We start from the raw sequence: 115,343 nt of genomic DNA, 5'->3' as shown, positions 1-115,343 counted from the left end.
GATAGTGCCAGTACCGGTACTCCCACCAAGAGCACCAAATGGTATGATGAAGCGTATTTCAAAAAGCCGGCATCCATTACGGATATTAAAGAAAAATTTGATGTGGATGTAGTGGTTGTCGGTGCAGGGAACGGCGGTTGCATCGCCGCCGTCAGTGCCGCTGATCTGGGCGCTAAGGTCGCTTGGGTCGAGCAAAATGCAGGACCTATTATGTGGGCCGGTGAAATTCATGCCCTGAACTCCAAAGTCGGTAAGGAAAAATACGGCATAACCTTTACTGAAGCAGAAAAGAATGAGATTGTCAACGATATTTGCCGTTATGCAAGTTATGAAGTGGATCAACGTTTAATTAAGTTATGGGCAGACAACTCAGGGAGGACCATGGACTGGTTTTCGAAAAAGATGGCTGCCAAGGGTGTGAGCATGCACGTTGAGACCGATATGTACAAAAGCGATATGTACAGGACAAATAACCGCGGCGAGCATTGTGCTTACAAAGGCGAGTGGGTGGAAATGGGGCCTAAAAAGATGGGGTCCGAAGTTGCCAATCCCATCTGGGTGGAAATCGCCACAGAAATGGGCGTTCAGAAATTTTTCGAGCATACCGCCCTGCAACTGCTTCAGGACAGCAGCGGAAAGGTAAATGGTATTATTGTTCAGCGTAAAAAGGATAACGCCTATATCCAGATCAATGCGGCTAAAGGAGTGATTATCTCCACAGGCGGATACTCTGGGAATACGGAGATGATGGATGCCCTTCGCTATCGCTGCAAAGATAACGTTGTCAATAATCTGGGCGGTGCCGGACATAACGGCGATGGCATTAAGATGGCTATGTGGGCCGGAGCTGCCATTGATCGCAATCATGGCGGCGGAGTTGCCTTTGACCGAGCCGCTGTGGATTTGGACCATCATACTGGGGAACCTTATACTTCCGGTCTGGATGATATGTGGTGGCCGGGAAGCCAGCCCTGGCTGGCGGTCAATACCCACGGCGAGCGCTTTATGAATGAAAAGGCACCGTATGATTCTAAAATCCATGGCGCCAGCAAACAACCCAAGCAAATCTGGTTCCAGATCTTCGACAGCAATTATTGGGAAGACGTCAATGCCTTCCATACGACCATTTGTTCACGGGTAGTCGCCGCTCCGGGTGCCCGTAATTCCGAGGTACTGCCGGGTGTCTTCCCATGCCAGACAAAAGAAGAATTTGATAAGGCTTACATGGAACCGGCTCTCAAAAGCGGTAAGCTGAAAAAGGCCGATACCCTGGAAGACCTGGCTAAGCAATTGGGCCTTCCGGCCGACGCTTTGGCCGCTACCGTGAAACGCTATAATGAGAATGCGGCGAAGGGCTTTGATGCTGACTTCGGCAAAGATCCGGGAAGTCTACGTCCTGTCGCCCAAGGTCCCTTTTATGGTATTGCTCTGGGGAACTGGTTATTGTGCACCTTTAATGGCGTTAGAATTAATACCAATATCCAAGCCATCAATGAAAACGGTGATCCCATCCAGGGTTTGTATGTAACCGGGAACGACAGTGGCGGCTTCTTTGCGAATACCTATCCTCAATACTATGGTGGACTAGCTCATGGAAGAACCACCTGCTTTGCCCGCTTGGCGGCTTTACATGCCATAACCGGGTCCATTTACGAAAGTTAATCCGATAATCAGAAACTATAAAATTAAAGGAGGTAAAATCAGAAAATGAAAAAAATAGCCATAAATAAAATTGTCGCAATGATTTTGAGCGTTGCTTGTCTGATATCCGTAGTCGGGTGCAGTGCAGAGAGTGGTGCTGATAGCAGTAAAAAAAGCGGCTATCAAGATGGTACCTATGAGGGGATCAGTCCAAATGGAATCGGTGGGGAGATTGCCGTTGCCGTGGAAATAGCCGGCGGCAAGATCGCCAATGTCAAAGTTACTTCCCATGGTGAAACGGAGGGTATTGGGACACTGGCCGTGGACCAACTCCCCGGAAAAATTGTCGAAGCCCAGTCCACAGAAGTTGATGGGATTTCCGGAGCATCGGTTTCCTCTGCTGCCATCAAGGAAGCTGTAAATGATGCTTTGATTAAAGCAAAATAAGTCACCCTAGTCCTTTAAAAAGAAGTGGTCATGCCGTGCCCGATCAAAGCAACATGGCCACTTCTTAACATATTGCGTGCCATCGATTACACAACCAAGTACCCAAGATCGTCTGAGTAATGTCTTGTCAGTATATCTTAAACAACACTTAAACTCTTTTTCGTAGCAAATAAATAATTTCTGTAAAAAGGGAGTGATTTTTTGAATACACTAAAGACCAATGCTATGGAGATCTTTAAGCAAGCTGTAAGTACCTTGAACAATCCGGAAGTCCAAGGGTGGAAGCAACAAGGTGGTAAAGTGGTAGGCTATTTTTATTCTTATATTCCGGAAGAGCTGATCACTGCCGCAGGTTTGTTACCCTACAAGATCCGAGGAATTGGCAGCCCTGGAGCTGCCATGGCGGACAAATATTTCACCCATAACGTTTGTTCCCTGGTCCGTGACACCTTTGAACTCGTATTAAAAGGTGAATGTGATTTCCTCGATGGAGTCATCAACTTCAACGGTTGTGATCATATCCGACGGATTTCTGATAATTGGCAGTCTCTCGAAAACAATCCTTGCTTCCATTTTCTTGTTCTTCCCAAAAAAGTAGGAAAAGAACAAACAGAACGGTATCGTGAAGAGCTCGTGTCTTTAAAAGCAAGCATCGAAAAGCGGTTTAATCTTGTCATCAGCGAGGACAAGCTGAAAGAGGCTATTAGGCTGCACAATAAAAAACGGCAGCTCCAGCGTCGGCTCTACGAGTTAAAGAAAAGAGAAAATCCTCCCCTAAGCGGTGCAGAGACCCTGACCGTTATGATCGCTGGAACCGTCATGCCGGTGGCCCGCTACAACCGGTTGCTGGCAGAGTTGATCGATGAACTAAGCATAAGTGAGGGCAAGAAGCCCAATGCCCGCTTAATGCTGATTGGTGGAGAACTGGATAATCCCGAGCTGCTGAAAATTCTGGAAAGCCAAGGCGGAATGGTGGTGAGTGATACGATGGCTTTGGGTGCCAGGGAAATCGCTTGCGATGTCTCCGAAACGGAAGATGGATTGACCGCCCTTGCCCGGTATCACATGGAGGATAAACCGCCCTGTCCCCGTCTGTACGGAACATTCCAGGAGCGGTTTGACTTCATCAGGAAGACTGCCAGGGAGTATCAGGTGGACGGAGTCATCTCCCTGCGCTTTCTCCTCTGCGATATATGGGGCTTTGAACAAAATGATATCGCCGAGATTTTAAGAACCGAAAAATTACCTTATCTCAAGTTAGAAACAGAATATGCCCTAACCAATGCCGGACAACTTAAAACAAGAGTTCAAGCCTTTGTTGAGACACTGGGGGAGGTATGAGCATGACGAACGCAGCGAAAACAGGTGTGGAGCGTACCTATGAATACAAGGAGCGCATAAACGGGATTTTAGGCATGATGGAACAGGCTCCGGCGGAACAACGGAATCCTGTCCTGGAAGGCCTTTTACGCTTGATTATGGAAACCAATGAACGAACCATTGATTGTGCTGAAAACGGCAAACCTTTTGTATCCACTTGGTACGGGAACGCTCCAGAAATCCTCACAGCTATGGACATCCACTTCATCGTTCCGGTATTTGATATCTTATTGCACGAATATTTTACCGACTTGTACGATGTTAAAGAAGCAGACAAAATTTCTCTGCCTGATGACATCTGCTCCCTGATCCGTTTTGGAGCTTATGCTATAGAAAACAAACTCCTTCCCAGGCCTACAGCCATCATTTCCATGCTGGAACCTTGTGATGCGGAATTGATGCTGCATCAGTACTACCAAAGCAGCGAGCATTGGGGTGGTGTACCAACATTTGGTTTAGATCCGGCTTATGGGTCAACAGACGAAGATTTTATGTATTTTGCCGGCGAGCTAAAGCGCTTGATTCATTTCTTGGTAGAGATTACCGGGCAAAAGTATGACGTGGATAAGCTTAGGAAAGTCGTGGCAGAGACCAACACTCAATATGAACTATGGGCGGAGTATAACGAACTGAGACGAGTGACTCCTTGTCCCCACGGTTCTTTCCAAGGTTCCGTTCCGCTCTGGACTCTAACACAATTCATTTCCAGCGGAGATCCCCGAGCCACGGAATTAATTCGGATGATGATTATGGATGCGGAAGCGAAAGTTAAAGCTGGTATAGGAGCCGTTCCTAACGAACAAATCCGCATTCTCTGGGCGGACTTGGCACCTCAGTGGGGTGATCTGCTTGCGCCATGGCTGGCCGAAGAATGGGGAGCCAATGTGGTGATGGACTATCAGGGCTATTCCCCGTATACCCATATTGATACCACCTCGGAAGATACCATGTTGTACGGACTTGCCCGGAGGGCCTTGCACGAAGTACCCATGATCAGGCAAGGACGTGGTACCGTTGAGGTTATGATCGAAGATATGACAAGGATTATTAAAGATTACACTATCAATTGCGTCTTTTGGCCGGGACACATGGGACACAAGGATGTATCCGGAAGTGTTCACTTTATGCAGGAACTCTGCCGTAGCCTCAACGTTCCCCTCCTCTGTCTTACCACCAGCCTTTTTGATGAGCGGTATACACCCTTGGATAAAGTAAAGCAGCAGATGTCCGAGTTCTTTGAAGCAACGGGCTGGAGCAAGAATAGCAGTACATAAACTCTTATATAGAAAGATCATGTCATCATAATAATTTCTATTGAGGAACAAAGACGATGAGCGGCAAACTGAGCCCAAAGGATTCAATCTGCCGCTCATTAAATTGTATTAGGGAGTATTAAATTATGATTGTATGTGGATGTGATTTAGGCTCAGCGACCGGTAAAGCTGTCCTATTAAAAGGGGATAAGATTTTATCCTGGGCTGTTGTTAAATCGGCCAGAAATCCGGAAATAACGGCTCAGCAGGTACTGGAGGAAGCTCTGGACAAAGCAGGCCTGGTAAAGTCGGAGATCCACTATGTGGTGGGAACCGGATATGGAAGGACAGGAGTCTCCTTCATTCAGGATAATATGTCGGAGATCACCTGCCACGCCCGCGGAGCCCATTGGATGCATCCAAACGTAAGGACGGTTGTAGACATCGGTGGTCAGGACTGTAAAGTCATTGCCTTAGATGAGGCAGGAAAGGTACTTGAGTTCGGAATGAACGATAAATGTGCTGCCGGAACCGGGAGATTCTTTGAGGCGATGGCCAGAGTTCTGGATTGCACCATGAGCGAACTGTCAACCCTCGCTTTAAATTCAGCTAACCCAGCTAATATTACGAAGCAATGCAGCGTATTTGCCGAATCAGAAGTGGTCACCATGATCAATAATGGGGTCAAGGCAGAAGATATCGCCGCCGGAATTCATGACTCCATTGCCCGCAGAATTCATGCCATGACCTACAAAATTGGGATTAAAACGGATGTAGTCATCACAGGTGGCTGCGCCCGGAATGAAGCGTTGACAAAAAGTCTGGAGAAGCAGCTGGGGGTAAGTATTCATCAGCTGACCTTTAATCCTCAAATCGCCGGCGCCTTAGGGGCTGCTCTCCTGGCAAGAGACAGAGCAGAGAAAAGGCTAATCAAACCATAGGAGTTCCATGGCTCTAAGAAGCGAAGGAGGAGGGGACGAGCATGGCCGTTTTCAGTCAATATTTCGGCAAGTTAAATCAATATAAGAATGCTTTAACCCAAAAAGTTGATAATTATTGGACCCTATCCTGTTTTCAGGACGTCGCTGCAATAAACCCATGGCTAGTTCCCGGGCAAGGACGTAAAACCGGCTCAAGTATCGTTTTAAAAAACGATGTGCTTGTAGAGCTGGGCAGCCCGGAGGCAGGCTCATGCTCGATGACTCTCTATACGAATAGCCCCCATCAAATCACGGACGGGTGGATCACCTTAATGGGTTCGGATATTACTGAATATACTCCTAAAAAGCTTCCTTTCGGTCAAGTCATTATGGTCGGTGGTGAACACCTGACCGAAGAAGACTATTATTACCTGCTGCAGAACCTCAACGTCTCCGAGATGATCGAAGGGTATATGATCCGAAGCACAGCCGAAAGTATATGGTGCAGAATCAGCAAAGATGCGGCAAAGAACGGCTTTAATTTCCATGTGTTGGGTTCAGTGCTTAATTGGCATATTAAGCAGATCTTACCCAAGGTTAAAGCCGTAGAGATCGTATTCGTGACCACAACCAAAGAAGATATCGAGGAATTGAATCAGATCAGTAAAGAAGTGGGAGAAATAGGCCGCCGGATTAAGGAAAGAATCTGGCGGGAAAAGGGCGTGGATATCTACAAATGTGTACCCGGTGGACACTGCGGTGCCTGTGAAGACAAAACGGTATGCGATACTATCCGGAAAATCGGTGCCGGTCGATAAGGAAACCATGAATTGAGCAGCATTAAGCGAACTGCAATTATCCGGCGGCCTGCTGCTCATAGCTTCCTGAACCTTACCGTTAGCACTTAGCGGAGGATGGAGATTTAACATGTCAATAATTACTTCTCTTATGGAGGTACTTCCTTTAACCAGACACATTATCCATGAAGATATTGCCTTGGCCATTACGGACAGGACGAAGTTTATTGCGTATTATCCGGCAGAGACCTTTGCTATGAATATCAAGGTGGGAGATGAGATACAACCAGGTGATCCTGTATTGGAAGTGATTAATTCCGGAAAAGAGTTTTACTCGATTGTCCCCAAAGAGTTTTTTGGAATTACGATCAAAGGTGGGGGCTTCCCGATCCGCGATGAAATGGGGCAAATTATCGGCGCAGTGACGGTGGCAAGAAATTTTGAGCATCAGGCTCAAATCGATGAAGTAGCGCAGAACATTTTCGCTTCTTTGCAGCAGACAAGTGCAAGCGTTGAGGAAATTGCCGTTGGCTCACAAAAATTGGCACATTTAATTGAGAACGTTACAAAACTTAGTGAAGAGAATTATCATAAAATTAAAGAGACCGATATAATTGTTACCTCAATCAAAAATATTTCCAGTCAATCCAATTTGCTTGCCTTAAATGCAGCAATTGAGGCAGCAAGGGCTGGAGGATCAGGCAGGGGTTTTTCCGTTGTTGCTGACGAAATGAGAAAGCTGGCTCAGAATAGCGGTGAAGCTTCGCAAAAAGTATCCAATACCTTATCGAAGATAAAAACTGCCGAAGATGAAATAGCAAAGCAAATCAATGAGATAAGTATGTCAGGGCAAAATCAGGCGGCAGCAACACAAGAAATTACCTCTTCTCTACAGGAGATCGTGTCTTCATCCGAACTGCTGGTTCATCTGGCAAAGGTGGAATAAAACAGATAAAGAAGTTGACCGTTTCTCGGTTGACACGAGTGTTAGAGTTAATGAAATGAGGGAAAACAAATGATCAGAGCCAATAGGCATAAAAGAGTGATCGCCGTATGCGGTAAGGGCGGCGTGGGTAAAACGGCTTTTACAGCAATGTTAACGCGAAGTCTTCTGGAGAGTCAAAAGGCTGGGGATTTGCTTGTCATTGACGCGGATCCGGCGATGGGCTTGCCCAATACGCTGGGAATCCAAGTTGAAAAAACAATCGGTCATGTCCGTGACTTGATCATTAACACCGCTCGTGCCGGGATCGGGGAGGATCGGGTGGATCTCTCCAGCAGACTGGATTATCTGGTGCTGGAAACCCTATATGAATCCGACGACTATGCATTTTTGGCTATGGGCAGAACGGATAGCCAAGGGTGTTTTTGTTCCGTGAATGATCTTTTGAAAAAATCCATCCGTATCCTCTCCGAAAGATTTGACACGATTGTTATAGATGGAGAAGCAGGACTGGAGCAAATGAACCGTCAAGTCATGAATATGGTCGATCTATTGATTATTCTTAGCGATACCTCAACGCGAGGATTACAAACCGTTGAACACATTACAAAGATGGTGACCGAAGACCATGTTATAGACTGCACCCAGCTGGGTGTGGTGTTTAACAGAGTCATTAATAATGAACTATTATTGACCCAGGCGGCTGAGCGAATCGGCATAGAAGTATTTGGCATGGTTCCCCAAGATCAGTCCATTGTTCACTACGATTTAATCGGTCAGCCATTGACTGAACTTCCCGCAGATTCTTTAGCGTTAAGCGCGATTCGTGATTTTGTTGCAAACCATATAGTACAGCTAGACTGCCGATGAGCATTCTACTCCATATAATTGGCATCAAACCTCAGATAGGCGGCAGCTAAAAAGAAAACATCATAGAGGAACAGAAAAAGGACTTGCCGCCACACCTCGGGCAGGCTCATTCCCTTGGCTATATCCACCGTCATGCTGAGACCTATGAACAGGGCCGGCAGGAATAAGGGGAGTGAGACAACATTGGCCAATAACTCCCGCCCCTGACTTTTAAGAGAAAATAAAGAGACCAATAAACCAATGGCCACAAAACCTACCGAGGCCAACAGTGCTGGCACTAAGATCTGGATCATGGCCATGGGGAAGTTAAAAAACAATAAGATGAAAGGAAAGGTGAGCGATCAGGCAGGAGAGTATTTTAGAAAAGTGGTCTTCCCTGCTCCGTTAGGGCCGGAAACAAGAATCTTTTCGCCGCGATTAACCTTAAGGGTTATATTCTGCAATGAGAACTCTGTATCAAATTCCTTACCTACATTCTCCAGAACGATCATAACAGCCCTCCACCTTGTAGTCCTTAAACAATACAAGCCCCGTGCGTATTTTTTTATCATACTACTATAAATCACTCCACCTATACAGAAAGAGAAACTCAGCCAAACTTTATTGGCCGGGTTTCTCTTTACCTTTAACTATTCACCTGATTATTCATCATTCTAACAGAAGCTTGAGTTATCCTGGTTAGGGTCTAACATATTCATCACTGACCAGCCGATCAGCTATGACCTCGGTGGGGATGACGAACTCCTGCATTCCCATAACTCCAGGGCCTACTTCATACTTATCGAAAGAAATCACCAGTTTGTAATCGGAGTTGATATAGAAGCTTTGCTCCGGCTTAATCTGGGTGAAGGGCTCAAAATAGTTTACCTCGTCCTTATTCTCATCCGTAACAACCCAATATATTAAGTTGGAGTCGGCTTTCATCTTCGCCTTCATCTCATTCACGATATAATCACTGATCACTTGAACATAGCTGTCATCTTTAAATAAGCTGGGCAGGGTAATCAGGACCTGATCCACCTTGTCAATGGTGTCATACTTAAATACAGTAGAGGAGGATCCTACAGTGTTAACCACATAACGCCCAATGGCTAATAACCGCTCATTATCTGTCTTGATTTCATAGCCGCTGTCAACTCCCATGTGTCCATCGCCCAGAGCTTTCATTTCTTCCACATCAGCCATAAAGTCTTCATAGAGTTTTTTGTTTTCCTCTAAATACTTCTGGTTTAAAGCCTGGCCCAGTCCGCTTTCCTCCAACCCGCTGATGGCGGGGACTTCGATATTGGCTTGGTGCCATCCATCATCATACTGATAATCCCGAAAAGTAAGCACCTGAACTATAGTTTTCATTCCCGGTACATCGGCTATAACACTGGCCATGGTGGGACTTACGTTAATTCCTCCTATTAAAAGCACGACCGCGGCGGCGGCTGTTGCGACAATCTTGCGACCCATCATCAATCGACTCCTTTGCTGCTTTTTCTTACCATCCTCAATAGCTTTTTGAACAACCTGTTCCAGCTCCTTGGGGATTGATGTATTATGATACTCATCTTTTAGTTGAGAAAGCTGTTTATCCATGTTTGATCTCCTCCATAGGTTCTTCCATTTGCACGCGAAGTTTTTTGAGGGTAGCATAGAGACGGGACTTTGTGGTGTTCACATTTTCCTTTAAAACCAAAGCTACTTCCTCAATTTTGAGATCCTCATAATACCGAAGAATGATGCGGCCGCGCTCAGCAGGAGATAATTGCTCCAGAGCGGAAGCCAAATCCAGATCGGAGCCTTCCTCATAGCCGGCAGCCGGTTCATCGATATATGTACTGATTGTTTCAGAATCCACTACAACCAAGCGTTTTTGCTTACGCAGGAAATCGAGAGCTGTATTGACGACAATGCGATACACCCAGGACTTCATGCCTTGAGAGTCCCTTAAGGTGCTCACTGAGGAAATAGCTTTTATGATCGACTCCTGAACTACATCCAGAGCGTCCTCCGGATGTTTAACATAACTGTAGGCAAGCCTATAAATAGATTCTTGATTCGCGATGAGATAGCTCTCAATCTCCCTTGTTAGCTTTTTCTGATCAAACATACCTGACTCCTTTTGAAGTGCACTTCATCTGAGAAGGTTTTTTCTCTCTCTACTATACAGACGTCGGGAAAACAAAAAAAGTTTTAACCAAACGTGACCTTTTCCTTTCCCGTCTCGTTTAAGTTATTGAGGAGGTGAACATGTGGAATCCAAAATTGGCCCCCCGGCCTCCACTATGGAGACCTGGTATCAAGAAACCGTAACCAAGCTGTATCGCTTTATTTACTCCCAACTACAAAATAAAGAAGAAACAGAAGACATTACTCAGGAAACCTACTTACGCTGTCTTAAGCAAGCTCCGGACGCTCTCCCGCCTTATCCCTATCTCAAGCAGATTGCCCGCAATCTGATGACCGATCGCTACCGCCACAAATTAGTAGCCCAAAGCCATCTTGAACATCTCCCGGAGCCTGAGCATCCTTCCCCTGAAGAAGAGTGGCTGACCCGAGCCACCCTTCAGGAACTGATGAATCAGCTTCCCTCAGATTATCGTCAGATTTTGGAGTACCGCATTATTCAGGGCTATTCCCGCAAGGAAACCGCCACCCTGATGGGACGCAGTGAAAGCTCCATTCGCGGGCTGCAGTATAGAGCTTTACAGACCCTACGCTCCTACATCCACCTTTATCAACAGAAAGGAGGGGACTTGTGATGAATACCGATCATCCTAAAGGCCATCCCACACCCGAAGAGCTTCTCGACCATTATATCGATATTTTAAATGAAAACGGTTTTCCTGAGGACTATGATACCACAGAAGATGAACAGGGGCTCTACTCACTCGCCAAAAAGGTTAAAACTCTTGCTTCCGAACCCAGCCAGGAATTCATGGCAAGCCTCTGGCAAAAAATTGAACCCATGGCAGCAACGCCCTCTACTATCAATGCACCCGCCACCGCCAATATACCCGCCGCCACCAAAGACACTTTAAGAAAGGAAGGGAATTCTCTCAAAATGCCAAAAAAATTCTTCCCCTGGGCAGGCTTTGCCGCCAGCATCCTTGTCTTCCTGCTCCTCTTCTCTCCCTGGTCCGGCTCCAAGCAAACTATCGTCATGGCCATGGAGGAGTCCGTGAAGCAGCTGCAAAACTATCATGGCGTCCTGGAAAAGGTCAGCACCAATGAAGCCGGTGAGCGTCAAGTTCTGATCCGCACAGAAATCTGGTCTGACGGTGAAAACTATGCTACAAAAACACAAGATGGACTCCTTACCGTGAACAACGGGGAAACCCGTTGGAGCACAAACCCCGCTGCCAAAGAAATCACCCTCCTCCCCGTTTACCTGGATCCCCACGATTTTGATCTTCAAAAAGAAGCCGCTAAGGCTTTACGTTATCCCCACCAAATCATTGGCGACGACACTATCGCCGGACGGGCTGCCACCCGTATTGAAATCCAACCTCCCGGCGGTCTCCCTTATTCGTTATGGATTGACCAAAACACCCATCTCCCCATACAGCTGCAAACCGCCATGCAAAAATCTCTGCAAACCACCTACACCTATGTCAGTCTCGAAACCAACACCTTCCTGGCCACTGACATCTTTGCTTATCATCCCCCCCAAGATTATAAGGTGATCGACAATAACCCGGATAAAGTCATGGCATCTTTGGCAGAAGCCCTCACTGCCAGCGGCATCACTCCTGTCCAGCTTGCTGAAACTCCCCAGCGGATGTTTGCTTCAGCAAATCGTCTGGTTTTTGACTTTGGCGATACCATCGTCATGCAAACAAAAGCCACGACACCCTTCGTCCCCGATCTCCTCGCCACCCTGGGCAAAGCCGGAGATGGCCCTCTCGAAATCTTACCCAAGAGCTTGCGCTGGCAGCAAGCTGATCTGGAAATCCTTGTTCAAGGAGAACGTGCGGAAGAATTGGCAAAGCAGCTCTCCACAAATCTTGACTTTACACCGCAAGTGGGCCCCCTTCCCCAAGAGGGTGTGATTCCTGTGGAAATTGACAGGGAAGTGGTAAAAAACAGCCAACAGCAAGTAGATGCCGGAAGCAGTCCCTGGCAGCTTGATCCCAGCCAAGTGGCCTTTACCTTCGTCGCCCTGAAGATCTCCCCGGAAGGAATCACCGGCGAACCCCCTCTGGACTACAATGCCCTCCAGCTGACTGATAATGATGGCCAAAAAGCCGTCATTCAGGTATCCGAAGGTCCGGTAAAAACCGTCTATCTGGAGCGCTTAATCCGTCAGGATGAGACAGGTATTTGGACCGTCACAGGCTATGTCCCCCGCTGATTCAGCGCTGAAGCCGCAGCCTGCAAAAACACGCAAAGGGAGCAAGCACTTGCACATAGGCAAGGCTTGCTCCCTTTATAACTGTTATGACCTGTATGCTTATACTTATCGCTTTAGACACTACCCTTTTAAAGCCGGGTAATCCTTATAAAACTGCTCGATTTCGGCATTGATACCTTGTACATCCACCGATTCTTTCTGCCGGTCGGCCAGAGCATACTTCTCTTTCAGCTTTAAGACACGATAAACACTTTCATCGATCCGGTCCACGGGAATTTTCCCTGTCTCTGCAGCATGAAGGATCTCCTTGAGAACAGCCTCTTCTTTCGCGAAATCATGGCAGACCAGGACAATATCGCTGCCGGCCAGGATGGATTTCACCGCGGCCTCACCGATATTATAATTCTCCACAATAGCCCCCATAGTCATATCATCCGTAATCACGACCCCGTTATAGTCCATCTCTTTGCGCAGGATATCGCGGATAAGAACTTCTGAAAAGGATGCCGGATAATCCGGGTCAAGCTTCGGCAGCAGGATGTGGGCCAGCATAATGGCATCCACATCATTGGCAATGGCTTCTGCAAATGGCCTCAGCTCAAAATTCCTTAATCGTTCCAGATCATAATCAACGCGGGGCAATCCCACATGGGAATCCACCGAAGTATCCCCATGACCGGGAAAATGTTTAACCACAGAGATAATGCCCTGCTCCTGGATTCCCCTCATAGTCTGAATTCCCACTTTGCTGACAAGCTCGGGGTTGCTGCCGAAAGCACGATCACCGATCACTTTATTCTTGGGGTTGCTGAAAATATCGAGAACCGGAGCGAAATTCACATTCATCCCAAATCCCTTGACTTCCCGGCCCAGGATTTCTCCCATCTTCTTCCCTAAAGCACCACTATTCTGGGCTCCGACCTGCTGACTGGAAGGCATCTTCTTGAATTCAGCAGGCATCCTGGATATCCTGCCCCCCTCTTCATCAAGGGCCAGGAATAAGGGAATTCTATTGACTCCATTGGTCTCTTTCAAGGTGTTGATCAGGTTTAACATCTGCCCGCTATCCCTGACATTTTTCTTTAAGAGAACAAAGCCGCCCACATGATAATTTTCAATCAACTGCTGAGCATTAGCGTTTATTTCATACCCGTCCACTCCCACCATCACCAGCTGCCCGACCTTCTCTTCCAAGGTCATAGCTTGGATCCGTTCCTGCAGGGGGTCAATCTCGGGGGGCTTTTCTGAGGGTTCAGCCGGATTATTGTTCCCCTGCTGATCGTGTTGACCTGGTATGGAAAGGTTACCCTCCTGGGGATTCAACCTTTGGGATAAAAAGAGAAATCCTAAAACCAAAGCGGCAATAATGATTACGAATATTGCTATCGTTCTTTTGCCCATGTTACCTCTTACCTTTTCACACTATTTTGAAAAGCCTGGCCTTTAGCGCGATGCTGCCTGATATAGCCAAGCTATTCTTAATCTTATTGTAAACCTATTTTCCTTATTCATGTATAGTTTACCGTTTGGCTACCGTGAACCCTTGGTCCAATAATTTTTCTTCCCACTCCATTAATAAGAGGACAAGATCATCGGTGTAATCGGTCTTGGTCTCATCCTTATCATATTCAAGCTGTTCAAGAACTTCAAAGGTAAAATTTTCTCCCCCTTGCTCCTGCCATTTCTTCATCAGCTCCCGACAAGGAAAGAACCCTGCCTCCAGCTTAAACCGTATCCCATTAAGGGCCGCCCGCAGATTTTGACTTCCCTCGATATAACACCAGGCCTCTTTTCCAGACCGAACCCCTACGATTCCCATATCAGGTCTCATCTGCTTATATTGCTCTTTGAGTTCCTTTTTTCTATCCATGACTTAATACCCCATCTCCTTAAGAATTGCTGAAAGAGTCCGCAAACGCTCCCCTAAGAGCTCATCATCATTACAGAGCGCTTGATTAAACAACTTGATATCTTCATTAATTTTCTCATTATCAGTGCAGACAGCCACCGTCATGGCATCACCTTGCAGACCAATTCTGTCAATAACCGGTTTTTCCGGGTCATAGAAATTATCATAACGATAAGCTTCTCTGAAATGAAGCTTAGTCCGGCAAACCAGAATCGCTAAATCAAGAACCCGATGAAGGGGCAGTTCTTCCGATTGTCTGGACCACTTTTCTCCGGTATATCTCCATACTTTAGCGGAAATATCTACTTTACCCCGATCATTCCACTGAGCTAATCCTAAAGAAAGGCCTTTGGCATCAGACTGATAGGCATACCGGCCATCCACGTTTTCATAGTTTTCAGATACGATCACCGGTTTATGCTTTAAACTCGTTGGTATGTTCATGATTAAAACCTCCATCACCAAAATAATATTTGACCATCTATATCAGGCTATACTTATCTAGTAATTTACTAAATTACTAGATAAGTATAGCCACCACATTACCTTTTGTCAACAAACCCCTTTCCACCATATCGGCGTAAAGGCAGAAACTACTCGACAGTTTGGCCACTCAAAAATAAACAGACCCCGATAACTCAGGGTCTGCTAACCGATGGGCTGAAGACTGGCCGTGCTCACTCTTTCCTCTCATTGCTCAGGGACTGTATTACGCTGTCGAGACGGCTTCGTACAGTCGGGTATGAGATTCCCAATTCCTTTTCAACTTCTTTTATATTTCCCCGGCATTTAAGAAAAGTTTCCACAAAGAGAAGCTGATCATCAGGTAACTTGCAAAATTTACAGGTGTGAAATTCTCCTTCGAGGGTAGTAGAACAATGGGTACAGAACAATTTGGTCACGTGCATCTCATGCTTACAGATCGGACATTGATGAGGAACCTTATAATCCATCTTTGTCACCTCAATTTTTCATCACGGCTGCCATATGCTGGATTCCGAACCTCCTCTCTCCATGACTACCTACTCACATTTTAAATAATTTTATTAAAATTGTTAAGAAAAATAATTAAGAAATTTAGAAAAGTTAGGGCAAGACCGGCCCTTGCCCTAACTTAAATAACTTCTATAGCTCCAACATCCCTTTGAGTCGCTTTACTTCAGTTAAAATAGCATAATATTCTTTATCAAGTTCTTCAACATTATCTTTTTTAGCAGGCATGGAAATTCTGCCAATCACTTCCGACAGACGATTCTGCAAGATAAAGATTTCCTTTTCAATTTCTTCCTTTGCCTTGCCACCCTCTTTGTTTTGCTGCGCCCAATAATCTTCATAGCCTCCCTTGAACATCTTGATCCTATGATTCTCAATAGTCATGATCTGATTGGCCACTGAGCTAATGAAGCGGCGATCATGGGAAACAAACAGCAGGGAACGTTCATAGTTTTGCAGGGCATCCTCGATAACCTCCAGGGAATTAATATCAAGATAATTGGTCGGTTCATCAAGGATTAACAGGTTAAAGTCCTGACAGAGAATCTTGGCAAAAGAGGCTTTGACCCGCTCACCCCCGCTCAGTACGTTCACTTTCTTATAGACTGCATCCCCTTTAAAAAGCAGCCGGGCCAGCAATTGTCTTACAAAGCTCTCCTCATGGATGCTTTCTTCCATTACATTGGCTAAGATACTGGTCTCTTCGTCAAGTATACTTAAATCCTGACTAAAGTAGCCGATTCTGGCACTGGGAGCAACCCTTATGGAATCTTCCCGGTTGATGATCATTTTAAGCAGGGTACTCTTTCCGCAGCCATTAGGCCCCATCAAAGCCACCTTGGCCTCATTCTCAATACGAAACTCCGCATTCTGGAAGATGACTTTACCGGCAAAGGCTTTGTTGAGCCCCTTCCCCTCGATAATAACCTTACTATGCAGCTTCTGGGCATCAGCGATATCCAGCTTGATCTTCGCGGTTTGCTGAGGTTTTTCCTTAACTTCCAGCTGCTCAATTCTCGTTTCCACACTTTTTTTGGCCCGGTCAAGATTAGCCTTGGCTTTTTGATTTCCCATCTTATGGAGCCTGGCCTCGGAATTTCCCATTCGCCGGGGAGTCTTACGGACCGATTTGGATTTTTCGCCGGTCTCGATCACGACTCTCTCCAGCCGCTTTTTTTCGGAAACGTAGTGCTCATATTCAGACTGGGCTCTTTCTCTTTCCCTGACCTTTTGCTCACTATAGCTGCTGTAATTGCCCGGGTAAATCTTAAGCCGGCCATCTTCCAGTTCCAGAATCTTAGTGCATAAACTGTCAAGGAGAGTACGGTCATGAGAAATGAGGAATAATCCGCCAGAATACTTCGCAAAATAGTGCTCGATCAGTTCGATTCCCTCCAGATCCATATTGCTGGTGGGTTCATCGGCAAAGATCATGGTGCTGTTTTGGCTCAGGCAAGCGGCCAGCTTAAAGCGGGTCTTTTCCCCACCGCTCATACTCTCGCTATAGGTCATGGGGATGTTGAATTTCGATGCCATTTCCTGACTGATCAGGTCATGCTCAGGCGGCTCCAGCTGGGAAATCGTTGAGGACTGGCCATAGGCTTTCACCCATCCTTCATCAGGTGCAAGCTTCTGGCTGAGAAGGTTGAGCAAGGTGGTTTTACCCACTCCATTAATGCCCACGATGCCGATTCTATCTTCGGAATAAAGGCTTAATTTTTTGATATCAAGGATCAAACGATTTCCAAAGTATTTTTTTACATTGCTGCATTCTACTAATAAAATAAAAAACCCCTCCTAGTGTTACCGGAGAGGATAGTGTCATTTCAGATTACAACGCAATAAACCATACTTCTACCTATGTCTCAAAACCGTTTTCGGTCATAAGGCATTTTAGAATATATAGTAAGATCCCGTTATATGAAAAGCTATCCACAGAGAATAATCACTATCCACTCACAGTTAAAAATGCATAGGTCGCAAAGCCGTTGCCACGACTTTTCTCAAAGCATATTTTCCTTGTTAAGTGAATTATTTGCGCATTTTCTGCAGATACCTTACCTTTCATTGGCATGAGTCTGTTGCCGACTTCCTTTTATATTATAAAGTCGCTCCACCCCGATGTCAATCCAGTGTATTTCCGGAGGTGTATTTTTGTCTACTTTTGTGACATTTTTCTATTGAATATCATCCATAATATGTTATATTATTGGTAAGGTGGTGATCGAGTGGATCAGGAGATGCGCGAAATCCTTAATAAGATACTTCATGGCCAGACAGCAATGAGTGAAAATATTGGTTTACTGCAAAAGGATGTCAGCTCCATGAAGAGCGACATCTCAATTCTGCAAAAAGACGTCGGCTCCCTGCAACAAGATGTCGGCTCTATGAAAGGTGATATCTCGGCCCTGCAACAAGATGTCGGCTCCATGAAAGGTGATATTTCGGTCCTGCAACAAGATGTCAGCTCTATGAAAGGCGATATCTCAGCCCTGCAACAAGATGTCGGCTCCATGAAAGGCGATATCTCAGCCCTGCAGACTCAGGTGGCTAAAAATACGCTCTTATTGGAAAGCGCCCGGAAAGATATCCAAATCATCGCTGAAGTTCAACAAAGCCATTATGAGCAAAACCAACGGGCACATCAGGAAATACTCACTGTTATAGATACCCGATCAAGCACCATCGAATCAGCGGTTAAATCTATATCCTCTACCCTAGGTGAAATTCAGGAAGATAATCAATCCTTTGACACAATAATCGGGCGGCATGCCCGCTCTATAGAAACCATACAAAGAAAACTAGCAAAGGCACTCTAAACGAGTGCCTTTAGCATTTTTTAATAGTGTATTCCTCTCTTTTACTTCTTCATCCCAGTATAGATGAAGACTGCATCCCTAAGGAATTCCGCGGCTCCCGGCTGCTTTTCATCATAATAGGCCGTAAATCTCGGATCATCCACATACATCTGAGCCAGTCCGGCATGAGCCTCCTTAGAGTAGCTGGGCCAGGAGTAGGTGAGCCATTGGCGATGGAGATCGGCCGTTTTTTGAGCCAGCTCCCCGGCAGGATCTCCGGTTTTGAAGGCCTCACAAAGGGTGACCAACACCTCTTCTCCAAGCTTAGTGAACTCAGCGTACTGTTCCTGGGTCATGTTCATAAGCTTCCGGTTGGATTCCTCTACAGTCTCTTCACCATACTTTTCCCGGATTTCCTCACCGTATTTGGCTTCATTCTCCTCAATCATCTTACGTTTAAATCCTTCAAACTTTTCTTTGTCGGACATAGTGATTCTCCCTTCTTTTTGAGCAATGGTTTTTTCAACATTGGCAATGAGCTGCTCCAATTGCTCTCTTTTTTCCAGAAGCTTCTCACGATGTTCCCGCAGTGCCTTTGCTCCATCAAAATCAGGAGAGGTTACCATATCTTTAATACCCTCCAAGCTCATCCCCAACTCCCTATAGAATAATATTTGCTGCAAGCGGTCAACTTCTTGTTGTCCATAGATCCGATACCCTGAAGAAGAGATTCTGGCCGGCTTAAGAATCCCGATCTCATCATAGTATCTGAGGGTTCGTGAGCTGACTCCTGCTAAATGAGCCAATTTCTGCACTGTGTATTCCATGTGATCACCTCCTGACGAAATTAAGAATACACCTTAACGCAACGTCAATGTAAAGAGGGAAAATGAAAAAATTTATTAAAAATTATTGATAATAATCAACTTAAAATTCCCAGCAATTGTTCAAAGCTATCCATGGCTTCAGTATAATTTTCCACACGGCCAAAGCCATAGCTTGCATAGATAAAAGGAATCCCAGCCACTTGAGCCGCCTTGGCATCTCCCAGGGTATCCCCTACGTAAACCGGATTCTTCAGCTTATTGCGCCTCATGATCAGCTGAATGTTTTCACCCTTGGTCAGACCCGTTCGGCCCGGATGTTCATAATCCACAAAGTACTTTTCCAGTTGATGAGCAAAGAAGAAGGTCTCAATATAACCCACCTGGCAATTGCTGACGATAAAAAGCTTATATCTTTGGGCAAGAGTCGCCAACGTCTTCTCCACATGAGGATACAAAATCCCCCCATGTTTCTTCAAGTACTCGCATTCGATCTCACCGCCCCGCTCCATGATTTTACTCCGAGCCTCTTCTGAAAAAGAAGGGAAGAGCTTCCTCCCGATCTCGGGAATCTGAAGCCCCATCACTCCTTTGATTTGGTCGATGGACAGTTCATCGGTGGGCAGCCCCTGCTCACGGCCATATTCCTTTAAGGCCTTATTCCAGGACACCCGCACCGGCTCAGTGGCATCCCATAACGTTCCGTCCAAATCAAAAATAATACCATCACTATCCTGCAGTTTTTCCATATCGCACTCACTTTCCTGCCAAGTCATTGGGGTTGAAGAATCCGACGGATATCCTTGACAAAGGCAGTCACCGCTTCCTCCTTTGTCGCCCAGGATGTCACCAAACGAATAGCAGTGTGCCTCTCATCTACTTTGCCCCAAATTTCAAAATGATAACTCTCTTTCAACTCTTGTACTACTTCGTTGGCGAAAATGGGGAAAATCTGATTGGAGGGGGATTCCGAAAGAAAGCTGACCCCCGCTTCTTTTAAACCATCCCGCAGCTTATACGCCATACTATTGGCGTGGGTCGCCAAGTCAAAATACAGATTATCGCGGAACAGCTCCAGGAATTGAATCCCCAGGACCCTTCCTTTGGCTAAAAGGGCACCCTTTTGCTTCATATGATAGCGAAAATCCTGTTTTAATTCCTCATTGCACAGCACCAAGGCTTCCCCCAGCAGTGCCCCGTTTTTTGTCCCGCCGATATAAAAGGCATCTACCAAGTCGGGCAATTCGGATAACGTCAAATCATTTCCGGCAGAGCACAAAGCTGAACCGAGTCTTGCTCCATCCATAAAGAGGTAGAGCTTCTTCTCCCGGCAAAATTCACTGAGAAGCCTAAGCTCCTTTTTAGTGTAAATCGTTCCTACTTCCGTGGCGTTGGAGATATAGACCAGCTTAGGCTTCACCATATGTTCATCGGTATGAGCATTGAGGATTTCTTCCACGTGAGCAGGGGTTAACTTGCCATCCTTCACCTCGGCTGTCAGAACCTTATGACCGGTGGCCTCGATGGCTCCCGTCTCATGGACAAAAATATGGCCGGTATGAGCCGCGATAGCAGCCTCATGAGGTCTCAAAAAAGCGGCAATCGCGATCAGATTGGTTTGCGTGCCTCCAGCCAGAAAGTGAATATCTACTGCATTGTTCCCCAGTTTTTTACGGAGAATCTCTGCGGCCGCTTGGCAATAGCTGTCTTCACCATATCCACTCTCCTGGACATAATTCGATGTCAGCAAAGCCTCCAGAATTTGCGGATGAGCACCTTCGCTATAGTCGTTTTTAAAACTGATCATGACTTCTCCTCCATTGCTTTCCTAAATAATTGCGCTTCTTAAAATATTAGCCCTGCTATTTATTACCTAGAACAATCTAGGCAGAGCTGCAACCAAACACTCCGGATCATCGAATTTCGGGGAGTTGACCCGGCTTGTCACCTCATAAAGAGACATCTGGTCAGCCGGATAAGGAGTAAGAAGACTTTTTAAGAGCCGGCTGTCCGTCACATGTGGATCTAACCAGATAGATTCAGCTTCTCTGGACAGAATCACAGGCATCCGATCATGCAAAGGCTGGATCAGCTCATTGGCTGTGGTAGTAATGATCGTGCAGGAATGGATCATTTCCCCGTCCGGGGATTTCCATGTATCCCATAGACCGGCTAAGCCAAAGAGCTCATTGTTTTTCAAGGTAATCCGGTAAGGGTACTTGCGGCATCCCTCTCTCCTCCACTCATAAAAACCATCCGCCACAACCAGACAACGCCTCCGCGGCAAACTGTATTTAAAGCTTGGCTTCTCATCCACAGTTTCCCCTCGGGCGTTGATCAATGTATTGCCTATGCTTATATCTTCAGCCCAGTAGGGTATAAGGCCCCATCTGTACATCACCAAATGATTCCTGCCATCGTTAATGATGACGGGAATATCCTGTGAAGGCGCCATATTATAGCGTGGTACCAGGTTGTCTGCAGAGACTTGGAAACGCGCCAGAATTTCCATAGGATTAAAAAGAATCAAACGTCCGCACATCGTTCCGGTACTCCTTTAATTAAGTCCTATCGCTATTCTACCGGATCATCCCTGATCAGTGAAAGCATCAATTTGCTGTCAGTTAACGGTCAGGGGATATCCGGCACCTTCTAAACGCTGAATAATGCGCTTTTGATGTTCAAAACTTTGGGTTTCCAGCAGCATATGAACACGGGCTGAACGCAGAGGAACGGCTAAATCATAGCGGGAGTGTTCGACGTTGATGATATTGGCCCGTTCCTGGGCTATAAGCTCGATCACCTTTTCTAAGTTGCCGGGTTGATCCGGCAAAAGAAGCTGGCAGGCCATGGTACGCCCGGAACGCCTCAGTCCCCGTTCGATAATCTGGGCCAGGAAATTCACGTCAATATTTCCCCCGCTCAGGATGAGAACCGTTTTCTGCTCCTTAAGATCCAGCTTACCCTGAAGCGCCGCCGCTACGGCAACCGCCCCGGCTCCTTCAGCAAGGGTTTTGGTGCGCTCCATCAACAGGAGAATAGCTTGACTAATCTCTTCTTCTTCAACCGTCACCATCTCATCCACATAATGGCGGACTGCTGCGAAGGTTAGATCACCTGCCCTTTTCACCGCAATGCCATCTGCCAAAGTACTGGCCTGCCCTAATGGCTCGGGCCTGCCTATGCTCAGCGCGTGAGCCATGCTTGCCGCTCCGGCCGCTTGGACACCGATCACGCGCACGGAAGGCTTCAGGGATTTCAAAGCCACAGCAATCCCTGCGATCAGCCCTCCTCCCCCGATAGGGACAAGAACCGTATCCACTTCAGGCAGCTCCTCAAAAACTTCCAAGCCGATGGTTCCCTGCCCGGCCATAACTTCCAGATCATCAAAAGCATGGATAAACGTGGCTCCTGTTTCCTTTTGGATCTCTACTGCCTTCTGATAAGCATCATCAAAAACCGCTCCGGACAGAATGACCTGGGCTCCGTACCCTTCCGTAGCGGACACTTTGGCTAGGGGGGCATTTTCCGGCATGACAATCGTGGCGGGAATACCGATACGGGCAGCCGCCATGGCTACCCCTTGGGCATGATTGCCGGCGGAAGCGGCCAGGATTCCTTTTTTCTTCTCCTCTTCAGAAAGCTTCAAGGCTTTATTCATAGCCCCCCGAACTTTAAAGGAACCGGTCTTCTGCAGATTTTCCAGCTTGAGGTAGATCTCCGTCCCAGCCAGGGCGCTCAAATTGCTTGAATGATCCAGAAGTGTCCGGTGAATATAGGGCTGAATAGCTTGTTGTGCTTCTTGGATCTGTTCTAAAGTCAGTAGTGTAGGCATGATCAACGCTCCTTGATGTTCACAGTATGTAAAAACTTTCTATCATTTAGTTATTATGGCACAAAAAGCAGGGCTGATAAAGCTCTCCCAACAAGTCTTCATTGCCCCCTCCATAAACTTAGTATGTGCAGAAAAAGTCTGCCCCACCCATTATCGTTCTAAATCGTTGCGTCTTCTAAAATAAAAACGACACTCCCGCAAAGGAGTGCCAAATCGTCTGGAGATATTAAGAAAACCTTTAAACAGCTTTTTGCGTACAGGGAAAGCTTTTCCCACCGCTGATGCTGTCCAAAAACATTTGATGAATTCTTCTGTCCCCGTTCAATTCCGGATGAAAGGAAAGTCCGATTTGATTCTTGTAGCGGACGCCAACGATATCCCCGTTGACCTTAGCAAGAATCTCCACATCCTCTCCTACGGACTCAATATAGGGTGCTCGAATAAAGGTCATCGGCACCTTGCCTAAATCTCCGAACTGCTCCTCGGTGTAAAAGCTGCCCAATTGTCTGCCGTAGGCGTTGCGCTTGACCCTTACCGGTAAGGTGGCAAAGTAACGGGCCGAATCATTGGCAAGCTCCTCAGCAAGAAGAATCAGGCCGGCACAGGTAGCCAAAACGGGAAGACCAGCAACGATTTTTTCCCGCAGAGGTTCAAACATATCCAGCTCCCTGAGCAGCTTGCCCTGGGTCGTGCTTTCCCCGCCGGGGAGAATCAGCCCCTCAACATCCTGGCGGGCATCTTTGCCGTTGCGCAGCTCAAGGCACTCTACCCCCAGATTCTGCAGGATCTTCTCATGCTCGATAAAGGCTCCTTGCACAGCCAGTACGCCTACCCTCATCTTACTTGCCCCGCTCTGCCATCAGCAGCTCGATTTCCTGTTCGTTAATCCCTACCATGGCTTCACCCAGATCCTCGGAAAGCTCTGCCAACACCTTGGGATCCTGGTAATTGGTCACAGCTTTGACGATGGCTTGGGCTCTTTTTTCCGGATCTCCCGATTTAAAGATGCCGGAGCCCACAAATACTCCTTCAGCCCCCAGCTGCATCATCAGGGCCGCATCCCCGGGAGTTGCCACGCCACCGGCGGCGAAGTTGACCACCGGCAGGCGTTTGTGTTCATGAACATAAAGCACTAAATCATAGGGAACCTGCAGCTCTTTAGCCTCCTGGAACAGCTCGTCTTCCCGCATACCGGCAAGGCGGCTGATTTGACGATTGATCATGCGCATATGGCGCACTGCTTGAACAATATCCCCGGTACCCGGTTCCCCTTTAGTACGAATCATGGCAGCCCCTTCATTGATGCGGCGCAAAGCCTCCCCTAAATCCTTCGCTCCACAGACGAAAGGCACTTTGAATCTGGTCTTATCGATGTGATAGACATCATCAGCCGGGGAAAGCACTTCACTCTCATCGATATAATCGATTTCAACAGCCTCCAAAATTTGAGCCTCCACGAAATGACCAATGCGGCATTTCGCCATCACAGGAATGGAGACGGCTTCCATGATTCCTTTAATCATTTTCGGATCGCTCATGCGGGAAACTCCGCCGACCGCCCGGATATCCGCCGGAATCCTTTCCAGTGCCATCACCGCACAGGCGCCGGCCGCTTCCGCAATCTTGGCCTGCTCCGGAGTGGTCACATCCATAATTACGCCGCCCTTTAACATCTGAGCCAGCTCTTTGTTCAATTCATATCGTTTACGATCCATTGAAAACCCTCACTTTACAACTAAGATATCATTGAGTATACTCAAAACTGGATATATTAAAATGTTCAATTCAAAAATAAATCATATGACCAATTCCATAAGGAGGAGCCCACTATGCTCACTTATTCCTTTGAAACCATAGGGTCAGAAAGCATGTATGAATATCTCTATCACTGCATCAAAACCGATATTCTGCAAAAAAAGTTAAAGGCTGATGAAAAACTTCCCTCCAAACGGGTTTTTGCCAAGAATCTGGGGGTCAGCGTGATCACTGTGGAAAATGCCTACGCCCAGCTTGCTGCCGAGGGCTATATCTATACCCAGCCCAAACGGGGCTACTTCGTCGCCAACCTGGACAAACAAACCCTCCACCCCTCTCTGGAAACATCTCAGAATGGGCTCCAATCTAAAAAAGAGCCGGCCTATTATGCCGACTTCGTCAAAAATTCCGTAGCCCCGGATTCTTTTCCCTTTTCAGTCTGGGCGAAACTGCTGCGGGATGTGATGGATACGGAAAGCCAGGCTTCCCTGCTTTCCGACACGTCTGTGGGTGGAGTCATGAAGCTCCGACAAGCCATTGCCGAGCATCTTTATCAATTCCGGGGTCTGTCGGTAGAGCCGGAGCAAATTATCGTCGGTGCCGGAACCCAGTACCTTTACAGCGTTATTATTCAACTCCTGGGCAGAAAGCTCACCTACGCTGTAGAAGATCCCGGCTATACCCGGCTCTCCAAAATCTATGCAAGCAATGATGTCCAGTGCTGCCATATCCCTATGGATGACTGCGGGGTCATCCCGGAGTCCTTAAAAGAGTGTGGAGCCGATATTCTTCACATTACTCCCTCTCATCACTTCCCCACCGGAATCGTCATGCCGGTCAGCCGGCGCTATGAACTCTTAAGCTGGGCAGCTCAGGAGAACGAGCGCACTATCATTGAAGATGACTATGACTGTGAGTTTCGTCTCTTCGGCAAACCCATTCCTACTCTGCAGAGCATCGACGTTATGGAGAAAGTCATTTATATCAACACCTTCTCCAAGAGCCTTGCCCCCACCTTCCGGATTAGTTACATGGTCCTTCCCAAGCATCTGGTAAACCGTTTTTATAGCCAGTTAGGCTTTTACTCCTGTACTGTCTCCACCTTTGAACAGTTCACCCTGGCAAGGTTTATTTCCGAAGGGTATTTTGAAAAACATATTAACCGCATGCGAACCTATTACCGCAAGCAGCGGGATGCCATCCTGAAGGCCCTCCGTCAAAGTGAGTTAAACCCCTATATCACTATTCAGGAAGAGGACTCAGGGCTGCATTTTTTGATGGAAGTGGCCACGGATGTGGATGACGCTCAGTTGATCGATGCCGCCAAAAAGTCCGGAGTTCGTATTTCTTGCGTCTCTCAGTATTACCATGGCACACCCGATCATAAAACCCACAAGATCATCATCAATTACTCAGGTTTAGAATCCGCAAAAATTGAAAACGCTATCCAACGGCTAAGCCAAAGCCTTGTGGAAGGAGTTTTATCCCTCTGACAGCAAAACAGGGGGTGCTGATATTCCGAAACTATCAGCACCCCTTAAAATTTGCCTATTGTTATTTAACCTTTTTTCTCTTGCCAAACTCTCCAAAGTTCTATCTATACTTACTCAGCTGTTTATTCATAAACTCAGGAAGAGAAAAACAGCTGGCCATGATTTGCTCATTCACATACAGGGCGTCAAGCTCTTTCATGCGAGCTTCATTTGGTATAACATACCCCTTTGACCCTAAGGTAAAGCTCCACAATCCACCGGGATAGGTAGGCACCACAGCTGTAAACATCTTCGTCTTCGGAAAAATATCATGAACCCGTTCAAAAATCTGTTCCATAACTTCTCCATGAAAAATCGGGGACTGGCTTTGGCAAACCATCAGGCCATCCTCCTCCAGAGCATTGAATATACTCCGGTAAAAGCTCTTTTCAATCAAGACTTCCGCCGGCCCTATGGGATCCGAGGAATCCACAATGACAATATCGTACTTGGTCGGGGAGTTTTGGACATAGTTTACACCATCATCAAAAATGAAGTTCACCCGGGGATCAGCTAACCCTCCGGAGACCTCAGGCAGATGTTTCAGACAAACCTCCACCACCATGGGATCGATTTCCACTACATCAATCTGCTCAACACTGGAATATTTGCACACTTCTTTGGCAACGCCACAATCTCCGCCGCCAATAATCAATACCTTCTTCGGGTTGGGATGAATGCTTAAGGGTACATGGGAAATCGTTTCATTGTAGATATGACCATCCAGAGAAGTCGTTTGCACGGCCCCATCCAATACCAACATGCGCCCGAAGCTGTAGGAATCGAGAATCATCACATGCTGAAGGGTTGATTTGGCTTCAACTATGATCTCTTTAATCCGATAATCAATCTTCAGGTTTTCCCGTTCATCTTCCGTCATCCATAACCCATGCTCGTTTTCAGATAAAAAAGTCGGCAATTTCCTAGTCATTTTTTCCTCCATTCAAAAAAAATCTTATAACAGTCACCTGTTATTTCCTATTATACCATGAGACAAGGAAAAACTCGCCCCTTGACCACTTACGAGATAAGCTTTAAGCCGATAACCGAACCTAAAATCATGGTTATAAACACTACTCTTCGCCAATCCTTTGATTCATTATAACGAATCATGCCAATGAGGGTACCGCCTACCACACCGATACCGGTCCAAACAGCATACGCTGTCCCCATAGGCAGGAATCGCAGTGAATAGCCCAATAAAGCAAGACTCGCCCCAAATCCCATAATCAAGAGGCCCACGGTTTTCCAAGTGCGGCTTATCTGCAATTGATTGATCATAGCCACCCCAAATGCTTCAAGCAAACCTGCTAAACATAAAGTGAACCAAGCCATTACGCATCAACTCCTTCTTTGCTCCGCTCCCCTGTAACCGCTTTTAAACCAAATACCCCTGTTAACAGGATTAAAATCAGCAGGACTTTGGCCCATTGAAAGGGCTCTTCAAAAAAGAAAATTTCCGAAATGACCGTACCGGCTGTGCCCAATCCTACAAAAACAGCGTAGACCGTCCCGGCAGGGAGCACCTGTCCCGCCGTAATCATCAAATAATTGCTCACAATCAGGGCAATCACCGTACCGCTCCATGTCCACACATCATGGGAATGGGCTAAGCCAATCACCCAGAACACTTCCAGGAAAGCAGCAACAAAGACTTTATACCAATGTTTATTCATAGAACATTTCCCTCCACTTTAGGTTTTTTCCAAATTAAAAAGCCCAAGAGATACTGTTCATCAGTCTCTCCCAGGCTTTTATCCCTCCGTGACACAGCCAGGCTGTGAGTTTTCTCTCGGACCAGACCAACAAAGCGTGTTGCGGAACCCTAGAAAACATTTTTTTATAAAATTATGGTGCGCCACCACGGATTCGAACCGTGGACCTGCCGATTAAGAGTCGGATGCTCTACCAGCTGAGCTAGTGGCGCAAGCATTATTATAATATACCCATCGGGAAAGTTTTGCAACAAAAATTTCTACCTGTCACCTTTACTGCGATCTCGATATTCTATAATTAAAGCGGTAATAATACTAAAAAATGCGGCAGCAAAAAGAAATACAGCCAGTATAAAATTCCCCAAATCTTCAAACCCCTCGCCCGCCCGAACAAACCTTGCCAAGTAATAATAGTAAATGGATAAGCAAAGGCATAAAGCCCCTGGCAAATATTTCAGAGATTTAATTCTTGATGCCACTTTTCCCAGCAGAACAGTTATCCCAATTGAAACCAGACCAACAGCCAGTATCATGAGTATTAATCGATCCATAGCAAAACCCTCTCTTTCCTTATCCTTAGTTTATCCGCGCCGGTTTGAAATAATAAGCCATCTCATACTATCACGAATAGCTTAAAAAAACTGACCTCAGTCAAAAATTACAAAAAAATATTGGGTTATATTTTATTAATAAGGTACAATATTAAAGAGTAAACCTAATATGCATTAAAAGGAGAGAAAACTATGCTTACTGGTGCTGAAAAAATTACTGATGTTGTAGAGAAATACCCACAGTCGGTAGAAGTCTTCCAAAAATACGGCATGCATTGCTTTGGCTGCATGGCAGCCCGCTTTGAAAACGTTGAACAAGGCGCTATGGCCCATGGAATCGATGTCCCCAGCCTTATCAAGGATTTAAATAAGGCCATCGGAAATCAATCGTAATTTGAAATAAGTGGAGAACACAACGGCTGACACGGTTCATTGGAACGTGTTCAGCCGTTTTTACATTAATGGTTAACCTGTTATACTATTATTGGATTTTTTATGATAGCACTCTTTAGATAGCATGTTCATAAAATCATCATAAAATATTCAGCTTCTTTTCAGTTTCTGATCAGGTTTGACTCAGAGTAATGTCTTATACTTAGGTCATTAAGAGAAATCTTTGTTCAACGATTTTATACACAAGGGGGTTCAATCTATGAATGAGATGAATGAGAAAAAAAACCGGCTACTTCCTTTAGCAGCTTTATGTATTATCAGTGCTCTTCTCGGCGGAGTCTCATCTGTATCGCTTCTTCAATATGTCTATCCGGAGACTCTTAGCGCTATCGAGGCGCAAGCCACTCTAAATTCCCCGGGCACCGCCAGCCCCGTGACCCTTCTCGCCAATACCCAAACGGATGAATCCAATTCCCCTGTGGTTCAAGTGGCCAAAGACGTGGGCCCCGCAGTAGTGGGAGTCTCCAATTACCAAAATGTTTCCAATACCTATAGGTACGGATTCGGTTTAGGCTCCAGGAACAATACCCAGAGCTCCGAGTTAGTGGAAGCAGGAACCGGTTCCGGATTTATCATTGACGCTCAGAATGGTTATATCGTGACCAACTACCATGTTATTGAAAACGCCCAAAAAATCACAGTTAGTCTTAGTGATGGTCGCAACCTTGAGGCCAAGCTGATCGGCTCAGACTCCCGCACTGATTTAGCTGTCCTGCAGATCTCGGATACCAGTAATCTCACTGAAGTAAAACTGGGGGACTCTTCCAAAATTGAAGTCGGGGAATTTGTCGTCGCCATCGGGAATCCGGGAGGAAACAAGTTTGCCCGCTCTGTAACAGCAGGCGTTATTTCCGCCACCAATCGTACTCTCCAGATGTCCGGCGAGTCCACCCTTTATAATATGCTGCAAACAGATGCCGCTATCAATCCTGGCAACAGCGGCGGTCCCCTGGTCAATTACTCCGGGGAAATCATCGGCATTAACTCAGCCAAATATGCTGAAAGTGGATTTGAAGGTATGGGCTTTGCTATTCCCATCACTGAAGCCACTTCCATCATCACCCAACTTATTGAAAATGGCGCAGCAAAACATCCTGCTCTCTTAGTCTCGGTCAGCGATCAATACCTTCTTTATGCCAAAGAGCAAAATCTACCCCTGGGGGCCTATATCTATGAAGTCAATCCTGAAGGACCTGCCGGAAAAGCGGGAATTCAGGAAGGCGATGTGATTACTCATGTGAATGATGTCAAAGTGGAAAACTCCACTGAACTGATTGGAGAGATTTATAAGCACAATGTAGGGGATAAAGTGACCCTGACCTTTATTCGCGACGGACAGACAAAAGCGGTACAAGTCACCCTTGGGGAAATAACTACCTAATATAACCTAAACAATATGACCCGAAAAGAGCCCTCTTCAGGAAAAACCTGAAGAGGGCTTTATAAAAGGGTATTGAAGGCAGGTTATGGTTATTTCATGACAGCCGTTGGCAACATAAGTGAAAGCTCGGGGAATACCACGAGGACAATCAGCATCACAATCATCACTAAGATGAAGGGAAGAACCCCCATGACCACTTCCCCAAGTTTTTCTTTGGCCATAGAGCTCACCACAAAGAGATTGAGGCCGACCGGTGGCGTAATCATTGCCAACTCCATATTCACCGTCATAACAATAGCAAAGTGAATTGGATCGATGCCGATACTTCTCATAATCGGAAGCAAAATAGGCAGGGTGATCAAGATAATGGACACTGCCTCCAAGAAGGTTCCCATAACAAAGAACATTAACTGGGTAAGTAAGAAGAAGACGAAGATATTAACGCTGGATTCACCGATCCAAGCAGCCACCTTATTGGGTACCTGATTATTGGTGAGGAATAGAGCAAAGACCATGGCTGCCGCAATGATCAGGAAAATCATGGAGGTTGTATTGATGGTTTCCACCAAAACCTTGCGAAAATCTTGCGGACGCAATTCCTTATAGACAAAAAGAGAGATGATTAGAGTATAGAAAACTGCCACAACAGCTGCCTCTGTGGGTGTACAAATCCCCGCATAAATACTGCCGAGAATTAAAACAGGCAGAAAACTGGCAGGTATAGCCCTTATCGTGGATTTCCAGCGCTCGCTCCAAGTCGCTTTCTCTGTCTGTCCATAGCCGTGTATTTTGGCATAAACAATGGCTATAATCACCAGAGTAGAAGCGAGGATGAGACCCGGAATGATGCCGGCCATAAATAGCTTGCCGATGGAAGTATCAGAAGTCACCCCGTACACGATCAAAGGGATACTGGGAGGAATGAGGATACCTAAGGTTCCGGAGGCAGCAATCAAGCCCATTGTATAACGTTTAGGATAACCACCCTTCAACATAGCCGGCAGCATGATAGCTCCAATCGCCGCCGCTGTGGCTGGGCTGGAACCGGAAATCGCGGCGAAAAGGGTACAGGCAAGAATCGTGACCACGGAAAGTCCACCAGGCAAATGACCGATCCAAGCCTTTAAACATTCGATGAGATATTTGGATACCCCTCCCCGGGACATGAGTACTCCCGCCAGTACATATCCGGGTATCGCCATGAGCGGTGCTGTATTGATTCCGGCAAACATTCTTTGGGGTATCATCATGAGATTAAAGTCTGATGTAAGCGTGAAAATGAGAATAGTGGACATGGCCAAGCTAATTGCAATGGGGACATGCAGAAGGAAGAGAACAACGAAGATACTAAACAGTAAAGCTGTGGTCATCAGACTTCACGCTCCTTTCCTGCTCCGCCATCCAGTCCTTGCCGCCATTTTTCAACGTTTCATAAAGTTTAACCACAAAACGCATAGACAAAAGCGCTCCCATCAAAGGTAAGATAAAGTAAACAATATATAAAAATATTCCCGTATCCGTGGACTTCTGCCCTGTTTTGTGTACAAACGCTACCAGCTCAAAACCATAGCGAAGAACAAAGATACCAAAGAGAAGTCCTACCATATGGGCAAAAATAGTGACCATAAATCGGCCCCTTAAGGGTAGACGATCATAAAGCATTTCCACTGATATATGGTGGTTATTCCTTAAGGCCACACTGGCTCCAATCAAGGTCCCCCAAATAATTAACCACTGCGAGATTTCATCCACCCAAGGTTGAGGGTCATTAAAAAAATAACGCATGATTACTCCGTAAAAGATGACGGTTACTCCGATGAACAACAATCCACCAGCAAGGATGTCCTCTAAAAAATTAAACGCCCGCCAAAACCGCTTCATTAAAACACCTCTCTTCTCTCTTAATCCATGTCATTGCTTTATCTGTCATAATTTGCTTAAATTTATTTATTATTGTTTAAATTTGTCTATTAGCGCGATAAAAAAGGGACGGGGTAATCCCGCCCCAATTTTACCCTCTATGAATGCCTATCATTGATTGGCCGCACGGGCAGCGTCTATGATGTCTTTACCAATGACACTTTCAAACTCTGCAACCACAGGCTCCATAATTTTTACGAACTCTGCCCGTTGGGCTTCGTTAAGCTCTACAACCTCCATGCCGGCGTTTTTCAGATTCTCGAAACTCTTCTGATCTAAATCCTCGGCCAATTCAACGGCATAATCAGTAGCTTCAGCCATTGCTTTTTCCAGAGCTTCGCGAATATCGCCAGGCAGCCCATCCCAAAACTTAGTATTAACAATAATACAATAGTCAAGGCGCCCATGGTTAGACACTGTTAAATGCTTTTGGACTTCGGCGTATTTTTGAGTGTCAATATTGTTGAAGGTGTTTTCCGTCGCATCAACAGTACCTTGCTGTAAAGCGGTATAGGTTTCACCAAAGGGGATAGTAGCGGAGCCGGCACCGAGGGCCTTAAATTGAGCTTCCAGAACACTACCGGCTTGGACCCGGAATTTCAGGCCTTTGAAATCTGCCGGGGTCACCAAGGGATACTTTCCGTTGACAAATTGCTTAAAACCGTTAGGCCACATTGCCAACAACCGCACACCATAGTTATCCAAGCTGTTCATCAACTTCTTATTAGCATCACTTTCCCAAAACTTATACACAGCGTCATTATCTTTAAACAAGAAGGGTAAATCCACATATTGGAACTGGGGATTCATCCCTACCAATTTGGTAATAGAAGGAGCAATGATATGGACATTCCCTGCCTGTACTGCTTCTAGCTCTTCTTTGTCGCCATAAAGCTGGGAAGAAGGATAGACTTCCACTGTAACCCGCCCATCTGTGTACTTCTCTGCCAGCTCTTTAAACTTCTCTGATGCCAGCCCTTTGGGGGAATCAATAGTGGTAACATGGGAGAATTTAACGATGATAGGATCGGCTTTTTTCTCTCCGCCATCGACAGCAGTAGCAGCATTACCAGAGTTGCTGCTATTGGATGAAGATGAGCAGCCTGCCAAGGCTAACGCCATAATTAAAGTGATTACCATAAACAAGGTCAGGGATTTGTGATCTTTCTTGAAATAAAACATCATTCCGCCTCCTCAAAATTCTTTGGCCTATTTACTTAGGTTTTATCTCTATGTCTCCTCCTAAACTCTCTACCCCTTTGTAAACTAACCTCTTAGCCCCACCTCCTTTCAGGAATTACGCATTAGATCAACTAATTCAGTACCGATATCCTCAGCCAGCATTTCATAAACCGGTGCTAAGGCCTCTTCTAAAGCCTTCTGTTCCTCAGCATTTAAGTAGTGAATCTTAATCTCTCCCTCTCTTTCTAACGCCGCTAATTGTTGGGCATTGACCTCTGCAGCTTTTTCCCTTTCCCAAAGAGTCACTTCCGCCAAAGCCTCTTCTAAGATTTTGCGGATACCTTCAGGCAATCCTTCCCAAAACTCCTTGTTAACGATGACTATATAACCCAAATATCCGTGGTCACTAATTGTTAAGTATTTTTGGACTTGATCAAAACGCTGCGTGAAAATGTTGGATATGGTATTTTCTTCTCCATCTACTCCACCTGTCTCTAAGGCCGCATGAACATCACTGAAGGCGAGAGGATGAGCGACGGCGCCGAGAACTTCGAATTGGTACTTTAGGGTGTTTGAAAAAGGCATGATGCGAAATTCCAGTCCCCTGTAGTCCTCAGGTCGCTGCAAGGGATGTGAGCTATTGGTCATTTGCTTAAACCCATTATGCCAAACGGCCAACCCCAGCATGCTATGTTCCTCCAGTCGAGCCAATAGCATTTGACCAACTGGACCATCTACGAAGTAAGGGATATTCTCTAAATTATTAAAAGCATACGGTAAGTCAAAAAGCTGCCACTCGGGGATCATTGCCGATAATTTGGAGGTTGCCGGAGCAATCATTTCTATTGCACCATTTTTTAAGGCATCAAATTCTTCCCCATCTTTATAGAGTTCAGAATTAGGATAGACTTGAACCTCCACGTATCCCCCGGTTCTTCTGCGCACCAGCGAGGCAAACCGCTCTGCCGCCAATCCTTTGGGAGAATTTTCAGCAACCACATGGGAAAACTTAATAACAATCCTTTCATCCTTAGTAACTTGTTGTTGATCAATCACATTTCTTTGGCAGCCAGTAATCCACAAGAGCAAACAACCCAGGATAATAGCATATATTTTTGTACTCATTGACCGCCCTCACCTTGTGATTATTGCAACTAATTATTTATATATTCTGAATATACTGACTTTTTAAGCTATTTTATGTTCTTCTTTACTAATCATCAATAATTTGACCATATTGGTAATAAAGTTCATTTTGGTCATAAACAATACCGTTTATTGACAGGTCGTCCTACCCTATACCTATTGACACTCTTAAAGTATTTGTCGTTCTTTTTCCAGCTATTGTTATTCAAATAATTTAGAAAATAAAAAAGGACCCTGAGTAAAACAATAAACTCAAGGGTCCTCTTTTTTGCTTACAGCACATCGTCGCCTTTCTCTCCTGTGCGGATCCGGATTGCTTCTTCCACTGGATAGACAAAAATTTTCCCATCTCCTACTTCGCCGGTACGGGCAGCTTGAGTTATGATGGAAATCACTTGGTCAACATCCTGATCTGTAACAACCACTTCGATCTTCACCTTGGGAAGCAGATATACCTTATACTCTACCCCTCGATAGACCTGAGTATGGCCCTTTTGGTTACCGCATCCCAAAACCTGAGTTACGGTCAATCCACTGACGCCAAAGTCATCCAATGCCGATTGAACATCATCAAGTTTACCTGGGCGAACTATTGCTTCAATTTTCTTCATTAGGATCCCCTCCTTTAGGAATAAGTATTCACTCTGTAACCGTTGAAATCCTTCATATTCAACTTCGTTGAACGAAAATTCCCACAATAGCTAATAATCCCTTCCATCTTATAAGTATAAACGCCCCTTCACAGTAGGTTTAGATCGTTTCACAGATTAGAGCTGACCAATTCTTCCCCTGATAAGCATTATAACCTCTGGTATGAGCATAACCATAAATTTTCGTGCTCTTTTGACCGTTATTCTCAAAGAGAAATCCATAGGTCTCTCCGTTAATGGCCCGCCTGGCAGCCTCTAAATGTTTAAGATTATCTTTAAGAACTCCTTTGCGATTACGGCTGGCTATCACATAGCCTTCTTTGTTTAGGACATAAACTTCTCCATTTTTCCCAATCCGGGCACTGTCGATGATATCATAGATAAAATCCCAATTAAAACGGGTGGAGAAATAACCTAAAACCTCTCCCTCGTCACTGACAATCGGGCATGTGTAGGCTACTGTATAGCGGTTTTCCAAAGGGGATAAATAGAGATCGCTTACAGAAATAGCATTGGCTGCCTTGGCTTCGATAAACCAAGGTTTATCGGCGAAATTCTTGCCGATGAGTTCTGTATGGACTCCTGCCGATACAATGGTTCCTTCCGGATCCAATACATAAAGATCTATGTAAACTTCATAAATCTCGACAAGGGATTTCAATAAAGTATTGCATGCGGCGATCCGCTGAGGATCGTCTGCGAGAAAACAATGCTTGACCTTATCAAATCTTGCCCAGGCTTGGGCATCACAATTCCGCTCGAATAGATTGCGATCGATTTTGTCTATGGTATCATAGGCCACATCGGCTGTCCGCACTGCCATAACTTCATTGGCCTTAATCTGGATATTCTCGACGATTTGAGTACTTTCCTTGGTTGAGGCCAAGCTCCGGGTAGCCAGCTTCTTAATCTCATCAGCCACCACACGGAATCCTCGCCCTGCTTCTCCCGCTCTGGCCGCTTCTATGGCAGAATTTAAAGACAGCAGGTTGGTATGCTTAGCAACCTCTTGGATGGATTCGATCACTTTCCCCATGTTTTGGTTTGCTTCTTTCAATTCGACCAACAGAATTGAGGCATCGATGCTTAATTCATTTACTTTCAAAAGATCGCCTCCTTTTGCATATTTTTCCATGCACAAAAGGCGCTTATAAAGATAAAGTCTTTATAAGCGCCTTTGCTTCCCTTATTTAAGTTTATGCATAGTTTTATTTTACACGGTATCGGTAAACTGACAATTGCTTTGTGAATAAAATATTGTATTCATTCTCGATTTTTCCATAGGCATCCCCAGGTACAATGACGGAAATCACCTGCGCGACAGCTTAAACTGAATCAACAAAAAAGAGGCCGGAGAGAACAATCCTCTTCCGGCCTCCGAGCGTTATACTTATAAAACAGTTTCTCCTATCTCACCGGTGCGGATACGGATAGCTCCTTCAACGGGGTAAATAAAGATTTTCCCATCTCCCACTTCGCCGCTGCGGGCCTCATCGGAAATGATTCTGACCACTTCATCCACCGCCTGATCGTTAACTACAACTTCAATCTTTACTTTGGGGAGAAGAAAAACTTTATACTCTACCCCTCTGTAAACCTGGGTATGGCCCTTTTGCTTACCGCAGCCAATGACATGAGTCACAGTCAGCCCGCTTACCCCAAAACGATCCAGAGCACTTTGTACTTCATCCAGTTTGCTCGGTCGGATAATCGCTTCAATCTTTTTCATTGAATTTCCTCCTCGTATAATTGATTTAGTTCCTGCCCCACGAGTCCCAAAAACTAATGGAACGTGGGGTATTTAAATGACCATAGAAAACTGGAAATTCAGTAGATATGGTCAACCGCAACAAGATGCACACAGGATAACGCATACCCCATGCAGCCGTCGTGCCTGTGGGCAGTGTGGACAAGTCAACCCCAAGGCATACTTCAAATTCGACTTGTCCAAAGCCTGTTGGGAAAGCTCTTTTAGGACAGACCCCAAAGGGCTTTTCCACAGGCTGGCACTGTCCACAGGCTCAGGATGAGGAATACCTGAGATTCCTCAGATCGTTCTTTGACAACAAAAAAGTATTTAAGTTTGTTGGGATTTCAAGCAAAATGGTACCGTGAGGTTCGTTCTGGCAAAGCCTTTTCCTCCTTGAGGCTCTGACCTCTTTTTAAGTCTGACTGCCAGCCCACAATTTGAACTTTTAACTCGAAGGTTGCACAGCTTAAAGGGAACTCCTCCGATAGTAGCAGATCGGTTGGATCCAAGGTCTTTTTAGGACAAGTGCTGATTCGGCGAGGTTGTTGACCTGTTGTGGTGCCTGGTCCCAACGTTAATCTTACAAATTGTTTGGCTCAGAAAGTGAGGTGATTTTAATTGAGTTTATTTGTCGGTATTGATGTGAGTTCCAGTGATTTTAAAGTGCGAATCTTAGATGAGCGTGGTAATGAACCGGTTAAAAGGCTACGGGCTTTGAATGATCAGCCTGGTTGTGAGCAAGTTGCCCGATATCTCTTTGACGCCTGTGCTCAAGTGAATGTGGACCGGCTGGTTATTGGTTTAGAGGCCACTTCCGTATACAGTTGGCCGTTACAAATGTTCTTAGCGGAAGACCATTCTTTAGCCCCTTTGCAGCCCCAAATTTATTCCTTTAACCCCAAGGTCGTTGCTAATTTCAAGAAGGCTTATGTGGACCTTCCGAAAAACGATTGGATTGATGCCTGGGTCATTGCCGAACGTCTACGCTTCGGTCGGCTCCCAGAGGGCTCTCAGGTCGATTTCCGCTACTTACCCTTACAGCGCCTCACTCGCTTTCGGTGTCATTTGATTGAGATGATTTCCAGAGAGAAGAATTATTTTCTCACGAACTTGTTCTTGAAGTTTAGCACGCTTGCCCAAGGTGCGGTTTTTAGTAACACTTTCGGCGCTACTTCTGAATCCTTGACACTTGAGTTTTTTTCTCCAGAAGAGGTTGCGGCTCGACCGCTTGATGAACTGATTGATTTCCTCATGGAGAAAGGAAAACGTCATTTCGAGGATCCGGAAACCAAAGCCAGAGAGTTGAAGGAAGCTGCCCGCAAGGCCCATCGACTGCGTGGAAGCCTATTGCAACCCATTAACCTTATCCTGGCCACGAGCATTGAAACCATCCACACCTTGGAGAAGCAGGTAAAGAAAATCGATAAGGCAATCGAAGCAGAAATCAGGCATTTCCCGAATACGCTCATTACCATTCCCGGTATTGGCCCTGTGCTTTCAGCTGGTATTATTGCTGAGATCGGAGACATCCGTCGTTTTCCGAATGAAGGAGCCTTAGCAAAGTTTATTGGGTTAACCTGGCGTACCCACCAGTCAGGTGATTTTACAGCCGATGACACACCCTTAACCCGAACTGGCAACACCTACTTGCGCAGTTATATCATCCAGGCTGCTAACTTAGTACGCCAAAAGGAACCAGAGTACAAGGTCTTCTACCAACGTAAATTTTCGGAAAGTAAGACTCATCATCATCGCCGTGCTCTCGTGCTTACTGCACGCAAACTCGTCCGTATGGTTGATGCTCTGCTACGCAGCAACCAAATCTATAGGCCACATGGCAATAGGGGGAATGCAAACCAAGCATGAATTGCGCTAACCGATACTCCATTTTTGTAACTTTTTCCCACGATAGTTTGGGAATGAGATGGTTTCTTGTTGCCTTTTTTGCCCACTGATTATTAGCTAACTGAAAATTTGACTCGCTTAGAGTCTTGACATATTACCGAAGGACTTTATAATCAGATGCAGCTCAATGCCTATTTTCCCGGCTGACCGCTGGGTGTGGAAACACTGACTGCTTTGGCAGCCGATACAATTGTGGGAAGATAACCACTGCCGATAAAGTCGGGGTAAGCCTCTTCGCCATGGAGGGAGATGTCCAGGCCCATCTCTTCTTCTTCAGCAGTAACCCGCAAGGGTGTGAATATACCGACCAGCTTCATAATTATAAATGTGGCAACGACTGCCAGAACAATAGTTACAGCAACACCGATGGCTTGAATCCCTACCTGAGCTGCATTTCCATACAACAATCCGTCAGTTCCCCCCACAGAAGCCGAAGCGAAGATACCCGTTGCCAGAGCTCCCCAGATTCCACCGATTCCATGACAACCGAAAGCATCCAAAGAATCATCATAGCCAAGTTTTGCCTTAAGAACACTGACTCCGAAGTAGCAAATGGCTCCACCGACGAGGCCAATCACCAGAGAGGACATGGGAGTGACGAAACCTGCTCCTGGGGTAATCGCTACAAGCCCTGCAATGGCACCACTGGCTGCGCCCAAAATGGTGGGCTTACCACGGTGCATCCATTCTGTGGCCATCCAGGCTAAAGCACCGGCGGCAGCTGAAGTATTGGTCGTGACCAGAGCCATGGCGGCTAATCCATTGGCGCCTAAGGCACTGCCGGCATTAAAGCCAAACCAGCCAAACCAGAGCAGACCTGCCCCTAAAACCGTCATAGGCAATTGATGAGGAGCCATAGGTTCTTTGCCATGCCCTTTGCGTTTGCCCAGGATTAAAGCAGCGACTAAACCGGTAACCCCTGAGCTGATATGCACAACAGTTCCGCCTGCAAAATCCAATGCTCCCATTTCACGCAGGAAACCACCCACACCCCATACCGAGTGAGCCAGGGGATAATAGACAACCAACAACCACAGAACCATAAATCCCAGAAAGGCCGGGAACCGCATGCGTTCAGCAACAGAACCCGAGATAATTGCCGGAGTAATGATGGTAAACATCATTTGGAAGGCCATGAATAAGAGGAAGGGGATGGTCGAGGAGTAATCTCCATTAGGTTCCATACCGACACCGCTGAGGCCAATCCACTCTAAACTTCCGATAATACCGGCATGGTCTGTACCAAAGGCCAAGCTAAAGCCGATCAACACCCAAAGTACGGAAGATACACCCATGAGAATAAAACTATGCATCACCGTACTCAGAACATTCTTTTTACGAACCATACCGCCATAGAATAACGCCAGGCCGGGGGTCATGAGAAAAACCAGGGCCGCTGATAAAATAATGAAGCTGGTGTCCCCTGTATCCACCACAGCACCATCTTCCGCCAAAACTGCAACAGGCAGAGCCAACATGCTTATAATCGCTAATAATAATACCCATACTCTTTTCATTTGATATTCCTCCTTGCTATTACTTAAATAATTTTCAAATACAGTGGACGTTCTTCTGGTCCACTCCCCCCTTTCCTTGAAATGATTTTTATTCAGGTAGTAATGATGAACACCGGTTGAAAAAAAGAAGAGAGATCCCCCGGATATACTCCAACCTGGGTTTTCTCTCTTACTCTTACACACTTACCAAGTCCTCGACCTGGCACCCGAAAGCTATGAAATTATAGATGCATATACCCTAAACCCACTCGGCAATGCTCTGACAGAGCATGTATGGATGAACGCCCAAATATGGCGATGGCGATCCAGTCCCGATCACAGGCAATCCCCACTTTCAGGGCATAGCTGGCATTGCTGTTGGTATGAACAAAGATCCCATTGCTTGCTTCTAAGGTCGCATGCACAACAGCGTGTATGGCCTTCGGCTCCTTTTGAATGGCACCTGTGTTGATTGCTGCCGAAATGACAGAGTGGGTTAGCTTCCCGGTGGGTTGTAACGCGGAATACGTTCCTCCTAATTCGGTTACTGCACAATAGACGTTTTGGGAAAGCATCAACTTTTTCAACTCATTCTCTTTTTCACGGGTTTCCGTTAATGCTAAGGCCAGTGCAGTTCGTTCAAGAGAAGGCTTTTCTTGTTTCTGGCTTCTTTCTGGCATCAATAGCCTCCCTCCTTACAAAAAACCTGGCTTCGCCGCAAAGGCACTCACATAGCTGAAACAAGAAAGCGCCGTTGCAAGTAATCTGTCTTAGATTCTTGTAACGGCGCCATTGCCTTATTGATTTGATGTTTATAATTTACAGGAATTCAATCAAAATAACAAGTGTTTTTTCCGAAGAACACTGTATACTTCTTGTTAATCAATCAGAAAAGTTCAGATGGTTCTTTCGTCCCGGCTGAACTTTTATTGCTTAACTAATAGTTCTATTGCAGTTATATCAAGGGTTTCCGACACTCTCTCCGCTCCTTTGCCGCAGTTTAACTTTATGGCTTATCATAACCCAAGCAATCTGATTGTTCGAATTTTGTCCTAAGCATTGCGCAGTTGATTGAGACTTCTCGCCAGACTTAAGACATCTTCAGCCTGCAAAGGAATCTTTTTTATGCTGCTGTGCAGTCTCACCCGGATCAAAAGCTCTGTCAGCTGCTCTTGTGTGTAAGGAACTCGTTCTTCTTCCAGCAGTCTCACGAGCTCCTTTATTCCTGAGTATTTGCCAAAAACCATGGAGTGCTTTCTGGAGATGCTTTCCGGCGGAAAAGGCTGATAATTTTCCACGTCCTTGCGAATTCCGTCCAAATGAACCGCCGAAGTATGAGTAAAGACATCGGACCCCACAACGGGCTTGGAACGGGGAACCTCCCGCTGGGTAATGTCACTGACCAAAAGGGAAATATCATTAACCTTCTGGATATCAAAGGCGGTGGGACGCTGCAAGATATGATGAATGGCCACCGAAATTTCTTCCAGAGGAGCATTGCCCGCTCTTTCCCCCAATCCCCCCACGGTGACACTGACAGCTTTGAAACCGATGCGTAGGGCTGTTAAGGCATTGGCCGTAGCCATTCCTAAATCATTGTGCGCATGAAACTCCAGAGGCAGCGCTGTTCTTTGCGGCAGAGGGGCAAAACGCCGCGCCAGCTCAAGGGGATCCAGGATACCCAGAGTATCGGCTAAACGTATCCGATCGGCCCTAAGCCCTTCCGCTACTTTAGCCATCTTAATCATGAAATCCACGTCGGCACGGCTGGCATCTTCAAAACCTACACAAACATATTTCCCTTCCTTTTTAGCCAGTTCAACGGCTTCTCCCATGCTGTCCATGGCCCAGGTCCGGCTTTTTCTGAGCTTGCGCTCTATATGTTGATCGGAAACCGGAATACAAATAGAAACCGCGCCGACACCGGTTCGGAAGCTGGCTTCCAGATCCTCCTTACTGGTGCGGTTCCAGGTGGCCAGACGCACCGGCAGCCTTAAATCCACCAAACCCTTGATGATTTCCATCTCATCGGCCCCCACACTGGGAACACCGACCTCAATCTCATCAATTCCTGCTTCAGCCAGGCAAGTAGCGATTCGCGCCTTCTCTTTGAAACGGAAAGCGATGCCCGGGGTTTGTTCCCCATCTCGCAGGGTCGTATCACAAAGCCATACGGAATCTTTCATGCTAGGCTCCTCCCCTCTGAAACTTATTCTCCAGCCAATGAGGCGGATTCTTATGGAACATCCGCTGCAGTCGGCAGGCCGCCTCCTCGATCAGTAGATTTTCCTTGGTCTGCATAGGGAAAATATTGTGGTTGATGAGCCTTGCCGCCGCTGGGCTCCCGATCTGGCTGCAATACAATATATCGCAATCCTGAATCGCTTCAATCCGTTCCGCAAGGCGTCTTTCATTGATCGTTTCGGTTTCTTGACCGGTTTGGGACTTAAAGCTTTTCGTTTTAACCCGATGAAATGAAGCAGGCAGGAATTCATAAATGACAATATTGGAACTAAGCGCAAAATGAGCATCGACATGCTGCATATCCTCACTGCAAAAAGCCACCTTAATCACCCTATCTCCCTCCCAACCATAATAATTCAGATTTAGACATAAGTCCTTAAACAGATCAGCTCCGTAAACTGCCAAGCCATCTTTCTATAGAATGCCAAGGCTCTTGTATTGCTGCGGTCCGCTAAAAGCTGCAGGCGCTTAACGCCTCGTGCCGCCGCCCAGGCCTGAAGGGATAACAGCAATGCCCTGCCTGTTCCCTGCCCCTGATAAGGCTCCTCAACGACGAGATCCTCGACCCAGGCGGATAGTCCCCCTTCTGCCGTGGATATCAGCAGCTGCGCTGTGACCATGCCGATCACCCGTCCGTTTTGCTCCGCCACCATCATGCACCGCCGGGCACCCTCTTCCAACATCAGCTCCAGACCCCGGCGCTGTTTTGTCTCATCATAGGAGAAATCCGCCTCCAGAGAAAATAAGGTTTTCAGCAGCTTAGCCATGTCGGTGATGTCTGCCGGCACTGCTTCTCTGATTACAGGTTTCATCAGAACACCCCGATGGCATCGGCGCGGCATTGCTGACAATGGGTCATCTGGGGCAGGAGGGAGCTTAAACTGCTGCGTCTAACGGCAAGCTGCTCCCGGGAGGGCGGTATGATATGAGCTAATTTCCCCTGGGGAATGACCGGCATAATATTATGAAGATGTGCTCCCCTTTTCTTGATTTCCACAGATAAGTCATTTAGGCCATGGTCATTGATGCCAGGCATCAGCACCGTATTTATTTTCACTGTCATCCCCGCCTTCGCGGCCATTTCCAGCCCGCTCAGCTGATTATGGAGCAGGGTTCTTGCCGCTTCAGCTCCGATCAAGGTTTGCCCCTTCCAGCGCACATAACTGTAGATTTGGGCACCAACCTGCTCCTCCAGGGTATTGATGGTAATAGTAATGTGAGATACTCCGATATCCGTCAATTCCTCCATCTTCTCCGGCAAGAGCAGGCCATTGCTGCTCAGGCACAGAATCATCTCCGGGAAATCCCGTTTTACCCCTCTCAGCGTTGTAAAGGTCCCCTCATTGGCTAAGGGCTCCCCGGGACCGGCAATGCCGACCACCACAAATTTATCTCCTTTACCGGAAGCTTTGACTTTCCGCACCGTTGCCAGTGCTTCTTCAGGGGTTTGCACCTTACTGGCTACACCTGGACGGGATTCATTGGCACAATCAAATTTGCGTACACAATAATTGCACGAGATATTGCAGCCGGGAGCTACGGCTAAATGGATGCGTCCCGTATTGCCATGTCCTTTGGTGGAAAAACAGGGATGTCCGAGATTCAGGCGGGGAGTATTCATATTTCCTTGTGTACATGTACATGCTTTATGCATATCAATCCCTCCAATCATTCTAATTTGAAAAAGGCTCTTTTTATGATTTGCTCTTAAAGGTGTAGCAGCGCCGCACACAGATGCTTCCACAGGATTGGCAGCCAATACAATGATCCTTATTGTCGATCTTGGCAATTTGGCGCTCAGTTCCTTCATCATCCTCATAGGTTTCCACGCCCAGAACTTTCTGCACACAGAGTTTAATACAGCGGCCACAACCAAGACATTTGTTCTTATCAAAGGTATCCACATACATGGGAGTCCAAGGGGAACCTCCAAAGGTTTCAAAAACTACGCTCATTTCCATCCTCCTTAATTCCCCTCTTGATTCAGCTTCTTTTTCAGCCAAGGCGGCAGCTTTTGAGAAGACAGCAGCTGATCCAAGCGTCTCACTTCATCGGCGATTGGGGTTCCTTCCGGTACTTTGATCGGGTGAATACCGCTCTGAACGAGGCGGGCTGCCGCCGGGCCGCCAATCTGAGTGCAATAGACAATAGCACACTCTTTGAGAATCTGAATCCGGGCATCCACCTTATCTTCGGATTCTGCCGGACCTTTGGCCCCCTGGGAATCCTGGTAAACTCCTTGGCTGTCCATGGTAAATACATACCTCTCGAAACCCGGGGCTGAGGCAAAATGGGAATCAATGGTCAATCCATCACTGCTGGCAAAGCCTACAAGCATGCTGTTCACTCCTAACTTACTGCATTTAACGTGGCAAAGAGGAAGCGCTGTGTCCCTTCATAGCCGATCCAACAGGTCTGGGGATAACCCGCCCGGTCAAAAACCGGCAGCCCTGCCCTCAGATGGGGCAGCTTAAGCTGTCCCGCCGCCTGACGGCCATTGGAGTTGGCAATGATGAGCTTGCTTTGGCCGGCCCGCTCCTCAAGGGTTTCCAAATCTCCTACCTCCATGGGGACAGGCAGGGACAAGCGGTCGGTACCTGCCTGGGATGCTGCCAAAGCCACCGTCAGCTCCGCTCCAACCTCCACCAGACTGGACCCTAAGCTATAGAGGAGATCCGTTTCCAAGGCGATGGCTACCCTAAGCTTACCCAGTTGATCATGATAATCGGCCAGGGTATCCAGCAAGCGGTTTCTTTGCCGGAGCTGCTTTTCCGGGATAGTCTTACCGGACAGCTTAGCCAAGGTCAATATCAAGCCATCGGTGGCCGTAAGTCCGCTTAAAGAAGGAAAATTATAGTGAGGAATATGATAGGCCTCCTTAAGGGTTTCCCCTGCTTTCTCCATGCTCAGGCCAAAGGATAAGCACGCCCTGGACCTGGGCAGAAGCTGAAAATCCTCCAACAAGGTGCCTCCCTGGACCACGGGGGCGGCCTCCAGCTCCGCATGACCGTCCAGAGAAACTGAGAGATCCGGCAGGGTAATGGGCCTGAAGCCGAAATCCCTGACAATCTCTTTCAGTTCATCCACATCAGCCGGAGTCAGATGACAGCCGGGCAATAAAGCGAGATAAGGAGCTTCCTGAATATCTGTCTTTAAAGCTGACGCTGGAGAATGATGATTTAAACCGACAAGGGCATCCACCAAGGCCTCGACAGTCCGTTGATACCCGTCCTGCATGGACCCTATATAGTCCGGGGTACTGGCCAATACCACAGGCAGATCCTCCAGGTCCGGTCTTTCCGAGTACAGGCTGGCTAAAGCGCTGGCCATATCATCCCCATAAGTTTCCGTGAGACCTGAGCTCATAACGCCGATGATTTGGGGCTTGTATTTATCCGCTGCCACGGCAATCCCTTTCTTCAAATGCTCCCATCCGCCGAAAATGACCGAGTCCTCCAGCAAAGCGGTGGAATTAAGAGGGATGGACTCTTTAAAATGCCGGTTCAGCTGCAGGCGGATAAAGGAGGAGCAGCCCTGGGAACCGTGCAGCAGGGCCAGCAGTCCGTTGATTCCCAGATAAGCCAGGGTGGCGCCCAGAGCCGGGCTGTTTTTTTGCGGATTTCCCTCATAATGCCGATATTTCATCATCTCATCCCTCCTCTCGCGGGGGAAATTCCTGTTTTAAAAGTTCCCAAACCGGACTGTTCACCGTCCGGGCCAGGCTCCCGGCAAAGGTGACCATCCCCTCGTAACCTGCATAAGGCAGTTTTCGGCCGTGATTAATATCTAAAAAAGGAGTTCTTGTTTTGTGGGCCAGGTACTTTGTCTTCCCCCCGGCGACGATAAGATCGGGCTTTTTCTCAGCAATAATTTTAAGGAATCCCGCCGGACTGGTATCCTCAATGATCTGAGCCGTAGGATCCATCAGTGCTTTCATCCGTTGAAAATCATCGGGAGTGGAGTTTTGCGTCCCTCCCGCCAGAATGTTGATCCCCAGTTCAGCCAGTGTGGAGACCATGGACCAGGTTTTTACTCCCCCTGTAAACAAGATGGCCTGTTTATGCTCCAGGCATTTTTTATAGCCGGCAATCATCTCCCGTGTTTCCTCTTCCTTCTTTTGCACATAGGTTTTTGTTCTCTTCAGTAAATCAAGGTCTCCCAAGGCTTTGGCAATATTGATTAAAGTCTCCGAGGTGTCGTGGATTCCATAAAAGGAGCCCTCCATAAAGGGGATGTCGTATTTTTCTTCCATCTTGCGGGCCAGATTGGTCAGGCTTTTGGAACAAATCAGCACATTGAGACAAGCCCGGTGAGCGGAAGCGATGTCCTCGAATTTGGCATCACCCGTAATTGTTGCCTGCACCGTGATTCCCAGGTTCTCAAAATCCGGCAGGATACCCCAGAGATCACCGGCAATGTTATACTCTCCGATCAGGTTTACGGAAAGGGGCACCTTTTCATCCGGTCCTTCCCCGGTGCCGATGACCCGGTCGAAGAGAACTTCCCCGGCAATCCGGTTGCCGATGTTTTTATCGCCCAAAAAACCCGGGCAATTGACGGCGATGACGGGAATGGTCAATTCCTGCTCCGCTTGTTCACAGATTGCGCTGACATCATCGCCGATCAGGGCGGATACACAGGTGGCATAGACAAAAATGGCTTGGGGGCGATGATGGGCGGCGATTTCCAGGATCGCCTCCTTGAGCTTCCGTTCACCGCCATAAACTACATCATTCTCCATCAGATCCGTGGTCAGCCCCCGGCGGAAAAGCTGGGAACCGGAGGAGCGGGCTCCCCGGTTATCCCAAGAGTTCCCTGCACAGGCAATCGGTCCGTGGACGAGGTGGGCCACATCGGTAATCGGCATCAGCACAACCCGCGCTCCGTCATAGGCGCAGCTGCGTTCTGCCCCTTCACCGGGCAGGGCCTTCATGCACAATTGGGGAGAACCTGCTCCCGCTGGACACCCTTGATCTTTAAGATCCAGTTTGGTGAGATTGGTAAACATGGAGTCCCCTCCCTTCTTTAGCGAAGTTATTAACGCAGCAATTCGAAATAGGCATCGGTGGAAGCCCTGTCTTTCTCCTCCAAAAAGGTATTGACGATCATGGTGATCAGGTTGATTACTCCTGAATAACCGACAATCGGATAACGGTGGAGATTCACACGATCATAAAAGGGGAACCCTACTCTGACCAGGGGAATACCGGCGTCACGAGCTGCCCACTTGCCATGGGAATCGCCAATGAGCATATCCACCGGTTCGGTGACTAAAAGTGACCGCAGATGCCAAAGGTCCTTGTTGGGGTATAGGGTGGCGCCCTGACCATAAGGGCTGGAGGCAAGGAGCCTTTCCATGTCCTTTTTGAACAAAGGGGTGGAATTGGAGCAGACAATATGCACGGGTTCCCCTCCCATTTCCAGCAGGAAGGAGACTAAGCCCAGCAGCAGATCCGGGTCACCGAAGAGGGCAAATTTCCGGCCATGCATATATTGATGGGCATCGGTCATGGCATCCACGGCCAGTCCCCGTTCATAGGTGATTTCTTCGGAGACCTCTTTCCCTGTTAATTTCGCCGCGGCTTCGATGAATCGGTCCGTGCCCGCCATGCCGATGGGCATAGGGATCGCTTCCACCGGAATCGATTCACCTGTCAAATACTTTTTGGTATTTGAAGTCGAATAGGTCTGACATAACAGATAGCCCAACCCATTTAAAGCTTCCTCCATTTCCACAAGAGGGGTCCCGCCGGGATATAATTCGTATTTACCCAAATTCGGAGTATCCACCACATTGCTGTAGTCCGGCAGAAGGGTATAAGGTACATTCATCATGTTCAGCAGCCGCTTATACTCGCGAAGATTGGCCGGGTAGGTATCAAAGCCTGGCACAACGTATAGCCGCTCATTGATTTGATCTTCCTGCCTCGGAGTTGCCAGGCACTCAATCAGTCCCTTGAGCATGATGTCATACCCGGCAATATGGGACATCTTGAAGCTGGGAGTATTGGCCAGGGCAACGGGAAAATCCATGGGGACCGCCCCCTGGTCCTTGGCATTGCCTAAAAAGGAGCTGATATCATCACCGATGACTTCCGCCATACAGCTGGTGTAAACGGCAATCACCTTAGGGTTATATACCGTATAGGCATTTTTCAGCCCTTCGATAAAATTTGCCTGACCGCCAAATACGGCCGAATCCTCGGTCATGGAATCGGAGACTGAGGCTACCGGCTCCCGGAAATGCCGGGATAAGGTGCTGCGGAAATAAGCGGTGCACCCCTGGGAACCATGGGTAAAGGGCAGACATCCTTCAATTCCTAAGGCACAAAGCAAGGCACCCAGAGGTTGGCAGGCTTTTGCGGGATTGATGACCAGCTTTTCACGGGCAAAATTCTTTTCACGGTATTCAACACTATTCAGCCATTCTTTGGTGGCTTTCGTACAACTCTCCATGTGCGTCATCCTTTCTGCCTGATTTTTATTTCATCCAAGGAGCTTTAATGGACTTCCAGGTGGGACTGTTCACCGCCATATCCATATCCCGGGCAAAAATGGGGAATCCATCATAACCGTGATAAGGTCCGGAGTAATCCCAGGAGTGCATCTGGCGGAAAGGCAGGCCCATTTTTTCAAAGACATACTTTTCCTTAATTCCCGAGCCCACCAGATCCGGCTTAAGATCCTTAACAAACTCTTCCAGTTCCAAAGCGGATACATCATCGTAAATAAGGGTTCCTTCCTTCAATTGGGGGTAAGTCCGTTCGTAATCCTCCTTATGGGCAAACTCATAGCCCGTACCGATAATCTCCATGCCCAAATCTTCATAAGCGCCCACCACATGCCGGGGGCGAAGGCCGCCTACATACAGCATGACCTTTTTGCCGGCCAAACGGGGCCGGTAGATATCGATTACTTTTTGCATCTGGGCTTCATATTTGGCAATGACTCTTTGGGTATTCTCCCTAATGGAGTCGTCAAAATGAGCTGCAATGTTAAGCAGGGATTCCTTAATCTTCGTGGGTCCGAAGAAATTGAATTCCAGCCAGGGGGTTCCGTAGGTTTCCTCCATATAGTTGGCCATATAGTTCATACTCCGGTAGCAATGGATTAAGTTCAGTTTGACCAGATGCCCGTTCTGAAGCATTTCCAGAGTAGAATCACCGGTCCAGATATTCACCACATTCAAGCCGATTTCTTCCAGGATTTTTTTGCTGGCCCAGGCATCACCACCGATATTGTAATCGCCGATAATCCCAATATCGTAGGGTCCGATTTCCCGCTCCGGCCCCTTGCCGATGATATGATCGCGAATTGCATCATTGGCAATATGGTGACCGAGGGACTGACTGATTCCCCTGAACCCTTCGCAGCGCACCGGCACCACAGGGCGCTGGGTTTTCTCCGTCATCCGGCGGGCGACACTTTCGATATCGTCTCCGATCAGCCCCACAGGGCATTCGGACAGTACGGAAACTCCTTTGGCATTGGGGAACAGTTCGACGACCTCTTCAATGATCTTCTCCAGTTTTTTGTCCCCGCCGTAGATGATATCGCTCTCCTGGAAGTCCGAGGTGAATTGGAAGGGTACGAAATTGTCTATGCCCACTTCACCTTCTGCCAGGTTCCGGCGGTTAGCCCAGGAATAAAACCCGCACCCCACCGGCCCGTGGGAAATATGCACGATATCCTTGACCGGCCCCCACACAACCCCTTTGGCTCCGGCGTAAGCGCAGCCCCGGGCGGTCATGATTCCCGGTACGGTTTTCCCATTGGACTTAACAGCGCAGCTTGAGCAATCACTTTCTTTGACAGAAAGATGCTGCCTGCGGTTTTTCTTAGCCTTTTCCGGATAGACTTCCAACACTTGATTGACCAGTTCTTTTCTGGCCTGGACCATTTCACTGATGCTCATAACGCTGTCCTCCTTCTTTCCTGCCTTAACTGAATTTGCTGAATTCACTGCATTTGCTGCATTGGCTACATCTCCATAATCCCATATTCCATCAGCAGTTCTTCCAGCTGCTCCATTTCCATCGGTGTGGGTATGGTCATCATAGTGTTGGCTTCAATCTTACGGGCCAGTGCTCTGTACTCATCCGCTTGAGAATGAGTGGGATTATACTGGATCACGGTTTGTTTGCGCAATTCCGCCCGCTGTACTTCATTATCCCGGGGCATGAAGTGAATCATTTGCGTATTGAGCGCTTTGGCCAGAGCCGAGATCAATTCGTATTCTTTATCCGTCTGCCGGCTGTTGCAGATGAGCCCGCCCAGACGGACCGTCCCCGTGTTGGCATACTTTAAGATCCCTTTGGAGATGTTGTTGGCCGCATACATGGCCATCATTTCACCGGAGGTGACGATATAGATTTCCTTGGCTTTGTTCTCACGGATCGGCATGGCAAATCCCCCGCAGACTACATCACCCAGAACATCATAGAAGACATAATCTGTATCCTCGGTGTAAGCACCGTTTTCCTCAAGAAAGTTAATGGCGGTGATCACACCCCGTCCGGCACAGCCCACACCCGGTTCCGGGCCGCCGGACTCCGCACAGCGCACCCCCAGATGACCTTCCACCAACACATCTTCCAGTTCCAGATCCTCCACCGTTCCCCGTTCACGAGCCAGGTCCATAACCGTGGTTTGAGCTTTGCTGTTCAGAATCAGGCGGGTGGAGTCTGCCTTGGGATCGCAGCCCACAATGGTCACTTTTCTTCCCATCTCCGCCAGGGCAACCACTGTATTCTGAGTTGTCGTGGATTTGCCGATTCCGCCTTTACCATATATCGCGATTTGTCTCATTTCTTACATCCCCCTATCTAGTCTCGATCTTTTCTGCCGTTATAGGACAGCTTCTTTACCCACTTCACCTGTCCTAACCCGGACCACTTCATGCAGGGGGCACACAAAGATTTTTCCATCTCCGCAATGTCCCGTTTTATTGATTGCCGTAATAGTCTTGACCGCTGCTTCCACCTCCTGGTCCTGCACGATTAAAGTCAGCATCCGTTTGGGAATCCAGTTGATCCGTGACTCTGTGACTTGCTGAGGTCTGAGGACCTTATTGAGTTCCGGGTCAACCTCTGCTTCCCACCCCCCAATGCCATATTGCTTTCCCCGTCCTTCGATGCTCTGAATCGTCAGGGCCGGGAAACCCGCTTCTTCAAGGGCTTTTTTGGTGGCGGGAACCTGGTGCCTGCGGATACAGGCGATAATTTCTTTCATGCCGACAACTCCTTTCTTATGAGCCTTTGTCAGGCCCGCTTATAAGCCTTTGGTTCCTGAGCTTATGGTATAAGCCTCTTCCACTTCGGTAATAAAGATTTTCCCATCCCCCATGGTCCCGGTCTTGGACTTTTCCAGGATGATCTGGATGGCTTTTTCTAAGTTCTCATTTGGCACAACCATCAGAAGCAAGGTTTTCGGGAATTCATCATAAACCACATCACCGATGCGGATGCCTTTGGTACGGCCCCGTCCAAAAACATGCATTTTGGTTAAAGATGTCAGGCCTGCGTCTGCCAAAGCTTCGGCGACAACTTCAGCCTTTTCCGGTCGGATAATCGAGCGTATCATTTTCATTTCACAATTCCTCCTTAAATTTTCTGAGAGTACTTTTCCTCACTGACCCATCCATGCCTAGCGAAAGACTTCGCATCACCACCCTTCCCAAAAGAATGTAAAATAAAAAGAGAACCCACAGCCTGATCGGTTATTCGATCAATGGGGGCTCTCTTATCCTCTTAAACACTCCAGATTGAAATCAACCCGGTGCCCATTTTTATTTAATTGGCGGATTATGATGGAATCTAATTTTAAAATAGCTTGCACACTAATTGCCATGAAAGATAGACTTAGATTCATTTTTAAAACATAGGTTAAATCTTAAAATAAAAGAGAGAGCTCTGTTTTTTCTTAGGCTCTCTCTATCACTTCACCGCTCAAGTCCTTTGGACCTGTGCCCTTATATGTCACGAAAATCGTGAGTTTGTCTAGAAATACTGTTTATATAGATTTACCCTCTGATCCACTACCACTAACTAAATCACTGCTGTTTCAATGAGCTTTACTTGTTTATATTATAGAGTACTTCGCTCCAAGCGTCCAGCGATTCAGGTCAAGAACACTGTATACATAGAAGCCTTGATTGACAAAGGAATGATTACCCTGGGATAGAGAGCCCGGTACGAATTTAATTCTCTTCTTTTTGCTGTATAATAGCACTATACAGCGATGGCTTGGAGGGAGAATAATGGAACAACCTCAAACAATCAGTACCGGCTTTCCTTCTTTAGATGACGTGATCCAGTTTCTGTGGATGGGCGATAACGTAGTTTTCCAAGTTAAAGATATTGAGGTCTATCAGCGTTTCGTCCAGGGGTTTATCCATAAAAATGCCGGACCCCACCGTAAAATGATTTATATTCGTTTTGCACAGCATCCTCCTCTAATCACCTGCCATGAGCATATAGAACTATTTCCGGTGAATGCCGAGAGGGGCTTTGAAGAATTCTGCACCCAGATTCATGAGAAGATCACTCTGGAGGGCCGGGATGTCTTCTATATCTTTGACTGCCTATCCGAGCTTTTGGACCGTTGGGCAACAGATACCATGATCGGCAATTTCTTCAAGGTGACCTGCCCTTATCTTTTCGAGTTGAACACCATCGCCTATTTCGCCACCTACAAAAACCGCAACTCCTTCCACACCACTGCCGTCATCCGGGATACGACTCAAGTTCTGATCGACATTTTTGAAGCAGAGGGCCAGACTTATATCCACCCTATAAAAATGTGGAAACGCTATACGCCCACCCTCTTCTTCCCCCATATCGAAGAGGGAGATGCGTTCCTCCCCGTCACCAGCAGCGCCGAAGTGGCTTTTCTCAATGCCCAATTGGGGGAATATGATGATAATCCGGAACGGGATTTGGATTATTGGGATCGCCTTTTTTTGAAAGCCGGGCAGCTCCTGGCCGCTAAGGCTTTAACTCATAGCGAAGAAAAGAACCATATCCGGCATTTGGCGCGGATTTTCTTAAGCCGGGATGAAGGGATCCTCCAGCTTATTGATGAACATTTTTCCCTGCAGGATATCCTCTCCATCAAATCCCGCTTAATCGGTTCCGGCTTTATCGGTGGGAAATCCGTGGGGATGCTGCTGGCGCGCAAAATTTTGGTTCAGGATTCTGATGACTGGCGCAAGATTCTTGAACCTCATGACTCTTTCTACATCGGTTCTGATGTCTTCTACTCCTACCTGATCGATAATAACCTTTGGCAACTGAAAATGGAGCAAAGGCGAGCTAAAGAGGATGCTTTGGCCAAAGCAGCTCAGTTGCAGGAAAAAATCCTCAAAGGGCAATTCAATGACTTCATCCGCAATAAATTTTTAAGAATGCTGGAATATTTCGGACAGTCCCCCATTATCGTCCGCTCCAGCAGCTTGCTTGAGGATGGCTTCGGCAATGCTTTCCCTGGAAAATATGAAAGCGTGTTCTGCATCAATCAGGGCACCCTGGAAGAGCGCTACCATATGTTTACTCAGGCCATTCGCGAAATCTATGCCAGCACCCTCAGTGAAGAAGCTCTTGCTTACCGGGAGAAACACAATCTCAGTGATACGGAGGAGCAGATGGCCCTCCTGGTTCAAAGAGTGTCCGGGTCCAATAAAGGGGAGTATTTTTTCCCGGATCTGGCCGGGGTAGGCTTCTCCTATAACACCTATGTCTGGGATAACCGGATCGACCCTCAGGCAGGGATGATCCGCCTGGTTCTGGGATTGGGAACCCGCGCCGTTGACCGGTTGGAAGGAGACTATGCCCGCATCGCTGCCCTGGACCGCCCCCTTTCGGTTCCCTATGACGGGTTGGAGAATTTTAAGGCCTTTACCCAATCCAAAATCGATGTGCTCAATATCCGGGCAAATAGTCAAGAGACGGTTTCTATTCAGGATTTGCTCCAAAAGTCCCTTGAGCTTTATCAGACGCAATTTGCAGAGCGGGATTGGGCAACAGAGCAAAGACTGCGGGACCTGGGCCGAGCTCCCCAGGAACTTTGGTTCTTTACCTTTAATCCCTTATTCGCCAATACCAACATCGCCCAGATTTTTTCCAAACTCATGAAAACCCTGGAGAACGCCTATCGTCATCCGGTGGATATCGAGTTTACCCTTAACCTGCGTCGCAATGGAGATTATTTCATCAACCTCCTTCAATGCCGGCCCCTGCAGATTCGAGGTTCAAAACATCAAGTCCATGTTCCTGAAGAGATCCCTCTGTCCCATACGATCTTCAAGGGGGTGGGAAATTTTATGGGAGGCAGCCTCTCCACCAGAGTTCATAAGATCATTTTCGTGGAGCCTTTAGCCTACAGTAATCTCACCCAAAGTCAAAAATATGAAGTCGCGCGAACTATCGGTAAGCTCAACCGGCAGATTGATAAGGAATCCACCACCACCCTTTTGTTAGGCCCGGGACGATGGGGATCCCGGCTGCCCGCCTTGGGAGTTCCCGTATCTTTTGCTGAGATTAACCGTATCTCGCTCCTCGGCGAGATCGGCTATCAACAAACAGGATTTCTTCCTGATGTTTCTTTTGGAACTCATTTCTTTCAAGACCTGGTCGAAAGCGGGATCTTCTACCTGGCCCTCTTCCCGGAAAAAAAAGAAACTGTTTACCAACTGGAATCTTTAGAAAACTATACGGAACCGCTGCCTGAAGAATGTTTTGATAAACCATATCTTCAAAAAACCCTTCAGGTCTATGACTTCCCGGCTGAGATCAATCTGCAGTTCGTTTCCGATGTAGCCAGTCAGAGGTTCCTCCTCTTTTTACCCATACAATAACCTTGCCTCTGCAGGAGGGCATACAATAAAAGGCTCCAGAAAAAGCGCTTTGCTTCTCTGGAGCCAACCATTTAATAGCTCTGCATTGCCGACCTGGCCTGCTGATTGCGGGCTATTACAGATAGTGCATAGTTCAGGACAAAATAGGTCAGGGCAATCATGCCGAAGAGGGTAAAGACTTGGGGCGTAGAGCCAAATTGACCCATGATGATCAAGCCCTTTCCGGTCAGTTCCTCAATTCCCACTGCCCAGACATAAGAGGTGTCTTTGACGACCGTTATGAACTGGGAAACCAGCGGCGGAATCATTTTCCGCAAAGCCTGGGGAAGGATAATATAGCGAAGAATCTGCACATAGGAAAGTCCCTGAGATTTTGCGGCCTCCCACTGACCTTTATCAATGGAGTTCAGACCGCCCCGCACCACCTCGGCAATAATCGCTGAAGTGAATACCGTCATCGCCAGAATACCCGCGTTGACAGGTTCCAACCTCGTCATAAACCGGAACATAAGAATAAACAGGAGCAAAGGAATATTACGGACAACTTCAATGTAGATTGCGGCTAAAGGTGCCAAGATAGGATTCTTCGAATAGCGGGCGATTCCCAGAATCGTTCCGACGACGAAGCTAAGCACAATCGTCATGCCTGCAATATACAGCGTTGTCATTAACCCCTCAGCCAGGAAACGAAAGACATAAGGTTGAAAAATTTCTGCCATTATGCCGACACCTCCATCTTACGCTCCAGGTACTGAGCCAGCTGGGCTAAGGGGAAGCACAACAGCAGGTAAAGCAATCCGGCGGTGACATAGGCGGGACCATAATAAATATTTCCTGCCGACCAGGAATCGGCACGATACATCAGATCACCACCGGCAATCATGGCCAATACGGAAGTGTTTTTGATTAGGCTCACCGCTTGATTGGTGAGAGGGGGCAATACGACCCGAGCGGCTTGGGGTAAAATGACATGCCGCATAGCGCCCCAATATGAGAACCCTTGGGATAGTGCAGCCTCCATCTGCCCTCGATGAATCGCCTGAATACCGGCCCGCACAACCTCAGCGATATAAGCACCATGGTATACCCCAACACCCAATACTCCCACACTAAAGACAGGGAGCATGAGCCCAATATGAGGTAGCCCATTATAGACAAAGAAGACCTGGATTACCAAAGGAGTATTTTGAATAAACTCAACGTATACACGATTTATGGCTCGAAAAAGCTTCAGATGGGTACTCCCCAGAACCCCAAAAACTACTCCCAGGGCTAAAGCCAGGCATAATCCCAGCACAGAAACCATGACTGTAGTCAGGAATCCCTCGGCAAATATTGTCCAGTCGCTGAATAGTGCTTGCCACTTAAACCAGGCAAATGGTCCCGTCACTGCTACAGACCCCACTTCTCAATTAATTTGTCAAGCTCTCCATTGCCTTTCATTTCGGCGATCTTATCATTAACCAGTTTGGCTAAGCCATCGTTTCCTAATTTGCTGGCCACGCCATACTCTTGAGGACTGAATTTATCATCCAGGAGCATCGTCGAGTCATCGATATAGCCTAAGAGAATAGAACGGTCAACGGAGAAGGCATCTACCCGGCCGGAATCAAGAGCTGCTTTAATTTCGGGATAGGTAGCGAACTCCTGGAACTTCACTTTGACACCCAGTTTGTCTGCTTCGGCTTGAACGGCTGTTTTGCTGGTCGCACTTTGAGCAACACCAATGTTTTTGCCGTCTAAGTCTTTTAAGCTCTTATACCCGGGAGCTTTCTTGACCAACAAACCAACACCGTCTATATAATAGGGGTCGGAGAAGTTATAGCTCTTTTTCCGGTCTTCTGTAATGGTAAAGGTCGCAACAACCATATCCACATCCCCGCTGTCCAAAAGAGGTCCACGGGTTTTAGCCGTCACGGCTTGCAGCTTGATTTTGCTGGGATCCCCAAAAATCTCTTCGGCCAAGGCCTTAACCAGATCAATTTCGAACCCGTCGATCACATTGGTCTTAGGGTCTTTGTACCCGAACCCAGGCACATCTACTTTAACTCCTACACTTAAGGCACCACGATCTTTAATGGCCTGAACATCTGCAGGCGCACCGGATTCACTTCCTCCGCCGGATTGGGCCGGAGGCTGGGCCGGTTGTTGTGCTGTGCTTGAACCACAGCCCGCGAGTAAGCTTCCGACAAGGAAAACGCTCGCTAAAAGAATACCTAATTTTTTCACAAAATTCCCTCCTACTTTTTTATATATTTTTGGGGAAAATTAACGCAGAATGCGGCTGAGGAAAAGTTTTGTCCTTTCGTGGGTAGGATTAGTAAAGAAATGTTCAGGAGTGCCTGTCTCAAGGACCTCCCCCTCATCCATAAACAAGACCCGATCCGCTACCTGACGGGCAAAGCCCATCTCGTGAGTAACAACAACCATGGTAATTCCTTCATGAGCTAGATCCACCATCACATCGAGAACCTCTTGGATCATTTCCGGATCCAAAGCTGATGTGGGTTCATCAAACAGCATGATCTTCGGTTTCATATTCAGGGCCCTGGCGATAGCGACCCGTTGTTGCTGCCCTCCTGACAATTGAGAGGGATAAGCGTTGGCCTTAACCTTTAAGCCTACACGCTCAAGAATGGCCATTCCCGACACTTCTGCCTCTTCTTTAGAGACTCCTTTAATCAAGGTTGGCGCAAGGGTTAAATTCTCCAGAACCGTCTTATGGGGATATAAATTAAACTGTTGGAAAACCATGGCCACAGATTGCCGAACCTTGGCGACAGGCGCTTTATGGGCGGTGATCTCAACCCCATCCACAACGACTTTACCGGAGGAAGGCTTCTCAAGAAGATTCATACAGCGAATCAAGGTACTCTTACCTGATCCGCTGGGACCAATAACAACCAGCTTCTCTCCGGTTTTAACCTGTAGATCAATCCCCTTTAGAACATGCAAATGTCCAAAGTGCTTATGTAGTCCTTCCAGTAGAATCACTTTATGTCCCCCTATAATTTTTAATGACCTCAAAAGAAGCAACGTTATTTTTCTTGAAGATGTCTATACTATTAGTTATAATATTTATAATATTATCATTCGGTTGAGAATAATGGCAATAGTCGGAATATAATGTATTCTGTATACATATACTTCGAAAAACGTACGAAGTCTCTTTTCAGCCACTATTTATTACTTAGATCTTAACTACCTGCTCATCCCCGCTCTCCCCCAATTGGCATTCTTCTATTTAAGAATAGGAAAAGAGGACCACAAGGAGCCTTTAGGCTGCTGTGGTCCTCTTATGTTACTCACTATCTTCAGCATATCTTTAAATATGATTAAGAGACTATTACAGAGCTTTTTTAACTACCGCGACAGCTAGGCTAACCAAGCTCTCCCGCGATTTCCTGGAGTCGGCAGAAACCATCCCTGCCACGAAGCTGATCAGTGTACATTGCCAAAGATTATCGGTTATGATCCGTTTAGGTTGAAACTTTGCCACGGACTGTTTAAATTGCTGCTTTGCTTCAGCAACAGTTAAGCCATTGTTTTCTTTGCGCAAAGAACCAACCCCCCTCCCAGGATAATCGCTACCAGGGCCACTGCAAATGCAGCAAGGTAAGACGGCATAAGCACACTTAAACCGAGGAAAACACCGTACACAAACATGATAAAAGCGGTGATCGCCAATACTAAAGCGACGACAATTAGCCCAACCGCAATCAGTATCTTAAACAATTTTCCCCGGAAATCTGCAAACTGTGCTTCAAGTAAGTCCAGGAATTTTACGACAATATCTGCTAGTGCTTCCATAGACTATTTCCTCTTCAGCAATTTTACGACGAGGAAACCCAATCCAAAGGCAATCAGAAGGGTTGCTAACGGATGTTCCTTTGCTGCTCCTACCCCTTTTTCGACAACTTTTTTCCCTTCTTCACAGGCCTTTTTAGCAACATCCTCACCGGTTTCGATGGGCTTTTGGGCGACTTCTTTAATGACTTCGTATCCGAGGTCAACCGCCATCAGAAGCGCTGCTTTAACATCGGATAAATCAATGGGGTTTGCTTGAGTAGTCGTCGTTTCATTGGATTGCATCTTTTTCTACCTCCTCTATTTTGCTTACCTGGGGCACCTTTTTGAGTCAATCAGGGTGGCTGTCCAAGCTTTGAGAAGGACTTAGCACCTCTCAAGCCAACTAACTGTCAGACCGCTTGTCCATCTGATTCATTCAAAAATTTTCCCCCTTAGCGAATTCGGATTTCAAAAATCTATTATCTTCCGCCTCTCCGATAGCTTCGCATGACATTATTTTAGCAAAAATTCATATTATTTTCTACACTATCTATAAATTCTATTTAGAATATATTGACAAAACTTTTATTTCTTGTTCGGGGAACTGAGTCCGGCAACCGCATCCAGACACTCCTCCACCTCTTGGCTGGTATTAAAGTACCCTAAGCTTAAACGAACTGTTCCTTGTTGGAAGGTACCAAGGGTTTTGTGGGCATCGGGGGCACAATGCAAGCCCGGTCTTGACGCGATTCCATAAAGCTTATCCAAGAGATAGGAAACTTCCGAAGGTTCCCTTCCCTCCAGGTTAATAGACACGACAGGCGCCCTTTCTACAGAAGGGTCAGGGCCATAAAGAATAACGCCGGGTATTGCGCTTAAGCCCAGCATCAACTGGCGGGTGAGGGTTCTTTCCTTTTCCCGTATCTTCTCTATTCCTTCCTGCTTGATGAATTCTATACCTGCTCCCAGACCTGCAATTCCCGGTGTATTGAGGGTTCCGCTCTCATAGCGCTCCGGGCTCTCTTCCGGCTGGAAGGGTTCCTCTGAATTCGCTCCGGTTCCTCCTTCCTTCAGGGTATCGAGACGCAAATCTTCACGAAGATACAAGCCGCCTGTCCCTTGAGGCCCCAATAACCCTTTATGCCCGGCAAATACCAAAAGGTCGATGCCCATAGCCTGAACATCGATGGGCATGGAACCTGCAGTCTGGGCAGAATCCACCATAAAAAGGACACCCTTTTCCCCGGCAATTCTGCCGATCTCACCAATAGGCTGAATTAACCCCATCACATTGGAAGCATGGCTGAGGACGATGAGCTTGGTATTGTTCTGAATAGCTGCTGCCACCTGCTCAGGATACAATCCCTCCTGCACAGATGTCGGCAGCTTGGTTACCTCTACACCCTGGCTGCGCAGCTTTTCCAGGGGGCGGGTTACAGCATTATGTTCAAGAGAGCTGGTAAGCACATGGTCTCCCGGTTTTAATAGCCCTTTCAGGCCTATATTAAGAGCTTCGGTGGCATTGGGAGTAAACACCACTTGCAAGGGGTCAGAGATATTAAAAAACTCGGCGATTTGCACTCGGGCATTGAGGACAATCTGCCCGGCAAGCAAGGCCATAAAATGACCGGAGCGGCTGGGATTCGCTCCTTTGTTGCGCAAGCATTGATCCACTGCCTCATAAACGCATTCCGGTTTGGGCCAAGTTGTTGCCGCATTATCAAAGTAAATCATACGCTCTTCTACCACCTTTTCGGGTTCATTGCTTAGTACTCTGTAACACCTAATTCTTCACATTTCCGGCGGTTAAATTTCCGTATGACTGCGTTGTCGTCAATCGCCATACGACCCGCCGGGCAATGCGAGTTTTAAGCGTTACAGAATACTAGCCTTTAAAAGTATAAACTTTATCTATATAATAATACTTTTTCTCTTAGAATAGCACTGTTGCTCTCTAAATAAAAAATATCAAGGGTGCTTGCCGCAGGAAAATTGTGTGGTATAGTAAGTCTTGGAGGTTGATACACAATGAATAATCGAATGATTCCTTTTTCACCACCTGATATAACCGACCTGGAAATCAACGCTGTCGTGGAGGTCCTCAAATCCGGCTGGATCACCAGCGGCCCGAAGGTTCATTTACTGGAAGAGAAGCTCCAGGAGTATTGCCAGGCAGATCATGCTGTTGCCCTTGCCAGCAATTCTCAGGGGCTGGATCTTATACTTAAAGTACTCAATATTTCGGGCGAGGCCGAAATTTTAACAACTCCCTATACTTATGTGGCTACGGCCAATGCCGCCCTCCATCGCGGCATTAAACCTACCTTTATCGATCTGAAAAAAGACAGCTTCTTTATGGATGAGGAAAAGCTATACGATGCCATCTCTGATAAGACCAAGGTCATCCTCACCGTGGATATCGGCGGTGTTCCCATGGATTATGACGTGGTCAGAAATATCCTAAGGGAAAAGAATCGGGAGGATATTCTGCTGATATCCGATTCCGCCCACTCCATTGGCGCTGCCTACAAGGGAGCTCCCGTAGGAACGCAATTTGATTTCCATGTCTTCTCCTTCCATGCTGTTAAGAACTTGACCACCGCCGAAGGGGGAGCCATTACCTTTAACGGTGATCGGGAAAACTTAGCCCAGGTCTTCAAGTACAGTTCCTTGAATGGACAAACCAAGGATGCCCTATCCAAGATGAAAGCGGGAGCATGGCGTTACGATATCTTAACTGACGGATTGAAGTGCAATATGACCGATATTGGGGCTGCCATTGGCCTGGTTCAACTGGATCGCTATGATAAAATTCTCGGCCAGCGAAAGAAGCTCTCCCACATCTATCATTCCATCCTCTCGGAAAAAGAGTGGGCACTCTTACCCTTATTGGAAAATGATATCATGGAAAGCTCCTATCATCTCTATCCTTTGCGAATCCAAGGGTTCACCGAGGAGCAACGGGATCGGGTGATTCAAGAGCTGGCCGAAATGGGCATAGCCACCAATGTTCACTATATTCCCATCCCCATGTTTACTTATTACAAAGAGTTGGGCTATGATATTCAGGATTACCCCAATACCTATGCCCAGTATGCCAATGAAATCACCCTACCCCTCTATTCCATCCTGACCTCCGCTGATTGTGAATACGTGGCGGAGAACGTGATTAAAGCTGTTGAAAAACATAGGAAATAAAATAGTACAGCCAGCAAATCTTTAATCGATCTGCTGGCTGTACTATTTTTGACTATCTATTAAGCTCCCGCATTTAGTATTGACTTTTCGCTTTAACCCTCAACTAATTTGACCGTCACAAAATCCCCAGCCTCTATAGAATCTTCCGTGACCTCGCAGTCCAGAGCGAGAATTTTTACTCCCTGCTTTTCAGCCTGAATCAATGAATCCCCAAAGGCTTGGTGGGTCTTGATGTTGGGGGTGAAATAGTGAATATCTTTCATTTGAATGATGAACACCACATAGGCTTCATACCCTGCAGCCACAGCCTGGCTCAACTCGCGCAGGTGCTTAACCCCCCGTTCTGTGGGGGCATCGGGAAAGAGCGCAACTCCCTCTTCCTCTAAGGTTACCCCTTTCACTTCAACAAAGATTTTTCTCTGTCCTGCCTCCAGATAAAAATCAAAGCGCGAATTTCGAAAGGTCTGCTCCTGCTTAATATGCTGAAGCTCCTGAAAATACCCTTTCTCCAACCATTCACGAAACACCTTGTTCGGCACCTGACTGTCCATGTTAATCAGCCTATTCCCTTTGCGAACTCCGATCAGGTCGTATTTTGTTTTCCGATGCTCAAAATCCGCTTCTTGAAGGAAAACCGTCACTCCCGGTATTAATAATTCCCTGCAGCGGCCTGTATTTTTAACATGACAGATTTCCTCTTTACCGTCGATTTCCACCTTAGCAATGAACCGATTGGGACGAGAAAGAAATTGTCCTTCTCTGATATTGGTGTACTTCATAATCCTCCTAATTGGATACCGTTGATATTTTTGAACTTTTTGTGAATATTCTTTATCTTTCTTCAATTCTACTACTTGTCTACTACAATAATTTCTCAAAATCAGTTATAATGTCCCTAACAAAATTATATGTTGGGGGAGGAATCTTTTTGGCTGATTTAGGTTCGGCAATCCGTTTTATGCGCAAAAACCAAAAACTAAGTCTAAAAGATGTTGCTGAGAAGACAGAACTAACGATAAGTCATTTAAGTCAAATTGAAAGGAACCTGGCTAGCCCCTCCCTGATCACCTTAGAAAAAATAGCCTCTGCTTTAGGATACCCCATCTCTTCCTTTTTCGTAAACCCCCAATTCACCTCAACTCATATTCCTGCGGAAGCTCAGAGAACCATTCAAATTAATCCAGGAATGACTCTTCGCTTTTTAATCAATAATGTCGGTCAAAGGAATCAGCTCGGTGCCTATATCGCTGAAGTTGCCGATCTCTCAGAAGAGATTATTATTCACCACGGAACTAAATTAATCTATGTCTTAGAAGGAGAAATGCACTTCAATGTAGCTCAAAAGGAATTTTACCTTACTGAAGGAGATTCCCTCTTCTTTAATGGCAATGTTCCTCACTGGATAAGCCGCAAATCCAAGTCAAAACTTAAACTTTTCGTGGCCACAACTCCACCTGAAATTTTCTAAGGGGGCGGTAATTCTTGATTGAGGTCGGTGAATTCATACGCGCCATACGAAAAAGGCGCAACCTTACAACCACCCAATTGGCGGATCAATTGGATTTGAGCAACGGCTATATCAGCTTGATTGAGAGGAACATCGTCAGCCCTTCCCTGGCCACTCTTAAAAGAATTGCCCAAGCGCTCAGTGTCCCTCTGGAGTCCTTCTTCTTGGATCCGGATACAGAAATTATTTATAGTTATCTTAAGAAAGATGAACAGCAGTACATTCCTGCTGAAGGCAGAAATTGGCGCTTACTGATTGATCATTCTAAAACCAATCTTATGGGTGCCTTTGTTGTGGACTCAACGGCTGTGGATAAAAACGTCTATTCCCACCAAGGTGTGGAATTAATCTATGTTCTGGAAGGCGAAACTTCGCTTAACATAAGTAAAGAGGACTATCAGCTAAAGGCTGGGGATTCTTTATATTTCGATGCCTCGATTATGCACTGGGATAATAAAAAACCCGATGTGCCACTGAAACTTATCGTAATAGCCACCCCGCCGGAAGGATTCCATTTTTAGTTCTCAGTATTTTATAGAAATATGAAGGCTCTAAAAGCATTACGAAGCTTTTAGAGCCTTCTAAACATGTGCCAAGGATTAACAGCCTTTAATCCGCTCAGAGTGAGTGTAGATATTCATGCGGTTTTCCCGGACAAATCCGAGCACAGTGACTCCCAGTTCCTCCGCAAGCTTAAGGGCCAGATCGGTAGGGGCTGATACCCCAATGAGGATAGGGCAGCCCATCTTGGCTGCCTTGATCAGGATCTCCGAAGAAATCCGGCCACTAAAGACAATTACTTTTTGGGAAATATCCGTTCCATTGAGAAAAGCATGTCCATACAATTTATCCAGGACATTGTGCCTGCCGATATCCACGGCACAATAATCCAAGGAACCTTGGGAAGCTAAAGCCCCCCCATGAACTCCTCCGGTAAGATGAAACAGTTCCGAATTGTCTTCCAACAAATTGATATAGTGGCTGACTTCCTGGGCGGTAATGGTGTGCCGGCTCTCTACTTTCTGAGCCAATCGGGCATCATTAGCAAAATAAAAAGCACTTTTCCCTTTGCCACAGCAAGAAGTGAGATAACGTTTCAGAAAAAGGTCTTCACTAAGGGTTTGTTCCACTGACGTTTCCACCCACACAAGTCCTTCCCTTTTATCCAAGGTAATCTTCTTTATCTGATCAGGATCTTCGATGATCCCTTCTGAACCGAGAAAGCCTATGACCAATTCCTTCTCTTGAGTGGGCGTACAAACCATGGTCGCAAATTCTTTACCATTAATAAAGACTGTGAGGGCCTTTTCGATGGCAACCAGTTCTTTGACCACTTCTTTATCGGTTCCTATAATTTTGATGACCTGAGTTTCTGTAGTGCTAGCTAAATGGCCGCTCATGTCATTCTCCCCCCTGCAAAAATCTTTCCACCCTTGCTTAGGTCATCTTCTATTCTATTATACGACCTAACGGACAACTTTACCTTTTTGCACTTTTATTCTTTTGCGGTAATCTTTCAACTTCTCTGAAAAATGAAGGAGAGTTATTTCCTTGTTTCCAAATCGCCTCATTTCTTCTTGTCAAAATCATGGTATACTAGTACTAAATTCAGACAAAATATGTTCCAAGGTAATCACAAGGGGGTATTGGCAATGAAGGTTCAGGATATTATGCAGACCAATGTTATTACAATTTCGCCGAATACGGAAATTAGGGAAATCGCTAAGCTGCTGTGTGACCATCATATTTCCGGAGTCCCGGTCATCGACCTTTTCGGCAATTTAATCGGTATTGTCAGCGAAGGGGATCTGCTGCATAAGGAGACTCATCCCCGGGTTCCTGAAGCGGTAGGATTCCTGGGTGCTCTGATCTATTACCGAGGTGTCAAACAATATGAATCTGATCTAAAGAAATTGGTTGCCCTCAAAGCCTCGGAAATAATGACTCATGAGGTTATAACTCTCGAAAAAGACGCTGCTATTGAGGAAGCTGCCTCTCTCATGATTAATCACAATGTGAAACGGTTACCCATCATGGAAAACGGCAAAATGGTCGGAATCATCACCAGAAAAGATGTCATTAAGGTTCTGATTGAAGAGTAGCCGTTCTTTGCCCAATTACATAGCCCAGGCACAACAAGCAGCCCGCCGCTTCCTTTTGGGGACCCGGCGGGCTGACTTTATCACTGAAAGAAGTCATGGATTAACCAATTCATAATAATGCTTCCCCTCGGAGTTCACCCGCTGAGCCTCCCCTTTGTACACCAGATGCTCCAGATGAGCCATAGCTTCACCTGAGGCAAACCACTTCTGGGTAAGGGGAAAATCATTCCAGCTCTTATAGCTCAAATCCCAATGCATTCTTGCCGCTGTCTCTATGACTGATTTTTGGCCATCACGCAGAATCCCGGTGATTTCCTCAAGTCGTTCCTGATGATGAATGATCAATTCATCAATCCGTTGCCGATGGTCTTGAATAAGACTGCGATGAGACGGAAACACCCAGTCAATGTCAAACCGGCGAATTTTGTTCAGGCTCTCCATGAAATTTCCCAGGCTATCGATTTTGTAATGCCAAAAAGTAATATTCGGGGTAATTTCATTCAGGACATGATCCCCGCCCAAAAACAGCTTATGCTTTCTTTCGTATAAACCGATATGTCCGGGGCTATGGCCTGGAATATCGATCACTTCGAACCGATAGGGACCCACTTCTAAGCAATCCCCTTCTTGCAATGGGGTGTATGCAAAGGGTTCCTTAGGGGCTATGTCGAAGGCCTCAATCTCTTTCATGCCGATTCCCTGGTTCAAATTAAGACCCTCACTCAAATGCCCCAGCACCTGTTCAGGAGAGGTTCTGAAATTATTGAGCAGAATACCGTCTTTCTTTCCGATATAGACCTTACACCCTTGTTTCCACAAATAGTCAGCCAGCCCGGAATGGTCCACATGCATATGGGTCAGCACCAAATCTGTCCGTTTCAGGTCGATGCCTGACGCTCTGATTCCTTCCATCAGAGCATTCCTACACTCTTCCCTATTAAACCCTGTATCCAAAATCAAGGAACGGCCTTGAGAGGGGATAATATAGCTATTTAATGCCTTCAGTGGATTTTTTGGCAAGGGTATTTCATTTAAGTAAATCTGGGGGTAGACTTCCCGAATCATTCTTTTCACCTCAATATTTAAAAAATTAACTATTCTGATTATTCTAACACAACTATCCTGTGATTCATAGACATACGCTCTACTCTACCCTCTTAAAAATTCTCCAACTGTTAGGGGAGAAGATGTTGTGAAGCTAAAACTTAGCCCTTATAATAGAATGGATGATAAAGCCTTAAATATTTCGATACTTAAAATAGCATAGCCTGTACTTTAGTGATTCGACAATAGCAAACCTGGCGAAAGCCAGGGACGCAAAGCTATGGGTCTTCCTGGATACACTCCTGATGATCGCCAAGCTACCGAAGCCTTAAGCTTTAAACACCTTTGTCGCCAGTTCACATGGCGACTTTAATTTTATACTGTTTTTATAATTTTTATTAAGATGATTTTGAAAGGAAGAACGTTCAATGCGTCAGTTAAGCATAAACAGGCTTAAGGAAGGGGATATTCTAGGGCGAACAATCTATGCCAATGATGGCCGTGTACTCCTGGGGAAAGGGATGGCTCTGACCAAGTCCTATATAGACCGTTTAAAAACCCTTGGCATCAACATTCTCTATATTGACGATGAGGTAAGCAAGGATATCATCGTAGAGGATATTATCTCTGAAGAGCACCGGCGGGAGGCCATGGCGTCCCTGGATAATGCTGTGCAGGCTGTGAAAGTGGGAAAAGACTTTGACGGTTTTAATGTCAAAAGGAACATTGACAATATTATTCAGGATATCCTTTTCCAAAAGGATATCTTCATCGGGTTAACAGATATGAGAACTTACGATAATCAGATTTTTGCCCATTCCGTCAATGTTTGCGTTCTTTCCATCGTACTGGGTAAGGCCCTGGGCCTGGATCGGGAAAATCTTGAAGGGCTGGCCATCGGTGCCTTGTTCCATGATATTGGCACTGTGAAATTGCCCAAGAAGCTCCTAAGCAAGCGAGAACCCTTTACTCCCAAGGAAGCGGCTCTTTACCAAACTCACACCAATCACGGTTTCGATATCCTCCGGACAAAACGGGAGCTGAATTTGTTGAGTGCCCATATTGCCTTCCAGCACCATGAGCGTCTCAATGGCAACGGCTATCCTCGTAAGCTCGAGGGAGATGCCATTCACCAGTGGGCTCAGATTGTCGGCATTGCTAATTTCTATGATAATTTAGTGAATGACGGTCCAGGACATACCCGCATTCCGCCTTATGAGGCCTGCGAAATTCTTATGGGCAGTGCTGAGAAGTTTTTCCCTAAGGATCTCGTGATTACTTTTCTTAAGCATATTGCCGCGTATCCCACAGGCTGTACCGTAAAACTGAGTACCGGAGAAACAGGTATTGTCGTCGAGCAAAATAAGAGCCTGCCTATGCGCCCCATCATCAGGGTTTTAGTAGCCGATCAAACCCTCTCCCGTGTCCAAGCGAAAGAATACAATCTCGTCGAGGAACGGACCCTTTTTATCGAATCCATTCTGGAGTAATACTCCTCCGGTGTTTTAGCGTTACCGTTATCACATTGCCATGTCCTCTATCAGCATCTGTCCGAAAGAAACGACCGTTCCCCGGTGGAATACCGGGAACGGTCTCATTTGCATTAAACCATAGCAGGATAAAGAAAACTCGGACGGTTCCAGAATCTCTGCTTGGCCATGGCCTTGATAAATCTGCCTGCAAAGTCCGGACCTGAATCCGTTACGATCCCCTCATCAGCCAATAAGCCCAGCGGTTCCAGTACAGCATCACCCTTTTGAATGATGCCGATCGGTTTGAAGTGATTGTAGATATCCGTTGTGAATTTCTGTGCTGTATACGTAAAATAGGGGGTGATATTGCCGCTTCCCACGATAAGTATCCCGTCATAGACAAGGGGGGAACCCGTTAAAAAGCTGTCATGGACTTCATAGGTTACTCCCTCGGTTCCACTGACCTTCCCCAAGGTATCGTGGACAATGACCACTCTTAATTTGGCCTCCGCCAAAGTTTCCAACACTTTGCTTACACCGGGGCCATCGAAGCCTTGAGCGAGGAACACCGCGACGCGCAAGGTATCCGGCACAAAAATCGTATTATGCAGGCTAAGCGCCGGAGAGGACTTTGTCACAGGAGATTCCTCGACATCCGCCGGCACAGTTGTGCCTAATTCCTTGGAAACACTCTTGGCCAGTTCCGTGCTGATATGAGCGAGCACATCAACCCATTCCTGCCGGACAAAGGGTCCGCATTTGCCAAGTTCAAAGCAGTAAGCGCCGATAATCTGACGCTTTTCAACCTCACTCATACTATTCCAGAACATTTTTGCCTGAGAGTAATGATCCTTAAAGGAAGGAGCTGTTGATCTTACCTTATGTCCTTCTACGGTGGATGGATACGTGACAAACCCGCCTTGGGTGCCTGGTACCGTATACGGGCTATTATTCGCAAGCCCATTGCGATGATAAGCAACTTTTCCGCGATCAATAACCAGCCTCGAAGCACCGTCACGCTGATTATTGGCAAATGGACAGACCGGACGATTGATCGGCAGTTGTTGATGATTGGGACCAAGCCGTGCCTGCTGGGCATCGGTATAGGAGAACAATCTCCCTTGCAGGAGCGGATCATTGGAAAAGTCAATCCCTCTCACAATATTCCCAGGGTGAAAGGCGCTTTGTTCGGTTTCAGCAAAAGCATTTTCCACATTGCGGTTAAGGATTATCTTGCCGATTCTGCGTAAAGGAATCTCTTCTTCCGGCCACAATTTCGTCGGATCTAACAGATCAAAATCATAGGCAAACTCATCTTCCTCTTTAATGACCTGAATAGCCATCTCATACTCCGGATAGTTGCCAATCTCTATATTTTCCCATAAGTCTCTGCGGTGAAAGTCAGCATCTGAACCAAGACGCTGGGCTTCATCCCAGATTAATGAATGGACGCCCAGCAAGGGCTTGATATGAAATTTAACAAAGTGGGATTTTCCATCCTTATTCACTAAACGGAAGGTATGTACCCCAAATCCCTCCATGGTTCTAAAGCTTTTGGGAAAGGCGCGATTCGAGGCAATCCATAAAGACATATGGGCAGTTTCTTTGTTGTTCGCCATAAAGTCCCAGAAGGTGTTGTGGTCTGTCTGACCTTGTGGATATTCATTGTCCGGCTCTGGTTTCACCGCATGGATTAAGTCAGGGAACTTAATCGCATCCTGAATAAAGAACACCGGCATGTTAATAGCAATCAAATCGAAATTGCCCTCATCGGTATAAAACTTAATGGAAAAACCCCGGACATCCCGGTTGGTCTCATTACAGCCTTTGGAGCCAACGACTTGTGAGAAGCGGACAAACAAGGGTGTTTTTTTATTGGGGTCCTGCAAAAAATCAGCCATCGTTAAATCTGCTAAGGATTCATAGGGCTGGAACTCTCCATGTGCCCCATATCCTCTGGCATGGACGACACGTTCAGGAATACGTTCACGATCAAAGTGGGCTAGTTTTTCCCGGGAAAGAAAATCTTCAATAAGTGTTGGCCCGCGCTCGCCGGCCGTCAATGTGTTTTCATCATCAGAAATCGTGATTCCTTCATTCGATGTCATTTTCTTTCCTTCTGATTCGTGAATAAACGGCTCTAATTGCTCACGCTTTTTATTGGGCTTGTTATCCTTCAATCTGACTCACCTCATTTTCATATATGTAGGTTCTCGGAATTAAAATTCCGGCTTTCCTCGGTCTACGCGATTCGAAAATCATTATGCCCGCCCAGACGAGCTTATATGCAAGAGCAAAGCAGATAGACACTGCCTACTACGCCAGCTTTCTACCGACGTGTTTAGAAGTAAGAAGCTGAAGCAAAAAGAGGCTTGAAACCCATTGTGCGGTTAAGCCTCTCTTTTATTGCCTTCTCAATTCAATAGAAATTCACCCGTATCTAAACTCCACACCTAAGGTTCCCAGAGGAAATTCCCATTTATCCAAAAGGGTTTTACCGCAAAGCACCCGGCAGGTGCCGCACTCCAGACACCCGGCGTAGTCAAATTGAATGTCGCCGCTGTCATTAATTTTATATAACCCTGCCGGACAGGCCAGAACCAATTTTTGATATTCCGCCCGATCGATATTCCCCTCTTTCATGACAATATGGGCGTTTTCTTCATCCACATGGAACTTATTGACCCCAAGCTTCTGATCGACATTGACCTGACTCATAGTGAACGCACCCCCTTCCAGCCGTCTTTGATAATGTTCAGCAATCCTATCTTGTTCACATGCTGCATGATGGTTTTTCTTAAGGGCTGGGCCGGTTCTCCCTTGACCACAAACATGTCTGCCAGAAGATCAGCTGCCATTTTAGGATACTCATTGAAAATTCTCGGGGTTTCCTCCAGGAAGTGGGGGAAATCTTTATATCGTTTTAAATCCTGCATAACGAAGCTCTGCTCCAATAACCCCTGGTAGCAATGAAGGTATCCCTCGCTGAAATCCTGCGCTTCTTTGGCTTTAAGTACTGCTTTAGCCGCACATTCGGCCGATGCCACCGCAAAGTCCATCCCCCGTACCATATAGCCTAAATTGATGCAGAATCCGGCGGCATCGCCGACGACCAAAACTCCATTGCCTACAATCTTGGGGATCATGGCTAATCCGGCTTCAGGTACAAGATGACCGGAGTATTCAATCATCTTGCCATCCTTAATAAGCGGCTGGACAGCCGGATGCTGTTTAAAATCCTCCAACATCTGAGGTACGGTTTTGCTTCCTTTGATCACATCACTTAAGGTCGTGACTACTCCCAGGGAAATGCTCGATTTATTGGTATACAGGAATCCGCCCCCTACACGCCCATCCGAGGGATACCCGGCAAATAGCCAGGCCGTTCCTTCATTGCCGTTGCAGTTAAAACGGTCTTCAATAACCTGGGGTGGCAATTCGATGATTTCTTTCGCTCCCACGGCCACATGGTGGGCTGCCAACTCTCCCCTAAATCCCAATTTCTGAGCCAGGAGCGAATTGACACCATCGGCGAGAATTGTGATATTGGCTTCCAGCTCATCCTCTCCTGCCACCACACCGCAGACTTTTCCTTCCCGAATAATTAGGTCATCGACCCGGATCCCCGGTATAATCTGTACACCGGCCTCCTCAGCCTTTTCAGCCAGCCACTGATCGAAGACCCCTCTCAAAATGGAATAAGAATCACTGCCCTGCACACCCAGCTTAGAAGAATAAAAATCCAAAGTGACATTGCTTTCATCGGTCATTAAGCTGATCTTTTCTCTGGTAATTCGGCGTTCGACAGGGGCTTCCCGGGCAAAATCCGGCATGATCTTCCCCAGGCTATGGCTATAGATCCGCCCGCCTGTCATATTCTTGCTCCCTGCATAATTGCCCCGTTCCACAAGGATGACTTCCAAGCCCTCCTTAGCCAGCAAATAAGCGGCTACTGTTCCGGCGATCCCGCCTCCGACGACTATTGCATCGAATTTATCCTCCGACATTGCTTACACCCCTTTGCATCTGACTTTCGTCACCGGTATCTCTCCGCAGATACTTTTCAATCCATCAGTGATGCCGCCAAGCAACATGAAAGTCTGGCATCAATAATCTCCTAGATATTATTTAAATAATCCCTTTGGGTTAAGATCTTTTTCCCGTATAACTCCTTAATATGTTCTTCAGTTAATCCCAGTTCTGTGAGAATGTCTTCGTTATCCATGCCGATATTGGGGGCTCCCCTCCAGATCTGTGCCGGGTAGTTCTTGAATTTGGGGAAAATGTTGACTCCTTTTACAGACTCCCCATTGACTTTCTTCCATTCGGTAAACACTTCCCGGGCCACATACTGGGGGTCCTTAAGGCAATCGTTGTAATCCATAATTCTGGAACAAGGCACCCCATGGGCTAAGAAGGCTTTCTCGACCTCTTCCGCTGTATGGGACTGACAGAAAGCTTTAATCCTCTCCTCTAAAAGCTGTCCCTCAGGGGAAGAAAGGTAGAGCAGATTGGTGCCGGGGGGAATTTTTTCCGTACCGAACTCGATGCCTATAAAAGGCAGACCTTTTTTCAGCACTCCCGCACCTAAATAAAGCATATAGACTTCTTTTTCATCCTGACAGCTATAGGTCCCATAGCCGGCAAAGTAAGCACTATGGCTGCCCTCTTTGACAAAAGGAATCCCCTGTTCCAGAAAATCCATGGGATAGCGGGATTGGGTGCGCATCAGGACTTCATATTGAGCCAAATCAATGCTTTCCCCCCGGCTTGTTTCCCTGCTTTTCATAACTGCCGCTACGGAAGTTCCGAAAGCGAACAAAGCGCTCATATAATCGGCAGTTAAAGGATTGGTGGGCATGGAAGGCATCCCTGGAAATCCATTCATAGTCATATAGCCGCCAAAGGCCTGAGCGATGGGATCATAACTGGGCCGGTTCATATAGTCCGGCAGCCCGGTTTGCCCAAAACCGGAAATCTTTACAATCACCAGGCGGGGATTTCGCTCCCAGAGCACTTCATCTCCCAGGCCCAGTTTCTCGTACTGCCCGCCCCTGGCTGCTGAAATAAAAACATCCGTATCTTCCATCAACTTCAGAAATATCTCTTTTCCTTCAGGGAGGGATATATCAATAGAAAGATTCCGCTGATTGCGGCGGTCCTGCTGCCAGGCGTTGCCGGTGGCTACACGGCTCATACAGGGAACCTTGGCATTTTCGATCCAAATGACATCCGCCCCATATTCGGCATAGAGCTCCGCCGCAAAAGGGCCGGCAATCGAAACGGTATTGTGCACGACTTTCACTCCGGATAACAGACCAAACTGAGGAATTTCAGTTCTTCTTACCATGTTCATAACCTCACTTTATTATCGCTCTCTAATCAGCAATCCCTCCCGGCTGGGGATTGGTTCCGGAAACCGGCGGCAGATCAGGATAACTGTTTTCCATGGGTTTCAATAAGATGGCTGTAGATTTCCCGGTATTTTTTTCTGAGCTTGAATTTCTGAATCTTGCCGGCACTATCCACGGGAAACTCATCGAGAAACTCCACATAGCGCGGCTTTTTATAGCTGGATAAATCTCTTTTGCAGTGTTCCTGAATGTCTGCCGCCGCAGCGGTGTATCCCGCCCTGAGTTTGACGACGGCCATGACGGCCTCCCCAAAGGTTTGGTCAGGCACCCCAATCACCGAGCAATCCAAAACCGCAGGGTGTTTGCGGATGACGGCTTCCACTTCCTGAGCGAAAACATTCTCCCCCCCGGTTTTTATCATGTCCTTTTTCCGATCCACCATATAGTAGAGGCCTTCCTCGTCCTGCCTCATCATATCCCCGGTACGTGTCCAGCCATCAGCGATGGTCCCGTCCGTTAATTCCGGTTGCTTATAGTAGCCTGAAAAAATAGCCGGTCCTTTGGCAATCCCTTCCCCCACCTCACCCAGAGGAACATCCTTTCCTGCCTCATCCACAATTCTCAGTTGGAAAAAGGGCATCGGCCTGCCTATGCTTTGGGTCTTCTCCGGGTGATGCAAGGCCATTTCCCTGGTGATCCGGTGAACGGTCCCCGCTCCTGTCTCGGTTTGCCCCCAGCCGTAATACACTTCACAGTTGGGAAAAGCCTCAGCCATCTTCTGGATAATGGCCGGAGAGGTACCTCCTGCGGAAGTGTGAACCACCTTGACCGAGCTTACATCATAATCTCTAAAAACCGGTGCATCGATTAAGCGCAGATAGGTGCTCGGCGGCAGCAGCAGCATATAGGTTACCCGTTCCTGCTCAATCTGCCTCAGAATTTCTACCGGATCAAATCCGTCGCAAATAACAAATTGCGCACCGGTCACCATAACGCAAAGCATCCAGGTTATCCCGCCCTGATGATGCAGGGGGGACTGGGTCAGCACCACCTCATCCGGGCTGGCTCCCATTTTATTGGAAGTCATAACCCCAATTGTCTGGAAGAGGTCAGCCTCGTGAGTGCGCATCACTCCTTTGGAACGCCCCGTGGTCCCCCCCGTGAACTGAATTCTGAATAAATCCCCACTGTCAACGGCAATATCCGGTTCACTGGTATCTTTATGCTCCAGCAGTTTTTCGAAAGAATATTCGCCGGGAGCGGGTTCTCCCAGACGGATAATATGCTTTACCGTCCTGAAGCTGCCCTTTACCTCACTTACCGGCCCATCATACAACCGGCTGTAGACAAAAACATCACATTCCACTGAATCCAGCAGACATTTAATTTCTCTGGCTACCAGCCGATGATTGAGGGGCACGGCAATGGCACCGATCTTAGCAATGGCAAAGAATAACTCGACGATTTCCATGGAGTTGGGGAAAAGATAGCCGATCTTATCCCCCTTGCCAATGCCGAGATCCAGGAGTGCATGAGCCAAGGCGTTTACCCTGCAATTCAATTCCTGATACGTTAAGCGCTTATCCTTGCAGACCAGGGCAATTTTGTCAGGGTATCTGGCTGAATTCAGGGTCAGAAAGTCCCCTACGGTCATCGGATTCATACATTGATTCTCCTTTCCGACAAGGTAGTGTTTACTACTTCATCTCCAATGCGGGATCTTACCTTTGCCGTTTAGCCGCCGGTGCCGGGTCGGCCCATCCCGCATAGGTCTGAACAAGGGAAGCATAGCGCCGGGCTTCTTCTCCCGCCACCTCCAGATCCGTGTCCATCCAGTTCCGGCGGCGAATAGCCACGAGCGCCCAGTCCTTGGCACTGCCCTTAATCCTGTTTTCCGCGCTTGGTTCTCCTTTGGCCCAGCTCTCCCCGGAGGGAAGGGTAAGCTCCAGATAAAGAGGAGTCTCGGGCATTTCCAGGCCATTGATCCGATAAGCATTAGGCCTGGCCTGCCAGGATAAAAACAGGGTACTGGTAATCCGCTCCCGGACCACCGGCTCCAGCCCCAAAGCGTCATAGATATCCACAGAGTGAGCCCACAGCTCCATTAAGCGGGCCGATGCCAGGGATTTGGCCGACATCGGCAGCCCTGGGGCCCAAGGAATTCTGTCTTTGGGATTTTTATCATAAAAAGAGGCCGCCATCCGTGTGCGTTCTTCCCGCCACCAGCTTAAAACTTCAGCCCCGCTCAGATGATGAAAGTTTGTCGCTCTGACATATTGATCCTGACCGGACTCAGCATCGGCCAGCTTCACCAGGTCTTCCGCTTCCCCCCTCATCAGCTTGTTGGCTGCATAATCAAAGAAAGCAATATGAATAATAGCATCTTTAATGTTCCACATTTCTACGGGCAGGGGCTTCAGCCACTCTTCCTCACTTAAGTCAGACACCAGGGTATCCACCAGGGATTGTTCCGCTAATAAATCACTCAGAATTGCCTTCATAATACCTCTCCTCCTTGCTTCACCGAATTCTCTCAGATTTGACAGGCCGCTTTATAGCCTGCTTTGGTGGCATCAGCCATGCGGGCGGGGTTGCTGCAGTCCCCTACGGCATAGACTTCGGAGACCCTTCCCTTAAGAGCTTCCGCCAGCTCCATATTCTTCTCGAAGCCCAAAGTGACCGCCACTGTCTTGGCTTGATGGAATGCTTCTGAGCCATCTTCATGAACGACCTTGACTCCTGCTCTGGTGATGGCCTTTACCTTAGTCAGCGTCTCCATTGTTACCCGGGGAGATTTCTTAAAGGCTGATACAATATGGAAACGGTCGCTGCCGCCCACATCATGGCCGATTTTCTTTTTTTCTTCGATGATCACAAGCTCCCGGTCATAATGCATCATTTCTTTGGCCAGCTCACAGCCCGGCAGACCGCCGCCGATGATGGCAATTTTCTTGCCCAGGGGCCAGGGGAATTTGCCCATAAAGGTACGGGCCAAATCCGGGGTATAGAAAAATTTCAAAAAAACAGAACCGCAGTTATACATAACCTTGTTGATGATTCCCGGTTTTTGAGGGGGGTTGCCATTGAGCAATTCCAGAAAGTCATGAGATTTGACCACATTGCCTCCTTCTGCTCCCGGTACTTTCAGGTCAATCGGATGTCCCCCGCTGGCCACAATCACCGCATCAGGTTTTTCACGGGTTACCAGGGCAGGGGTAACGGCTGTATTAAGGTGGACTTTAACTTCCGGGTGTTTCTTGAGCAGGGTTTTATAATAAGTGTTTAAGCGGTCATAGATGGGGCTGAAGATGGCACTCATGACCAAACAGCCTCCCAAACGAGGTCCCCGTTCATAGATCGTCACCTTATGCCCTCTCCGGGCTGCAGTAACAGCTGCCGCCAATCCTCCCGGCCCACTGCCGATGACCATGACCTCCTTGCTCTGCCTCGCTTGGGCCAGAGGTGTTTCCAGTTCTTCTCCCAGGCGGGGATTCACTCCGCAATAATTCAGAGGCTTGCCCTGACTGATAACGTCATCCAGGCAGCGGCAGCAGCAGATGCATTTGTTAATGTCCTCCGGCCTGCCTTCCATGACCTTGTTGGCAAATTCAGGGTCGGCAATATTGTATCTCAGGCCTGCGATCACATCGGCCTTATCTTTCGCCAGAATTTCTTCCATACTAAAAGGATCCGTATTTCTATAGGCGGTGGCCACCGGTATCTTGGCTACCTTTTTGATCTCCTCAGAGATCCAGGACCAATATCCTTCCGGCACATCCTTAATGGTTAAGGGTACGGAGGTTTCATGCCAGCCCGGCGCCAGGTTATGCAGAACGGCACCCGCTTCTTCCAGGATCTTCACAATCTGCAAGGATTCTTCCATGGTTAAGCTGCCTTTGATAAAATCCACCGGGGACCAGCGGACGATTATGGGATAATCCTCCCCGCAGGCTTTTTTGATCTCTGCCATAACTTCAACCGTCAGTCTGCAGCGGTTTTCCAGGCTGCCGCCGTATTCATCCGTCCGATCGTTGGTCGCCGGGGACATAAAGCGGTTTAAAATTCCTCCTACCCCTGCCATAACCTCTACCCCGTCCCAGCCGGCTTTTTGCAGGATAACACAGCATTGGACGATATTTTCCTTGAAAATCCGGATATGCTCCTTCGTCATCGGCTTGGGAATAAGCTTGGAGACAGATAAGGTGGATGGGCCCCAGTATTCTTCCTTGTCTTCTGGTGCAGGCTTCCAGTCATGGACGGCGTAAGGCTGGCCAACGATCAGCCCCCCGTGCTTATGCACGACCTCAGCCATCTTGCTCAGATGGGAAAGATGTTCCTCCCCATAGCCCAGAGGCAAGGGATGGAGATGATCCAGCTGACTCTTAAGTCTGGGATAAAAGCAAATAGTCTGGCAGATTAAGGCGGTTCCGCCGGCAGCCCTTTCCTCCAGGTAATTATAAAATCTCAGGGTCGGTTGTCCTTCCTCATTGGTATAGTCATGTCCCGGGGACATGGATGTGGTGATCATGCGGTTTTTTAGAAGCATACTGCCTAATTTAACAGGAGAACTCAATAATGGAAATTGGGACATAAGCGTTCCCTCCTTATCTTATGAAATTATTCTTGGGTGCATTAATCACTTCAAGGGTTATTTAGAATGTAAACCTCAATCGAGGCTGTCCATGATTGAGGTTTACATCATGCTTAGGATCTTGATTTCAGTTTAGGTGAATAGGAATGAACATCAGCCTGCTTAGGTGTGAATCAGCTTTTTGCCCACCTTAACGGCTCCGAACAGCATAACGATGGCAATAGCCAGGGTCACAATATTCATCTGCCAGGCAAAGACAAAGCTTTGGGTGATATCGAAGATTCTGCCATAGATAATTGCAGCTGAAGCGGCCATTAACTGCTGTACCAAGGTTACATTGGCATAGATTTTCCCATAATCTTTTTCGCCAAAGATTCCTTTGACAATCAAGGGCAGCATAACGGTCAGCGAGGAGAAACAAATGCCGAAGAAAACCAAACCGGCATAAAATATGGTTACATTGGAGCCGCCGGCCAGAATAATCAGGACCCCTGCAATCCCGCAGGACAGGGCAGCAACCATAGAGGGCAGGAAGCCTTTGCGGTCCGTTAGCCAGCCCCAGAAGATTTTGCCGCCCATATTGGCCAGGTTGAGAATGGTCATGGCATAAGCCCCAAAAGCAGTCGCCAGCCCGATTGAACTAGCATATCCCGGAATCTGGGTGTTCATGGAGGAATACAGAACCACCGCACAAGCTATGAACATAACCATATATAAAGCAGGGGATTTCAGGGAATCGGCGGCAGATACCCCTTTCAGAGATATAGCGGCTTTCGCCTGCCCCGTGGCCCCTTCTTCATAGCCGTAAGGTTTCAGACCCACATCGGCAGGTTTGAAGTTAACAAATAAGAGAATACCGGGGACGGCAATAACCCAGGCCGCGATGGACATGGCCAGGCGGGCGGTTCTCCAGCCATACTCCGTAATCAGCATGCCGGCAACGGGGTTGGCTATGGCTGAACCCAGGGTTCCGATGGCCAGGGCGATACCTAAAACCATACCGGTCTTTTTGCTGAACCAGTTGCTGATGATGACCGGAAGAGTCAGGTACATAATAACGGAATAACCCAAACCCATGAGAACACCGGAGATGTTCCAGGCCATGACGGTTTGGAACTGAGAGGCAGCACCGGTAGCGGCGCACACCAGAGTCATACTGATAAAGAGCAGCACTTTGGAATTGACTTTATAAAGAAGTCGGCTGGCTATGGGCTGAGTAAGAGCCATGGTTAACATATAGATGGTCAGATACCAGGAGGCATCGGTCCTGCTCCAGCCCATTTCCTGGGATACCGGAGTCAGATACAGACCATTGGTATTCCCAAGCATTCCTAATGCGGCAAAGAACAACAGGGCCAAAGATAGAAATACAAGCCATGGACGAGTCGATTGTTTACTCATGTCTTATCCCTTCCTTTTAAAAAATAGGCTATATAAGTTCTGCAAAGAATATATTTTCTTTCCCCATCCGCCTGATTTTCCTGGCACCTCTTTTCCTTGGATTTGGGGAAATAAATATCTGCATTAAGAAAATAGTGATAAGCTGTCCCGGCAGTTTGGCGGTTTATTTATAGTGCTTTAAAATGGCTCTTCCCGCGGCGTGAATCATGATTTCGTCCGTACCGCCGCCGATCCTGAAGACCCGGGCATCCAGCCATAACCTGGAGATACGGGCATCTTTGGTGTAACCGATTCCGCCCATGATTTGCAGGGCATCATCAATGACTTCATTGGCCGCTTGTGCACAATATAATTTGGCAATCGCCGAAGAGATTTGCACCGGCAGCCCGTTGTCCACTTCCCAGGCGCATTTGTAGACCATATTTTTCATATTCTCGATTTTGGCTTTCATAAAGGTGATTTTTTCCTGAATCAGCTGGAAGGAGCCAATGGTCTTGCCAAACTGCACCCGTTGGTTGGCGTAACGGACGGCATCTTCAAAAGCGCACTCCGCCATGCCCAGCACCGAGGCCGCCATCAACAAGCGTTCCATCTCAAAGTTGTACAAGACTTGCATAAAGCCGTTGCCTTCCACACCGACGAGATCCTTTTCTTCGACTTCCACATCTTCTAGGTAAACTTCACAAGTATCCTGCATATGCCAGCCGATCTTTTCCAGCTTTTCGATCTTAATGCCGGGAGCATTCATAGGCACCCACCACATGCTGAAGGCGTTGCGTTTGTCGGCATTGCCGGCCTCTTCCGAATTGCGGGCCAGGCAGAGCATATAGGGTGCCCGCAGCGCTCCGCTCATGAAGGTTTTGTGACCGTTGATATAGACCTTGCCATTTCTGCGGGTATAGGTGGTGGCGGCGGCACTGCTGTCGGAACCGGCTTGAGGCTCTGTAAATCCCAGGACGAAGGCAACTCCGCCCCTTTGCACCACAGCCATGGTATCGGCGATTTGCTCCTCGGAACCAAAGTGGAGCATATCGGCAATGGATAATGCCTGTCCGAACACGAAGTGAGGACCGCCGTTCTTGGTGATTTCTTCAGCGACCAGCATCATGGTCAAGTTATCCACCGGGGTGCCGCCGTGTTCTTCCGGAACCCCTAACATGCCAAAGCCATTATCCATAAGGGCCTGAACGAACTTTGTGGGATGCTCGCCTTTTTCGTAGCATTCTTTCATATAGTCTTCGGTACAATCCCTGGCCATGACTTCTCTGAGGCTTTCGAGAAGTAATTCCTGTTCTTCTGTCAGTCTAAAATCCATTAACTTTCCCTCCGATAAGTTCTTTATATTTGACTTTGTCTAGTGCTCTGAGTACTAATGTTCCGCTTTAAACTTCTCAATTAAGGAAGGAAGAACCTTATAAAAATCCCCCACGATTCCATAATCGGCCTGACTGAAAATCGGTGCTGCCTTATCTTTATTGATGGCGACGATGACCTTGGCCTGGTTGACTCCCACCATATGCTGCACCTGACCGGAAATACCCAAGGCCAGATAAAGATCGGGTTTGAGCATAGCACCGGATACACCGATATACCTCTCTTTGGGCAGCCAGTTCATTCCCTCGGCAATAGGACGGGAACAGCCCACTTCAGCTTCCAGCAGGCCGGCCAGTTCTTCAACCATCCTGAGGTCTTCCTGTTGAACAAGACCACGGCCTACACCCACCACCCGTTTAGCCGCATTCAGATTGACCTCTGCACTTGCTTTGCTCTTTTTCTCCAGGAGCTTGATTTTAACGGCAGGCTCCACGAATTCCACCTCGATGACTGTACCTTGATGGCCGGAATCTTCCGCAAGAGGAGTAAAAACGCCGGTGCCGATTGTAACGATCGCTGTCTGGGGCTGAATTCTTTCGGTACGGAAAGCCGCCCCGCCATAGACCATGTGCTGGATTTGAACCTTATCACCGTCCGTCAGGATTTCCACGGCATCAACCAGGGCAGATGTCCCCAGTCCCGCTGCCAAACGACCGGCAATCAGCTTTCCCCTTTTAGTCGGCTGAACAAACAGGGCATCCGGCTTTTCTTCTTGAAGCAGCTTCAGAATGGTCTCCACATAATCTTCCTTAAGGGGCTCCGGTCTGAGGACACCCAGCCGGTACACTTTATCCGCGCCCATCCGAATGGCTTGGTCAGCCTCTTCTTTTTCTCCCCAGAGAATTACGGAGACTTCTTCTCCCAGCTGGCGTCCGCCCGCGCATAACTGACCTAAACCCGCTTGTTTTTCTGCCAGTACCCAAACTTTTTTCAAAATGTTCATCTCTTTCACCATCCTTAAAGAAGTTCTTTGCGAATATGCGCAAACAATTGTTGTATCACTTCTTCCGATTCGCCTTCCCAAAGGACTTTCTTGCGATCCGCTTGTTCCGGTGCCAGGGTGCTTACCACTTCAGTGGGAATATCAACTCCGGTCATTCCGATGGCCGTGAGATCCCAGGCTGTCGTCGGCTTCTTCCCGGCGGCCAGGATATTTTTCATGCTGGGAATCCGGGGCAGGTTAATATCCGTGGTTACCGAGATCACCGCGGGCAAGGAAATCTCCAGCACTTCAATCTCGTTCTCCAGGGTGCGCTCGGCGATCAATCGCTCTCCATCCACTGCCATCTTGCTGATCCCATTGATCGTCGCTGCCTTAAGCATCTGACCTAGCTGGGCTCCCACCTGTTGAGCGTATAAATCCGAAGACCCTTCACCGCAGATAATCAAGTCAATTTTACCCATTTTGCGGATGGCAGCTGCTAAGGTTTGGGCGGTCGTATAGCTGTCTGCATTCCCTAATTTCTCGTCAATGACCAAGTAAAGCTCCTCAGGGCCTCTGGAAAGAATCCCTTTCTTGAGTTTGGAGTTGTCCAACTCCTTGCCGCCAACACTTAAGGCCATAACTTTGCCGCCTGCAGCTTCGGCAATTGCCACCCCGGCTTCCACGGCATTCAGATCATATTGCCCGATTTTCCATTCCGCCCGGTTGAAAGACAGGCTGCGGTCCTTTTCCACTACAATATCCTGTTCTTCCGGAACAATTTTGTAACAGGTAATAATGTTCATGACTTCCCACCTCATTCTCTTTGTGTTAAAGCGTTTTAGCACATAAAGGCCTATTTTTTCTTAATAACACCTTTGTCATAGAAAGCTTTGATCTCATTTTCGCTATAGCCAAACTCACTCAGCACATCCTCATTGTCCATACCGTAGGTATGCCCGCTGCGGAAGATTTGGCTTGGGTTGTTCCTGAACCTGGGAATGGGGGCCACCCCTTTGATCCTGCGGCCGCCGATCTCGTCATACCATTCCGTTATGGTCTCCCTGGCTTTGTACTGAGGGTTATCCAGCATTTTGTCATAAGTCATGACAATACTGCAGGGGATTTGATTTTCGTTCATGATGCGATCCACTTCTTCGGCAGTATGGGTCCGGCAAAACTCAACAGCAGCTTTCACAAATTTTTCAGCACGGGGTCCATCCTCTTTGAAGATCACTGTATGAGGCTCTTGAAAATCCGGGTCACCGTCGAGGCCCCAAAGTTTTTCAACTCTCCTTAAGACTGCGCCTCCCCCTAAGGCCAGCATGACGTAATTGCCATCTTGGCATTTCTGGACGTTTTCCAGAGCAGATTTCAGATCTTTATTGCCCATGCGGGGCGGTTGTTTGCCGGAATTGACTCCTTCCAGGAGAAAATTCCCTTGAATACGGACCAGGCACTCATACTGGGCAACATCAACACTTTCTCCTACCCCGGTTTGCTGGGTCCGGTAGAGGGCCGCCAAGGTGGCCCAAGTGGTATTTAAGGCCGTCACATAATCCCCGGTAAAGGGCTTTGGTGCATAAGGCGGGGCCGGTTCCGGTTCTCCATTAATGGCCATGTAACCGCTGAAGGCCTGCCCGATAGGGTCAAAGGATCCCCGTTTGATGTAATCCGGATCACCTGTCAGTCCAAAACCTGAAACATGGGTGATGACCAGTTTGGGATTGATCCCCCAGAGAAATTCGTCCGTCAGCCCCCACTTGGCCCAAGTACCTCCTTTGGAGGATTCGATCAGGATATCGCACCATTGGACAAGTTTGACTAATATTTCCCGGCCTTCGGGAGACTGAATATCCAAGGCCATGGTTCTCTCGTTTCTATGCTCACTCGACCAAACGTCTCCAAACATACGAAACATATCGGGAACAGCCGTATTCTCCAGGTAAATAACTTCAGCACCCTGTTCTGCAAAAAGTGCCCCGGCAAAAGGGCCTGCAATTGCCGACCCGGATGTAATGACCTTCAAACCCTGCAGGTTCCCAAACTTTGGAATCTCAGACTTTTTCATGCTGCTCTTTCTCCTTTCAATCTGTCATGCACCGGTAGTTTCCATATCTATATAAAGCAAGAATGATGCCAACTCGAAGACGGAAGAAAAATAATCTCTTTGACCTGATATTGCTGGGGAAATCCATCAGGAGACGCTTTCCATCCCCATAAAAACGAAACAAAGTGTTCAGTCAAAGTGTTCCCTGCCAACACTTTCACAACAAGCAAGAAGCTGTGGCTTAAGGCACACAGCTTCTCCCTTTAAGCTCTTGAACAAGTCTGTCTTGTCTTATTTGTTTTTGGGGTCAAGGCCACCGGGGCCGCCATTGGTATTGGGCAAGACAAAGACTGCTGCTATAAAAGCTGCTACCGCTATAGCAATAATGATCGTGCTCATCTGGTTGATCGCAATGACCATGCCATCGAAATTGGCCTTAGCATAGAGATCCTGAAAGCTAACCCCAATCTTGGCCAAATGATCCGTTAAGGCCGGGTCAATAACTTTACCGGCTGTTTTCCCCGCTTCCACCACGGCCGGTATCATATCCTGGCTTACTCCCGAGTTCTGAGCCTCAGCAGTTATCTCCGCAGCCAGAGAGGAGGCTGAAATCGCTCCAAAGGCAGCCAGCATGGTCGTTTGTCCGCTGGGACTTCCTAAATCGCGAATCATGATATACGTTCCTGAGCCGCTGCCGAGCTTTTCCGGGGGAACAGCGGACATGGACATTTTCATGCAGGCAGGGGCCATAAACAACAAGGAACCGGACATAAACACCAACGTCAGCACAATATACCAAAAGGGCGTGTCCACTGTGTACTGGGAATAAAGCAGAGTACCAACGATGAAGGTTCCCATTCCTATCAGCAAAACCGTTTTAATCTTAAAAGAATCAATCAATTTGCCGCTGAGCAGGGATGTTACCGCTCCAGCCAGATAAATCACTCCTGTCATAATGCCTACATAGGCAGTGCCCAACCCCGGTTTGGCTGTAACAAAGTAGGAGTTTGTAAATACGGAGCCTTGGGAGCAGAGAGCAATAAAGAAATAGAGCAGGATCGGTGCAGCAAAGTAGCGGTTTTTAAGGATGGATAAGTCCATAAAGGGGTGACTGGTTCTTTTCTCCACATTCCAGAAACTTATGGCAAAAACAAGGGCTAATCCCAACATACCCAGAGTATAGGGTGATACCCAGCCAAAATTGGCAACCAGTACGGAAAGAGATAACCAAGTTCCTATGGTAAGCAAAAGCAGGATCGAGCCGGTATAATCAAAGGGCTTCCTCTCCGCAGTGGGAGTCTCGGGAACCGTTATCTGTACCAGTGCGATGCCTAGGACTGCTAAAACGCCGCTGATAATATAAAGGGATTGCCAGCCGAATTTCGCAATCAAAATCCCGCCTAAAAAACCACCCATCGCCGAAGCAAAGGTCCCGACGGCAGTATACACACCCACCGCTATTCCCCGCTTGTTGGGCGGAAATAAATAGCTGGCATAGGAAAGGCCGGCCGGGAGAACGGCCGCCACACCAATTCCCTGGCACAATCTGGCCAATAAGAAAAAGGGATAGTTGGTGGCAAAGGCAGCCATAAATTCACTGATGGCAAAAATAATCATACCGATCATGGCAATGCGTTTGCGGCCTATCTGATCGGCAATATTGCCAAAGACGGGACCGCACACGGTAGCCGTCAGGTAATAGCACAGGCTGATCAAGGCTGCTGTGGCTACCGGGACTCCAAATTCCTTCGTCAGCACCGGCAAAGCGGGAATTTGAAAGGCCATTGCCTCAATCATGGTGAAAGTTCCCAATAATAACCCCAGGTATGAAAACCACGGAGATTTCCGGCTCAGCTGTTCATTGGTCATATTGCTTCCTCCCAGCATGTATTACTTGCTCTTATTTTTTCCGGTTTTTAAACGCTTCAATTAAAGATTTATGCTCTTCCGTCTGGGTGCAAAAAGGAGTGGATTGAAGCTCCGCTTCCATCACCGAGTTCAATAAATTAAACAGAGTTGAATTGGTAATCCGTTTGGTGATTCTGACCGGAAGAGCAGGCATTTGGGCTAAGTCTGCGGCAAAGTTCCGGGTAGCGTTCTCAATTTCTTCCGCAGTATAGACTCTGTTAACAAATCCCAACTCTTTTGCTTCCGCTGCATCAATAACTCTTCCTGTAAACCACAATTCCTTTGCTCTTTGAGCACCCATCATCATGGGCATTAGCAGCATAGCACCCATTTCCGGTGTAATTCCTACTTTGAGGAAATTGGAGCTGAATTTGGCATCCTCCGACGCAAACACAATATCGCAAACCATGGCTAAGCTCATGCCTCCGCCCACAGCATAGCCTTTGACCATAGCAATGACAGGCTTTTCCATCTCTTGGATCTTTCTTGCGGCAAAAATAAACTTTTGTAAGGCTGCTCTGGAATTCTCAACAGTGGGCTCACCGCCGACCCCCGCTTTCAAATCGCCCCCCGAGCTGAAGTGATCCCCTTGACCTTTGAGGATGATAACCCTGACATCCGTATCCTGATCCAGTTGCTCCAAAACTTGTACCATCTTCACCATCAAATCGGCATCCATAGCATTTCTGCGTTCCGGTTTATTAATAATTACATAAGCGATACCGTCATTTTGTTTTTCCCATAATAAAGTCTCGGACATTTTGCTACCTCCTGTTGAGCCGCGTGTTTAATTCCGGCAAAATCGTGAAATGATGTACTAAAATTTGCTCGCGTTTGATCCCTCCCTCTTGCTGTTCATAAACTGTATTTTTAGACAACTTATGATCAATGCAAAACTCATGCCAATTCATTAATACCTCATTTTCCTTTAAAGCAGAGAAGAAACCCCTAAAACCAGATGTTCCATTGTTCACAAGACGGAACACTTTGTTTGAACAAATTGTTCCGCTTTACGCAGCCGGTTTTTTTTAGGAAAAGGTTCGGAGTTGAAAATATTATTAATGTGGTGTAAGATGGCTATAAGATTGGGAAAGTTATTACTAACACCTCGAATTACCGCTTTTCAGCCCTTTTGCTCATGACTGCTTCTCGAAGTGAGAGAAAGAACATAAAGGTTTAAAGGATACTTTCACCATGATTTCTTCTGAGGAGGCTGTGACTATGCATTATACCCAGGAAGAAATTCTTGAGGCTTGGAAGAACTTTATAGTCCGCGGAGTGAGCCAGGAAGACAAAGTTCATCCTTCTGTGGCCCGCTCATGGGAACGATGCCGGAAGCTTGGCCTTGATCCCTGGTCAACGGAATTTCCTAAATGCGACCCCTCCTTGTTGCAGAAAAAAAGAACCCAATATGCAGAATTACTGTCTTTAGCGGCTCCGGTTATGAACTATCTTTATACTTTGCTGGATTGCAACATCAGCATCTGCGATTCTGATGGGTTTGTTTTTGAGTTGATTACCCCGTTAAAAAACTACCCCCGGACTTTAGGAGCCTATACCGATGAAGCGACTTGTGGTAACGGCGCTGTCACTATCGCCCTAAAGGAAAAAATCCCCATGAGAACCGACGGCTATGAGCATTACCGCATTATCAGTCAGAACCATTCCGGTGTGAGTTCTCCGATTATGATCGACAATGCATTGGTTGCCGTCCTCAATGGGGTCAATCCCTTTGGCAGCCTTCACGATAAAGCCCTTGCCATGACTATCACTGCAGCTAAACTCATCGAATATTGTCTGATGGCAGGGCCTAAACCCGCTAAACCTCTTGAACTCAGACCTCGGATCAAAACAATGATCGATGATTGTTCCAGCCCGGTTCTTGTTCTGGAGCATGATGGGACAATCTATACAGCCAACCATGTTTTCGCAAGCTCTTTGGCCGGTTCCGACACAACCGGCAAGTCTTTAGGGAACTATCTTGCTGACAAACATGATTTGAATCGTCTCCTCGCCAACAATTACGAACAACCCAGTGAAGAAATTGAGTTTAAAACAAATTTCACACCCCATAAAAGAGAAACCTTCCGCTGCCGGCTGCTCAGAAAACGGCAGATTCGGCTTCTTAGCGGTGAAGTCCATACCCTGCTTATTTTTAAAAAGCAAGGCCCCGTTTCTATTCCCCATAAGCTCTCCAAACCTCATGGGATTGACTATATCGGTGAAAGCACCGCTTGGTCCAAGGTAGACAGCATCGTTCAAAAAACCGCCAAATTCCCATCCAATGTGTTGCTGTTGGGGGAAACCGGGACAGGCAAAGAAGTGGTGGCTAAAGCCATCCATCAACGCAGTGGACGGAAAGGCAATTTTGTAGCTATCAATTGCGGAGCACTGCCCAAGGATTTGCTTCATAGTGAACTTTTTGGCTATGAAGAAGGGGCTTTTACCGGTGCTCGTGCCCATGGTTCCATCGGAAAATTCGAGCATGCTCATGAAGGAACCCTGCTTCTGGACGAAATAGGAGAAATGCCCCTGGACATGCAGGTAACTCTCCTGAGATTCCTCCAGGAACGGACCATCACGCGGATAAACTCCAATAAGCCCAAAAAAGTGGATGTGCGCATTATCGCCGCAACCAATAAAGATATGGCAGAGCTGGTCAGACTGGGGCAATTCCGTCAGGATCTCTATTATCGGCTCAACGTCATTGAGATCAACCTGCCGCCGCTCCATGAACGAAAGTGCGATATTCCTTTATTGGCGGAATATTTTATATCCGAATTATCCAGGCAGTATAATGTTCCATCCAAACAAATTCATCCGGCTGCTCTGCAAATCCTTTGCGGCTACAGTTGGCCGGGAAATGTCAGAGAGTTAAAAAACGTCATTGAAAAAGCGTTGATCTTGTCCGAAGGCCTAGAAATTACTCCCGACTTTTTACCTGAATATATTTTGCCTTCTCAAAATGCGACCTCTCAATCCATACCATCTACTTCCCGAATCGGGGAATCAGAACGGGAACACATCATCAACCTGCTGGAAAGCTATAACGGCAATATCTTTCAAACGGCAAAAGCCTTAAAGATGTCCCGCAACACCTTGTACCGCAAAATTGAAAAATACAATATTCAACTAAAAACTTCAGCAGTGAAAAAGTAAAAAAGCCAAGGCCCATTTCCCCGCTTACGCTATAGGGTGAAATGTTACCTTGGCTTTTATCTTTTAGTTTACTAATTCGTAATAGGCTTCCCCATCGTGGTTCACCCGCCGAACGTCTCCTTTGTGCACCAAATGCTCCAGATGAGCCATCGCCTCCCCGGAAGCAAACCACTTTTGAGCTAGAGGAAAGTCATCCCAGCTGTTATATCTCAGCTCCCAGTGCATTTTTGACGCCGTCTGACCCACCGTCTTTTTGCCATCCCGCAGGATCTCCGCAATCTCCACCAAGCGCTCTTGATGATGGGCGATCAGCTCATCGATCCGCTGCCGGTGGTTGGCGATAAGGCTGCGATGGGCAGGAAATACCTGCTCAATATCATACCCGCGGATCTTTTCCAGGCTCCTGATAAAGTTCCCGAGACTATCAATTTTGTAATGAAAAAAGGTGATATTGGGAGTGATCTCATTGAGGATATGATCGCCGCCCAAAAACAGTTTATGCCTTCTTTCATAGAGGCCGATGTGCCCCGGACTATGTCCGGGAATATTGATAACTTCCCATTGATAGAGTCCGGTCTCTAAGCAGTCTCCCTCATTCAGCGGAGTATAGGCCAAAGGCTTTTTAGGAGTAATATCAAAGACCGCTTTCTCCGTCGAATTCATTTCCTGGCCTAAATTCAAGACCTTATTCAATTCACCCATAATAAGGCCCGGCGAAGTTCTATAATTATTGAGCAGAATGCCGTCCTTCTCCCCAATATAAACCTGGCATCCTCTCTCAGCTAAAAAGTCAGCCAGCCCGGTGTGGTCCACATGCATATGACTCAGTACCAAATCTGTCTTTTGCAGATCGATTTGAAGTTCCTCCACCCCCTCCATAAAAGCAGCCTTACAAACTTCCAGGTCAAACCCTGTATCCAAAATAAGGGGGCGGTCCCCGGACAGAACGATATAGCTGTTCAATGTCTTTAAGGGGTTATGGGGCAAGGGTATCTCATTCAGATAGATATGGGGATAGATTTCACGAATCATCATTTCACCTCAGCATAGCGTCGTTCTGATCATTCTAGCATAAAAAGGCAGCGATTCCTAGGAAATGCAACACCGATCATTAAACCGCAGCTGAATCCTTGATCATGGTGTTAATAGCACTGATCAACGCTTTAACCGAAGAAGTAAAGATATCGGTGTGAATTCCGCATCCCCAATGAATCACCCCATCCGGACCGGTGACTCCCACATAGGAAACGGCTTGTGACTTGGAGCCTAATTCCAAAGCATGCTCTTTATAGATCAGGTTAGAGTAGGATAACCCCAAGCGAGCCTGGAGAGCATTGCTGATGGCATCCAAACGACCGTCCCCTTCCCCGGATAACTCCTGAATCTCACCCTTGAACTCAAGAGTAACCGTAGTCTGAAAATCATCATGGTTGAGGAAGTGGAAGTTGAGGAATTTAATGGGGTTCTCAATATTGACATATTCCTTGAAGAAAATATCCTTGATTTCTTCAGGCATGAGTTCTTTGTGCAGGTTATCGGAGACATTTTTCACCTTATAGCCGAAGGCTTCCCGCATCTTAGCCGGCAAATCAAGAGCATAATGCTGTTCCAGCATATAGGCGATGCCCCCCTTACCCGACTGGCTATTAATGCGGATCACATCTCCCTCATACTCCCGGCCGATGTCCTGGGGATCGATAAGCAGATAGGGCACATTCCAATAGTGGCACTCATGCTCTTCCCGCCATTTTATGCCCTTGGTGATGGCATCCTGATGGGAACCTGAGAAGGCTGCAAAAACCAGCTTGCCCCCATAAGGCTGGCGGTCATGGACTTTCATCCGGGTCAACGCTTCATACTTGGCCGTGATTTCCAACATGCTTGCGAAGTTGAGGCCGGGGTCCACACCATGGGAAAACAGGTTAAGGGCTAAGGTGACGATATCCACATTGCCGGTGCGTTCCCCATTGCCAAACAAGGTCCCCTCGATGCGTTGACCACCGGCCAGCAAGCCCAGCTCCGCATCAGCTACGGCAGTACCCCGATCATTATGGGGATGGAGGGATAAGATCACATTGTCCCGATATTTGAGATGCTCGCTCATATATTCAATCTGACTGGCATAGACGTGGGGCATGGACAGGGAAACGGTGGCCGGCAGGTTAATAATCACTTTGTTTTCCGGGGTAGGTTCAAACACATCCAGGACCTGATTGCAGATTTCCAGGGCAAACTCCATCTCTGTACCGGTAAAGCTCTCCGGCGAATATTCAAATTGGAAATTCCCTTCCGTCTCTGCGGCATACTTTTTCAGCAGCCGGGCACCACTGACGGCGATCTCCACAATCTCCTCCCGGCTCATTTTAAAGACCTGCTCCCGCTGGGCTACAGAGGTGGAATTATAGAGATGGACGACTGCCTTTTTGACTCCCACCAAAGCTTTGAAGGTCTTTTCGATAATATGGTCACGGGATTGGGTCAAGACCTGAATGGTCACATCTTCAGGAATCAAATTCTGCTCAATAAGGGTGCGCAGGAAAGCATACTCTGTTTCCGAGGCGGCCGGGAAACCCACCTCAATCTCCTTAAAGCCAATCTTCAAGAGCATGTGATAATATTCCAGTTTTTCTTCCAGGCTCATCGGCACCACCAAGGCCTGGTTGCCGTCCCGCAGATCAACGCTGCACCAGGTGGGTGGCGTAGTAATATACTCCTTCTCCGCCCACTTTAAGCTTTTGACAGGGGGCATGAAATACCCTCGGCGATAATTGTCCACATTCTTCATTGTTCATCATCCTCCCTCACAATAAAAAAAACCTTCCATCTCTATAACCTATAGAGACGAAAGATTTTAACATCTTACGCGGTACCACTCTCATTCATGCCCAAAGCATGCTCTCACAGATACGGGTCCACTATCTGCAAAGAGATTGCCGACCTTATATCCCCCTACTGTAACGGTTAGGATCCGGCTCCACCTACTCTTGATCATTTCAGCGAGCTACTCCGAGGCGAGTTCGGTTCCATCTTTGCCGCTGTTTTACACCAACCAACAGCTCTCTAAGCGCTTAGATAAAACGTACTAGTCCTCTTCGGCGTATTTAAAAACTATTTAATGTATTCTATAACAGCTTCTCAACTTTTGTCAAGAAAAATTACTTCTTCTTTCCGTCTTCTTTCCTATTCACTCTCATGGTAAAATAAACATAATATGAGCCAAGCCTATTTGTAGTTAAACATCCACAACAGATAGGCTTCTCTGTTTATTTTAGAGAACAACAATTCAGAACAAGTAGATGGAGAGTTTAGAGATAGTATGAAAAGAGTTCAGGAGATTTTCAGGAATTTTGAAGCTGGGGTCAGCTTAAACACAGCTATCGTCAAAGCCGTGGTGCTGAAAGAGAAGAGCAAGACCCTGGAAATGAAGATCAGCTCGGATAACTATATAGAGGTCAGCGACCTTGAATCTCTGAATCAATTTATAAGAGAACAATTGACTTTAGAGGATTCTGAGATTATCGTCGAGTACTCTGAGGGTACTCCCAAAAAGCCCATCGAAGAGGAGCTCAAGAAAATCATCAGCTTGCTGGCCCGCAAACATCCTCTTTTGAAATCTGCCCTCAATAATTGCGACTTCGACATCACGGATCAATCCATACAGCTTACCTTTAAGATTGCTGTTTCTTACTTACTCAAAGGCAAGGGCTATGACAAGATCATTCAAGAGGCGATTAAAAACCTCTATGGTGCCCATTATACCGTTCATTTCGCCGATAAAGTCAACCCTGAAGATTTAGTCCGGCTGCAAGAGGCTACCCAGGAAAAAGAACTTCAGCTGATTCAAAAAGAGAGGCTGGCGGTCCCCCCTAGTCCAACCCCTGCCGAACGCCCTAAAGAGGCTGCACCTGTGCCGGCGGAGAGCAAAGCTGATGATGGCAAAAAAAGCGATCCCCAGCTTATTTTGGGCCGTAATGCCGCCATTAAAGATAAGGTCATCAAAGTTACCGACATTACCCCCGATGAAGGCAAGATTGCTCTTCAAGGGGAACTGTCCAATATCGAAGCCAAAGAATTAAAAAGCGGCAAAACTTTAGTGTCCTTTGATCTCTATGACGGCTCAAGCTCCATCACCTGTAAGTCCTTCCTCAAACCCGGTGAAGACAGTGAGGTCGTATCCAGACTGCAGAAGGCTAAAGGAGTTAAGCTTTCCGGAAATGCCGGCTTCAGCAAGTTCTCCGGGGAAATAGAGGTCATCGCCCACACCATCGTGGAAACAGAAGGTGTAAAAAAATATATACGACAGGATCTGGCCAAGGCCAAACGGGTGGAGCTGCACCTGCATACCCAAATGAGCCAGATGGATGCCATGAGCGGTGCCACGGATCTCATCAAACGGGCCATGAACTGGGGGATGAAAGCCATTGCCATTACCGATCATGGTGTGGTTCAGTCTTTCCCGGAAGCTCATAAACTCCTGGGCAGAGATAATCCCAATATGAAGGTCATCTATGGCGTGGAAGCTTATTTGGCACCGGATAAGAAACCCTCCGTAACCCATCCTAAAGGCCAGAGTATTGATACTACCTATTGTGTACTGGACCTGGAAACCACCGGCTTCTCAGCCGCCACCGAAAAGATCACGGAAATCGGGATCATGAAGATCCAAGGGGGCAAGATCATCGATCAATTCGGCTGTTTTGTCAATCCGGAGAAACCCATCCCCGCCCGGGTCGTGGAGGTAACCAACATCACCGATGACATGGTCAGGGACGCTGAGACCATCGACCAGGTTTTTCCTAAAATCCTGAATTTTATCGAAGGAAGCGTTTTGGTTGCTCATAATGCTGATTTTGATATGGGCTTCCTGAAGCACAACGCGAAAGTCTTAGGCTATGATTTTGACTATACCTATTTGGATACCCTGTCCTTAGCCAAGGAACTTTTCCCGGATTACAAAACCTATAAACTAGGGAGAATTGCCAAGAATCTAGGCATTAAAGTCGAGGTCGCTCACCGGGCCCTCGATGATGTGGGCACCACCGTTAAGGTGTTCAATATCATGGTAGACATGCTTAAAGAGCGGGGGGTAGAGACCCTTGAGGACATTGACCTGAAGGCGGCGGATGAGGCGGCCAGGAAAGATGAATATAAAAAGCTTAAGACCTATCATGCTATTATTTTAGCTAAGGATTATACCGGGCTCAAAAACTTATATAAGCTGGTCTCCTATTCTCATCTTGACTATTTTTATAAAAAACCCCGTATCTTGAAGAGTCTCTATAAAAAGTACTCAGAAGGCTTAATTCTCGGCAGTGCCTGCAGTGAAGGGGAGCTTTATCAAGCCATCCTGCTGGGCCGCTCGGAGGAGGAAATCGAGTCCATCGCCGAAGAATACGATTATCTGGAGATCCAGCCTCTGGGGAATAATGATTACCTGATTAGAACCGAGCAGGTGCCGGGTAAAGACTATCTCATGGAGATCAATCGCAAGATTGTCGCCTTGGGCGAGAAACTCAACAAACCTGTCGTAGCCACAGGGGATGTGCATTTTCTGGATCCCGAAGATGAAATCTACCGGCGGATCCTGGAAGCAGGCCAGGGCTTCAAGGATGCGGATCAGCAGCCTCCCCTCTATCTGAAAACCACAGAAGAGATGCTGGAGGAATTTTCCTATTTGGGAGAAGACAAAGCCTATGAAGTGGTGGTCACCAACACCAATCTGATCGCCGATCTCTGTGAGCCCATCAGCCCTATTTCCTCGGAAAAAGCTACTCCCCATATTGAGGGCTGTGAGGAGACCATTAAGGAGATTGCCTTTGGCAAGGCTCACGAGCTCTATGGGAACCCTTTGCCGGACATCGTTCAGCAAAGGCTGGACAGGGAGCTGGATTCCATCATCAAAAACGGCTTCTCCGTGATGTATATCATCGCCCAAAAACTGGTCTGGAAATCCAACGAAGACGGCTATCTGGTTGGGTCCCGGGGTTCTGTGGGGTCATCTGTCGCCGCCTATATGACAGGCATCACCGAGGTCAATGCCCTGCCCCCTCACTACCGCTGCCCCAGCTGCAAATACTCGGATTTCTCCGATCATGGTCCTAAGATCGGCTTTGATTTGCCGGATAGAGAATGCCCCGTCTGCGGAACCCAGCTGGATAAGGACGGCATCGATATTCCCTTTGAAACCTTCCTGGGCTTCAACGGGGATAAAGAGCCGGATATCGACTTAAACTTCTCAGGAGAGTACCAGGCTAAAGCCCACAAATACACCGAGGTTATCTTCGGTAAAGGCACCACCTTCAAAGCGGGAACCATCGGCACCATCGCTGATAAGACGGCCTTTGGCTATGTAAGGAAGTATTTTGAGGAAAAGAACCGGACTGCCAATAAAGCGGAAATCATCCGCATCTCCAAAGGCTGCACAGGCATTAAACGAACCTCGGGACAGCATCCGGGGGGCATCATCGTGGTGCCCAAAGGCCGGGAAATCTTTGAGTTCTGCCCTGTACAGCATCCTGCCGACGACCCCAATTCAGATATCATCACCACCCATTTTGACTACCACTCCATTGACCAGAATCTTTTAAAGCTGGATATTCTGGGCCACGATGATCCCACGGTGATCCGCATGCTTCAGGATATTACCGGAGTCGATCCGAAAACCATTCCCATGGACGATAAGAAGACCATGTCTCTCTTCTCCTCCACAGAAGCCTTGGGTGTAACCCCCGAACAGATCAACTCCAAGGTGGGGACCTTCGGCATTCCTGAATTCGGTACCCGCTTCGTCCGGGGCATGCTCCTGGATACTCTGCCTAAGGCCTTCGAAGACTTAATCTGCATCTCCGGTCTCTCCCACGGAACCGATGTGTGGCTGGGGAATGCCAAGGACTTGATCGATGCGGGAACGGTGACCCTGAGCGAGGCGGTCTGTACCCGTGACGAGATTATGACCTATCTCATTCGCAAGGGCCTCCCTCCCAACACAGCCTTTAAAATTATGGAAATAGTGCGTAAAGGTAAAGCCCTTAAAGAGCCTAAATGGCCGGAGTACGAAACCTTAATGAGAGAGCACGATGTTCCCGAATGGTACATTGACTCCTGCCGCAAGATCAAGTACATGTTCCCTAAAGCCCATGCCGCAGCCTATGTGATGATGGCCTTCCGTATCGCTTGGTTTAAGGTGCATATTCCCTTGGCCTATTACGCAGCCTATTTCACCATTCGTGCCAAAGCTTTTGACGCCGAATTTATGATCTTCGGCAAAGAAAAGGTCAAGGCAAAAATGAAAGAGATTGAGGCCCTGGGCAATCAAGCGGCACCCAAGGATAAGGATATGTACGATGATTTGGAAATCGTTTTGGAGATGTATGAGAGGGGCTTCTCCTTCCTGCCCATAGATATCTACGCATCCCATGCTACAAAATTCCAGGTGGAGGGTAATGCTTTAAGACCCCCTCTTAACAGCATCTCCGGCATGGGAACCATCGCTGCTGAAGGACTCTACAACGCCGCTCAGGAAAAACCTTTCAACTCCCTGGAGGATGTCAAGAAACGGGGCAAAATCGGGAATTCTACCATGGAATTGCTGAGTAAATTTGATTGCTTAAAAGGCATACCGGAAAGCGATCAGATCAGTTTCTTTGATCTAATCAGTTAAATAATCAGTTAAAAAAATTGCCTGGAATCTTTGCTGAGCGAAGATCCAGGCAATTTTAGATTAATATTCAGACTCTTATTTTTTCATAAAGCTTCGTATCTTTAATTGAAGTATTACAGAGCAGGGAATAACAAGAATGATCACACCAAAAAGAGCAAGGATATCGATTATGGTGTCTTGTGGAGAAATTAAATGAAACACCCACCAATAGGCCTTCCACACCAAGAAGAAGGCAATCAGAGCGCTGAAAACATCCAGCTTTTTCTGATTGACGCTGACAAAAACTTGCTCATGGTTCTCGGTTCTGGCTCTACTGTTATTCATCATATCAACATCCCACTTCCGGTCTATGCCTAATCCTGACTTCATGATAATAAGCACATTTTACAAAAGTATATCACAAAAAAAGGAATGGCAACAACACCCTATTGGGCACCAAAACTTGACCTATCTTTTAGATATGCTGATAAAGTCTTTTATCTTCGGTGTTCAGACGATTTTTTAATGCGGAAAAGATCTTGTTTGACTCTCCAATGAATTGTGGAATATCGGCTTTAATCTTGGCGGCAGACATATAGGTACTCTTATATTTCAGAAACTCAGTGGATAAGGAGCCCATTTCCCGACAAAGCTGCTCTGCTGTTTTGCTCAGTGCCTCATCCTTTGATTTTTTTAGAGCAGGATAAAGGTATTCATCCTCTGATTTTAAATGCAGAACAAGAATACCGGACAGTTTGCTGATTTTCAGAGAAAGGTCAAAAGCTTTTTGACCAAGATTCCCTGAATGAACCTCTTCCTCTATTTCCTGAATAAGCTGACGAATCGTATGATGCTGGTTCTTGAGTAAATCGTTATTCATTTCCATTCCCCCTTAGCTGGTAAGGTTATGGTACCTTATCAATAGAAACAGTGCCGTGACATGAGTCACGGCACTCTGTGAGCATTTTAACCAAGCAATCACATTACAGTGATGCTACTTCAACAATAGTCAAGTCTGCCTGGACAGCCGACGTGCCATAGGAGACCGTCGCGCCGCTGTTATTAAACAGGTTAAAGACCAGCGGAGTCGTTGTCACCGTAAGCAAAGCATTTCCATTTAACTGTAATGTCACCATCGGCGAAGGGGAAGACGATAAAATGGTCTGCGAACCGCCGCTAATAACCCGGATGCCAAAAGACACCGTAGGCTCTGCTTCGGCCCCATCTGTGTTAACCCACCAGGAAATATAGTAATTTCCCGGCTGATTGATAAAAAAGGTTCCAGTTCCGGCATTATAAGTGATGTTTGCGGAAGGAGCGTTGATTGTAGTGTCAAACAGGACATTGGCATTATTGGCGACCGTACCTCCACTGCTTCCCTGCAACTGAACCTGGAGCCCAGATAATGATCCAGCTCCACCGGTTGGTCCTGTGGAACCTGTAGGTCCGGTCGGGCCGGTCTCTCCTGTAGCCCCTGTTGCGCCGGTCTCTCCTGTGGCTCCTGTTGCACCAGTTTCCCCTGTGGCCCCTGTTGCGCCGGTCTCCCCTGTGGCTCCTGTTGCACCAGTTTCCCCTGTAGCCCCTGTTGCGCCGGTCTCTCCTGTGGCTCCTGTTGCACCAGTTTCCCCTGTGGCCCCTGTTGCGCCGGTCTCTCCTGTAGCTCCTGTTGCACCAGTTTCCCCTGTGGCCCCTGTTGCGCCGGTCTCTCCTGTGGGCCCCGTTGCCCCGGTCTCTCCTGTAGCTCCCGTGGCTCCGGTCTCCCCTGTGGGTCCTATTATTGGTTCCAGTGAATCCAATTCAGCAGGGAGCACCCGATGGGCATCCACTAAGTTCCCTTCAGCGTCTTTACCCCATACCGATATAGCTACCGTTTCAGAACTTGTCGAGAATACAAATTCAAAAGCATCCAGATCAGCGAAATACTCTCGAGTTATCACCTCATTTGGATTAACATTAACTATTTCTAAAACATATACTTCTTTGAAAGACCCATTGGGATAGTAGCCGGTTATTCTAACCGTCTCCGTGGAATCACCATCGTTGGTAATTCTAAGGGCTACCGATACTGAGGGGCGTGCCCCATTAACCGGAAAATTATCTATCAAACCGGTGGTTAACTCTGCCATCTTGACATCTCCTTCTTTTTTGCATTTCACTCATTGCGTTCTTGAAGTTGAAAAATTATATCAATCCCCCCATTTTCATTTCACTCTATACTATTACTCTTGTCCTCCATAGGTGACTCTTATCGCAAAAATGCCTCATGAAAATAAAACGAGAACATATCCGCAAGGGAATGTTCTCGTACTAAGAAAATCAGGCAAAACGCATCTCAGTGAAAGGGGGCGGGAACTCAGGCCTCTTCGTTTAGGAGCAGAGCGCTTATGCTTGCGTTGAACCCGGACTCATTTAATTACTTAATTGAACAACAGTTAAGGAGCGATTTATATAACCTAAAATAGGGAAATCCGTACTAGCACTCACTCCTACTTCATCTCCTGCTGTTAAAGATGCTTGAACTACAAACGTTGAACTACTTCTATTAAATATTTTAAAGAAAGTGGTTGTATCGCCAAAAATTGGCGAACCATTGACAGTGATAATAGCCTCCAGATATGGGTCATCAGGATCTGGATCAGTAGTGGCTTGAGCGTTAATAGATATTGTTATTTGATAAATTCCGCTTTCCCCTACCACTAATTCATTGCCCGATAGACTAACTGTGATAGTATCTGATAAAGGTCCAACTATACTAAACGGTACGGGTGTGAATGTTGCCCCAGGTGCCTCTGCACTACTTCCTCTTAAAGATCCAAAAGCCAAAACGACTTCTCCGGTAGGACCAGTCGGACCAGTCTCCCCGGTCTCTCCTGTGGCTCCCGTTGCTCCGGTCTCTCCTGTAGCCCCTGTCGCTCCAGTTTCTCCTGTGGCCCCTGTCGCCCCAGTCTCTCCTGTAGCCCCTGTCGCTCCAGTCTCTCCTGTAGCCCCTGTCGCTCCAGTCTCTCCTGTAGCCCCTGTCGCTCCGATTTCTCCTGTGGCCCCCGTTGCACCAGTCTCTCCTGTAGCCCCTGTGGCCCCGGTCTCTCCTGCGGGCCCTGTTGCACCAGTCTCTCCTGTAGCTCCCGTTGCACCAGTCTCTCCTGTAGCTCCCGTTGCACCAGTCTCTCCTGTAGCCCCCGTTGCTCCGGTCTCTCCTGTGGCCCCTGTGGCCCCGGTCTCTCCTGTGGCCCCTGTGGCCCCGGTCTCCCCTGTGGCTCCCGTTGCCCCGGTCTCCCCTGTGGCTCCCGTTGCTCCGGCCTCTCCTGTAGCTCCCGTTGTTCCGGTTGCTCCTGTGGGCCCTGTTGCCCCGGTTGCTCCTGTGGCTCCGGTCTCTCCTGTGGGCCCCGTCGGCACTATAATCGGTTCCAGTGAATCCAACTCAGCAGGGAGCACCCGATGGGCATCTACTAAATTCCCTTCAGCGTCCTTACCCCATACCGATATAACTACCGTTTCAGAACTTGTCGAGAATACAAATTCAAAAGCATCCAAATTAGCATAATACTCCCGGATTATTACCTCATTTGGATTAACAGTAACTAGTTCTAAAACATATACTTCTTTGATAGTCCCATTGAGATAGTAGCCGGTTATGGTAACCGTCTCCGTAGAATCACCATCATTGGTAATTCTAAGGGCTACCGATACCGAGGGCCGCGCTCCATCAACCGGAAAATTATCTATCAAACCAGTGGTTAACTCTGCCATCTTAACATCTCCTTCTTTTATTCAGCAATTTTACTCATTAAGCTCTTCAAGTTGAAAAATTTATATTAATCACTCATTTTCTATCTCATTTTATAATATTACTCTTGTCCTCCATATGTGACTCCTATCGCCAAAAAATTACTTAGTACTTTGATTACTTTTATCCTGACCATAAGAACGCAGTTATGCCCCTTAAGTTCTGTGATACGCAAAAAAATGCCGTGACATAGTCACGACACTTTTCGCGTAATTTAACAGGGCTATTCCTTTTCACCTTCTGTAAGGACAAGCCAGCTAAACTTCAGATAAAACCCAAACTCTACCTGAAGTAATTTTATATTTTAGGCAGCCCGACAATAAACCGACTTCCTTCACCCACTTTACTTTCGACGCGAAGTGTTCCCCCATGAAGCTCTACCAGGGAGTGAGTAATAGCTAAGCCCAGTCCAGCTCCCCCATATTTCCGGGTCCGGGAAGAATCGCTGCGGTAGAACCTTTCAAAAAGATGAGGTAAATGCTCCTCGGGAATTCCCGGTCCGTTATCCTGGACCGTCAATTCCACCCCGGAAGCCTCAGATTTCAAGCTGATTTGAATCAACCCCTTATCCGGGTCCGTATGCTGGACCGCATTATGGAAAAGGTTGAGAATGACCTGTTTCATTTTATCCACATCGATAGGGACCAATTCCTCAGGGGCCAAATCCAATTGAATCTCCCGTTCTTCAGCCAGCATACGCAGTTGGGGCTCCATCTCCAGTATCAGTACCCCAATATCCTTTTCCGATTTTTCAAGATAGGGAGAACGGTCCAGCTTAGCCAGGAGCAATAGATCCTGAATAAGCTTCTTCATTCGCTCCGATTCCGCATACATACTGGTTAAGGATTTCTGCAGCTTATCCGGTTGATTCATAGCTCCCCGCAGCAGAACCTCTAAGAAGCCATGGATAGAAGTAAGGGGGGTCCGCAGTTCATGAGAGGCATCGGCTACAAAGCGCCGCATCTGTTCTTTAGCCTCCTTTTCCGCTGTAAAAGAGGACTCCAGCCGCTCCAGCATCCCATTGAGGGATACGGCCAAAGTATCGATTTCTTTTTGACCTTGTTCCACAGGAAGGCGTTCGTTAAGGTTCCCCGCATCCATATTCTCCATAGTATGAACGATATTGGACAAAGGAACCAGAGTCTTTTTGATGACCGCTTGGTAAGCCACCAGTCCGCCCACAAGGGCAAGCACAGAAAGGAGCATAAATATAGACAACTGCCGGAACAAAACATCCTGAACAAATTGGGTGCTAAGGCTAACCTGAATAAAACCAACCAGATAGCCGCGCAGTTCCAAGGGGTGCAGAACCACCAGCAATTCCGTCCCCGACTCTGAGTTCACTACCCAAAACCTCGGCGACTCCGATGGATCTAAGGCTTGCTGATACTGGTCGGCACTGAGGAGCGGCGGGGCCCCTGACCGATTCATGGTATTGGCCAGGCTGGTCACGTTCCCATTCAAATCCACAAAAGCAATCGTAGAATCCATTAGGTTGATGGGAATACGATTGGGAGGCCCTTCCTGGGTTTTACCGGGTACCAGCTCCACTATATCTTTATCCAGATTGAATTTGGCATTAATCTCCGCATAGAGCAGCATCTGCGTCCAACTGTCCCGGGGAACCGACGCAATTTGGGATCGAATGCTTGCCGCAGTGCTGCCGAGAATGAAGTCCTTCAAGAAAACATACTGAAAGATCCCGATCAGCAATAAGATAATAGCCAAAAAAAATAAAGAACGGGAGAGCAGCTGAAACCTCAAGGAGTTGGGGGTTACGATCTTGTGTATAGAGGCTCCCTTCTTCATATCAGGTCCATCCGATACCCGGAGCCCCGCAGTGTACGAATCAGCCGGTGCTCCTTATCCCCCAGTTTTTCTCTCAAGGAGCGAATGTAGACCTCCACGATATTATCATCACCAGCAAAATCATATCCCCACACTTTATCTAAAATCATCGTCTTGCTCAAAACCAGCCCCTGATTAAGAATTAAAAATTTGAGCAACTCATACTCTGTAGGGGAAAGCTCCAGAACCTTATCCTGAAACTGGATTTCCTTGCGGCGATCATCCAAACGAAAGGGGCCCATCACCACTTCTCCTAAAAGGGTGGGGAATTGATTGCGGATACGGGCGTGAATGCGGGCAAGAAGTTCCTCAAAGCTAAAAGGCTTAGCCATATAATCGTCAGCGCCGATGGTTAAACCCTTGACCCGGTCCTCCACTTCATCCTTAGCGGTCAGCATAATAATGGACACATTCTCACTCTTCTTCAGCATCCGGCAGACTTCAAAGCCATCCATTCCCGGCATCATAATATCCAGAATCACAAGGTGGGGATGGAGCTGTTTAGCCAAGGTAACTCCTGTCATCCCATCAGCCGCCGTCTGCACCTCAAAGCCCTCGTTCAGCAGCCCCATTTCCAGGAACTCCAGAATGTTCGGTTCATCATCAATAATCAGGATTTTGATTCCTTTCAATTTTTGCATGGAGTATCTCCCCTTTAAAGGCGAAATCGTTCTCTTCTCATTATCTGCTGCCCCGTTGAAATGGGTCTGAGGGCTGACTGAAAATTAGCTGAAAACCTTGGCCTAACTTTTATCTTAAGCAACTATTCTTTCGGGAAAGAGTTCCGCGAATCCGTAACTTCCTCAACCGGCATATCAATAACCTCTCCATTGGTGAAACCCCGCGGAGAATGCTGGTCTCCGGGTTGCCCCGGACCTTTATAATTGGTGTAAACTTTAAAATGCACACGCTGACTTTGCCCGGCCTTGCCATAACCTATGCCTTTCTTCTGTGCAAAATAGAGATAAACACGATAAAGGGCGTAGACTACAGCACCAATAAGCACGGCCCAGATAGAAAAAACGACAACAGCCAGAATGAAAAAAATGATCGCCAGGGACCATACAATTCGATATAACCAAGGCATACCAAACCCTCCTCTTTAGTCGTTTTGAATCACTTGTTTTAAAACATTTTACTATTTTTACCATTAGGACTTCATGCTGAAACGCACAGTCCAGAATTCCCAATGACAAGTCCGATACTATCCTAAATAAATTGTAGCATATTTCCGCTATGCTTTGTAGTTTGGACCTGATTTTAAGTCAGGATAAGGTTGACTCAGGGCAAAAGCAAGAGTAATATTAATAAAATAATCTATTATATAACATCTTATGTAAACCATTTCTCTCATAAGATACTATCATCTCCAGATATCACCCGAAGATATCCTCTGAATGATAATAGCTTTATTCTATAATTTATCGGTGGTGTGCGATGATACTGCGGGAATGTGGAAAGGGGTAAATTTTTAATATGGGAAAAGTCGTCCTAGAGGATATTCTCAGAGCCGGTCAAACCTTAAAAGGGGTTATCAATAAGACACCTTTGCACCGTCATGACCTTCTTTCGGAGAAATACCAATGCAATATTTTCTTAAAACGGGAAGATCTCCAGGTGGTTCGTTCCTTTAAGCTGCGCGGAGCTTATAATATGGTTCATAGTATTCCCTCAGAACGGCTCAGCAGTGGTGTCGTTTGTGCCAGTGCAGGTAATCATGCCCAGGGTGTTGCTTATTCCTGCAAAGCCCTGGGTATTAAAGGAAGCATCTATGTACCCTCGACGACACCAAAGCAAAAAATCTCTTCCATCAAGCGGTTTGGCGGAGACTTTGTGGAAGTGATACAGATCGGCGATACCTTTGACGATGCCTTCAATAGAGCGAAAGCTCATTGTGAGGAAGCCAATAAGACCTTTGTCCATCCTTTTGATGATCCTTTAGTCATCGCCGGTCAGGGAACCATTGCCATGGAGATTCTTAATGATATGGAAGCTCCCGTTGACTATATTCTGGGTGGTATCGGCGGTGGCGGCCTCATGTCCGGTGTGGGGATTGCCATGAAAAGCTTAAGCCCCCAAACCCAGGTCATCGGCGTGGAAGCCACCGGTGCCGCTTCCATGAAGGAAGCTTTCAGTCAAGGTGAAATAGTCACCTTGCCCCACATCGACGGATTCGTGGATGGTACCGCAGTAAAACGAGTCGGAGATCTCACCTTTGCCATCTGCCGGGAGGTTCTCGACGATGTCATCGCGGTCACTGAAGGAAAGGTCTGCACCACCATCTTGGAAATGTATAATGACAGTGCTATCGTGGTTGAACCGGCGGGCGCACTTTCCATCGCGGCTCTGGAAACCTATAAGGATAAGATCAAAGGCAAAAATGTCGTCTGCATCATCAGCGGCGGCAATAACGATATTGAAAGAACCCCTGAAATCAAGGAACGTTCCTTATTCGATCAGGGCCTTAAACATTATTTCATCGTCAACTTCCCTCAGCGCCCCGGCGCCTTGAAGGAATTTGTAGGGGAAGTCTTAGGTCCCAACGACGATATTGCCCGTTTCGAGTACACCAAATCCAACAACAAAGAAAAAGGCCCGACACTGATTGGTATCGAGCTCTCCCGTAAAGAAGATTACCAGCCCTTGATTGAAAGAATGGATAAGAAGGGCTTCCAATATACGCGCATTAACGATAATCCCGAGCTGTTCGGATTGCTCATCTAGTTTTTTGTGACTGCGTTGTCGTCAATGAAACAAAGCATCTTTAGCCCAAAAGGACTGTCCTGACCAGACAGTCCTTTTTCACTGAAAGAAGTTTAGTTCAATCAGGTATGGATATAATACATTGCTTCCGTCATCAGACCGCCGGCCTGTAATGATATTATCTACCTGTGTCCACGCTATCCGCGGAAGATCTCAGCAAGAGAAATCAGCAAATCCGGGAACAGCCCCACAGGAATTTGATCGGAAGCTCTATAAAATTGGGGAGCAGCATAGGCCCCTTCTTCCAGTTGAAAGGCGAGGACTGTCTGATCTGCAGGATGAACCACCCAGTATTCGGGAACTCCCGCCTTTTCATAGAGGCGCAGCTTTAAATGCAAATCCCTATGCATGGTGTCTTCCGCCAATATCTCGATGATAAGATCTGGGGCCCCTTTGCACCCTCCCTTATCCACTTTCGATAGATCACAGACCACTGTAAGATCCGGTTGGACGACGGTGGCAATATCCTCATCTTTTTGATCCGTATCTGCAGGCAGCCGAACATCAAAGGGAAAAAGAAATACTTTCCCCGGTTTTTCCCTCAGATAAAGAGCAAAAGCCATATACAGCTCACCCAATACCTCCAGATAGTGGCTGGGAGGGGCCGGGCTTCTGCCATAGGGTACTCCGTTGAAGATTTCACCAGGCTGAGTCTTGGCCCAGGTCAGATAGTCTTTATAGGTATAACGCAGGTTATTTTCATCGGGTTGTTGATCTGTAGACATAGTGCACTCTCCCTGATTGACAAGGCCATCATGGTTTTGCTTTAAGATTCAGCCGGCCATGACTCCATGATTCTCCGTAATGCTGGATTTGATACTCCGGTTTAAGGATTTTAACCTTAGCTTTGCTCAAAAGATATTCCCCATAATCTTCCCAGGCATTTCCCCGCTCTATCTGAGCAGAATCAACGCCGGGAAGCTTATCGGCCATAACTTTATCGAACTCATAATTCATCGTATTGATGGCCATAGCTTGGGCCGTTCTATCCATGCGTTTGCTTAAATAGTCCTCTTCAGAAGTAAAGCCATACTGATGATAAATTGAGGCGGTTTTTTCGACATACTCATTGTATTCTCTTAGGGCCTCCTCGTCCTGGGACATGGCCTCCAAGTTTATCCTTTTGCTTTCTTCCAGGATCTGTTTAACTCTATCGATGGATGCCTCATGCCCTTGTTTGACGGCTTCCTGATAAAGAACTTCCTCCACAAGCAGACTGTTCAGGGCATCATTCGCAGTCGGTATCTTAGCGGAGGATCGTTCAATACCCTCAAAGAACCTTTTCTGACCTGATGTCATATTTCCCTCATCAACTCCAAAGGCTTGGAGCATGGCATCTCTTTGCGACATACTGTTTTCTCCATTAAGCAACCGCAAAGCTTCAGTTAAATCAATGTGCAGTTTCCCTTCATTAATCGCTTCATCGATCTCTTCTTGTGTAATCGTTTCGCCATTGATAACAGCAACCACATTTTCGGGGTAGTTTTGACTGGCGCAACCGCTTAAAATCAAAGCAGCCATTAGAAAAGACCCCTGCCCGAATTAATTTCATTCTCTCTGCTCCTCACTGCTCAATTGGGCTGACCAGCCCTTAATTAATCCGCTTCCTTCTCGGAAAAAATCTACTTAACTCCCATATACTATCATAACGGAAAATAGCGGGGGTTACCAGTGGGCACTTGAACTCTAACCCCTTACCATATTTTTAACCCAAGTTCAATAACTAAAGTCCCAATACTCCATAGGATTAGGACCACGGCTCCCCAGCTATCCTTGCTCTCCCATTCCTTGGTTCCCAGGACCCGGTAACCACCGGAAACATAGCCCCGGGCCACGAGATTTTCCGCCAATTCCTCGGCCCGGCGCAAAGCAATGCGCAGCAAGGGGAGTAAAAGGGCCGCTAGATCCTTGATCTTTCCGATCCATTGCCCAGGCAAATTCCCCTTAGCCAGACGGGCTTTATAAAGCAAAGCAGCCTCCTCCAGCAACAAAGGGATAAAGCGCAAAGTCAACGTGATTAAGAGGGCAAAATCAGCCGCCTTAGGAGTTATACGGTAAAAAGGCGCCAGAAAGAAAGCGATTCCTATCCCTTGCTCTGAGGGCAAGGTAAAGGCAGAAAACATTCGGGTCAAGAGGAAAACCAGCAGGATCCGCCAGCTCATCATCAGTCCCTGAAGCACTCCCGCCATAGACCAGTACCCTTTCCAAAAGAACCACCCCTCTTGCCAATGCCAGCCCATAATTAAAGTATAGAAAAGCCCTAATACAACTCCCGCCTTGATGACGGATTGAAAGGCCTTAATGGGCAAAGGGCTGTAGCCAAGCATGATAAAAAGCCCCCCGGTCAGGCAGAGCAACCCTCCCCAGTTCACTGTAGTCATTAACAACCCCAGAATAACAAGACTCCCGATTTTCAGTCGCGGATCGAGCTTATGCAATATGCTTTCACCAGGGTGATACAGTCCTCTTTCTAACAATGGACCCCTGCCTCCTTAAGCTGCTGATCATCGATTTCCATAGCGCCGTCTTTGCTCCGTTGCTTGAAGGTAATCCGCCCTTTTTCCACCAGCCACACTTCATCCGCCAGTTCACGAACCTCCGACCAGTCATGGGTGATGTACAGGATGGTCATTCTGCCTTTCAACTCCTGCAAAAGTTCCAGCATCATGCTCCTACCCGCCAGGTCCAAGCCCAACAAGGGTTCATCCAGCAAGAGAATTTCCGGTAAAGATTCCAATGCTGCAGCTAAGGCCACCCGCTGCCGCTCCCCTCCGCTTAAATATTCCGGGTAGGCTAAGGCTTTTTCCGGAGGTATTCCGAAGACTTGCAGATATTCTATGTTGCGCTGAGCGCCGGCTTTCCTCTCCTTTTTATTCTGAAGATAAAACACTTCATCATAAACCGTACCGCCAATGATATATTCTCCAGGCTCTTGCAGGAGGAGGCGGGCTTTCTGCCACTGTTTAGTTTGGCGGGTCACTTCTTGACCAAAGGCCAAAAACTTCCCCCGGGAAGGATGAATGAGCCCGACGGCACTTTCCAGCAGAGTGGATTTTCCTGCTCCGGAAGGACCTAAGACAGCCAAAAAACATCCTTCTTTGATTTTTTCTGTAAGTTGCAGCCGTTGACCATACTCTGCTTCCCGCCACTCTAAAGTATCTTTTCTTCCATCTCCATGGAGAAAGGGGCTTTCCGCCTGATACTTCTCCCCCATCTTCTCCCGAACAGAAGAATAGCCCGGAGAATAACTTGGCGAATAAGGAGCACGAATCCCATACTCCTGGCAAAACCTTTCATCCCGGAGTGCCGTTTGCGGCCTTCCCATAGTCGACAGCTTCCCTTCCTTCATGACCCAGAGGCGGTCTGCTTTTTCCGCTAACAGCGGATCGTGTGTAATCCAAAGCTGCCCCATGTGCTTCCCTTTTTCCTCCAAAAGTTCCAGGCAAGCCTCCTGAGCCCGTCTATCCAACATGCTTAAAGCCTCATCCAGCAAAAGAAAAGCCGGATTAAGAGCAAGGATGGCCCCCAGCACCAGGCGCTGCCGCTCTCCCCCGGAAAGGGTGGCGGGGGATTGATGGAGTTTACCTTCAAGACCCATCCGGTAAGCCAGTTCTCTGACCATATCCTGGACCTTCTTCACTTCATATCCCAGATTCAAAAGCCCAAAGCCCAACTCTTCCCCAACCGTTGCTCCGATGGTCTGCCGCCGCGGATGTTGACCGATGATGCCAATCTCCTGCCAGCGCCGGACCCTTGTCCAGGGAATTTCCTGCCCACCCTCAAGCAAGTTAAGCTTCCCTGAAGCAGGTTCATTCAAGCCGGCCAGAAGCCGGGCCAAGGTGGACTTACCTGCTCCATTGGGCCCCATTAAGGCAATAACTTCCCCTTGGCGGAGTGAAAAATCAATCCCCTGAATTATGCCCAAGCTGATGGCTTTCCCCTCCAGTGATTTCATCATAGTTTCATACTCCCTATCTATCTAACCCTATCCAATATTTATCGATAGTGACTCCGCCCTAAGGCAGGGGAATCCAATCTGCGCAAAAAATCTCTTGTCAGTTATCATATCATATTGTAAACTTAAATTCATCAATCAAGTTTACATATCTTTCTGGAAAGGATGGTGCCCCATGAATGCCCAACATTTAGCCAAGACCGCGGCTATGGCTGCTCTTTTATGTTTGGCCGGTATGATCATGCGCTGGGCTTCCCCAGCCTTGGTCCCATTTAGTGTTCTCCCTGTCTTTGTCTTTCTAACCGGCCTTATTCTAGGACCCAAATACGGGAGCTTAGCCGTCATCGTTTATGTATTTCTCGGTTTACTGGGTTTACCTGTCTTTGCCAGCGCTCCTTTTGGCGGCATCGGCTATGTGCTGAAGCCCTCCTTCGGTTACCTGCTGGGGGATATCGCCGCCGCTTATACGGTGGGGAAACTCTATAACCGGCAAAGTCTGCTATCCGCTCTACTGGCCGTTCTGGGCGGCATTATCGTCTTATATCTGATCGGCTTAGCCTATTTTTATCTGGTCATGCATTTTATCCTCCATCAATCCACCACTATGGCTCTGGTCATCTCCATGGGCTTTCTTCCCTTCATCGCCGGCGATTTGATCAAAGGCGGAATAGCCGCCTGGGTGGGTAACCAGCTTATCAAGCGTCAGCGCTCAAGCAGCCTCTAGTCTGTCCGGTATGAACAAAGTACACTGAACCGGTTTGCCTAGTCCCGTCACTGTGAATACATCACAATAGGAAAAACTTATCCCTATGAGAATTATATTTTATATAGCTAACCCCTGCTTTAAAGCCGATTTGAAGCAGGGGGCGGATGAATCTCCGATATAAATGCTGTATAATGAATAACAGTGACGATGATCAGAGGAGGAGTACTTAATGTCAAAAAGTCTGGGCGATCTTAAAAATAACCTTGTGGTAAAATACACTATTGGTCTGATGATGAAGGGCCAAGGAACCGACATGCTGCGCACCGAATTAGATTGTGATGTATGCGGGGAAACCTGCCTGGCCTGGGAAGTCCACCAAATCCCTTATTATCCTGAGGGTAAGCTTGCGGATAATTATGAACCGGGATATACCATGATGGCCTGCGAAAAATGTATCGAAGCAAAGCAGATTGTTCCCTTGGATACGGACGCTTCTGTTCGTTTTGATGCCTCCAATCTGGCTATTAAAGAAATTCTCGAAACCAGAAAGAACCAACAGCAATAGGTATAAAACCTATTGAACAGTCCCGGAATTTTATCCAGAATGTCAAGGGTTTGGCCCAGATGATCCGACTTTCCCTAAAGGGAGGGGGAGCATTTAGGCCAAACCCTTTTGCTATGAGGGAAATCGGGCTTGCTTGCTCCTGACCATTTTTTGAAAATATTCTATTGATGAAATAAACTTCCAAGTTAAACATTTCACCTCTTCATTGAATTCTTATCCCCCTCTTGCTACACTTCGAGTAAATAACTTAACCGATGAGGAGGAAGTCGTCTATGGCCCAATCGGAAATTATGAAAATTCGCCGCCAAGTCTTAAAATCTGCCCTGGACTGGGTCAGTCATGACCAGAACCGCAAGGATCGCGCCACCTTGGCTCGTCAGATCATTCCCGACGGAACGCCCCGTTACCGTTGCTGTATTCATAAAGAGCGGGCTGTTATCGAGGAGCGTTTAAAAGCTGTTCTTGAACCGGATGAAGGTCCGATAGTGCGTGTTCTTAAGGAAGGCTGCAACGGATGCGAAATGCATCGCTATAGTGTAACCGACCACTGCCAGAATTGTGTTGGTCATTTCTGTTTCACCAACTGTCCTAAAAAAGCAATTCTCTTTATTAACAATAAAGCCTTTATTGACCAGACCCGCTGCGTCGAATGCGGCCTTTGCGCCCGGAATTGCCCCTATCATGCCATCATCGAGTATCGGCGGCCCTGTGAAGACAGCTGCCCGACCAAAGCCATCTCGGTCCGGGAGGATCGGATTGCCAGTATTGCCGAAGCTCACTGTACCAGCTGCGGCAAGTGCATCATCAGCTGCCCTTTCGGAGCCGTGGCCGAATCCTCCCAGCTTATCCATCTTTTTGAGGCAGTCCGTAACCCCGAGCATAAGATCTATGCCGTCATCGCACCGGCCTTTGTAGGACAATTCGGAAGAAAAGTTTCACCAGGACAGGTGAAGTCGGCCCTTCTCAAGCTGGGTTTCCAGGATGTTCTGGAAGCTGCTCTGGGAGCCGATCGGACCATCGAACTGGAAGCCCGGGAATATGATGAACGCCTGGCCCATGGCGAAGAATTCATGACCAGTTCCTGCTGCCCGGCCTATGTCAGTGCCGTTATCAAAGAAAAACCTGATTTATTCCACCACATTTCCAGTACGCTTTCCCCGATGGCCCAGGTGGCTCATATCCTTAAGGAAAAAGATCCTGAAGCAAAGATCGCCTTTATCGGACCCTGTGTGGCCAAAAAAGAAGAAGGCAAACGGCCTGAAACGAAAGTGGATTTTGTGCTTACTTTTGAAGAATTGATGGTCTGGCTTGACTATGCAGGGATCAATCCTGCCGAAGAATCCGAGCAAACCCTGGCCGGACCCAGCTCTTATGCCCGGGGGTTCGCCAAAGCAGGTGGAGTAGCTGCAGCACTCACTGCCTATCTGGGCCAGGATTCTCCCCCCACCTATCAAACTGAAGGAATTCAGAACAGCCTAAAAGCCTTGGAAACCCATGTCAAGAACGGGGACAAGGGTTTTCTGGAATGCATGGCTTGTGAGGGCGGCTGTATCAATGGACCCTGGACCATGATTGCCCGCCCCATCGCTGAGCGGGCTCTTAAAGAATTTGTCCAATCCACTGCTGCTCAGCAGTAAGAAACAGCACTATAGAAGCAAAGCTGCCAGATTACGGTATAAAAGGAGAAACCATCGTTGATGACGCGGGTTTCTCCTTTTAAGCATGCTCGTTAATTATATCTTCAGCTATCTGGAGTTGGGGAAGGCGCAAATCCATCGCTTTTTTCTGGATATAGCGGAAGGCCTCCGGTTCACTCATGTTTAATTTTTCTACCAGCAGCCATTTCGCTTGTTCGATGAGCTTACGCTCATCCATGCGCTTCTTGAGGTTATCCCGCTCACTTCTTAATTGATCCAGGGAGCTTCTTACGGACAAAGCAAAGCGGGCACTTTGAATCAAAGTAAGGCGATTGAGTGGTTTCGGCAGAATCATAGCTCCTGTGGATTCCAGGGCATCCTGCATATGGGACACCTGCTCCGGCCGTGCCATCACAATAATTCCGGCCGAAGTTTTCTCATAGGCATCAAAAACAAAGTCAATCCCTTGTTCATCAGGAAGAGGGGTACTGACGATGATTAAATCCGGCTGAACGATAAAAAACTGCCGCCGCGCCTCATTGGCTGAATGAGCGCAGTTTACCGGATGATACCCTTCTTTGATAAGTGTGCTTTCCATACTGCCCGCTACTTCAGATTTTCCACAGACGATGAGGACATTCCCTGCGCTCATTGCTTATCCCCCCTTTGTGCAGGGCTCCCTGTTCAATAGATTTTGAGATAGCTGTCAATCTCCCATTGATGGACCATCTCGTCATAAGCTTTCCACTCTCTGGCTTTGGCCGCGATATACTTGGTAAAGATATGCCTGCCTAAAGTAGCTTGAATCAAAGGATCCTTTTCCATCTCTTCAAGAGCCAGCAGCAGATTAGAGGGTAAGCGCTCCAGGCTCAGGGCCTTTTCCTGTTCGGGAGTGAGATTATAAATGTTTTCATTAACAGGCTCAGGCACCTTCATTTCCCGTTGGAGCCCATCCAGACCGGCTTCCAGAAGCAGGGCCAAAGTCAGGTAGGGATTGCAGCTGGGGTCCGGGCTGCGCAGTTCAAGGCGGGTTCCTGCTCCCCTGGGGGACGGCACCCGCAGCAGCGGACTGCGGTTCATCGGTGACCAGGCAATATGGACCGGTGCTTCATAACCCGGGGTCAAGCGTTTATAAGAGTTCACCAAGGGATTGGCCACGGCGGTGATCCCCTTGATATGCTCCAGCAATCCGGCAATGAATTGCTTCGCTGTTTCCGAGAGCTCTCCGGGATTTTCCGGGTGAATAAATACATTCCTCCCCTCTTTGGCTAAGGACATATTGATGTGCATCCCCGAACCATTGACGCCGTGGAGAGGCTTAGGCATAAAGGTGGCATGAAGACCATTCCTTTGGGAGACAATTTTCACCACATATTTGAAGGTCATGATATGATCCGCCGCCGTCAAGGCATCGGTATATTTAAAGTCGATTTCATGCTGCCCCGCTGCGGATTCATGGTGGGATGTCTCGATTTCAAACCCCATCTCTTCCAGCACCAAACAAATTTCCCGCCGGGTATTTTCTCCCTGATCGATAGGAGCCAGATCACAATAGCCGGCAGCATCATGAGTTATTGTGGTAGGCTGTCCTTCCTCATCCGTATGGAATAAAAAGAATTCACACTCTGGGCCTACCTGAAATACATAGCCTAAGTCGTGGGCTTTTTGCAGGGTTCGCTTAAGAATATAGCGCGGATCCCCCTCGAATTGAGAGCCATCGTGATTCTTAACATCGCAGATGATCCTGGCTACCTTCCCCTGCTGAGGACGCCAGGGAATAAGGGTAAATGTACTGGGATCAGGAAGAAGAAGCATATCCGAAGCCTCAACTCCCGCAAATCCTTTGATCGCCGAGCCGTCAAACAGCACTCCCTCGTCCAAAGCCTGAGCAAGCTGGTTGTGGGTTATGGCAATATTTTTCATCTGGCCAAAAATATCTGTGAATTGCATACGGATAAAGCGGACATCATTTTCCTGCACATACTTAAGGCACTCTTCTTTGGTAAACCCCATATTAAGCTCTCCTTTCAAAATAAGTAAACTATTCGACCGACAAACAACATCCTGATAGTACAAAAAGGGCGCACTAAGATCCCTATTAGGGTCCTTAGAACGCCTTTGTTCTATACCTAATCCACACTAAATTATCAATTCTTCTCTCCACAAAAACCCTACGCTTCATCATATACTTTGGGAAACTCCTCTGTCAATACAAGGGGTTTATGCATGCTGTATTCATGATCGAATCTTATACCGGAATGAAAATTATTTTCATCATCATCTAAGCACAGTTCCTGCTCCCTCACATATATTAATTCAGAGACAAAGGAGTACTCGGCCAGGTACTCCTTTGTCATTTTTGTTTGCGAGGTGTTTATTGATGTGCTCCATTCTTGGATTAGTAAATTTTAAACGGAAGATTTCTCCCCAGGAGATACAATGCCTTAGCACTATGGGGAAGACTTTAATTCATCGGGGTCCGGACCAAAACGGCCTTGAATACGGAGAACATTTTGCTTTTCAACATAACCGTTTAGCCATTATCGATATTGAAAAAGGCCGGCAGCCCATGACCGCCACCCATCAGGGATACGACTATACCATTGTTTACAACGGCGAACTTTACAACACCGCAGATTTACGGCAAGAGCTCCTTGAGCACGGAGTTAAGTTCAAAACTTACTGTGATACGGAAGTAGTGCTCTATGCCTATATCATCTGGGGAGAACAATGCTCCAGCAAATTAAACGGCATTTACGCCTTTGTAATCTACGATTCTAAAGAAAAAAAGACCTATCTTTCCCGTGACCGCTTCGGCGTCAAACCCTTCTTCTACACTTTTGTAGAGGGCGCTCTTCTTTTCGCTTCGGAGATCAAAGCCCTCCTCAAGCACCCTCAAGTGAAACCCCGTCTGGATTACCAGGGTTTATGGCAGCTCCTCTATATGATGCCTGTCAAAGAGGAAGGCACCGCCATCTTTAAGGATATCTTCGAATTGCCCACCGCCTCCCATGCTTTCTATAGCCTTGCCCCAGGAGCATCTGAAGCAGAGTTGAAGATCGCCAAATACTGGACCATGGAGGCTTATGA

109 protein-coding genes, 1 tRNA gene, 1 pseudogene, 2 riboswitches and 1 other annotated feature (2 of these 114 cut by a window edge) are annotated in these 115,343 nt (G+C 47.3%); of the genes and pseudogenes, 28 read left to right on the top strand and 83 right to left on the bottom strand.

Going from position 1 to position 115,343, the window contains the following annotated elements; all coding sequences use genetic code 11:
- The 8 genes from DHAF_RS05530 to DHAF_RS05495 form a co-directional block, all read left to right on the top strand.
- Positions 1-1,662, top strand: partial view of an FAD-dependent oxidoreductase gene (locus tag DHAF_RS05530; protein WP_015943203.1) — the 3' portion only. The gene continues 135 nt to the left of window position 1, outside the view; only the last 1,662 of its 1,797 coding nucleotides appear in the window; the start codon falls outside the window, past its left edge; the stop codon is at positions 1,660-1,662.
- A 45-nt stretch (positions 1,663-1,707) separates the two neighbouring features.
- Entirely contained in the window at positions 1,708-2,088 is a 381-nt protein-coding gene (locus DHAF_RS05525) for an FMN-binding protein (protein WP_015943202.1), read from the top strand.
- Between the two features lie 201 nt (positions 2,089-2,289).
- On the top strand, positions 2,290-3,429 hold the full coding sequence (locus DHAF_RS05520; protein WP_015943201.1) for a 2-hydroxyacyl-CoA dehydratase subunit D: 1,140 nt from the start codon (positions 2,290-2,292) through the stop codon (positions 3,427-3,429).
- Between the two features lie 2 nt (positions 3,430-3,431).
- A complete protein-coding gene (locus DHAF_RS05515; RefSeq protein ID WP_015943200.1) occupies positions 3,432-4,742 on the top strand; it encodes a 2-hydroxyacyl-CoA dehydratase family protein in 1,311 nt (436 codons plus the stop codon).
- A gap of 125 nt (positions 4,743-4,867) precedes the next feature.
- Complete coding sequence (locus DHAF_RS05510) at positions 4,868-5,662, top strand: acyl-CoA dehydratase activase (protein WP_015943199.1); 795 nt, start codon at positions 4,868-4,870, stop codon at positions 5,660-5,662.
- A 41-nt stretch (positions 5,663-5,703) separates the two neighbouring features.
- On the top strand, positions 5,704-6,459 hold the full coding sequence (locus tag DHAF_RS05505) for a hypothetical protein (RefSeq protein WP_015943198.1): 756 nt from the start codon (positions 5,704-5,706) through the stop codon (positions 6,457-6,459).
- A 109-nt stretch (positions 6,460-6,568) separates the two neighbouring features.
- Positions 6,569-7,384 carry a methyl-accepting chemotaxis protein gene (locus DHAF_RS26555; RefSeq protein WP_015943197.1) on the top strand — a complete coding sequence of 272 codons (816 nt, stop codon included), beginning with the start codon at positions 6,569-6,571 and terminating at the stop codon, positions 7,382-7,384.
- A gap of 69 nt (positions 7,385-7,453) precedes the next feature.
- A complete protein-coding gene (locus DHAF_RS05495; RefSeq protein ID WP_015943196.1) occupies positions 7,454-8,251 on the top strand; it encodes an ATP-binding protein in 798 nt (265 codons plus the stop codon).
- 5 nt (positions 8,252-8,256) lie between these two features.
- Here the strand turns inward: DHAF_RS05495 and DHAF_RS05490 are convergent, their stop codons facing one another.
- The 4 genes from DHAF_RS05490 to DHAF_RS05475 all read right to left on the bottom strand — a co-directional run bounded on the left by DHAF_RS05490 (position 8,257) and on the right by DHAF_RS05475 (position 10,349).
- Positions 8,257-8,529, bottom strand: a complete 273-nt coding sequence (locus DHAF_RS05490) for a heme ABC transporter permease (RefSeq protein WP_242659939.1) — start codon at positions 8,527-8,529, stop codon at positions 8,257-8,259.
- 63 nt (positions 8,530-8,592) lie between these two features.
- Positions 8,593-8,742, bottom strand: a complete 150-nt coding sequence (locus tag DHAF_RS05485) for an ATP-binding cassette domain-containing protein (protein ID WP_015943194.1) — start codon at positions 8,740-8,742, stop codon at positions 8,593-8,595.
- A 187-nt stretch (positions 8,743-8,929) separates the two neighbouring features.
- Positions 8,930-9,835 carry an anti-sigma-V factor RsiV gene (gene rsiV / locus DHAF_RS05480; protein ID WP_015943193.1) on the bottom strand — a complete coding sequence of 302 codons (906 nt, stop codon included), beginning with the start codon at positions 9,833-9,835 and terminating at the stop codon, positions 8,930-8,932.
- Complete coding sequence (locus DHAF_RS05475; RefSeq protein WP_015943192.1) at positions 9,828-10,349, bottom strand: RNA polymerase sigma factor; 522 nt, start codon at positions 10,347-10,349, stop codon at positions 9,828-9,830. Before DHAF_RS05475 ends, rsiV begins: the two co-directional genes overlap by 8 nt.
- 142 nt (positions 10,350-10,491) lie before the next feature.
- Here DHAF_RS05475 and DHAF_RS05470 point away from each other — a divergent pair, with 142 nt between their 5' ends.
- Together DHAF_RS05470 and DHAF_RS05465 are read left to right on the top strand one after the other, a co-directional pair.
- Complete coding sequence (locus tag DHAF_RS05470) at positions 10,492-11,001, top strand: RNA polymerase sigma factor (RefSeq protein ID WP_011461696.1); 510 nt, start codon at positions 10,492-10,494, stop codon at positions 10,999-11,001.
- Positions 11,001-12,593, top strand: coding sequence for a LolA family protein (locus DHAF_RS05465; RefSeq protein WP_015943191.1), 1,593 nt, complete (start codon positions 11,001-11,003; stop codon positions 12,591-12,593). Before DHAF_RS05470 ends, DHAF_RS05465 begins: the two co-directional genes overlap by 1 nt.
- 120 nt (positions 12,594-12,713) lie before the next feature.
- On the opposite strand, the gene nagZ is transcribed toward DHAF_RS05465, so the two are convergent.
- The 5 genes from nagZ to abc-f form a co-directional block, all read right to left on the bottom strand.
- A complete protein-coding gene (gene nagZ, locus DHAF_RS05460; RefSeq protein WP_015943190.1) occupies positions 12,714-13,994 on the bottom strand; it encodes a beta-N-acetylhexosaminidase in 1,281 nt (426 codons plus the stop codon).
- 118 nt (positions 13,995-14,112) lie between these two features.
- Positions 14,113-14,463, bottom strand: a complete 351-nt coding sequence (locus DHAF_RS05455; RefSeq protein ID WP_005813604.1) for a GIY-YIG nuclease family protein — start codon at positions 14,461-14,463, stop codon at positions 14,113-14,115.
- Positions 14,464-14,466: 3 nt separating this feature from the next.
- Positions 14,467-14,946, bottom strand: a complete 480-nt coding sequence (locus DHAF_RS05450; RefSeq protein ID WP_015943189.1) for a DUF6530 family protein — start codon at positions 14,944-14,946, stop codon at positions 14,467-14,469.
- 233 nt (positions 14,947-15,179) lie between these two features.
- Positions 15,180-15,455, bottom strand: coding sequence for a DUF2089 domain-containing protein (locus DHAF_RS05445; RefSeq protein ID WP_015943188.1), 276 nt, complete (start codon positions 15,453-15,455; stop codon positions 15,180-15,182).
- A gap of 172 nt (positions 15,456-15,627) precedes the next feature.
- Positions 15,628-17,280 carry a ribosomal protection-like ABC-F family protein gene (gene abc-f / locus DHAF_RS05440; protein WP_080518261.1) on the bottom strand — a complete coding sequence of 551 codons (1,653 nt, stop codon included), beginning with the start codon at positions 17,278-17,280 and terminating at the stop codon, positions 15,628-15,630.
- Positions 17,281-17,723: 443 nt separating this feature from the next.
- Between abc-f and DHAF_RS05435 the strand changes: the two genes are divergently transcribed.
- Positions 17,724-18,314 (top strand): hypothetical protein, encoded by a 591-nt coding sequence (locus DHAF_RS05435; protein ID WP_015943186.1) that lies wholly within the window; start codon positions 17,724-17,726, stop codon positions 18,312-18,314.
- Positions 18,315-18,355: 41 nt separating this feature from the next.
- Here the strand turns inward: DHAF_RS05435 and DHAF_RS05430 are convergent, their stop codons facing one another.
- The 7 genes from DHAF_RS05430 to pdxS form a co-directional block, all read right to left on the bottom strand.
- Entirely contained in the window at positions 18,356-19,120 is a 765-nt protein-coding gene (locus DHAF_RS05430) for a MerR family transcriptional regulator (RefSeq protein WP_015943185.1), read from the bottom strand.
- 95 nt (positions 19,121-19,215) lie between these two features.
- Positions 19,216-19,893: an HAD family hydrolase gene (locus DHAF_RS05425; RefSeq protein ID WP_015943184.1), complete on the bottom strand. Its 678-nt coding sequence runs from the start codon at positions 19,891-19,893 to the stop codon at positions 19,216-19,218.
- A complete protein-coding gene (locus DHAF_RS05420) occupies positions 19,890-20,924 on the bottom strand; it encodes a threonine aldolase family protein (RefSeq protein ID WP_005813592.1) in 1,035 nt (344 codons plus the stop codon). The genes DHAF_RS05425 and DHAF_RS05420 overlap by 4 nt, the downstream gene beginning before the upstream one ends.
- 66 nt (positions 20,925-20,990) lie before the next feature.
- Positions 20,991-21,659 carry an SOS response-associated peptidase gene (locus tag DHAF_RS05415; RefSeq protein ID WP_015943183.1) on the bottom strand — a complete coding sequence of 223 codons (669 nt, stop codon included), beginning with the start codon at positions 21,657-21,659 and terminating at the stop codon, positions 20,991-20,993.
- A 78-nt stretch (positions 21,660-21,737) separates the two neighbouring features.
- Positions 21,738-22,952, bottom strand: coding sequence for a threonine ammonia-lyase (ilvA, locus tag DHAF_RS05410; RefSeq protein ID WP_015943182.1), 1,215 nt, complete (start codon positions 22,950-22,952; stop codon positions 21,738-21,740).
- A 238-nt stretch (positions 22,953-23,190) separates the two neighbouring features.
- On the bottom strand, positions 23,191-23,790 hold the full coding sequence (pdxT, locus tag DHAF_RS05405; RefSeq protein WP_005813584.1) for a pyridoxal 5'-phosphate synthase glutaminase subunit PdxT: 600 nt from the start codon (positions 23,788-23,790) through the stop codon (positions 23,191-23,193).
- A 1-nt stretch (position 23,791) separates the two neighbouring features.
- Positions 23,792-24,667: a pyridoxal 5'-phosphate synthase lyase subunit PdxS gene (pdxS, locus tag DHAF_RS05400; protein WP_005813582.1), complete on the bottom strand. Its 876-nt coding sequence runs from the start codon at positions 24,665-24,667 to the stop codon at positions 23,792-23,794.
- A gap of 114 nt (positions 24,668-24,781) precedes the next feature.
- On the opposite strand from pdxS, the gene pdxR reads away from it, so the two are divergent.
- Positions 24,782-26,200 (top strand): MocR-like pyridoxine biosynthesis transcription factor PdxR, encoded by a 1,419-nt coding sequence (pdxR, locus tag DHAF_RS05395; RefSeq protein WP_015943181.1) that lies wholly within the window; start codon positions 24,782-24,784, stop codon positions 26,198-26,200.
- Between the two features lie 100 nt (positions 26,201-26,300).
- Here the strand turns inward: pdxR and speE are convergent, their stop codons facing one another.
- The 5 genes from speE to DHAF_RS05370 form a co-directional block, all read right to left on the bottom strand.
- Positions 26,301-27,170 (bottom strand): polyamine aminopropyltransferase, encoded by an 870-nt coding sequence (gene speE / locus DHAF_RS05390; protein ID WP_015943180.1) that lies wholly within the window; start codon positions 27,168-27,170, stop codon positions 26,301-26,303.
- A gap of 89 nt (positions 27,171-27,259) precedes the next feature.
- Entirely contained in the window at positions 27,260-27,574 is a 315-nt protein-coding gene (locus DHAF_RS05385) for a DMT family transporter (RefSeq protein WP_015943179.1), read from the bottom strand.
- Complete coding sequence (locus DHAF_RS05380; RefSeq protein ID WP_005813573.1) at positions 27,574-27,915, bottom strand: DMT family transporter; 342 nt, start codon at positions 27,913-27,915, stop codon at positions 27,574-27,576. Before DHAF_RS05380 ends, DHAF_RS05385 begins: the two co-directional genes overlap by 1 nt.
- A 65-nt stretch (positions 27,916-27,980) precedes the next feature.
- Positions 27,981-28,079, bottom strand: a riboswitch (guanidine-I (ykkC/yxkD leader).
- An 11-nt stretch (positions 28,080-28,090) separates the two neighbouring features.
- Positions 28,091-28,166, bottom strand: a tRNA-Lys gene (locus tag DHAF_RS05375).
- A 48-nt stretch (positions 28,167-28,214) separates the two neighbouring features.
- Positions 28,215-28,505, bottom strand: coding sequence for a hypothetical protein (locus DHAF_RS05370; protein WP_005813571.1), 291 nt, complete (start codon positions 28,503-28,505; stop codon positions 28,215-28,217).
- A 192-nt stretch (positions 28,506-28,697) separates the two neighbouring features.
- On the opposite strand from DHAF_RS05370, the gene DHAF_RS05365 reads away from it, so the two are divergent.
- Positions 28,698-28,898, top strand: coding sequence for a DUF1858 domain-containing protein (locus tag DHAF_RS05365; protein WP_005813569.1), 201 nt, complete (start codon positions 28,698-28,700; stop codon positions 28,896-28,898).
- A 259-nt stretch (positions 28,899-29,157) separates the two neighbouring features.
- Positions 29,158-30,339 (top strand): S1C family serine protease, encoded by a 1,182-nt coding sequence (locus tag DHAF_RS05360; protein ID WP_015943178.1) that lies wholly within the window; start codon positions 29,158-29,160, stop codon positions 30,337-30,339.
- A gap of 89 nt (positions 30,340-30,428) precedes the next feature.
- On the opposite strand, the gene DHAF_RS05355 is transcribed toward DHAF_RS05360, so the two are convergent.
- The 7 genes from DHAF_RS05355 to DHAF_RS05325 all read right to left on the bottom strand — a co-directional run bounded on the left by DHAF_RS05355 (position 30,429) and on the right by DHAF_RS05325 (position 36,966).
- Positions 30,429-31,709: a TRAP transporter large permease gene (locus DHAF_RS05355; RefSeq protein WP_005813565.1), complete on the bottom strand. Its 1,281-nt coding sequence runs from the start codon at positions 31,707-31,709 to the stop codon at positions 30,429-30,431.
- On the bottom strand, positions 31,687-32,220 hold the full coding sequence (locus DHAF_RS05350) for a TRAP transporter small permease (RefSeq protein WP_005813563.1): 534 nt from the start codon (positions 32,218-32,220) through the stop codon (positions 31,687-31,689). The genes DHAF_RS05355 and DHAF_RS05350 overlap by 23 nt, the downstream gene beginning before the upstream one ends.
- Before the next feature lie 150 nt (positions 32,221-32,370).
- A complete protein-coding gene (locus DHAF_RS05345) occupies positions 32,371-33,444 on the bottom strand; it encodes a TRAP transporter substrate-binding protein (protein WP_005813561.1) in 1,074 nt (357 codons plus the stop codon).
- A 105-nt stretch (positions 33,445-33,549) separates the two neighbouring features.
- The gene (locus DHAF_RS05340) at positions 33,550-34,566 is read right to left on the bottom strand and encodes a DctP family TRAP transporter solute-binding subunit (RefSeq protein WP_015943176.1); all 1,017 of its coding nucleotides are present in this window, start codon (positions 34,564-34,566) and stop codon (positions 33,550-33,552) included.
- Between the two features lie 293 nt (positions 34,567-34,859).
- Entirely contained in the window at positions 34,860-35,198 is a 339-nt protein-coding gene (locus tag DHAF_RS05335) for a P-II family nitrogen regulator (RefSeq protein ID WP_011461711.1), read from the bottom strand.
- A 139-nt stretch (positions 35,199-35,337) separates the two neighbouring features.
- Positions 35,338-36,372 (bottom strand): methyl-accepting chemotaxis protein, encoded by a 1,035-nt coding sequence (locus DHAF_RS05330; RefSeq protein ID WP_041271922.1) that lies wholly within the window; start codon positions 36,370-36,372, stop codon positions 35,338-35,340.
- A gap of 255 nt (positions 36,373-36,627) precedes the next feature.
- Entirely contained in the window at positions 36,628-36,966 is a 339-nt protein-coding gene (locus tag DHAF_RS05325) for a P-II family nitrogen regulator (RefSeq protein ID WP_005813552.1), read from the bottom strand.
- A 639-nt stretch (positions 36,967-37,605) separates the two neighbouring features.
- Between DHAF_RS05325 and DHAF_RS05320 the strand changes: the two genes are divergently transcribed.
- Positions 37,606-38,853, top strand: a complete 1,248-nt coding sequence (locus tag DHAF_RS05320) for an IS110-like element ISDha12 family transposase (RefSeq protein ID WP_005808714.1) — start codon at positions 37,606-37,608, stop codon at positions 38,851-38,853.
- Positions 38,854-39,023: 170 nt separating this feature from the next.
- On the opposite strand, the gene DHAF_RS05315 is transcribed toward DHAF_RS05320, so the two are convergent.
- The 15 genes and pseudogenes from DHAF_RS05315 to DHAF_RS05245 all read right to left on the bottom strand — a co-directional run bounded on the left by DHAF_RS05315 (position 39,024) and on the right by DHAF_RS05245 (position 52,220).
- Positions 39,024-40,409, bottom strand: coding sequence for an ammonium transporter (locus DHAF_RS05315; protein ID WP_011461712.1), 1,386 nt, complete (start codon positions 40,407-40,409; stop codon positions 39,024-39,026).
- 221 nt (positions 40,410-40,630) lie between these two features.
- Positions 40,631-41,068, bottom strand: a complete 438-nt coding sequence (locus tag DHAF_RS05310) for a HutP family protein (protein WP_005813550.1) — start codon at positions 41,066-41,068, stop codon at positions 40,631-40,633.
- Positions 41,069-41,440: 372 nt separating this feature from the next.
- Positions 41,441-42,574 carry a homocitrate synthase/isopropylmalate synthase family protein gene (locus tag DHAF_RS05305; protein ID WP_015943174.1) on the bottom strand — a complete coding sequence of 378 codons (1,134 nt, stop codon included), beginning with the start codon at positions 42,572-42,574 and terminating at the stop codon, positions 41,441-41,443.
- A 1-nt stretch (position 42,575) separates the two neighbouring features.
- On the bottom strand, positions 42,576-42,962 hold the full coding sequence (locus DHAF_RS05300; protein ID WP_011461714.1) for a NifB/NifX family molybdenum-iron cluster-binding protein: 387 nt from the start codon (positions 42,960-42,962) through the stop codon (positions 42,576-42,578).
- A gap of 32 nt (positions 42,963-42,994) precedes the next feature.
- Positions 42,995-43,444: a GNAT family N-acetyltransferase gene (locus DHAF_RS05295; protein ID WP_005813545.1), complete on the bottom strand. Its 450-nt coding sequence runs from the start codon at positions 43,442-43,444 to the stop codon at positions 42,995-42,997.
- Entirely contained in the window at positions 43,444-44,286 is an 843-nt protein-coding gene (locus tag DHAF_RS05290; protein ID WP_015943173.1) for a radical SAM protein, read from the bottom strand. Before DHAF_RS05290 ends, DHAF_RS05295 begins: the two co-directional genes overlap by 1 nt.
- A gap of 40 nt (positions 44,287-44,326) precedes the next feature.
- Positions 44,327-44,587, bottom strand: coding sequence for a ferredoxin III, nif-specific (gene fdxB, locus DHAF_RS26320; RefSeq protein WP_005813539.1), 261 nt, complete (start codon positions 44,585-44,587; stop codon positions 44,327-44,329).
- Between the two features lie 11 nt (positions 44,588-44,598).
- A complete protein-coding gene (locus tag DHAF_RS05280; RefSeq protein ID WP_015943172.1) occupies positions 44,599-44,970 on the bottom strand; it encodes a NifB/NifX family molybdenum-iron cluster-binding protein in 372 nt (123 codons plus the stop codon).
- Positions 44,971-44,981: 11 nt separating this feature from the next.
- Complete coding sequence (gene nifN / locus DHAF_RS05275; RefSeq protein WP_015943171.1) at positions 44,982-46,280, bottom strand: nitrogenase iron-molybdenum cofactor biosynthesis protein NifN; 1,299 nt, start codon at positions 46,278-46,280, stop codon at positions 44,982-44,984.
- A gap of 1 nt (position 46,281) precedes the next feature.
- The gene (gene nifE, locus DHAF_RS05270; protein WP_015943170.1) at positions 46,282-47,640 is read right to left on the bottom strand and encodes a nitrogenase iron-molybdenum cofactor biosynthesis protein NifE; all 1,359 of its coding nucleotides are present in this window, start codon (positions 47,638-47,640) and stop codon (positions 46,282-46,284) included.
- Positions 47,641-47,669: 29 nt separating this feature from the next.
- Positions 47,670-49,109 (bottom strand): annotated as a pseudogene (nifK, locus tag DHAF_RS05265) (nitrogenase molybdenum-iron protein subunit beta); the annotation flags it as partial.
- Between the two features lie 4 nt (positions 49,110-49,113).
- Entirely contained in the window at positions 49,114-50,547 is a 1,434-nt protein-coding gene (gene nifD, locus DHAF_RS05260) for a nitrogenase molybdenum-iron protein alpha chain (RefSeq protein WP_015943168.1), read from the bottom strand.
- 65 nt (positions 50,548-50,612) lie between these two features.
- Positions 50,613-51,440 carry a nitrogenase iron protein gene (nifH, locus tag DHAF_RS05255; protein WP_005813529.1) on the bottom strand — a complete coding sequence of 276 codons (828 nt, stop codon included), beginning with the start codon at positions 51,438-51,440 and terminating at the stop codon, positions 50,613-50,615.
- A 39-nt stretch (positions 51,441-51,479) separates the two neighbouring features.
- On the bottom strand, positions 51,480-51,863 hold the full coding sequence (locus tag DHAF_RS05250; protein ID WP_005813527.1) for a P-II family nitrogen regulator: 384 nt from the start codon (positions 51,861-51,863) through the stop codon (positions 51,480-51,482).
- 39 nt (positions 51,864-51,902) lie between these two features.
- Positions 51,903-52,220, bottom strand: coding sequence for a P-II family nitrogen regulator (locus tag DHAF_RS05245; RefSeq protein ID WP_005813525.1), 318 nt, complete (start codon positions 52,218-52,220; stop codon positions 51,903-51,905).
- A 670-nt stretch (positions 52,221-52,890) separates the two neighbouring features.
- On the opposite strand from DHAF_RS05245, the gene DHAF_RS05240 reads away from it, so the two are divergent.
- Positions 52,891-55,485 carry a PEP/pyruvate-binding domain-containing protein gene (locus tag DHAF_RS05240; protein ID WP_005813523.1) on the top strand — a complete coding sequence of 865 codons (2,595 nt, stop codon included), beginning with the start codon at positions 52,891-52,893 and terminating at the stop codon, positions 55,483-55,485.
- A gap of 71 nt (positions 55,486-55,556) precedes the next feature.
- Here DHAF_RS05240 and DHAF_RS05235 read toward each other — a convergent pair whose 3' ends face one another.
- The 8 genes from DHAF_RS05235 to DHAF_RS05200 all read right to left on the bottom strand — a co-directional run bounded on the left by DHAF_RS05235 (position 55,557) and on the right by DHAF_RS05200 (position 61,008).
- Positions 55,557-56,204 (bottom strand): amino acid ABC transporter permease, encoded by a 648-nt coding sequence (locus DHAF_RS05235; protein ID WP_005813521.1) that lies wholly within the window; start codon positions 56,202-56,204, stop codon positions 55,557-55,559.
- Positions 56,204-56,875: an amino acid ABC transporter permease gene (locus DHAF_RS05230; RefSeq protein WP_011461724.1), complete on the bottom strand. Its 672-nt coding sequence runs from the start codon at positions 56,873-56,875 to the stop codon at positions 56,204-56,206. Before DHAF_RS05230 ends, DHAF_RS05235 begins: the two co-directional genes overlap by 1 nt.
- A gap of 2 nt (positions 56,876-56,877) precedes the next feature.
- Positions 56,878-57,714, bottom strand: a complete 837-nt coding sequence (locus DHAF_RS05225; protein ID WP_011461725.1) for a transporter substrate-binding domain-containing protein — start codon at positions 57,712-57,714, stop codon at positions 56,878-56,880.
- A gap of 39 nt (positions 57,715-57,753) precedes the next feature.
- Entirely contained in the window at positions 57,754-58,479 is a 726-nt protein-coding gene (locus tag DHAF_RS05220) for an amino acid ABC transporter ATP-binding protein (RefSeq protein WP_015943166.1), read from the bottom strand.
- A gap of 352 nt (positions 58,480-58,831) precedes the next feature.
- Positions 58,832-59,044, bottom strand: a complete 213-nt coding sequence (locus DHAF_RS05215; protein WP_015943165.1) for a hypothetical protein — start codon at positions 59,042-59,044, stop codon at positions 58,832-58,834.
- On the bottom strand, positions 59,020-59,295 hold the full coding sequence (locus DHAF_RS05210; RefSeq protein ID WP_005813510.1) for a phage holin family protein: 276 nt from the start codon (positions 59,293-59,295) through the stop codon (positions 59,020-59,022). The genes DHAF_RS05215 and DHAF_RS05210 overlap by 25 nt, the downstream gene beginning before the upstream one ends.
- A gap of 3 nt (positions 59,296-59,298) precedes the next feature.
- The gene (locus DHAF_RS05205; protein WP_005813508.1) at positions 59,299-59,577 is read right to left on the bottom strand and encodes a hypothetical protein; all 279 of its coding nucleotides are present in this window, start codon (positions 59,575-59,577) and stop codon (positions 59,299-59,301) included.
- 282 nt (positions 59,578-59,859) lie between these two features.
- Positions 59,860-61,008, bottom strand: coding sequence for an aminotransferase class V-fold PLP-dependent enzyme (locus tag DHAF_RS05200; RefSeq protein ID WP_015943164.1), 1,149 nt, complete (start codon positions 61,006-61,008; stop codon positions 59,860-59,862).
- A 294-nt stretch (positions 61,009-61,302) separates the two neighbouring features.
- On the opposite strand from DHAF_RS05200, the gene DHAF_RS05195 reads away from it, so the two are divergent.
- Positions 61,303-62,472: a DegT/DnrJ/EryC1/StrS family aminotransferase gene (locus DHAF_RS05195; RefSeq protein WP_015943163.1), complete on the top strand. Its 1,170-nt coding sequence runs from the start codon at positions 61,303-61,305 to the stop codon at positions 62,470-62,472.
- A gap of 92 nt (positions 62,473-62,564) precedes the next feature.
- Here DHAF_RS05195 and sfsA read toward each other — a convergent pair whose 3' ends face one another.
- On the bottom strand, positions 62,565-63,251 hold the full coding sequence (sfsA, locus tag DHAF_RS05190; protein WP_015943162.1) for a DNA/RNA nuclease SfsA: 687 nt from the start codon (positions 63,249-63,251) through the stop codon (positions 62,565-62,567).
- Positions 63,252-63,400: 149 nt separating this feature from the next.
- On the opposite strand from sfsA, the gene DHAF_RS05185 reads away from it, so the two are divergent.
- Both DHAF_RS05185 and DHAF_RS05180 read left to right on the top strand, forming a co-directional pair.
- On the top strand, positions 63,401-63,940 hold the full coding sequence (locus DHAF_RS05185) for a helix-turn-helix domain-containing protein (protein ID WP_015943161.1): 540 nt from the start codon (positions 63,401-63,403) through the stop codon (positions 63,938-63,940).
- Positions 63,941-63,954: 14 nt separating this feature from the next.
- On the top strand, positions 63,955-64,500 hold the full coding sequence (locus DHAF_RS05180; protein ID WP_005813487.1) for a helix-turn-helix domain-containing protein: 546 nt from the start codon (positions 63,955-63,957) through the stop codon (positions 64,498-64,500).
- A gap of 78 nt (positions 64,501-64,578) precedes the next feature.
- On the opposite strand, the gene fdhD is transcribed toward DHAF_RS05180, so the two are convergent.
- Positions 64,579-65,379 (bottom strand): formate dehydrogenase accessory sulfurtransferase FdhD, encoded by an 801-nt coding sequence (gene fdhD, locus DHAF_RS05175; protein WP_005813485.1) that lies wholly within the window; start codon positions 65,377-65,379, stop codon positions 64,579-64,581.
- A gap of 252 nt (positions 65,380-65,631) precedes the next feature.
- Here fdhD and DHAF_RS05170 point away from each other — a divergent pair, with 252 nt between their 5' ends.
- A complete protein-coding gene (locus tag DHAF_RS05170; RefSeq protein ID WP_015943160.1) occupies positions 65,632-66,081 on the top strand; it encodes a CBS domain-containing protein in 450 nt (149 codons plus the stop codon).
- A 93-nt stretch (positions 66,082-66,174) separates the two neighbouring features.
- Here the strand turns inward: DHAF_RS05170 and DHAF_RS05165 are convergent, their stop codons facing one another.
- Positions 66,175-67,146: an MBL fold metallo-hydrolase gene (locus DHAF_RS05165; RefSeq protein WP_005813482.1), complete on the bottom strand. Its 972-nt coding sequence runs from the start codon at positions 67,144-67,146 to the stop codon at positions 66,175-66,177.
- Positions 67,147-67,362: 216 nt separating this feature from the next.
- Positions 67,363-67,450: riboswitch (cyclic di-GMP riboswitch) on the top strand.
- Positions 67,451-67,553: 103 nt separating this feature from the next.
- Between DHAF_RS05165 and DHAF_RS05160 the strand changes: the two genes are divergently transcribed.
- A complete protein-coding gene (locus DHAF_RS05160; protein WP_011461739.1) occupies positions 67,554-68,615 on the top strand; it encodes an HD-GYP domain-containing protein in 1,062 nt (353 codons plus the stop codon).
- 113 nt (positions 68,616-68,728) lie between these two features.
- Here DHAF_RS05160 and DHAF_RS05155 read toward each other — a convergent pair whose 3' ends face one another.
- The 14 genes from DHAF_RS05155 to DHAF_RS05090 form a co-directional block, all read right to left on the bottom strand.
- On the bottom strand, positions 68,729-70,777 hold the full coding sequence (locus DHAF_RS05155; protein ID WP_015943159.1) for a catalase: 2,049 nt from the start codon (positions 70,775-70,777) through the stop codon (positions 68,729-68,731).
- 250 nt (positions 70,778-71,027) lie between these two features.
- Positions 71,028-71,315: a ferredoxin family protein gene (locus DHAF_RS05150; protein ID WP_011461741.1), complete on the bottom strand. Its 288-nt coding sequence runs from the start codon at positions 71,313-71,315 to the stop codon at positions 71,028-71,030.
- Entirely contained in the window at positions 71,312-72,604 is a 1,293-nt protein-coding gene (locus DHAF_RS05145) for an FAD-dependent oxidoreductase (RefSeq protein ID WP_015943158.1), read from the bottom strand. The genes DHAF_RS05150 and DHAF_RS05145 overlap by 4 nt, the downstream gene beginning before the upstream one ends.
- A gap of 110 nt (positions 72,605-72,714) precedes the next feature.
- Complete coding sequence (caiB, locus tag DHAF_RS05140; protein WP_193345588.1) at positions 72,715-73,953, bottom strand: L-carnitine CoA-transferase; 1,239 nt, start codon at positions 73,951-73,953, stop codon at positions 72,715-72,717.
- A 74-nt stretch (positions 73,954-74,027) separates the two neighbouring features.
- Positions 74,028-75,614, bottom strand: coding sequence for a class I adenylate-forming enzyme family protein (locus tag DHAF_RS05135; protein WP_015943156.1), 1,587 nt, complete (start codon positions 75,612-75,614; stop codon positions 74,028-74,030).
- Between the two features lie 58 nt (positions 75,615-75,672).
- Positions 75,673-76,452 carry a TIGR03084 family metal-binding protein gene (locus DHAF_RS05130; protein ID WP_015943155.1) on the bottom strand — a complete coding sequence of 260 codons (780 nt, stop codon included), beginning with the start codon at positions 76,450-76,452 and terminating at the stop codon, positions 75,673-75,675.
- Between the two features lie 32 nt (positions 76,453-76,484).
- Complete coding sequence (locus DHAF_RS05125) at positions 76,485-78,542, bottom strand: oxidoreductase (RefSeq protein ID WP_015943154.1); 2,058 nt, start codon at positions 78,540-78,542, stop codon at positions 76,485-76,487.
- Positions 78,543-78,704: 162 nt separating this feature from the next.
- Positions 78,705-79,943, bottom strand: coding sequence for an MFS transporter (locus DHAF_RS05120; protein ID WP_015943153.1), 1,239 nt, complete (start codon positions 79,941-79,943; stop codon positions 78,705-78,707).
- Positions 79,944-80,106: 163 nt separating this feature from the next.
- The gene (locus DHAF_RS05115; RefSeq protein ID WP_015943152.1) at positions 80,107-81,258 is read right to left on the bottom strand and encodes an acyl-CoA dehydrogenase; all 1,152 of its coding nucleotides are present in this window, start codon (positions 81,256-81,258) and stop codon (positions 80,107-80,109) included.
- A gap of 54 nt (positions 81,259-81,312) precedes the next feature.
- Positions 81,313-82,260, bottom strand: a complete 948-nt coding sequence (locus tag DHAF_RS05110) for an electron transfer flavoprotein subunit alpha/FixB family protein (protein WP_015943151.1) — start codon at positions 82,258-82,260, stop codon at positions 81,313-81,315.
- A gap of 14 nt (positions 82,261-82,274) precedes the next feature.
- A complete protein-coding gene (locus tag DHAF_RS05105) occupies positions 82,275-83,045 on the bottom strand; it encodes an electron transfer flavoprotein (protein WP_015943150.1) in 771 nt (256 codons plus the stop codon).
- 50 nt (positions 83,046-83,095) lie between these two features.
- Positions 83,096-84,310 carry a CoA transferase gene (locus DHAF_RS05100; RefSeq protein ID WP_005813458.1) on the bottom strand — a complete coding sequence of 405 codons (1,215 nt, stop codon included), beginning with the start codon at positions 84,308-84,310 and terminating at the stop codon, positions 83,096-83,098.
- 270 nt (positions 84,311-84,580) lie between these two features.
- A complete protein-coding gene (locus DHAF_RS05095; RefSeq protein WP_015943149.1) occupies positions 84,581-86,158 on the bottom strand; it encodes an MFS transporter in 1,578 nt (525 codons plus the stop codon).
- A 31-nt stretch (positions 86,159-86,189) separates the two neighbouring features.
- The gene (locus DHAF_RS05090; protein ID WP_015943148.1) at positions 86,190-86,957 is read right to left on the bottom strand and encodes an enoyl-CoA hydratase/isomerase family protein; all 768 of its coding nucleotides are present in this window, start codon (positions 86,955-86,957) and stop codon (positions 86,190-86,192) included.
- A 461-nt stretch (positions 86,958-87,418) separates the two neighbouring features.
- Between DHAF_RS05090 and DHAF_RS05085 the strand changes: the two genes are divergently transcribed.
- Positions 87,419-89,356: a sigma-54-dependent Fis family transcriptional regulator gene (locus DHAF_RS05085; protein WP_015943147.1), complete on the top strand. Its 1,938-nt coding sequence runs from the start codon at positions 87,419-87,421 to the stop codon at positions 89,354-89,356.
- A gap of 63 nt (positions 89,357-89,419) precedes the next feature.
- Here the strand turns inward: DHAF_RS05085 and DHAF_RS05080 are convergent, their stop codons facing one another.
- Positions 89,420-90,388, bottom strand: a complete 969-nt coding sequence (locus DHAF_RS05080) for an MBL fold metallo-hydrolase (protein ID WP_015943146.1) — start codon at positions 90,386-90,388, stop codon at positions 89,420-89,422.
- Positions 90,389-90,467: 79 nt separating this feature from the next.
- On the bottom strand, positions 90,468-92,141 hold the full coding sequence (locus DHAF_RS05075) for a 2-isopropylmalate synthase (RefSeq protein WP_011461751.1): 1,674 nt from the start codon (positions 92,139-92,141) through the stop codon (positions 90,468-90,470).
- A gap of 49 nt (positions 92,142-92,190) precedes the next feature.
- Positions 92,191-92,461 (bottom strand) — a binding site (T-box leader).
- A 211-nt stretch (positions 92,462-92,672) separates the two neighbouring features.
- Between DHAF_RS05075 and polC the strand changes: the two genes are divergently transcribed.
- Positions 92,673-97,016, top strand: a complete 4,344-nt coding sequence (polC, locus tag DHAF_RS05070; protein ID WP_005813449.1) for a DNA polymerase III subunit alpha — start codon at positions 92,673-92,675, stop codon at positions 97,014-97,016.
- A gap of 75 nt (positions 97,017-97,091) precedes the next feature.
- Here the strand turns inward: polC and DHAF_RS05065 are convergent, their stop codons facing one another.
- The 7 genes from DHAF_RS05065 to DHAF_RS05035 form a co-directional block, all read right to left on the bottom strand.
- Positions 97,092-97,343, bottom strand: coding sequence for a hypothetical protein (locus DHAF_RS05065; RefSeq protein ID WP_015943145.1), 252 nt, complete (start codon positions 97,341-97,343; stop codon positions 97,092-97,094).
- A gap of 127 nt (positions 97,344-97,470) precedes the next feature.
- A complete protein-coding gene (locus DHAF_RS05060; protein ID WP_005813446.1) occupies positions 97,471-97,881 on the bottom strand; it encodes a hemerythrin domain-containing protein in 411 nt (136 codons plus the stop codon).
- A 97-nt stretch (positions 97,882-97,978) separates the two neighbouring features.
- The gene (locus DHAF_RS05055) at positions 97,979-99,121 is read right to left on the bottom strand and encodes a collagen-like protein (RefSeq protein ID WP_015943143.1); all 1,143 of its coding nucleotides are present in this window, start codon (positions 99,119-99,121) and stop codon (positions 97,979-97,981) included.
- A 283-nt stretch (positions 99,122-99,404) separates the two neighbouring features.
- Entirely contained in the window at positions 99,405-100,742 is a 1,338-nt protein-coding gene (locus DHAF_RS05050; protein ID WP_015943142.1) for a collagen-like protein, read from the bottom strand.
- Between the two features lie 334 nt (positions 100,743-101,076).
- Positions 101,077-102,588 carry a sensor histidine kinase gene (locus DHAF_RS05045; RefSeq protein ID WP_005807737.1) on the bottom strand — a complete coding sequence of 504 codons (1,512 nt, stop codon included), beginning with the start codon at positions 102,586-102,588 and terminating at the stop codon, positions 101,077-101,079.
- Positions 102,585-103,268 carry a response regulator transcription factor gene (locus DHAF_RS05040; RefSeq protein WP_005807742.1) on the bottom strand — a complete coding sequence of 228 codons (684 nt, stop codon included), beginning with the start codon at positions 103,266-103,268 and terminating at the stop codon, positions 102,585-102,587. The genes DHAF_RS05045 and DHAF_RS05040 overlap by 4 nt, the downstream gene beginning before the upstream one ends.
- Before the next feature lie 122 nt (positions 103,269-103,390).
- Complete coding sequence (locus DHAF_RS05035; protein ID WP_005807746.1) at positions 103,391-103,714, bottom strand: hypothetical protein; 324 nt, start codon at positions 103,712-103,714, stop codon at positions 103,391-103,393.
- A gap of 389 nt (positions 103,715-104,103) precedes the next feature.
- On the opposite strand from DHAF_RS05035, the gene ilvA (DHAF_RS05030) reads away from it, so the two are divergent.
- Positions 104,104-105,351, top strand: a complete 1,248-nt coding sequence (gene ilvA, locus DHAF_RS05030) for a threonine ammonia-lyase IlvA (protein ID WP_005807750.1) — start codon at positions 104,104-104,106, stop codon at positions 105,349-105,351.
- Between the two features lie 176 nt (positions 105,352-105,527).
- On the opposite strand, the gene DHAF_RS05025 is transcribed toward ilvA (DHAF_RS05030), so the two are convergent.
- The 4 genes from DHAF_RS05025 to DHAF_RS05010 all read right to left on the bottom strand — a co-directional run bounded on the left by DHAF_RS05025 (position 105,528) and on the right by DHAF_RS05010 (position 109,348).
- The gene (locus tag DHAF_RS05025; protein WP_005807752.1) at positions 105,528-106,115 is read right to left on the bottom strand and encodes a Uma2 family endonuclease; all 588 of its coding nucleotides are present in this window, start codon (positions 106,113-106,115) and stop codon (positions 105,528-105,530) included.
- A gap of 28 nt (positions 106,116-106,143) precedes the next feature.
- A complete protein-coding gene (locus tag DHAF_RS05020) occupies positions 106,144-106,911 on the bottom strand; it encodes a SurA N-terminal domain-containing protein (RefSeq protein WP_015943141.1) in 768 nt (255 codons plus the stop codon).
- A gap of 173 nt (positions 106,912-107,084) precedes the next feature.
- On the bottom strand, positions 107,085-107,867 hold the full coding sequence (locus tag DHAF_RS05015; RefSeq protein WP_005807755.1) for an energy-coupling factor transporter transmembrane component T family protein: 783 nt from the start codon (positions 107,865-107,867) through the stop codon (positions 107,085-107,087).
- Positions 107,861-109,348: an ABC transporter ATP-binding protein gene (locus DHAF_RS05010; protein WP_015943140.1), complete on the bottom strand. Its 1,488-nt coding sequence runs from the start codon at positions 109,346-109,348 to the stop codon at positions 107,861-107,863. The genes DHAF_RS05015 and DHAF_RS05010 overlap by 7 nt, the downstream gene beginning before the upstream one ends.
- A gap of 172 nt (positions 109,349-109,520) precedes the next feature.
- On the opposite strand from DHAF_RS05010, the gene DHAF_RS05005 reads away from it, so the two are divergent.
- The 3 genes from DHAF_RS05005 (at position 109,521) to DHAF_RS04995 (ending at position 112,253) form a co-directional block, all read left to right on the top strand.
- A complete protein-coding gene (locus DHAF_RS05005) occupies positions 109,521-110,069 on the top strand; it encodes a biotin transporter BioY (RefSeq protein WP_005807757.1) in 549 nt (182 codons plus the stop codon).
- 211 nt (positions 110,070-110,280) lie between these two features.
- Positions 110,281-110,616 (top strand): hypothetical protein, encoded by a 336-nt coding sequence (locus DHAF_RS05000; protein WP_005807761.1) that lies wholly within the window; start codon positions 110,281-110,283, stop codon positions 110,614-110,616.
- Positions 110,617-110,888: 272 nt separating this feature from the next.
- Positions 110,889-112,253 (top strand): monomeric [FeFe] hydrogenase, encoded by a 1,365-nt coding sequence (locus tag DHAF_RS04995; protein WP_015943139.1) that lies wholly within the window; start codon positions 110,889-110,891, stop codon positions 112,251-112,253.
- 79 nt (positions 112,254-112,332) lie between these two features.
- Here the strand turns inward: DHAF_RS04995 and DHAF_RS04990 are convergent, their stop codons facing one another.
- Both DHAF_RS04990 and glnA read right to left on the bottom strand, forming a co-directional pair.
- Positions 112,333-112,905 (bottom strand): ANTAR domain-containing response regulator, encoded by a 573-nt coding sequence (locus DHAF_RS04990; RefSeq protein ID WP_005807769.1) that lies wholly within the window; start codon positions 112,903-112,905, stop codon positions 112,333-112,335.
- A gap of 32 nt (positions 112,906-112,937) precedes the next feature.
- Complete coding sequence (gene glnA, locus DHAF_RS04985; protein WP_005807771.1) at positions 112,938-114,266, bottom strand: type I glutamate--ammonia ligase; 1,329 nt, start codon at positions 114,264-114,266, stop codon at positions 112,938-112,940.
- A gap of 367 nt (positions 114,267-114,633) precedes the next feature.
- Here glnA and asnB point away from each other — a divergent pair, with 367 nt between their 5' ends.
- Positions 114,634-115,343, top strand: partial view of an asparagine synthase (glutamine-hydrolyzing) gene (gene asnB, locus DHAF_RS04975; RefSeq protein WP_005807776.1) — the beginning only. It continues 1,144 nt past the right edge of the window; 710 of the gene's 1,854 nt are visible here — the first part of the coding sequence; the start codon lies at positions 114,634-114,636; the stop codon falls past the right edge of the window.

Origin of the sequence: Desulfitobacterium hafniense DCB-2 (assembly GCF_000021925.1) — a bacterium.
Classification (GTDB): Bacteria; Bacillota; Desulfitobacteriia; order Desulfitobacteriales; family Desulfitobacteriaceae; genus Desulfitobacterium; species Desulfitobacterium hafniense.
Note: the sequence above shows the minus strand (reverse complement) of the source record. Positions and strands in the feature narration are given on the sequence as shown.

Excerpts from the sequence above, each read along its gene's own strand:
- DHAF_RS05025 (WP_005807752.1), bottom strand. The coding sequence starts at position 106,115 with ATGTCTACAGATCAACAACCCGATGAAAATAACCTGCGTTATACCTAT.
- DHAF_RS05510 (WP_015943199.1), top strand. The coding sequence starts at position 4,868 with ATGATTGTATGTGGATGTGATTTAGGCTCAGCGACCGGTAAAGCTGTC.
- DHAF_RS05340 (WP_015943176.1), bottom strand. The coding sequence starts at position 34,566 with ATGAGTACAAAAATATATGCTATTATCCTGGGTTGTTTGCTCTTGTGG.
- DHAF_RS05120 (WP_015943153.1), bottom strand. The coding sequence starts at position 79,943 with ATGAGTAAACAATCGACTCGTCCATGGCTTGTATTTCTATCTTTGGCC.
- DHAF_RS05210 (WP_005813510.1), bottom strand. The coding sequence starts at position 59,295 with ATGGAAGCACTAGCAGATATTGTCGTAAAATTCCTGGACTTACTTGAA.
- DHAF_RS05000 (WP_005807761.1), top strand. The coding sequence starts at position 110,281 with ATGTCAAAAAGTCTGGGCGATCTTAAAAATAACCTTGTGGTAAAATAC.
- DHAF_RS05355 (WP_005813565.1), bottom strand. The coding sequence starts at position 31,709 with ATGACCACAGCTTTACTGTTTAGTATCTTCGTTGTTCTCTTCCTTCTG.
- glnA (WP_005807771.1), bottom strand. The coding sequence starts at position 114,266 with ATGGGGTTTACCAAAGAAGAGTGCCTTAAGTATGTGCAGGAAAATGAT.
- DHAF_RS05020 (WP_015943141.1), bottom strand. The coding sequence starts at position 106,911 with ATGGCTGCTTTGATTTTAAGCGGTTGCGCCAGTCAAAACTACCCCGAA.
- DHAF_RS05050 (WP_015943142.1), bottom strand. The coding sequence starts at position 100,742 with ATGGCAGAGTTAACCACTGGTTTGATAGATAATTTTCCGGTTGATGGA.
- DHAF_RS05380 (WP_005813573.1), bottom strand. The coding sequence starts at position 27,915 with ATGAATAAACATTGGTATAAAGTCTTTGTTGCTGCTTTCCTGGAAGTG.
- DHAF_RS05290 (WP_015943173.1), bottom strand. The coding sequence starts at position 44,286 with ATGCATAAAGCATGTACATGTACACAAGGAAATATGAATACTCCCCGC.
- DHAF_RS05495 (WP_015943196.1), top strand. The coding sequence starts at position 7,454 with ATGATCAGAGCCAATAGGCATAAAAGAGTGATCGCCGTATGCGGTAAG.
- DHAF_RS05235 (WP_005813521.1), bottom strand. The coding sequence starts at position 56,204 with ATGGCAGAAATTTTTCAACCTTATGTCTTTCGTTTCCTGGCTGAGGGG.
- DHAF_RS05135 (WP_015943156.1), bottom strand. The coding sequence starts at position 75,614 with ATGAATCCGATGACCGTAGGGGACTTTCTGACCCTGAATTCAGCCAGA.
- DHAF_RS05315 (WP_011461712.1), bottom strand. The coding sequence starts at position 40,409 with ATGAAAAGAGTATGGGTATTATTATTAGCGATTATAAGCATGTTGGCT.
- DHAF_RS05515 (WP_015943200.1), top strand. The coding sequence starts at position 3,432 with ATGACGAACGCAGCGAAAACAGGTGTGGAGCGTACCTATGAATACAAG.
- DHAF_RS05110 (WP_015943151.1), bottom strand. The coding sequence starts at position 82,260 with ATGAACATTTTGAAAAAAGTTTGGGTACTGGCAGAAAAACAAGCGGGT.
- ilvA (WP_005807750.1), top strand. The coding sequence starts at position 104,104 with ATGGGAAAAGTCGTCCTAGAGGATATTCTCAGAGCCGGTCAAACCTTA.
- DHAF_RS05385 (WP_015943179.1), bottom strand. The coding sequence starts at position 27,574 with ATGGCTTGGTTCACTTTATGTTTAGCAGGTTTGCTTGAAGCATTTGGG.
- DHAF_RS05365 (WP_005813569.1), top strand. The coding sequence starts at position 28,698 with ATGCTTACTGGTGCTGAAAAAATTACTGATGTTGTAGAGAAATACCCA.
- DHAF_RS05010 (WP_015943140.1), bottom strand. The coding sequence starts at position 109,348 with ATGATGAAATCACTGGAGGGGAAAGCCATCAGCTTGGGCATAATTCAG.
- DHAF_RS05305 (WP_015943174.1), bottom strand. The coding sequence starts at position 42,574 with ATGAAAGATTCCGTATGGCTTTGTGATACGACCCTGCGAGATGGGGAA.
- DHAF_RS05505 (WP_015943198.1), top strand. The coding sequence starts at position 5,704 with ATGGCCGTTTTCAGTCAATATTTCGGCAAGTTAAATCAATATAAGAAT.
- rsiV (WP_015943193.1), bottom strand. The coding sequence starts at position 9,835 with ATGGATAAACAGCTTTCTCAACTAAAAGATGAGTATCATAATACATCA.
- DHAF_RS05115 (WP_015943152.1), bottom strand. The coding sequence starts at position 81,258 with ATGGATTTTAGACTGACAGAAGAACAGGAATTACTTCTCGAAAGCCTC.
- DHAF_RS05165 (WP_005813482.1), bottom strand. The coding sequence starts at position 67,146 with ATGATTCGGGAAGTCTACCCCCAGATTTACTTAAATGAAATACCCTTG.
- DHAF_RS05045 (WP_005807737.1), bottom strand. The coding sequence starts at position 102,588 with ATGAAGAAGGGAGCCTCTATACACAAGATCGTAACCCCCAACTCCTTG.
- nifE (WP_015943170.1), bottom strand. The coding sequence starts at position 47,640 with ATGTTTACCAATCTCACCAAACTGGATCTTAAAGATCAAGGGTGTCCA.
- DHAF_RS26555 (WP_015943197.1), top strand. The coding sequence starts at position 6,569 with ATGTCAATAATTACTTCTCTTATGGAGGTACTTCCTTTAACCAGACAC.
- DHAF_RS05005 (WP_005807757.1), top strand. The coding sequence starts at position 109,521 with ATGAATGCCCAACATTTAGCCAAGACCGCGGCTATGGCTGCTCTTTTA.
- DHAF_RS05040 (WP_005807742.1), bottom strand. The coding sequence starts at position 103,268 with ATGCAAAAATTGAAAGGAATCAAAATCCTGATTATTGATGATGAACCG.
- nifN (WP_015943171.1), bottom strand. The coding sequence starts at position 46,280 with ATGATGAAATATCGGCATTATGAGGGAAATCCGCAAAAAAACAGCCCG.
- pdxT (WP_005813584.1), bottom strand. The coding sequence starts at position 23,790 with ATGAGGGTAGGCGTACTGGCTGTGCAAGGAGCCTTTATCGAGCATGAG.
- DHAF_RS05090 (WP_015943148.1), bottom strand. The coding sequence starts at position 86,957 with ATGTCCGAGACTTTATTATGGGAAAAACAAAATGACGGTATCGCTTAT.
- DHAF_RS05525 (WP_015943202.1), top strand. The coding sequence starts at position 1,708 with ATGAAAAAAATAGCCATAAATAAAATTGTCGCAATGATTTTGAGCGTT.
- DHAF_RS05105 (WP_015943150.1), bottom strand. The coding sequence starts at position 83,045 with ATGAACATTATTACCTGTTACAAAATTGTTCCGGAAGAACAGGATATT.
- DHAF_RS05430 (WP_015943185.1), bottom strand. The coding sequence starts at position 19,120 with ATGGAATACACAGTGCAGAAATTGGCTCATTTAGCAGGAGTCAGCTCA.
- caiB (WP_193345588.1), bottom strand. The coding sequence starts at position 73,953 with ATGAACATGGTAAGAAGAACTGAAATTCCTCAGTTTGGTCTGTTATCC.
- sfsA (WP_015943162.1), bottom strand. The coding sequence starts at position 63,251 with ATGAAGTACACCAATATCAGAGAAGGACAATTTCTTTCTCGTCCCAAT.
- DHAF_RS05330 (WP_041271922.1), bottom strand. The coding sequence starts at position 36,372 with ATGGAAAAATATGCAAAAGGAGGCGATCTTTTGAAAGTAAATGAATTA.
- DHAF_RS05130 (WP_015943155.1), bottom strand. The coding sequence starts at position 76,452 with ATGAAGGCAATTCTGAGTGATTTATTAGCGGAACAATCCCTGGTGGAT.
- nifD (WP_015943168.1), bottom strand. The coding sequence starts at position 50,547 with ATGAGCATCAGTGAAATGGTCCAGGCCAGAAAAGAACTGGTCAATCAA.
- DHAF_RS05345 (WP_005813561.1), bottom strand. The coding sequence starts at position 33,444 with ATGATGTTTTATTTCAAGAAAGATCACAAATCCCTGACCTTGTTTATG.
- DHAF_RS05445 (WP_015943188.1), bottom strand. The coding sequence starts at position 15,455 with ATGGATTATAAGGTTCCTCATCAATGTCCGATCTGTAAGCATGAGATG.
- ilvA (WP_015943182.1), bottom strand. The coding sequence starts at position 22,952 with ATGCCTACACTACTGACTTTAGAACAGATCCAAGAAGCACAACAAGCT.
- DHAF_RS05035 (WP_005807746.1), bottom strand. The coding sequence starts at position 103,714 with ATGCCTTGGTTATATCGAATTGTATGGTCCCTGGCGATCATTTTTTTC.
- DHAF_RS05060 (WP_005813446.1), bottom strand. The coding sequence starts at position 97,881 with ATGGAAATGAATAACGATTTACTCAAGAACCAGCATCATACGATTCGT.
- DHAF_RS05280 (WP_015943172.1), bottom strand. The coding sequence starts at position 44,970 with ATGCTTGTAGGCTTTGCCAGCAGTGATGGATTGACCATTGATTCCCAT.
- DHAF_RS05335 (WP_011461711.1), bottom strand. The coding sequence starts at position 35,198 with ATGAAGAAAATTGAAGCAATAGTTCGCCCAGGTAAACTTGATGATGTT.
- DHAF_RS05310 (WP_005813550.1), bottom strand. The coding sequence starts at position 41,068 with ATGCCAGAAAGAAGCCAGAAACAAGAAAAGCCTTCTCTTGAACGAACT.
- DHAF_RS05455 (WP_005813604.1), bottom strand. The coding sequence starts at position 14,463 with ATGGATAGAAAAAAGGAACTCAAAGAGCAATATAAGCAGATGAGACCT.
- fdxB (WP_005813539.1), bottom strand. The coding sequence starts at position 44,587 with ATGAGCGTAGTTTTTGAAACCTTTGGAGGTTCCCCTTGGACTCCCATG.
- DHAF_RS05450 (WP_015943189.1), bottom strand. The coding sequence starts at position 14,946 with ATGAACATACCAACGAGTTTAAAGCATAAACCGGTGATCGTATCTGAA.
- DHAF_RS05095 (WP_015943149.1), bottom strand. The coding sequence starts at position 86,158 with ATGACCAATGAACAGCTGAGCCGGAAATCTCCGTGGTTTTCATACCTG.
- DHAF_RS05080 (WP_015943146.1), bottom strand. The coding sequence starts at position 90,388 with ATGATTCGTGAAATCTATCCCCATATCTATCTGAATGAGATACCCTTG.
- DHAF_RS05065 (WP_015943145.1), bottom strand. The coding sequence starts at position 97,343 with ATGATGAATAACAGTAGAGCCAGAACCGAGAACCATGAGCAAGTTTTT.
- polC (WP_005813449.1), top strand. The coding sequence starts at position 92,673 with ATGAAAAGAGTTCAGGAGATTTTCAGGAATTTTGAAGCTGGGGTCAGC.
- speE (WP_015943180.1), bottom strand. The coding sequence starts at position 27,170 with ATGACTAGGAAATTGCCGACTTTTTTATCTGAAAACGAGCATGGGTTA.
- DHAF_RS05420 (WP_005813592.1), bottom strand. The coding sequence starts at position 20,924 with ATGATCAGTTTTAAAAACGACTATAGCGAAGGTGCTCATCCGCAAATT.
- DHAF_RS05075 (WP_011461751.1), bottom strand. The coding sequence starts at position 92,141 with ATGAAGAATGTGGACAATTATCGCCGAGGGTATTTCATGCCCCCTGTC.
- DHAF_RS05245 (WP_005813525.1), bottom strand. The coding sequence starts at position 52,220 with ATGAAAATGATACGCTCGATTATCCGACCGGAAAAGGCTGAAGTTGTC.
- DHAF_RS05295 (WP_005813545.1), bottom strand. The coding sequence starts at position 43,444 with ATGAAACCTGTAATCAGAGAAGCAGTGCCGGCAGACATCACCGACATG.
- DHAF_RS05200 (WP_015943164.1), bottom strand. The coding sequence starts at position 61,008 with ATGATTTACTTTGATAATGCGGCAACAACTTGGCCCAAACCGGAATGC.
- DHAF_RS05205 (WP_005813508.1), bottom strand. The coding sequence starts at position 59,577 with ATGCAATCCAATGAAACGACGACTACTCAAGCAAACCCCATTGATTTA.
- DHAF_RS05240 (WP_005813523.1), top strand. The coding sequence starts at position 52,891 with ATGGAACAACCTCAAACAATCAGTACCGGCTTTCCTTCTTTAGATGAC.
- DHAF_RS05485 (WP_015943194.1), bottom strand. The coding sequence starts at position 8,742 with ATGATCGTTCTGGAGAATGTAGGTAAGGAATTTGATACAGAGTTCTCA.
- DHAF_RS05195 (WP_015943163.1), top strand. The coding sequence starts at position 61,303 with ATGAATAATCGAATGATTCCTTTTTCACCACCTGATATAACCGACCTG.
- pdxR (WP_015943181.1), top strand. The coding sequence starts at position 24,782 with ATGCTCACTTATTCCTTTGAAACCATAGGGTCAGAAAGCATGTATGAA.
- DHAF_RS05370 (WP_005813571.1), bottom strand. The coding sequence starts at position 28,505 with ATGGATCGATTAATACTCATGATACTGGCTGTTGGTCTGGTTTCAATT.
- DHAF_RS04995 (WP_015943139.1), top strand. The coding sequence starts at position 110,889 with ATGGCCCAATCGGAAATTATGAAAATTCGCCGCCAAGTCTTAAAATCT.
- DHAF_RS05350 (WP_005813563.1), bottom strand. The coding sequence starts at position 32,220 with ATGAAGCGGTTTTGGCGGGCGTTTAATTTTTTAGAGGACATCCTTGCT.
- DHAF_RS05325 (WP_005813552.1), bottom strand. The coding sequence starts at position 36,966 with ATGAAAAAGATTGAAGCGATTATCCGACCGAGCAAACTGGATGAAGTA.
- DHAF_RS05250 (WP_005813527.1), bottom strand. The coding sequence starts at position 51,863 with ATGAAAGAAATTATCGCCTGTATCCGCAGGCACCAGGTTCCCGCCACC.
- DHAF_RS04990 (WP_005807769.1), bottom strand. The coding sequence starts at position 112,905 with ATGAGCGCAGGGAATGTCCTCATCGTCTGTGGAAAATCTGAAGTAGCG.
- DHAF_RS05145 (WP_015943158.1), bottom strand. The coding sequence starts at position 72,604 with ATGTCGGAGGATAAATTCGATGCAATAGTCGTCGGAGGCGGGATCGCC.
- DHAF_RS05465 (WP_015943191.1), top strand. The coding sequence starts at position 11,001 with ATGAATACCGATCATCCTAAAGGCCATCCCACACCCGAAGAGCTTCTC.
- DHAF_RS05475 (WP_015943192.1), bottom strand. The coding sequence starts at position 10,349 with ATGTTTGATCAGAAAAAGCTAACAAGGGAGATTGAGAGCTATCTCATC.
- DHAF_RS05150 (WP_011461741.1), bottom strand. The coding sequence starts at position 71,315 with ATGAGTCAGGTCAATGTCGATCAGAAGCTTGGGGTCAATAAGTTCCAT.
- pdxS (WP_005813582.1), bottom strand. The coding sequence starts at position 24,667 with ATGGATCGTAAACGATATGAATTGAACAAAGAGCTGGCTCAGATGTTA.
- DHAF_RS05100 (WP_005813458.1), bottom strand. The coding sequence starts at position 84,310 with ATGAAAAAGTCTGAGATTCCAAAGTTTGGGAACCTGCAGGGTTTGAAG.
- nifH (WP_005813529.1), bottom strand. The coding sequence starts at position 51,440 with ATGAGACAAATCGCGATATATGGTAAAGGCGGAATCGGCAAATCCACG.
- DHAF_RS05160 (WP_011461739.1), top strand. The coding sequence starts at position 67,554 with ATGCGTCAGTTAAGCATAAACAGGCTTAAGGAAGGGGATATTCTAGGG.
- DHAF_RS05085 (WP_015943147.1), top strand. The coding sequence starts at position 87,419 with ATGCATTATACCCAGGAAGAAATTCTTGAGGCTTGGAAGAACTTTATA.
- nagZ (WP_015943190.1), bottom strand. The coding sequence starts at position 13,994 with ATGGGCAAAAGAACGATAGCAATATTCGTAATCATTATTGCCGCTTTG.
- DHAF_RS05425 (WP_015943184.1), bottom strand. The coding sequence starts at position 19,893 with ATGACTTGGCAGGAAAGTGAGTGCGATATGGAAAAACTGCAGGATAGT.
- DHAF_RS05360 (WP_015943178.1), top strand. The coding sequence starts at position 29,158 with ATGAATGAGATGAATGAGAAAAAAAACCGGCTACTTCCTTTAGCAGCT.
- fdhD (WP_005813485.1), bottom strand. The coding sequence starts at position 65,379 with ATGAGCGGCCATTTAGCTAGCACTACAGAAACTCAGGTCATCAAAATT.
- DHAF_RS05055 (WP_015943143.1), bottom strand. The coding sequence starts at position 99,121 with ATGGCAGAGTTAACCACCGGTTTGATAGATAATTTTCCGGTTAATGGG.
- DHAF_RS05125 (WP_015943154.1), bottom strand. The coding sequence starts at position 78,542 with ATGTCCCAATTTCCATTATTGAGTTCTCCTGTTAAATTAGGCAGTATG.
- DHAF_RS05170 (WP_015943160.1), top strand. The coding sequence starts at position 65,632 with ATGAAGGTTCAGGATATTATGCAGACCAATGTTATTACAATTTCGCCG.
- DHAF_RS05415 (WP_015943183.1), bottom strand. The coding sequence starts at position 21,659 with ATGTGCGGACGTTTGATTCTTTTTAATCCTATGGAAATTCTGGCGCGT.